At 55.1% G+C, this 115343-nt stretch carries 104 protein-coding genes, 1 tRNA gene and 1 riboswitch (2 of these 106 running past the window's edge); of the genes, 60 read left to right on the top strand and 45 right to left on the bottom strand.

Annotated elements, in window-relative coordinates; genetic code table 11:
- The 3 genes from D467_RS0107395 to hemE form a co-directional block, all read right to left on the bottom strand.
- Positions 1 to 82, bottom strand: partial view of an amino acid ABC transporter substrate-binding protein gene (locus D467_RS0107395; protein WP_018916865.1) — the 5' portion only. 935 nt of this gene lie to the left of the window's left edge; only the first 82 of its 1017 coding nucleotides appear in the window; the start codon lies at positions 80 to 82; its stop codon lies off the left edge, out of view.
- Positions 83 to 157: 75 nt separating this feature from the next.
- Positions 158 to 1018, bottom strand: a complete 861-nt coding sequence (gene speE, locus D467_RS0107400) for a polyamine aminopropyltransferase (RefSeq protein ID WP_018916866.1) — start codon at positions 1016 to 1018, stop codon at positions 158 to 160.
- The gene (gene hemE / locus D467_RS0107405; protein WP_018916867.1) at positions 1018 to 2130 is read right to left on the bottom strand and encodes a uroporphyrinogen decarboxylase; all 1113 of its coding nucleotides are present in this window, start codon (positions 2128 to 2130) and stop codon (positions 1018 to 1020) included. The genes speE and hemE overlap by 1 nt, the downstream gene beginning before the upstream one ends.
- A gap of 227 nt (positions 2131 to 2357) precedes the next feature.
- On the opposite strand from hemE, the gene ribA reads away from it, so the two are divergent.
- From ribA to trhA, 4 genes are all read left to right on the top strand, one after another.
- Entirely contained in the window at positions 2358 to 2993 is a 636-nt protein-coding gene (gene ribA, locus D467_RS0107410; protein WP_018916868.1) for a GTP cyclohydrolase II, read from the top strand.
- Between the two features lie 160 nt (positions 2994 to 3153).
- The gene (locus tag D467_RS0107415; protein ID WP_018916869.1) at positions 3154 to 4323 is read left to right on the top strand and encodes a zinc-dependent alcohol dehydrogenase; all 1170 of its coding nucleotides are present in this window, start codon (positions 3154 to 3156) and stop codon (positions 4321 to 4323) included.
- A gap of 22 nt (positions 4324 to 4345) precedes the next feature.
- Positions 4346 to 4882, top strand: a complete 537-nt coding sequence (locus D467_RS0107420) for a hypothetical protein (RefSeq protein ID WP_018916870.1) — start codon at positions 4346 to 4348, stop codon at positions 4880 to 4882.
- 219 nt (positions 4883 to 5101) lie between these two features.
- A complete protein-coding gene (gene trhA / locus D467_RS0107425) occupies positions 5102 to 5773 on the top strand; it encodes a PAQR family membrane homeostasis protein TrhA (RefSeq protein ID WP_018916871.1) in 672 nt (223 codons plus the stop codon).
- Positions 5774 to 5785: 12 nt separating this feature from the next.
- On the opposite strand, the gene D467_RS0107430 is transcribed toward trhA, so the two are convergent.
- Together D467_RS0107430 and djlA are read right to left on the bottom strand one after the other, a co-directional pair.
- The gene (locus D467_RS0107430; protein ID WP_018916872.1) at positions 5786 to 6406 is read right to left on the bottom strand and encodes a glutathione S-transferase family protein; all 621 of its coding nucleotides are present in this window, start codon (positions 6404 to 6406) and stop codon (positions 5786 to 5788) included.
- 120 nt (positions 6407 to 6526) lie between these two features.
- Complete coding sequence (gene djlA / locus D467_RS0107435; RefSeq protein ID WP_018916873.1) at positions 6527 to 7288, bottom strand: co-chaperone DjlA; 762 nt, start codon at positions 7286 to 7288, stop codon at positions 6527 to 6529.
- Positions 7289 to 7484: 196 nt separating this feature from the next.
- Here djlA and D467_RS0107440 point away from each other — a divergent pair, with 196 nt between their 5' ends.
- Together D467_RS0107440 and D467_RS0107445 are read left to right on the top strand one after the other, a co-directional pair.
- A complete protein-coding gene (locus tag D467_RS0107440; RefSeq protein WP_018916874.1) occupies positions 7485 to 9809 on the top strand; it encodes an FdhF/YdeP family oxidoreductase in 2325 nt (774 codons plus the stop codon).
- Positions 9802 to 10116 (top strand): MarR family transcriptional regulator, encoded by a 315-nt coding sequence (locus tag D467_RS0107445; RefSeq protein WP_018916875.1) that lies wholly within the window; start codon positions 9802 to 9804, stop codon positions 10114 to 10116. Before D467_RS0107440 ends, D467_RS0107445 begins: the two co-directional genes overlap by 8 nt.
- 51 nt (positions 10117 to 10167) lie before the next feature.
- Here D467_RS0107445 and D467_RS0107450 read toward each other — a convergent pair whose 3' ends face one another.
- The 5 genes from D467_RS0107450 to D467_RS0107470 form a co-directional block, all read right to left on the bottom strand.
- Positions 10168 to 11988 carry a hypothetical protein gene (locus tag D467_RS0107450; RefSeq protein ID WP_018916876.1) on the bottom strand — a complete coding sequence of 607 codons (1821 nt, stop codon included), beginning with the start codon at positions 11986 to 11988 and terminating at the stop codon, positions 10168 to 10170.
- 8 nt (positions 11989 to 11996) lie between these two features.
- On the bottom strand, positions 11997 to 14546 hold the full coding sequence (locus D467_RS0107455; protein WP_018916877.1) for a DUF8727 domain-containing protein: 2550 nt from the start codon (positions 14544 to 14546) through the stop codon (positions 11997 to 11999).
- A 99-nt stretch (positions 14547 to 14645) separates the two neighbouring features.
- A complete protein-coding gene (gene dxs / locus D467_RS0107460) occupies positions 14646 to 16556 on the bottom strand; it encodes a 1-deoxy-D-xylulose-5-phosphate synthase (protein ID WP_018916878.1) in 1911 nt (636 codons plus the stop codon).
- A complete protein-coding gene (ispA, locus tag D467_RS0107465) occupies positions 16557 to 17447 on the bottom strand; it encodes a (2E,6E)-farnesyl diphosphate synthase (protein ID WP_018916879.1) in 891 nt (296 codons plus the stop codon).
- Positions 17441 to 17728 carry an exodeoxyribonuclease VII small subunit gene (locus D467_RS0107470; RefSeq protein ID WP_018916880.1) on the bottom strand — a complete coding sequence of 96 codons (288 nt, stop codon included), beginning with the start codon at positions 17726 to 17728 and terminating at the stop codon, positions 17441 to 17443. The genes ispA and D467_RS0107470 overlap by 7 nt, the downstream gene beginning before the upstream one ends.
- Positions 17729 to 17988: 260 nt before the next feature.
- Here D467_RS0107470 and serA point away from each other — a divergent pair, with 260 nt between their 5' ends.
- Positions 17989 to 19233, top strand: coding sequence for a phosphoglycerate dehydrogenase (serA, locus tag D467_RS0107475; protein WP_026285655.1), 1245 nt, complete (start codon positions 17989 to 17991; stop codon positions 19231 to 19233).
- A gap of 100 nt (positions 19234 to 19333) precedes the next feature.
- Here serA and D467_RS0107480 read toward each other — a convergent pair whose 3' ends face one another.
- Positions 19334 to 20023 carry a pirin family protein gene (locus D467_RS0107480; protein ID WP_018916882.1) on the bottom strand — a complete coding sequence of 230 codons (690 nt, stop codon included), beginning with the start codon at positions 20021 to 20023 and terminating at the stop codon, positions 19334 to 19336.
- Between the two features lie 254 nt (positions 20024 to 20277).
- Between D467_RS0107480 and trhO the strand changes: the two genes are divergently transcribed.
- The 5 genes from trhO to ybiO all read left to right on the top strand — a co-directional run bounded on the left by trhO (position 20278) and on the right by ybiO (position 26191).
- Positions 20278 to 21285, top strand: coding sequence for an oxygen-dependent tRNA uridine(34) hydroxylase TrhO (gene trhO / locus D467_RS0107485; RefSeq protein ID WP_018916883.1), 1008 nt, complete (start codon positions 20278 to 20280; stop codon positions 21283 to 21285).
- Positions 21286 to 21410: 125 nt separating this feature from the next.
- Positions 21411 to 22211 carry an enoyl-CoA hydratase gene (locus D467_RS0107490; RefSeq protein WP_018916884.1) on the top strand — a complete coding sequence of 267 codons (801 nt, stop codon included), beginning with the start codon at positions 21411 to 21413 and terminating at the stop codon, positions 22209 to 22211.
- A gap of 132 nt (positions 22212 to 22343) precedes the next feature.
- Positions 22344 to 23171 carry an IclR family transcriptional regulator domain-containing protein gene (locus D467_RS0107495; RefSeq protein WP_018916885.1) on the top strand — a complete coding sequence of 276 codons (828 nt, stop codon included), beginning with the start codon at positions 22344 to 22346 and terminating at the stop codon, positions 23169 to 23171.
- A 12-nt stretch (positions 23172 to 23183) separates the two neighbouring features.
- Entirely contained in the window at positions 23184 to 23618 is a 435-nt protein-coding gene (locus D467_RS0107500; RefSeq protein ID WP_018916886.1) for a YqaA family protein, read from the top strand.
- A gap of 176 nt (positions 23619 to 23794) precedes the next feature.
- Positions 23795 to 26191: a mechanosensitive channel protein gene (ybiO, locus tag D467_RS0107505; RefSeq protein ID WP_018916887.1), complete on the top strand. Its 2397-nt coding sequence runs from the start codon at positions 23795 to 23797 to the stop codon at positions 26189 to 26191.
- Positions 26192 to 26270: 79 nt separating this feature from the next.
- Here the strand turns inward: ybiO and D467_RS0107510 are convergent, their stop codons facing one another.
- Positions 26271 to 27017, bottom strand: coding sequence for an SDR family oxidoreductase (locus D467_RS0107510; RefSeq protein ID WP_018916888.1), 747 nt, complete (start codon positions 27015 to 27017; stop codon positions 26271 to 26273).
- 160 nt (positions 27018 to 27177) lie between these two features.
- Between D467_RS0107510 and folK the strand changes: the two genes are divergently transcribed.
- The 3 genes from folK to hglS all read left to right on the top strand — a co-directional run bounded on the left by folK (position 27178) and on the right by hglS (position 30151).
- Positions 27178 to 27621 carry a 2-amino-4-hydroxy-6-hydroxymethyldihydropteridine diphosphokinase gene (gene folK, locus D467_RS0107515; RefSeq protein ID WP_018916889.1) on the top strand — a complete coding sequence of 148 codons (444 nt, stop codon included), beginning with the start codon at positions 27178 to 27180 and terminating at the stop codon, positions 27619 to 27621.
- A gap of 77 nt (positions 27622 to 27698) precedes the next feature.
- Positions 27699 to 28517, top strand: a complete 819-nt coding sequence (locus tag D467_RS0107520) for a flagellin N-terminal helical domain-containing protein (protein ID WP_018916890.1) — start codon at positions 27699 to 27701, stop codon at positions 28515 to 28517.
- Positions 28518 to 28789: 272 nt separating this feature from the next.
- A complete protein-coding gene (gene hglS, locus D467_RS0107525; RefSeq protein WP_018916891.1) occupies positions 28790 to 30151 on the top strand; it encodes a 2-oxoadipate dioxygenase/decarboxylase HglS in 1362 nt (453 codons plus the stop codon).
- A 54-nt stretch (positions 30152 to 30205) separates the two neighbouring features.
- Here the strand turns inward: hglS and D467_RS0107530 are convergent, their stop codons facing one another.
- The 3 genes from D467_RS0107530 to D467_RS0107540 form a co-directional block, all read right to left on the bottom strand.
- Positions 30206 to 31102 carry a LysR substrate-binding domain-containing protein gene (locus D467_RS0107530; RefSeq protein ID WP_018916892.1) on the bottom strand — a complete coding sequence of 299 codons (897 nt, stop codon included), beginning with the start codon at positions 31100 to 31102 and terminating at the stop codon, positions 30206 to 30208.
- Between the two features lie 121 nt (positions 31103 to 31223).
- Positions 31224 to 32777, bottom strand: coding sequence for a BCCT family transporter (locus D467_RS0107535; RefSeq protein ID WP_018916893.1), 1554 nt, complete (start codon positions 32775 to 32777; stop codon positions 31224 to 31226).
- 258 nt (positions 32778 to 33035) lie between these two features.
- Complete coding sequence (locus D467_RS0107540; protein ID WP_155826463.1) at positions 33036 to 33770, bottom strand: DUF481 domain-containing protein; 735 nt, start codon at positions 33768 to 33770, stop codon at positions 33036 to 33038.
- A 134-nt stretch (positions 33771 to 33904) separates the two neighbouring features.
- On the opposite strand from D467_RS0107540, the gene D467_RS0107545 reads away from it, so the two are divergent.
- The 17 genes from D467_RS0107545 to ureG all read left to right on the top strand — a co-directional run bounded on the left by D467_RS0107545 (position 33905) and on the right by ureG (position 51569).
- Complete coding sequence (locus D467_RS0107545) at positions 33905 to 35587, top strand: ATP-binding protein (RefSeq protein WP_018916895.1); 1683 nt, start codon at positions 33905 to 33907, stop codon at positions 35585 to 35587.
- Between the two features lie 35 nt (positions 35588 to 35622).
- The gene (locus D467_RS0107550) at positions 35623 to 36354 is read left to right on the top strand and encodes a response regulator (RefSeq protein ID WP_018916896.1); all 732 of its coding nucleotides are present in this window, start codon (positions 35623 to 35625) and stop codon (positions 36352 to 36354) included.
- A gap of 174 nt (positions 36355 to 36528) precedes the next feature.
- On the top strand, positions 36529 to 37527 hold the full coding sequence (locus tag D467_RS0107555) for a Bug family tripartite tricarboxylate transporter substrate binding protein (RefSeq protein WP_018916897.1): 999 nt from the start codon (positions 36529 to 36531) through the stop codon (positions 37525 to 37527).
- A gap of 100 nt (positions 37528 to 37627) precedes the next feature.
- Positions 37628 to 38110, top strand: a complete 483-nt coding sequence (locus D467_RS0107560) for a tripartite tricarboxylate transporter TctB family protein (protein WP_018916898.1) — start codon at positions 37628 to 37630, stop codon at positions 38108 to 38110.
- A gap of 60 nt (positions 38111 to 38170) precedes the next feature.
- Positions 38171 to 39670, top strand: a complete 1500-nt coding sequence (locus D467_RS0107565) for a tripartite tricarboxylate transporter permease (RefSeq protein WP_018916899.1) — start codon at positions 38171 to 38173, stop codon at positions 39668 to 39670.
- 439 nt (positions 39671 to 40109) lie between these two features.
- Entirely contained in the window at positions 40110 to 41399 is a 1290-nt protein-coding gene (urtA, locus tag D467_RS0107570) for an urea ABC transporter substrate-binding protein (protein ID WP_244147818.1), read from the top strand.
- A gap of 97 nt (positions 41400 to 41496) precedes the next feature.
- On the top strand, positions 41497 to 43113 hold the full coding sequence (gene urtB, locus D467_RS0107575; protein WP_018916901.1) for an urea ABC transporter permease subunit UrtB: 1617 nt from the start codon (positions 41497 to 41499) through the stop codon (positions 43111 to 43113).
- 6 nt (positions 43114 to 43119) lie between these two features.
- Positions 43120 to 44310, top strand: a complete 1191-nt coding sequence (urtC, locus tag D467_RS0107580; protein WP_081621234.1) for an urea ABC transporter permease subunit UrtC — start codon at positions 43120 to 43122, stop codon at positions 44308 to 44310.
- Positions 44307 to 45143, top strand: a complete 837-nt coding sequence (gene urtD / locus D467_RS0107585) for an urea ABC transporter ATP-binding protein UrtD (RefSeq protein WP_018916903.1) — start codon at positions 44307 to 44309, stop codon at positions 45141 to 45143. Before urtC ends, urtD begins: the two co-directional genes overlap by 4 nt.
- Entirely contained in the window at positions 45143 to 45850 is a 708-nt protein-coding gene (gene urtE, locus D467_RS0107590) for an urea ABC transporter ATP-binding subunit UrtE (RefSeq protein WP_018916904.1), read from the top strand. The genes urtD and urtE overlap by 1 nt, the downstream gene beginning before the upstream one ends.
- 312 nt (positions 45851 to 46162) lie before the next feature.
- Complete coding sequence (locus D467_RS0107595) at positions 46163 to 47047, top strand: urease accessory protein UreD (protein WP_018916905.1); 885 nt, start codon at positions 46163 to 46165, stop codon at positions 47045 to 47047.
- Between the two features lie 22 nt (positions 47048 to 47069).
- Entirely contained in the window at positions 47070 to 47372 is a 303-nt protein-coding gene (locus D467_RS0107600; RefSeq protein WP_018916906.1) for an urease subunit gamma, read from the top strand.
- A gap of 51 nt (positions 47373 to 47423) precedes the next feature.
- A complete protein-coding gene (locus D467_RS0107605; RefSeq protein WP_018916907.1) occupies positions 47424 to 47744 on the top strand; it encodes an urease subunit beta in 321 nt (106 codons plus the stop codon).
- Positions 47741 to 49456, top strand: a complete 1716-nt coding sequence (gene ureC, locus D467_RS0107610) for an urease subunit alpha (protein WP_018916908.1) — start codon at positions 47741 to 47743, stop codon at positions 49454 to 49456. The genes D467_RS0107605 and ureC overlap by 4 nt, the downstream gene beginning before the upstream one ends.
- A gap of 210 nt (positions 49457 to 49666) precedes the next feature.
- Positions 49667 to 50227: an urease accessory protein UreE gene (locus D467_RS0107615; protein WP_018916909.1), complete on the top strand. Its 561-nt coding sequence runs from the start codon at positions 49667 to 49669 to the stop codon at positions 50225 to 50227.
- Positions 50217 to 50927, top strand: coding sequence for an urease accessory protein UreF (locus D467_RS0107620; protein ID WP_018916910.1), 711 nt, complete (start codon positions 50217 to 50219; stop codon positions 50925 to 50927). The genes D467_RS0107615 and D467_RS0107620 overlap by 11 nt, the downstream gene beginning before the upstream one ends.
- Before the next feature lie 12 nt (positions 50928 to 50939).
- The gene (gene ureG / locus D467_RS0107625) at positions 50940 to 51569 is read left to right on the top strand and encodes an urease accessory protein UreG (RefSeq protein ID WP_018916911.1); all 630 of its coding nucleotides are present in this window, start codon (positions 50940 to 50942) and stop codon (positions 51567 to 51569) included.
- A 409-nt stretch (positions 51570 to 51978) separates the two neighbouring features.
- Here the strand turns inward: ureG and D467_RS0107630 are convergent, their stop codons facing one another.
- Genes D467_RS0107630 through D467_RS0107650 form a run of 5 tightly spaced genes read right to left on the bottom strand, consistent with a single transcriptional unit; the run spans position 51979 to position 58013 of the window.
- Positions 51979 to 52230, bottom strand: a complete 252-nt coding sequence (locus D467_RS0107630; RefSeq protein WP_018916912.1) for a formate dehydrogenase subunit delta — start codon at positions 52228 to 52230, stop codon at positions 51979 to 51981.
- Positions 52231 to 52241: 11 nt separating this feature from the next.
- Entirely contained in the window at positions 52242 to 53090 is an 849-nt protein-coding gene (fdhD, locus tag D467_RS0107635) for a formate dehydrogenase accessory sulfurtransferase FdhD (protein ID WP_018916913.1), read from the bottom strand.
- The gene (fdhF, locus tag D467_RS0107640; RefSeq protein WP_018916914.1) at positions 53087 to 55969 is read right to left on the bottom strand and encodes a formate dehydrogenase subunit alpha; all 2883 of its coding nucleotides are present in this window, start codon (positions 55967 to 55969) and stop codon (positions 53087 to 53089) included. Before fdhF ends, fdhD begins: the two co-directional genes overlap by 4 nt.
- The gene (locus D467_RS0107645) at positions 55966 to 57522 is read right to left on the bottom strand and encodes a formate dehydrogenase beta subunit (protein WP_018916915.1); all 1557 of its coding nucleotides are present in this window, start codon (positions 57520 to 57522) and stop codon (positions 55966 to 55968) included. Before D467_RS0107645 ends, fdhF begins: the two co-directional genes overlap by 4 nt.
- Complete coding sequence (locus tag D467_RS0107650) at positions 57519 to 58013, bottom strand: formate dehydrogenase subunit gamma (protein ID WP_018916916.1); 495 nt, start codon at positions 58011 to 58013, stop codon at positions 57519 to 57521. The genes D467_RS0107645 and D467_RS0107650 overlap by 4 nt, the downstream gene beginning before the upstream one ends.
- A gap of 140 nt (positions 58014 to 58153) precedes the next feature.
- Between D467_RS0107650 and D467_RS0107655 the strand changes: the two genes are divergently transcribed.
- Positions 58154 to 59221, top strand: a complete 1068-nt coding sequence (locus D467_RS0107655) for a substrate-binding domain-containing protein (RefSeq protein ID WP_018916917.1) — start codon at positions 58154 to 58156, stop codon at positions 59219 to 59221.
- 136 nt (positions 59222 to 59357) lie between these two features.
- On the opposite strand, the gene D467_RS0107660 is transcribed toward D467_RS0107655, so the two are convergent.
- From D467_RS0107660 to dctP, 3 genes are all read right to left on the bottom strand, one after another.
- Positions 59358 to 60641: a TRAP transporter large permease gene (locus D467_RS0107660; RefSeq protein WP_018916918.1), complete on the bottom strand. Its 1284-nt coding sequence runs from the start codon at positions 60639 to 60641 to the stop codon at positions 59358 to 59360.
- Positions 60641 to 61135, bottom strand: coding sequence for a TRAP transporter small permease (locus tag D467_RS0107665; RefSeq protein ID WP_155826464.1), 495 nt, complete (start codon positions 61133 to 61135; stop codon positions 60641 to 60643). The genes D467_RS0107660 and D467_RS0107665 overlap by 1 nt, the downstream gene beginning before the upstream one ends.
- 63 nt (positions 61136 to 61198) lie before the next feature.
- Positions 61199 to 62227: a TRAP transporter substrate-binding protein DctP gene (dctP, locus tag D467_RS0107670; RefSeq protein WP_018916920.1), complete on the bottom strand. Its 1029-nt coding sequence runs from the start codon at positions 62225 to 62227 to the stop codon at positions 61199 to 61201.
- A 344-nt stretch (positions 62228 to 62571) separates the two neighbouring features.
- Between dctP and D467_RS0107675 the strand changes: the two genes are divergently transcribed.
- Entirely contained in the window at positions 62572 to 63618 is a 1047-nt protein-coding gene (locus D467_RS0107675) for a GlxA family transcriptional regulator (protein WP_018916921.1), read from the top strand.
- Positions 63619 to 63697: 79 nt separating this feature from the next.
- Here D467_RS0107675 and D467_RS0107680 read toward each other — a convergent pair whose 3' ends face one another.
- The 3 genes from D467_RS0107680 to D467_RS0107690 are packed head-to-tail and all read right to left on the bottom strand — an operon-like array spanning position 63698 to position 66504.
- Positions 63698 to 64960 (bottom strand): TRAP transporter large permease, encoded by a 1263-nt coding sequence (locus D467_RS0107680; RefSeq protein WP_018916922.1) that lies wholly within the window; start codon positions 64958 to 64960, stop codon positions 63698 to 63700.
- Positions 64957 to 65484 (bottom strand): TRAP transporter small permease, encoded by a 528-nt coding sequence (locus D467_RS0107685; RefSeq protein ID WP_018916923.1) that lies wholly within the window; start codon positions 65482 to 65484, stop codon positions 64957 to 64959. The genes D467_RS0107680 and D467_RS0107685 overlap by 4 nt, the downstream gene beginning before the upstream one ends.
- Complete coding sequence (locus D467_RS0107690; protein WP_018916924.1) at positions 65485 to 66504, bottom strand: TRAP transporter substrate-binding protein; 1020 nt, start codon at positions 66502 to 66504, stop codon at positions 65485 to 65487. It lies immediately after the preceding gene.
- Between the two features lie 321 nt (positions 66505 to 66825).
- Here D467_RS0107690 and D467_RS0107695 point away from each other — a divergent pair, with 321 nt between their 5' ends.
- Complete coding sequence (locus tag D467_RS0107695) at positions 66826 to 68211, top strand: FAD-binding oxidoreductase (protein WP_018916925.1); 1386 nt, start codon at positions 66826 to 66828, stop codon at positions 68209 to 68211.
- A gap of 92 nt (positions 68212 to 68303) precedes the next feature.
- Here D467_RS0107695 and D467_RS0107700 read toward each other — a convergent pair whose 3' ends face one another.
- On the bottom strand, positions 68304 to 69302 hold the full coding sequence (locus D467_RS0107700) for a TRAP transporter substrate-binding protein (protein ID WP_018916926.1): 999 nt from the start codon (positions 69300 to 69302) through the stop codon (positions 68304 to 68306).
- 142 nt (positions 69303 to 69444) lie between these two features.
- Here D467_RS0107700 and D467_RS0107705 point away from each other — a divergent pair.
- Positions 69445 to 69521: transfer RNA gene (locus D467_RS0107705), tRNA-Arg, on the top strand.
- Positions 69522 to 69595: 74 nt separating this feature from the next.
- Here the strand turns inward: D467_RS0107705 and D467_RS0107710 are convergent.
- A complete protein-coding gene (locus D467_RS0107710) occupies positions 69596 to 69898 on the bottom strand; it encodes a hypothetical protein (RefSeq protein WP_155826457.1) in 303 nt (100 codons plus the stop codon).
- A 303-nt stretch (positions 69899 to 70201) separates the two neighbouring features.
- Complete coding sequence (locus D467_RS0107715) at positions 70202 to 70942, bottom strand: SDR family oxidoreductase (RefSeq protein ID WP_018916928.1); 741 nt, start codon at positions 70940 to 70942, stop codon at positions 70202 to 70204.
- 223 nt (positions 70943 to 71165) lie between these two features.
- Between D467_RS0107715 and D467_RS0107720 the strand changes: the two genes are divergently transcribed.
- Positions 71166 to 72110 (top strand): AraC family transcriptional regulator, encoded by a 945-nt coding sequence (locus D467_RS0107720; RefSeq protein WP_018916929.1) that lies wholly within the window; start codon positions 71166 to 71168, stop codon positions 72108 to 72110.
- A gap of 44 nt (positions 72111 to 72154) precedes the next feature.
- Here the strand turns inward: D467_RS0107720 and D467_RS0107725 are convergent, their stop codons facing one another.
- Complete coding sequence (locus tag D467_RS0107725) at positions 72155 to 73075, bottom strand: YihY/virulence factor BrkB family protein (RefSeq protein ID WP_018916930.1); 921 nt, start codon at positions 73073 to 73075, stop codon at positions 72155 to 72157.
- Between the two features lie 178 nt (positions 73076 to 73253).
- Here D467_RS0107725 and D467_RS0107730 point away from each other — a divergent pair, with 178 nt between their 5' ends.
- Entirely contained in the window at positions 73254 to 73736 is a 483-nt protein-coding gene (locus D467_RS0107730; RefSeq protein WP_018916931.1) for a PepSY domain-containing protein, read from the top strand.
- 246 nt (positions 73737 to 73982) lie between these two features.
- On the opposite strand, the gene D467_RS0107735 is transcribed toward D467_RS0107730, so the two are convergent.
- Complete coding sequence (locus tag D467_RS0107735; protein ID WP_018916932.1) at positions 73983 to 74360, bottom strand: winged helix-turn-helix transcriptional regulator; 378 nt, start codon at positions 74358 to 74360, stop codon at positions 73983 to 73985.
- Positions 74361 to 74511: 151 nt separating this feature from the next.
- Between D467_RS0107735 and D467_RS0107740 the strand changes: the two genes are divergently transcribed.
- Complete coding sequence (locus D467_RS0107740) at positions 74512 to 75123, top strand: NAD(P)-dependent oxidoreductase (RefSeq protein ID WP_018916933.1); 612 nt, start codon at positions 74512 to 74514, stop codon at positions 75121 to 75123.
- A gap of 28 nt (positions 75124 to 75151) precedes the next feature.
- The gene (locus D467_RS0107745) at positions 75152 to 75619 is read left to right on the top strand and encodes a nuclear transport factor 2 family protein (RefSeq protein ID WP_018916934.1); all 468 of its coding nucleotides are present in this window, start codon (positions 75152 to 75154) and stop codon (positions 75617 to 75619) included.
- 354 nt (positions 75620 to 75973) lie between these two features.
- Here D467_RS0107745 and D467_RS0107750 read toward each other — a convergent pair whose 3' ends face one another.
- On the bottom strand, positions 75974 to 78244 hold the full coding sequence (locus D467_RS0107750; protein ID WP_018916935.1) for a TonB-dependent siderophore receptor: 2271 nt from the start codon (positions 78242 to 78244) through the stop codon (positions 75974 to 75976).
- A 150-nt stretch (positions 78245 to 78394) separates the two neighbouring features.
- On the opposite strand from D467_RS0107750, the gene D467_RS0107755 reads away from it, so the two are divergent.
- Positions 78395 to 79165 carry a response regulator gene (locus D467_RS0107755; RefSeq protein ID WP_018916936.1) on the top strand — a complete coding sequence of 257 codons (771 nt, stop codon included), beginning with the start codon at positions 78395 to 78397 and terminating at the stop codon, positions 79163 to 79165.
- Between the two features lie 14 nt (positions 79166 to 79179).
- On the top strand, positions 79180 to 80589 hold the full coding sequence (locus D467_RS0107760; RefSeq protein WP_026285661.1) for an ATP-binding protein: 1410 nt from the start codon (positions 79180 to 79182) through the stop codon (positions 80587 to 80589).
- A 54-nt stretch (positions 80590 to 80643) separates the two neighbouring features.
- On the opposite strand, the gene D467_RS0107765 is transcribed toward D467_RS0107760, so the two are convergent.
- Entirely contained in the window at positions 80644 to 81120 is a 477-nt protein-coding gene (locus D467_RS0107765; protein WP_018916938.1) for an NYN domain-containing protein, read from the bottom strand.
- A gap of 420 nt (positions 81121 to 81540) precedes the next feature.
- Here D467_RS0107765 and D467_RS0107770 point away from each other — a divergent pair, with 420 nt between their 5' ends.
- Both D467_RS0107770 and D467_RS0107775 read left to right on the top strand, forming a co-directional pair.
- Positions 81541 to 83283, top strand: a complete 1743-nt coding sequence (locus D467_RS0107770) for a sensor domain-containing protein (protein ID WP_018916939.1) — start codon at positions 81541 to 81543, stop codon at positions 83281 to 83283.
- 18 nt (positions 83284 to 83301) lie between these two features.
- On the top strand, positions 83302 to 84111 hold the full coding sequence (locus D467_RS0107775; RefSeq protein WP_018916940.1) for an alpha/beta fold hydrolase: 810 nt from the start codon (positions 83302 to 83304) through the stop codon (positions 84109 to 84111).
- A gap of 49 nt (positions 84112 to 84160) precedes the next feature.
- Here D467_RS0107775 and D467_RS0107780 read toward each other — a convergent pair whose 3' ends face one another.
- The 5 genes from D467_RS0107780 to D467_RS0107800 form a co-directional block, all read right to left on the bottom strand.
- Positions 84161 to 84592, bottom strand: a complete 432-nt coding sequence (locus tag D467_RS0107780) for a pseudoazurin (protein WP_018916941.1) — start codon at positions 84590 to 84592, stop codon at positions 84161 to 84163.
- A 69-nt stretch (positions 84593 to 84661) separates the two neighbouring features.
- Entirely contained in the window at positions 84662 to 85675 is a 1014-nt protein-coding gene (locus tag D467_RS0107785) for an ABC transporter substrate-binding protein (RefSeq protein ID WP_018916942.1), read from the bottom strand.
- 63 nt (positions 85676 to 85738) lie between these two features.
- A riboswitch (cobalamin riboswitch) is annotated at positions 85739 to 85930 on the bottom strand.
- A gap of 129 nt (positions 85931 to 86059) precedes the next feature.
- Entirely contained in the window at positions 86060 to 87124 is a 1065-nt protein-coding gene (locus D467_RS0107790) for a TRAP transporter substrate-binding protein (protein WP_018916943.1), read from the bottom strand.
- Between the two features lie 32 nt (positions 87125 to 87156).
- Positions 87157 to 88446 (bottom strand): TRAP transporter large permease, encoded by a 1290-nt coding sequence (locus D467_RS0107795; RefSeq protein WP_018916944.1) that lies wholly within the window; start codon positions 88444 to 88446, stop codon positions 87157 to 87159.
- A gap of 2 nt (positions 88447 to 88448) precedes the next feature.
- Positions 88449 to 88997: a TRAP transporter small permease gene (locus D467_RS0107800; protein WP_018916945.1), complete on the bottom strand. Its 549-nt coding sequence runs from the start codon at positions 88995 to 88997 to the stop codon at positions 88449 to 88451.
- 378 nt (positions 88998 to 89375) lie between these two features.
- Between D467_RS0107800 and araD the strand changes: the two genes are divergently transcribed.
- The 7 genes from araD to D467_RS0107835 all read left to right on the top strand — a co-directional run bounded on the left by araD (position 89376) and on the right by D467_RS0107835 (position 97958).
- Positions 89376 to 91109 (top strand): L-arabinonate dehydratase, encoded by a 1734-nt coding sequence (araD, locus tag D467_RS0107805; protein WP_018916946.1) that lies wholly within the window; start codon positions 89376 to 89378, stop codon positions 91107 to 91109.
- A 12-nt stretch (positions 91110 to 91121) separates the two neighbouring features.
- A complete protein-coding gene (locus D467_RS0107810) occupies positions 91122 to 91925 on the top strand; it encodes an HpcH/HpaI aldolase family protein (RefSeq protein ID WP_018916947.1) in 804 nt (267 codons plus the stop codon).
- Positions 91926 to 91990: 65 nt separating this feature from the next.
- Positions 91991 to 92872 carry an SMP-30/gluconolactonase/LRE family protein gene (locus D467_RS0107815; RefSeq protein WP_018916948.1) on the top strand — a complete coding sequence of 294 codons (882 nt, stop codon included), beginning with the start codon at positions 91991 to 91993 and terminating at the stop codon, positions 92870 to 92872.
- A gap of 42 nt (positions 92873 to 92914) precedes the next feature.
- On the top strand, positions 92915 to 94363 hold the full coding sequence (locus D467_RS0107820) for an NAD-dependent succinate-semialdehyde dehydrogenase (protein WP_018916949.1): 1449 nt from the start codon (positions 92915 to 92917) through the stop codon (positions 94361 to 94363).
- 9 nt (positions 94364 to 94372) lie between these two features.
- On the top strand, positions 94373 to 95140 hold the full coding sequence (locus D467_RS0107825; RefSeq protein WP_018916950.1) for an SDR family NAD(P)-dependent oxidoreductase: 768 nt from the start codon (positions 94373 to 94375) through the stop codon (positions 95138 to 95140).
- Positions 95141 to 95151: 11 nt separating this feature from the next.
- Positions 95152 to 97203, top strand: a complete 2052-nt coding sequence (locus D467_RS0107830; protein ID WP_279614490.1) for an alpha-glucosidase — start codon at positions 95152 to 95154, stop codon at positions 97201 to 97203.
- The gene (locus tag D467_RS0107835; protein ID WP_018916952.1) at positions 97203 to 97958 is read left to right on the top strand and encodes a sulfite exporter TauE/SafE family protein; all 756 of its coding nucleotides are present in this window, start codon (positions 97203 to 97205) and stop codon (positions 97956 to 97958) included. The genes D467_RS0107830 and D467_RS0107835 overlap by 1 nt, the downstream gene beginning before the upstream one ends.
- An 11-nt stretch (positions 97959 to 97969) precedes the next feature.
- On the opposite strand, the gene D467_RS0107840 is transcribed toward D467_RS0107835, so the two are convergent.
- Entirely contained in the window at positions 97970 to 99007 is a 1038-nt protein-coding gene (locus tag D467_RS0107840; RefSeq protein WP_018916953.1) for a LacI family DNA-binding transcriptional regulator, read from the bottom strand.
- A 207-nt stretch (positions 99008 to 99214) separates the two neighbouring features.
- Complete coding sequence (locus D467_RS0107845) at positions 99215 to 100672, bottom strand: carbohydrate porin (protein ID WP_018916954.1); 1458 nt, start codon at positions 100670 to 100672, stop codon at positions 99215 to 99217.
- A gap of 329 nt (positions 100673 to 101001) precedes the next feature.
- On the opposite strand from D467_RS0107845, the gene D467_RS0107850 reads away from it, so the two are divergent.
- Entirely contained in the window at positions 101002 to 101463 is a 462-nt protein-coding gene (locus tag D467_RS0107850) for a DUF2243 domain-containing protein (protein WP_018916955.1), read from the top strand.
- A gap of 2 nt (positions 101464 to 101465) precedes the next feature.
- On the top strand, positions 101466 to 102305 hold the full coding sequence (locus D467_RS0107855; RefSeq protein WP_018916956.1) for a cytochrome c oxidase assembly protein: 840 nt from the start codon (positions 101466 to 101468) through the stop codon (positions 102303 to 102305).
- 14 nt (positions 102306 to 102319) lie between these two features.
- On the opposite strand, the gene speB is transcribed toward D467_RS0107855, so the two are convergent.
- Positions 102320 to 103240, bottom strand: coding sequence for an agmatinase (speB, locus tag D467_RS0107860; RefSeq protein WP_026285664.1), 921 nt, complete (start codon positions 103238 to 103240; stop codon positions 102320 to 102322).
- Positions 103241 to 103401: 161 nt separating this feature from the next.
- Here speB and D467_RS0107865 point away from each other — a divergent pair, with 161 nt between their 5' ends.
- Together D467_RS0107865 and hpxO are read left to right on the top strand one after the other, a co-directional pair.
- On the top strand, positions 103402 to 104346 hold the full coding sequence (locus D467_RS0107865; RefSeq protein ID WP_018916958.1) for a LysR family transcriptional regulator: 945 nt from the start codon (positions 103402 to 103404) through the stop codon (positions 104344 to 104346).
- Between the two features lie 165 nt (positions 104347 to 104511).
- On the top strand, positions 104512 to 105714 hold the full coding sequence (gene hpxO / locus D467_RS0107870; RefSeq protein WP_018916959.1) for an FAD-dependent urate hydroxylase HpxO: 1203 nt from the start codon (positions 104512 to 104514) through the stop codon (positions 105712 to 105714).
- A gap of 85 nt (positions 105715 to 105799) precedes the next feature.
- Here the strand turns inward: hpxO and D467_RS0107875 are convergent, their stop codons facing one another.
- Positions 105800 to 107116 carry an NRAMP family divalent metal transporter gene (locus D467_RS0107875; RefSeq protein WP_018916960.1) on the bottom strand — a complete coding sequence of 439 codons (1317 nt, stop codon included), beginning with the start codon at positions 107114 to 107116 and terminating at the stop codon, positions 105800 to 105802.
- 375 nt (positions 107117 to 107491) lie between these two features.
- On the opposite strand from D467_RS0107875, the gene D467_RS0107880 reads away from it, so the two are divergent.
- Positions 107492 to 108142 (top strand): hypothetical protein, encoded by a 651-nt coding sequence (locus tag D467_RS0107880; protein ID WP_018916961.1) that lies wholly within the window; start codon positions 107492 to 107494, stop codon positions 108140 to 108142.
- 4 nt (positions 108143 to 108146) lie between these two features.
- Here D467_RS0107880 and mapR read toward each other — a convergent pair whose 3' ends face one another.
- Positions 108147 to 109568, bottom strand: coding sequence for a GntR family transcriptional regulator MpaR (gene mapR / locus D467_RS0107885; protein ID WP_018916962.1), 1422 nt, complete (start codon positions 109566 to 109568; stop codon positions 108147 to 108149).
- Between the two features lie 108 nt (positions 109569 to 109676).
- Positions 109677 to 110942 (bottom strand): beta-ketoacyl-ACP synthase II, encoded by a 1266-nt coding sequence (gene fabF / locus D467_RS0107890; RefSeq protein ID WP_018916963.1) that lies wholly within the window; start codon positions 110940 to 110942, stop codon positions 109677 to 109679.
- Positions 110943 to 111049: 107 nt separating this feature from the next.
- Here fabF and D467_RS0107895 point away from each other — a divergent pair, with 107 nt between their 5' ends.
- Complete coding sequence (locus D467_RS0107895) at positions 111050 to 111700, top strand: TetR/AcrR family transcriptional regulator (RefSeq protein WP_018916964.1); 651 nt, start codon at positions 111050 to 111052, stop codon at positions 111698 to 111700.
- Between the two features lie 33 nt (positions 111701 to 111733).
- Here the strand turns inward: D467_RS0107895 and D467_RS0107900 are convergent, their stop codons facing one another.
- Positions 111734 to 112705 (bottom strand): LysR family transcriptional regulator, encoded by a 972-nt coding sequence (locus D467_RS0107900; protein ID WP_018916965.1) that lies wholly within the window; start codon positions 112703 to 112705, stop codon positions 111734 to 111736.
- A 130-nt stretch (positions 112706 to 112835) separates the two neighbouring features.
- On the opposite strand from D467_RS0107900, the gene D467_RS0107905 reads away from it, so the two are divergent.
- From D467_RS0107905 to D467_RS0107915, 3 genes are all read left to right on the top strand, one after another.
- Positions 112836 to 113108 (top strand): DUF2798 domain-containing protein, encoded by a 273-nt coding sequence (locus D467_RS0107905; RefSeq protein ID WP_018916966.1) that lies wholly within the window; start codon positions 112836 to 112838, stop codon positions 113106 to 113108.
- Positions 113109 to 113318: 210 nt separating this feature from the next.
- The gene (locus D467_RS0107910; RefSeq protein ID WP_018916967.1) at positions 113319 to 114890 is read left to right on the top strand and encodes a Re/Si-specific NAD(P)(+) transhydrogenase subunit alpha; all 1572 of its coding nucleotides are present in this window, start codon (positions 113319 to 113321) and stop codon (positions 114888 to 114890) included.
- A gap of 16 nt (positions 114891 to 114906) precedes the next feature.
- A protein-coding gene (locus D467_RS0107915) for an NAD(P)(+) transhydrogenase (Re/Si-specific) subunit beta (protein ID WP_018916968.1) crosses the window boundary here: on the top strand, positions 114907 to 115343 show its 5' portion. Its footprint extends 1006 nt past the window's final position; 437 of the gene's 1443 nt are visible here — the first part of the coding sequence; it begins with the start codon at positions 114907 to 114909; its stop codon lies beyond the right edge, outside the window.

Below are 115343 nucleotides of genomic sequence, written 5' to 3' on the forward strand. Positions count from 1 at the left end.
TTTCCAGCGTGGGAGTATCCGCCAGGGCGAATACGGGAACCAGGGCACAGGCGCTAATACTTAACCAACGTACGGTTTTCATTGTTGTTTCCTTAACGTTGAGACACAAAAAAGCCGGGCAGAGCAGCCCGGCCTTTATCGCTTGCTGGCGCGTGCGTTAAGCGAAAGCATTGCGCATAAACGGCGGCAGCGCCAGGGCGCCACGGTGGGCATCCACTGTGTAGTACTGTAGCGGCATTTCGTGGCTAGCGGCAGCCTCTTCGCGGAAGGTTTCCACGTTGGTGCCTTTACCGGCCAGCGTCACGCTCCACCAGCCAGACGGATAAACCGGCTGCGGGAAGGGCAGCGTGGCGACGCTATCAAAACCCGCTTCGCGCATATCATGACGCAGTTCACGAATGATCGAGCCGCTGTGATAAAGCGGTGATTCGCTTTGCTGCACCATAATGCCATCGGCTTTCAGGATACGGTGGCAGCGCTTCAGGAAGTCGGTCTTGAACAAACCTTCCGCCGGGCCGACCGGGTCGGTGGAGTCGATAATCAGCACGTCAATGCTTTCATCGGCAGCGTCATCCACCCATTTGACGCCATCAGCGAACAGCAGCTCGGCACGCGGGTCGTCGTTGGCCTCAACCAGCGCGGGGAAGAAACGCTCTGCGGCCTTGGTAACTTCCTCATCAATATCGATCTGGGTGACTTTCTCGACACCCGGATGACGCAGAACTTCTTTCAGCGTGCCGCAGTCGCCGCCGCCGATAATCACCACGCGCTTGGGCGCTGGGTGAGTAAACAGCGCCGGGTGGGCGATCATTTCGTGGTAAAGGAAGTTGTCACGGTCAGTGAGCATCACGCAGCCATCCAGCACCATCAGATTGCCGTAGGTCTCGGTGGCGTACACTTCCAGGTGCTGGTATTCACTCTGTATATCCAACAGCTTTTCAGAGATTTTCAGCGAGAAGGCGCTGCCGTGGCTATCAAAAACTTCGGTAAACCACTGGTCGTCGCGTAATTCGCTCATCAATTGGCTCCTGAGGAAGGGGTGTTGGAGTGGGTCGGAATGCCTTGGTGATACTGCGGGCTTAACTCGTGCAGCGCTTCCATAAAGGCGGTGACGTTATCCGGATTGGTAAACTGGCTGATGCCGTGGCCCAGGTTGAACACGTGGCCTGGCCCGTGGCCGTAACTTTCCAGCACGCGGGCGACTTCGGCGCGAATCGCCGACGGGCGGGCAAACAGCACGTTGGGGTCGAGGTTACCCTGTAGCGCGACCTTGTGGCCGACGCGGGCGCGGGCGCTGGAGAGCTCGGTCGACCAGTCGATACCCAGCGCATCGGCGCCAGCGCAGGCGATATGCTCAAGCCACTGGCCGCCGTTTTTGGTGAATAGAATTACCGGCACGCGGCGTCCATCATGCTCGCGGATCAGCCCAGAGACGATCTGCTCCATATAGCGCAGCGAGAACTCCAGGTACGCTGGGGTAGACAGCGCCCCACCCCAGGTATCGAAAATCTGTACCGCCTGGGCACCTGCGCGAATCTGGGCGTTCAAGTAGTCGGTAACCGACTGAGCCAGGGTATCCAGCAACTGGTGCATGGTGTCCGGTGTGTCGTAGAGCATGGTTTTCAGGTGACGGAAGTCCTTGCTGGAGCCGCCTTCCACCATGTAAGTGGCCAGCGTCCAGGGGCTTCCCGAGAAACCTATCAGCGGCATGCGGCCGTTCAGCTCGCGGCGAATAGTGGATACCGCACGCATGACATAACCCAGGTCGCGTTCGGCGTCCGGTACGCTGAGTGCGGCGACTTCTCCAGCGGTGCGCACGGTCTTGCGAAACTTGGGGCCTTCGCCGGTTTCAAAATAGAGCCCCAGGCCCATGGCGTCAGGAATCGTCAGAATATCTGAAAACAGAATCGCGGCGTCTAGCGGATAGCGCTCCAACGGCTGCAATGTCACTTCGCAAGCCAGGTCATGGTTGCGGCACAGGTCCATGAAGCTGCCCGCATCGGCACGGCTGGCGCGGTATTCCGGAAGATAGCGGCCGGCTTGACGCATCATCCACACCGGCGTGCGGTCGACAGGTTGACGCGCCAGCGCGCGCAGGAAACGGTCGTTTTGCAAAGGTGTGGGGGTCATAAATACTAGCCCTTAGGAAATTTGCCCGCATTGTAGGCGAGCAATTGTACTTTAAGATAGGTGCCAGGCAGTGATGTGCATGGCAAAAATCGTCGCAACCCGACAATTTTTCTCGTGGCTCATACCCTATGCCACCCGTGAGCTAAAGGCGACTTCCTGATAGACTACCCGCCTATTTTACCAACATTGGTGTGGTTAACTGGTTTGGTTAATCAGCGAGGTAACCTGTGACCATTCGCTTTATTGCTGCTTCCCGACTGCCCACCCCTTGGGCCACGTTCACCATGCACGGCTTCGAAGACGAAGCGACGGGCAAAGATCACATCGCTTTAACGCTCGGCGATGTTGAGGGCAGTGAGCCAGTATTGGGACGCGTACATTCAGAGTGCCTGACCGGCGATGCGCTGTTTTCCATGCGCTGCGACTGTGGCTACCAGCTACAGGAAGCGCTTAAGCGTATTGCCGAAGAGGGCCGTGGCGTACTGCTTTACCTGCGTCAGGAAGGGCGCGGTATTGGCCTGCTCAATAAGATCCGGGCCTATCATCTGCAAGACCAGGGCGCGGATACGGTAGAGGCCAACGAGCAGCTAGGCTTTGGCGCCGATATGCGCCGCTATGATTTGTGCGTGCCCATGCTCAACCATTTGGGTATTACCGCGCTTAAGCTGATGACCAATAACCCGCGTAAAGTCGATGCGCTGACCCGGGATGGCGTCAACGTAGTCGAACGGCTGCCCATTACCACCGGCCTCAACCCGCATAACGAGCAGTACCTTGCCACCAAGGCAGGCAAGCTTGGCCATATGATGGCGCTGGGTGATTTTACCCAGGCAAGCGATGTGGATATCGAGCGAAAAGGCTGAAAAGAACGCCTTAATGCGGTTAAAACTGCCAAAAATTGCTTTTTCTTAAACTTTTTTGCCCGGCGTCTGGGCTATGTTGATACAGACCGGTTTTGATACAGACCGATGCTGATACATAGCAGGACGCTAACTATCTGCAAAAGAGTAAGGAGGAGCAACGATGAAAGCACTGTGCTGGCATGGCAAAAATGACGTTCGTTACGACACGGTTCCTGATCCTGAAATAGAACATCCCCGCGACGCGATTATCAATGTAAGCAGCTGCGCTATCTGCGGCTCTGACATGCATCTTTACGATCACTTTATACCCGGTATGCAATGCGGCGACGTGCTTGGCCATGAGTTTATGGGCGAAGTCATGGAGGTGGGCAGCGCTAACAAAAAGTTAAAGGTCGGCGACCGGGTGGTGGTGCCGTTCACTATTTTCTGCGGCGAATGCGAGCAGTGCCAACGCGGCAATTACTCGGTTTGCGAGCGCTCCAACCGCAATAAATCCTTGGCTGACAAGGCTTTTGGCCACGGCGGTGCCGGGCTGTTTGGTTACTCACATTTAACCGGCGGCTATGCAGGCGGCCAGGCGGAATTTGTCCGCGTGCCGTTTGCTGATACCACGCATATCAAAGTTCCCGATACGCTGACCGACGAGCAGGTGCTGTTTCTCGGGGATATTTTCCCGACTGGCTGGCAGGCCGCCGTGCAGTGCGATATTCAGCCCACCGATACGGTCGTTATCTGGGGAGCGGGGCCGGTTGGTCAGTTCTGTATTCGCAGCGCCGTCTTGCTGGGTGCCCGCCAGGTAGTGGTGATCGACAACGTGCCTGAACGCCTTTCCATGGCCCAGGCGGGCGGGGCGATCACGATTAACTTCGAGCATGAGAGTGTGCTTGGCCGCTTGCAGGAGCTGACCAACGGCAAAGGCCCGGAAAAATGTATCGATGCGGTAGGCCTTGAAGCGCATGCCACGCGCTCACTGGATTCTGCCTATGATCGGGTCAAGCAGGCGATGATGCTTGAAAGTGACCGCGCCCATGTACTGCGCGAGATGATTTACGTATGTCGTCCTGCCGGTGTGCTGTCCATTCCCGGCGTTTACGGTGGGCTGGTCGATAAAATCCCTATGGGCGCGCTAATGAACAAGGGGCTTACCGTGCGCACCGGCCAGACCCACGTTAACCGCTGGACCGATGACCTGCTCAAGCGTATTGATGAAGGGCAGATTGATCCCTCATTTGTCATTACCCACTCCGTAGGCCTGGATCAGGGGCCTGAAATGTATAAGACCTTCCGCGAGAAGCAGGATGGTTGTGTCAAGGTGATTCTCAAACCTTGATCAACAAGCCATGGAGGTAGCTATGCACCATCAATATCATCAATCACAACATATGACCCGTTCATTAAGCACCGCCGATAGAGTCGCCCGCGGGCTAGGCTGGCTAAGTCTGGGCTTGGGGCTTTATCAGCTGTTGGCGCCGCATAAGCTAGGTGAACAACTTGGGTTGCGCGGCCATGAGAACAAGATGCGTGCCTGCGGCGCGCGTGAAATGATCAGCGGCATTGGCGCACTGACCGATAATCCAACGCCTGCGATCTGGAGCCGGGTCGGCGGCGATACTCTTGACCTGGCTGCACTGACCTACGCGCTTCAGGATAGACATAACCCCAAGCGAAAGAACCTTTATCTGGCGCTAACCGCCGTGGGGATTATTACCGCAGTCGATGTCTACTGTGCCCAGGCGTTAAGCAAACGGCATGCTTACCAAGCTGGTGTCACGCCGGATTACAGCCACCGCAGCGGCTTCCCACAAGGCCTGGAAAGCGCCCGCGGCGCGGCGCGTGATTTTAAAGTGCCCAACGATATGCAGGATGCGCTGCCCAGCTTGCCGCTTTAGCTTTATTTTATTTACTTTAATAGTGCAGACATATCGCTGTTTTAAGCATTATGTATTAAACACAGCGTTTTAAGTACAGCGGCCCCTGTTTCATGACCTCACAAAGCCCAGACGTTCAACCAACGGCGCCTGGGTTTTGTCATATTTGAGAGGTAGAGTGAAGCCTGGTGATTAGTACTCACTGCTCAATGACGGCAGCTCTTAGCAATGGGGCAAGGCATGAACAGCGCATACGATGTTGAACCTGAAGAATTCAGCGCTCTAGAAGAGCGCCTGCACAGCATTAGCCACGGGGTAGGCGCGTTGCTGAGTATCGTTGGGGTTGTGGTGCTACTGATGATGGCGAGTATTGCCGCTCATGTAGACCCGTGGAAGCTTGTGAGCCTCGGCTTGTACGGTATGACGCTGGTGTTGCTGTATACCGCTTCTACTCTTTACCACGGTATTGCGCATCGACTCTGGAAACAGCGCTTTCAATTGTTGGATCACTGCGCGATCTATCTTCTGATTGCGGGTACTTACACGCCGTTTTTGCTTGTGAATATGCGTGGCCCTACCGGCTGGACGCTGTTTGCCGCCGTGTGGTCACTCGCGCTGATCGGAATTATCTGCAAATTGCTATGGCCGCAGCGCTTCGCGATTTTAAGAGTGGTGATTTATCTGCTGATGGGCTGGATGATTGTGTTGGCAACCGAAGAAATGACCGCCAGCCTCTCGGTCACCGGCATTACTCTCTTAGCGGCGGGCGGTATGTTCTATACGCTGGGCGTAATCTTCTACGCCGTGCGGGCGATCCCCTATAACCACGCTATTTGGCACTTATTTGTAGTGGCGGGCAGCGTATGCCACTACTTTGCGGTAGTGGCAGCCGTACTGCCTTATTCGACTTGAAGCGTTAAATGTTTACTCGGCCGCTTGCTTCTCGCGCGCCACTGCTTTTGCCAACGCCGGGCGCTGAGCGTGGCGCTTTTGATAAGCGATGAGCGGCTCTGGCAGGCGGTGTTTCATGCTGATCGCCCAGGAAAGCGTATGGGTGAGAAATATATCCGCCAGCGTGAAAGTATTGCCCACCAGGGTTTCTTGGCCTTGAAAACGCCGTTCTAACGCACTCAGCGCACGCTGAAATTCCCATGTAGCCGTCGGCACGATAGTCGGCACACGTTTGTCTTCAGGCAGCGCAAACTTATGCTTGGCGTGGGTCCACAGCGGCTGCTCCATTTCAGAGACGATAAAGCTCAACCACTGGTCAACCTGGGCACGCTCGGCGGCATTGGTAGGTAGCAAGTTACCGTCACCATACTGTTCCGCCAGGTAACGGCAAATGGCGGATGACTCAAACAGGGTAAGCTCACCGTCTTCCAGCACCGGCACTTTGCCATCCGGATGGCGCGCCAGATGCTCCGGAGTCTGGCCTTCACCTTTGTCCAGCGCGACATAGCGACAATCGTAGTCCAAGCCCAGCTCTTCAAGCGTCCAGGCGGCGCGCAGTGAGCGAGAATGGGGAAAGCTGTACAGCGTAATCATGGCGTGCTCCTGACAAGGGGCCAGCCGTCGCTGGCGAAAAGAAGACGCTTTCAATCTAACGACTAAGGCACCGGCTGTCGATGTCAGAATAGCCAGTCAACGCAGCCCTTCAGAGGCCGCTTAGCTGTCGCGCGCTTTACGAATGCGCTCGTAAGCGTTGCCGATTTCGCTGGTGCGCGCCTGGGCCACTTCACGCATGCTTTCGGGCAGCCCTTTACCGGCCAGTTTGTCCGGGTGGTTCTGGCTCATCAAGCGGCGGTAGGCTTTTTTGATTTCGGCGTCGCTGGCATCCTCAGAAACGCCCAGCACGCGGTAGGCATCTTTAAGCGCTTCTTCGCTTGCCCCTTGAGAGTTAGCCGCCGCGCCATGTAGCATGGCTTCAATTTGCTGTACTTCGGCCTCGCTACACCCAATGCCCCGTGCTACTCGCAGGATCATTGTATGCTCTTCAGGATGCAGTACGCCGTCCGCGGCGATGGCTGAGAGCTGGACCTGTAAAAATACCTGGCGCATGACCGGCTGGTTGCGGGTTAGACGGCCGACGCTGGCAAGCTCGGCATCAAGGTCGAAGTTATCCGCACGGCCACGCTCAAAGGCCGCGCGTGCCTTGGCCCGCTGCTCGCCTTGAAGGTGCATCTGGTCAAACAGCTTTTCGGCAACGCCTAGCTCGCCGTCAGTGACTTTTCCGTCGGCCTGGCAAAGGCAGCCCATCACCGAGAAAATCGATTCTAAAAAGCCTTCTTGAAGACGCATGCGCGCCTCCATCAGGCGACGGCCAAGGCGACGCCCTAACCACCAACCCAAGGCGCCACCAATTAACAACCCAACGGGGCCGCCTGTGGCAAGACCAATCAGGGCAAAAAACACAATCAGAAGTAGCATGGCTCTCTCTAGCGTCAGTAGAACGGATGTGCAACCGGATACAGGCAAAGGGCGGTGCCAGGCTTTCAAGTAGCTATTTAAACAAGGCGACGTGTTTCGCCGAACGTACTACTATAGTTGAAAATGAAGCAGGCTAACGTTTGCCGCAATCGTTTACCACAATGCTTCCCACCTCCTCTCTTCGCATGGAGAAGCTATGGCCTCGCCAGATCCGGACGCTCCAAAAAGCTCTACGGTACACGATCCCAAGGTTTTTGAGTATCACAACCCGGCAGGCGGTTGGGGCGCACTCAAGGCGGTCAGCAAGCATTTGCTGCATAGCCGCTCCCCAGCCACCAACGCCCGCTCGCTGTTCAAGCTTAACCAGCCTGATGGGTTTGATTGCCCAGGCTGTGCCTGGGGCGATCCTGAGCACGGCTCCTCGTTTGAGTTTTGCGAGAACGGAGTAAAAGCCGTAACTTGGGAGGCCACCTCCAAGCGTGTTACCCGGGACTTCTTCGCCAAGCACACCGTCAGCGAGCTTAAAACCTGGGATGACTACCGTCTGGAAGACCAGGGGCGGCTGGTCGAGCCGATGCGCTATAACGCCGAGACCGATCACTACGAGCCGATTACCTGGGATGCGGCGCTGAATCTCGTTGCCGCCGAGCTTAAAGCGCTGCCCACGCCGGATGATGCGATCTTCTATACCTCGGGCAAGGCGGGCAATGAATCGGCGTATGTTTTTCAGTTGTTGGCGCGGCTTTATGGCACCAATAATCTGCCTGACTGCTCCAATATGTGTCACGAAGCCAGCGGCGTCGCGCTGACCAAAGCGCTGGGCACGGGCAAAGGCAGCGTACGGCTGGAAGATTTTGAAAAGGCCGATGCAATCTTCGTGTTTGGCCAGAACCCCGGCACCAACCATCCGCGTATGTTGGGCACGCTGCGCGAAGCGGCTGAGCGTGGCGCTACCATTGTCAGCTTCAATCCGCTGCGTGAGCGGGGGCTTGAGAAGTTTGCCGATCCGCAAAAGCCCCTTGAGATGCTGCATAACGGCAGCCATAGGATCAGTTCCCACTACTTCTGCCCCAAACTGGGCGGCGACATGGCGGCGGTGCGTGGGATGGCCAAAGCTCTGTTTGAGCGTGACGCGGCAGGCGAAGCGGTGCTTGATCACGCTTTCATGGCCGAACACACCATTGAGCTGGATGCTTATCGTACCGTGGTGGAAGCAACCGCCTGGGAAACGCTGGAGGCTCAATCAGGCTTAAGCCGCGCACAGATGCAAGAGGCGGCCGAACTGTATGCGCGCTCCAAGGCCACCATCATCTGCTGGGCCATGGGCATCACTCAGCACGTGCACTCGGTGCCGACGGTACGTGAAATCGTTAACCTGCTGATGCTGTGCGGTAATTTAGGTAAACCCGGTGCGGGCACCTCGCCGGTACGCGGCCACTCCAATGTGCAGGGTGACCGCACCATGGGGATTTTCGAGCAGCCCTCCGATGAGCTGTTGGATGCCTTGGAAGCCCGCTACAACAAACCCATGCCGCGTGAACACGGCGTGGACTCCGTGGCCGCCGTGCACGCCATGCGCCATCAGCCCGGCAAGGTGTTTATTGGCCTGGCGGGTAACTTTACCCGGGCGATTTCCGATAGCCGGGTGACTGAGGCGGCGATGGCGCAGTGTCAGCTCACGGCGTTTATCAGCACCAAGCTCAACCGCAGCCATCTGGTTACTGGCAGCGACGCGCTGATTCTACCCTGCCTGGGGCGTACCGAAATCGACCGCAACCAGGCGGGCGAGCCGCAGCTGATCACCGTGGAAGACTCCATGAGCATGGTGCACAGCTCAGCAGGAATTAACCGCCCGGTAGATGCCTCGCTACCTTCAGAAATCACCATTTTGACCGGCATTGCCGAGCGGCTGCTGGGCAGCGATGTCGTGGACTGGGCGGCCATGCGCGAAGACTATGACGTGATCCGTGAACATATCGAAGCGGTGATTCCCGGCTTTGAGAACTTCAACGAGCGCGTTCGCGTACCGCGGGGCTTTTGGTTAACCAACCCGGCGTTCGAGCTGCGCTTTCCTACCCAGAGCGGTAAGGCCGAGTTTTCGGATGCGCCATTGCCCGAGCAGGTCGTCCACCAACAAATGGCAACCCGCCAAGGCGGCTGGCTTACCCTGCAAACCATGCGCTCTCACGATCAGTACAATACGACGGTATACGGCTATAACGACCGCTATCGGGGGATCGAAAACGGCCGTCAGGTGATTTTCCTGAACCGTAAGGACATTGACCGGCTGGGCATTAGCGCCGGGCAGTGGGTGGATTTGATCGGTGAGTCAGGCGATGGCATCGAACGGCGTGTGGACGGCTTCAAAGTCGTGGCCTACGACACGCCCGAAGGCTGCGCCGCTGCCTACTACCCTGAAACCAACCCGCTGATTCCGCTGGATCATAAGGGCGATCAAAGCCATACCCCGGCGTCCAAGTCGATTGCCATTCGCTTGGAGGCGAGCGCCCGCATTGCTTGACCTGTCTGATCAAATGGCGAATCAGCAGAAACTGCAGCGTTCACTCGCGGCGCTGCAGAATGCTCACCCTGAACTCGACACGCTGGCAGCCTTGGTGTTGCTGGCACTGCGCGAGTCACCGCCCGCCGAAAAAGGCTTTTCCAGTGCGCTGCTAGCCAGGCATCTTAATATCGAACATGCCTTGATCCGCCGCGCCTGCGCGGAGCTTGAAGACGCGGGCTGGGTGAGCACCCAACCCGCAGGCGGCGCCAGCCCGGCTTTACGGGTAATACGATATGAACAAAGGTATTTTATCGTCTTCCACTAATACAGATTATGTTAGGTAAATAATTTTATGAAGTAAATCCATATGGAATTTTTATATGATCGTTTTTTCTACTAATGAATTTTTCATAAATAATAAAATTTTATTTATGAAAGTATTGAACTCTGATTCCTTATGGTTTTGTTCATAAATCTTAATTGAGGTTATGTTTAGCGCTGGTAGAATAGGCTTGCTGCCAAATATGCTATATTCATGTTCGTGAAAGCTAATGGTTTTTTCTACTTCATCAGGATAAATTATACTAAGTCCTAGAGAAGGGCTCTCTGCTGAGTTTTTAGAGCCTATTCCATGTATGTACTTCATAGTCAAATCAGGTAAATAATTCGTAAAGGCAGTATCTCTATTAGTGTATTTTGCATCTAGATAATACATTTTATTTTCTGAGCCTTTTGTTAACTCAATAACAAAGTCTGGGCATCTTTTTGAGTTAGAGCTGTTTTTGCTTCTTTCCTTTATGTTCCTTTTGTCAACTGTCCAGGCTTCTATGTTTACAAACTCCTGTTTTCCACTTCTTTTATTGTTATCAGCCCAGAATACTGGCTCATATCTCAATGCTAAGCAATAACCTTGTAGTTTATAGTAATAAGAAACTCCATTTTCTTTTTTATCAGTGTTAATGTCTTCAGGTATAAAGCCTAGGTTTTCAAGGCTAAGTTTTAAGCGAATAAAGCAATAATATTCAAATAATTTGGGTATATTTTGTATTGAGGATAATTCATCAGGTATGCCTAAGTCAGCAGCTCCAAATCTATACCAATTAGCAATATTTTTGAAAATTAAAAAATAATCATTTTTTTCTTTTGCTTTATAGGTGAAGTTAGGCATTCCATTGAATGATGATGTAATCTTTAAATGCGCTAAAAAATAATCTTTTATGGCATGAAGTTGATTAATTATATTGCGACAATTTTTTATTTTAGATTTATTTATTTCTCTTTTAAATTTTCTTATTTGCGAAAAGAAACTAATATAACCTTGCTCGTTATAAGAGTTAATAGAGTTTTTTGGCTTTGTATCATCAAGCTTTATGAGAATATAATTCGTAGTGTTTATCAAAGTTTCAATAAATCCAAGAATAACTTGGTTTTCATATGTGTCATGATTCTTTTCAATTTCTATTTCTCGAATTTTATGACTAGTATAAAGTTTGCCTTCCCATTCGATAAAAGCTTCTTGATAGTCATCGGTTTCGTATAAACTATCTAAGTTTTCACATAACCAAGCCAGACTGTTATCATCGAATAGAGTTCTTTCGCTTGGCAAATTAATTTTTTCATTAAGATTATTTTTAGTTATTGGGTTAGCGCAGATAGAAGCAATTTTTGAATTGAGCAGTAAAACGTTTTTTTCAATTTGTTCAATTAAAAAAGATATCGAACGATGGCCTTCTTTCAAACCTGCAGAAAACCTGGTAACCCTCAATAAAGTAGAAAGTGTCTCATCACCATGCTCAGATAAAAAGCTAAGCATCGAAGTAACACTTTCCGATGTAATTTTTCTCGCTAAAATTTCAACTAAAGAGAATGTAAATACGTTAACTTCATTTTCATGCGAGGTATGCTTTACTGATATCTCGGCATAACCACAAAAATTATGAAAGATTTTTTCATGGCCCCATTTATAATGTTTAACTGGACGCCAAATATATTTAAAGCCAGTATCTGTCTCCATATATTCGGTAGCACGTATTTCATTTTCATGCAGGCATAGATATACTTCCGAAGAAAATTCAGCGATTTCTAAAGTTATTAATAAGGCTTCATCTTCATAAAAGTAAAGGCCAGGAGTTTTGCTCGATAGATTGTGCTGAGTTTCTTTTCTTGGCCCATTCAGTACCGTAAAATTCAAATTCATGTTGTTCACTAAAAGAAAGTGTAAAATTCAGCGAAATTGTCACCACGATCAATAATAGATTTTAATATGCTTCTTGACCTTTTTAAATCATACTTAACAAAAATTTGATCTACTTTTAAAAGTCTTTCTTTAAAAGAAGAACTATGTCCTTCAATTAAAGGCAAAATGTGTTGTGCGACCGCAAAATCAATTGGTTGAGATCTCATATGGCCAACATCATTAGCTATATGACAATATCTTCTAATAGCATTTTTTTTCCGTTGGCTAACGATAACTGGAGATGTCTTGTTGATTTGTGATGATAATTCTTTGATGATTAAAGATAGTATCTCTTCTTCATCAATGTTTAGCTCCGCTTCGTGAGCGCTAATGTTAAAACTATTGTTAATTTGCTCATGTGTTATAGCTCCATCGAAAAGCGAAACAATCTCTTCTGGAGTTCTAATATCGTCTAATTCTCCATGTGTAAGACTAATTATTGGTGCTCTATCAATAAGCCTTGGAGAAAGCTTCTCAGTCGTTGCATCATTATTAATAGTACCTATGAAATGAACACTATTGTCTATTTTTAAAAACCTTTTTTCTGCGCTCGGAATTCCTAAGTCGATAGCTTTATTTCGACCTTCAGGGTCACACATAGACAAGAAATCTGACCAATAATGTTCCATGCTTGATAAATTTGCTTCATCAAGCAAAATTAACTTTTTTAGATCACTATTTTCAGAATTGGATAGATCATTTCTTAAAAATTGATATAGCCCTGAACGAGACTCTTGATAAACACCTTTCAACGAGTTGTAAAATCCTAAAATATCCCTGCCTGCTACCCAACCTCTTCCTACCGCAATATTTAAAAAATTAGTTTTCTTATAGCTTTCTTCAGGGTTCGTCAAACCAGTTGCGGCTGCTAAGCGCAATGCTGTTGAAGTTTTACCTGTGCCAGGAGGACCGGAGAAGATAGTCAAAAAGGATTGATAAATATTTATTAATATATTTAGTGTCTCATCATAATCAAATTTTTTCCCATGATCACTATCAAAATAGTTGTTAATGCTTTGAATGTAATCAAATCTATTTTCATGAGTAAGAGGGAAACTTGATCGCTTAAGAACAGCAGGCTCTTGTTGAGAATCTTTTTCAGTAGAACTACGCCCATTTAGTATGGCAATAAGCGTGTTAGTTTCAACCAGTTTGTCAGTTAGTCCCGGAGATTCAATAATATGCTTTTGCTGACCAATAGCCCTTTTTAATTCGTGCAGATCTGTTCTGCCTTCTTCTAAACGAGCTTTTTCAATTTCAACCTTGCGCTTTAGATCCTCAAGATCTTTAGCTGTATCAAGCATAATAATCAAATTTTCGAGTTCTGACTTTTTCTCACTAATTTCTTTCTCAATGGACGAATTTTTTTTGGTTAGTTCTTCTTGTCTTTCCAATTGGATTTGATGTATTTCATGAACAGTTTGATTTTTAATTTCTTCTATTTTTATCTCTGAGTTCTTCTTTTCTAATAGAATAGTTTCTTGAAATGATTTTAGTTCGTTAGATTTAGAGACAATTTCTTGCTCAATTTTTTCGATTTCCTTTTTCTTTTTAGATATTTCTAGCCTTGTTTTTTCCTCTATTTCTTCTTTTTTCTGTTTTATTAAAATCTCACTATTTTTATTAAAATAATTATCTAAATATGCTTTTCCGTGTTTATTATCAACAAGGAAGTTTTCAATTATTTCTTTTCCATAAGCATCTACATTGAGAAAATCCTCAATTACTTTTTCTAATCTTTTAAGCCTTTGCTCATTTTGCAATTTGCTCTCTTGTTTTTTATAGTGTTCAATCGCTTGATGTAGTTTTTTTGCATCTGCCTTATTTAGAGGCGTGGAAACTTTCTTTCCAAAACCATGCTGAGTATAAAATTTTATTAATCTTGCATCCGAGATAAAATCCATCTTTTCAAATTGTTGACGAGCAACGCGTTTAAGGGAGCCTAGATATAGTTGTGATTCACCGTTCTGGCTAACCTTCAATAAATCACCAGAATTAAATAAATCTAGTGATTTAAAAACTGCAATATGATCTGTTGGTAGACTTAAAGGAGTCGTTCCAGTCGTTGGTGTTAAATATAAAGTATCTTCTGTATTGCTAGAGAAAAAAGGACCATAGATAAAATCTCCATTCTTTATAAACAGAGAGGTGTTTCTTGGAAGATTGTCATTAACTAGACCAGTACTTATTTCAGGAAGACTTGTTTCAATTACAGGTAATAGCGTATTTGATTCTTTATGCGAGCTCTTGTTGCCAAAGCTACGAAATTTTTGTATACGTGGGTTTTCCTGCCAATTTGAATCACTTTCACTCCAATCATTAAGAATAAAAGTCTCTCCTTCTCGAAAAGCCTCATCTATTTTTTCGTAATCAGCACCAATGAAAATGCCATCGTTAGGAAATTCACTAGGGTCAACAGGTGTATATGTGCCATCTTCATTTTCGTATGCAATTGGTATGACTATGCCTAATTGGTTGTCATTATATCCATGACTTTTCACTACGACTAATTTTGACATTTTTCTCTCTTTTAAAACTTAATTTTTAATATTTCTTATAAGATTTTTTATCAAAAAACTCATTGTACTTGCAAGATGTAATAAGTTTTACTTTAAGCGTCAAGGCAGCCGCTGGCGAATGGCGGCTTCGATGCCCGCGGCATCGAGGCCACAGTCACGCAGCAGTTCGTCTGGGGTGCCGTGCTCTACAAAGGTGTCGGGCAGGCCCAGATTGAGCACTTCTACCTGGACGCCTTCGGCGTTGAGCAGCTCGTTAACGGCACTTCCCGCGCCACCGGCAAGGACATTCTCTTCAAGCGTTACCAGAAGCTCATGCTCATCGGCGGCGTGGAGAACCGCGTCGCGGTCCAGCGGCTTGATGGAGCGCATATTGATATGCGTGGCGTTGAGCTTTTCGGCCACTTCAGCGGCTGCGGTGTTTAGGCTGCCAAACGCGAGTAGCGCAATGCGCACGCCGTCGCCTTGTGACTGGCGGCGTACCTCTGCCTGACCAATCGGGAGCGATTCCAGGTGCTCAGGGATTGCCACGCCGGGGCCGGTGCCGCGTGGGTAGCGAACTGCCGCGGGGCCGGGGTGATGGTAGGCCGCGCTTAGCATGGCACGGCACTCGGCTTCATCGGCAGGGGCCAGAATGACCATGCCGGGTACGCAGCGTAAAAAGGACAGATCCATGCTGCCGTGGTGAGTGGGGCCATCTTCGCCGACAAGGCCCGCCCGGTCGATGGCAAAGGTGACGTCCAGGTTCTGCACCGCCACGTCATGAATCAGCTGGTCATAGCCGCGCTGCAAGAACGTCGAGTAGATGGCCACCACCGGCTTCATGTCTTCACACGCCATGCCCGCCGCCAGCGTTACGGCGTGCTGTTCGGCAATCGCTACGTCAAAGTAGCGTGCCGGGTACTCCTTGGAGAAGCGAATCAGGTCGGAGCCTTCGCGCATGGCCGGGGTAATGCCCATCAGGCGTGAATCGCTTGCGGCCATATCGCACAGCCAGTCGCCGAATACGTTGCAGTACTTTTTCTTGGGGGCGGACGGCGCTTTGGGCGGCGGCGTGGGCGGCACGCTGGTTTTTTCAAGCTTGGTGATGGCGTGGTAGCCAATCTGATCCGCCTCGGCGGGTAGAAAGCCTTTACCCTTGCAAGTTTTGATATGCAGAAACTGTGGGCCATCCAGCTCGCGCATGTTGCGCAGCGTTTCGGTCAGCGCCTCAAGGTCGTGCCCGTCAATCGGGCCGATGTAGTGAAAGCCCATTTCCTCGAATAGCGTGGCGGGGCTGACCATGCCTTTCATATGCTCTTCGGTGCGCTTGGCAATTTCTAGCGCGCCGGGCAGGTGAGAGAGTACTTTTTTGCCCTCTTCGCGCATTTTCAGGTAGGGCTTGCTCGACATCATTCGGGCGAGGTAGGTCGCCAAGCCGCCGACGTTTTCCGAGATCGACATCTCGTTGTCGTTGAGCACGACCAGCATATTGGCATTGACGTGGCCTGCGTGGGCCAGTGCTTCAAAGGCCATGCCCGCCGTGAGCGCGCCGTCACCAATAATCGCGCAGACGCGGCGGTTATCGCCTTTGGCCTGGGCGGCCAGCGCCATGCCAAGCGCCGCGGAAATCGAGGTGCTCGAGTGGCCCACGCCAAAAGTGTCGTATTCGGATTCAGCGCGGCGTGGAAATGCCGCCAGGCCGCCGTGTTGGCGAATGCTGAGCATCGCCTCACGTCGGCCGGTGAGAATCTTGTGCGGGTAGGCCTGATGGCCCACATCCCATACCAAACGGTCCTTGGGCGTATGAAAGGCATGGTGCAGGGCCACGCTCAGCTCTACCACCCCCAGACCTGCGCCAAAGTGGCCGCCGGAAACGCCTACGCTATAAAGCAGGTAGGCACGCAGCTCGTCAGCCAGCTGGGCAAGCTGCTGGGTATTCATGGCCCGCAGCGCAGCGGGATGATCAAAGGAGTCGAGCAGCGGCGTTGCCGGGCGCTCGCGGGGAATCTCGTCGAACAGCTTCATGGGCATCTAGTGGTCGCGCTCGATCATATAGTGGGCTAATTCGGCCAAGGGCGCGGCTTTCTCGCCTAGCGGGGCGAGGGCGGCAATGGCCTCGTCAATCAGGATGCGCGCCTTTTGCTGCGCGCCGTCAAGCCCTAAAAGGCTGGGATAAGTCGGCTTGGCGCGGGCAGCATCAGCGCCGGATGTTTTACCGAGCGTGAGGGTATCGCCTGTCACATCAAGAACATCATCGTGAATCTGGAAGGCTAGACCAATGGCGCGCGCGTAGCGAGTCAGGGCGTTTAAACGCGGGTCGCTTTCATCGACGGCAATAAGCCCGCCCATGCGTACCGCCGCAACAATCAGCGCGCCGGTTTTATGGGCGTGCATATGCGCCAGAGCGTCCACATCGGGGTGGCCGCCTACCGCGGCGAGATCCAGCGCCTGGCCTGCCACCATGCCCTCACGGCCAGACGCCGTGGCGAGCGTGGTGATGAGGCTGCCAAGCCGTGGATGGGCGGTACGCGCCAGCACGTCAAAGGCCAGGGTTTGCAGCGCGTCACCCGCCAGAATCGCGGTGGCTTCGTCAAAGGCAATGTGTACTGTGGGCTGGCCGCGGCGCAGGTCGTCGTCATCCATGGCGGGTAAATCATCATGAATGAGCGAGTAGGCGTGAATCAGCTCAATGGCAGCAGCCGGGGCGTCAAGCTCTTCATCGCTTGCGCCAAGCGCCTGCCCGGCAAGGTAGACGAGCAGCGGGCGCAGGCGCTTGCCGCCCACCAGAAGCCCGTGGCGCATGGCATCATCCAGCCGGGTTACCACGGCGCGCTCGTTAAACAGGGCGTTAAGCGTGGCATCAACCCGCGTGTTGCTGATCGCGCGCAAGTCCGTCAGTGAGGCGGCGTGAGTCGCTACCATGGGGGTGTCTCCTTACCCTCGTCAGCATCATCCTTGGGTGCTTCTGCATCGGCGAAGGGGGTAACGTTTAAGCGTCCTTCGCTGTCTTCGCTCAGCGCACGTACTTTCAGCTCGGCGGTATCCAGGCGCTGCTGCGCGTCGCGGGTTAACCGCACGCCCTGCTCGAAGGCGCCCAGCGCATCTTCCAATGAGAGCTCGCCTGATTCCAAGCGTTCTACGATGGTTTCCAGCTGTTCAACCGTGGCCGCAAAATCCTGCTGCGAGGGTGTGGTATCGCTCATTGGTCAATGCCTACTGTTTTCTGGCGCCCCGTCAAAAGGCAGCGCGCGGGCCTGCAATGTAAACGTACAGTATACACCGAGGCCAGGGGGTGGCGTCTTCCCCAGCCTGCTTTCGGCGTGTGACTTGCACTGTTTTCATCTTGAAAACGCACACATTTCATCAGTTCACAAAGGCCTGAAAGGTATGCGGTGTGATACTATACGGCCTTCCGTTAACCGATACACGGCGCACGCCGCCGACCATAGAGGTTGATTCAGCCATGGCCAAAACGTCCCTGGAAAAGAGCAAGATCAAAATCCTGCTACTCGAGGGCGTCCACCAGAGTGCGGTGGACAATTTTCACAACGCCGGATATGAAAATATCGAGCATCTACCGACATCGCTAGATGAAGCGTCGCTGATCGAGAAAATCCGTGATGTTCACTTTATCGGCATTCGCTCGCGTACCCAACTTAATGAGCGGGTATTTGCAGCGGCAGAGAAACTGGTCGGCGTTGGCTGTTTCTGTATCGGTACCAATCAGGTAGATCTTGATGCGGCGCTAAAACGCGGTATTGCGGTGTTTAATGCGCCTTACTCCAACACTCGTTCCGTGGCGGAGCTGGTGCTGGCAGAAGCGATTATGCTGCTGCGTGGTATTCCCGAGAAAAATGCCCGTGCCCACCAGGGCGGCTGGCTGAAGTCGGCCAGCAACTCGCATGAAGCTCGCGGCAAAACCCTGGGTATTGTGGGTTACGGCAGTATCGGCGCGCAGCTTTCCGTGCTTGCCGAAGCGCTGGGCTTTAACGTTATCTATTACGACATCATCACCAAGCTGGGTATGGGTAACGCAAGCCAGGTCGCCAACCTTGACGAGCTATTAAGCCGCTCGGATGTGGTTAGCCTGCACGTGCCGGATTTACCTTCTACCCGCTGGATGATTGGCGCCAAAGAGATCGCCGCCATGAAGCCGGGCGCGATCTTCATCAATGCCTCGCGGGGTAGCGTAGTCGAAATCGAGCCGCTGGCGGACGCGATCAAGTCAGGCCATCTGAACGGTGCCGCCGTGGATGTATTCCCGGTTGAGCCCAAGGGCAACAACGAAGAGTTTGAAAGCCCGCTGCGCGGTCTTGAGAACGTGATTCTGACGCCGCATATCGGTGGTTCTACACTCGAAGCCCAGGAAAATATCGGCATCGAAGTGGCGGACAAGCTGACGACTTACTCGGATAACGGCACCACGATTACCTCGGTCAACTTCCCCGAAGTGGCGCTGCCTGCGCATCCTGATAAGCACCGCTTGCTGCATATTCATGACAACGTGCCGGGCGTGCTGTCGCAGATCAACCGCGTGCTGTCGGAAAACGACATCAACATTTCCGGCCAGTACCTGCAAACCAACGATAAGGTCGGCTACGTGGTCATTGATGTCGACAAGGCTTATGGCCCGCAGGCGCTGGAAGCCTTGAAGCAGGTAGAGCATACGCTGAAAATCCGTGCGCTTTACTCGGCGCACAATAGCTAGGTTTTACAGCGACGAGGCTTGGCAACAACGTAAAATGCCTGGCTGATGGCATAAAAAACGGCTCCCGAATGGGAGCCGTTTTGGTTAGTAAGGCTGACGATCAGGCAAGATCAAACAGCAGCACTTCGCTTTTATCCCTGCCGGTCACGCTGATGGCGTCGCCAGGCTGGAACGCGGCGGCATCGCCGGTGCTGAGCTGTTCGCCATTGACCTCTACCGCCCCTTTTACCACATGCAGCCAGGCGTAGCGTGTGGCAGGCGTTTCTAGGCTTTGGTCTGCGTCAAAGGAGCCAGCGTAAAGGTTAACGTCCTGGTTGAGGCTAACCGAGCCTTCACGGCCCTCTTCCGAGGCCACTAAGCGCCACTGGCCTTGCCTTTCAGCCGCCGGGAAGGGCTTCTGTTCGTAGCTGGGTGCAATGCCAAGCGCTTTGGGCTCAATCCAGATCTGCAAGAAGTGCAGCCCGCTCTCTTTGGAGTGATTGAACTCACTGTGCAGCACGCCGGTACCGGCGGACATACGCTGTACATCACCTGGGCGCATAACCTCGCCGTTGCCCATGTTGTCTTTGTGCTCCATTTCGCCTTCCAGCACATAGGAGATAATCTCCATATCGCGGTGCGGATGGGCGCCAAAGCCATGACCGCCGTCAACGCGGTCCTCGTTGATCACCCGCAGGGCGCGAAAGCCCATATGTTTGGGGTCATGGTAGTTGGCAAACGAGAACGTGTGGTAGGAACGAAGCCAGCCGTGGTCTGCATAACCTCTTTCACCCGCGCGACGAATTTTCATTTTTTTGCTCCCAGCCGTGTTTAATAAATAGCTGCTGAAGGAATAGCTGTTGAAGGAATGAACTCAATATACGCCTGTAATCGCGCCGCGTCGGGCGAAGGTTTCTGCATGATAACGTCGATTAAATCGACGAATTTATAGGGAGGTGACCTGCGTCAATCTGGCAGGATTCAAGCATTACGCCGTTTGCGTTAGACTATGCGCGTTTATTAACCCGGTCCGCCCTTTGCGAGGGCGACTACCTGGAGCTTGTCATGTCTACCCCTGTTTCTGAAACTATCTCAAAAACTATCTCTCAAACGATCTCTCAAACGATCTCTGAATCTGGCGATACGCCGCGTATTGTCGTCGCGGCGCTGTATAAGTTCGTCACCCTGAATGACTTTGAGGCGTTGCGTGAGCCGCTGCGCCAGGCCATGGTCGATAACGATGTCAAAGGTACCTTACTGCTGGCTAAAGAAGGTATCAACGGCACCGTAGCGGGCACACGCGAAGGCATTGATGCTTTGCTTGCTTGGCTGACTGCCGACCCGCGCCTGACCGATATCGACCATAAAGAGTCTTACTGCGACGAGCACCCGTTCTACCGCACCAAGGTCAAGCTCAAGCGTGAGATCGTGACGCTTGGCGTGCCGGGTATCGACCCTAACGATACCGTAGGCACCTACGTTGAGCCTGAAAACTGGAACGACATAATTTCCGACCCGGAAGTCCTGGTGATCGATACCCGCAACGATTACGAAGTGGCGATTGGCAGCTTCGAAGGCGCGGTTGACCCAAAGACCACCACGTTCCGTGAGTTTCCCGAGTACGTGCGCGAGCACTACAACCCGGAGAAGCACAAGAAAGTCGCCATGTTCTGCACCGGCGGCATTCGCTGCGAAAAAGCCTCCAGTTTTATGCTCAAAGAGGGCTTTGACGAGGTTTACCACCTCAAGGGCGGCGTGCTGAATTACCTGGAAAAAGTCCCTGAAGAAAAGTCTCTGTGGCGCGGCGAGTGCTTTGTGTTTGATAACCGGGTAGCAGTCCGCCACGACCTGAGCGAAGGCTCCTTTGAGCAGTGCCACGCTTGCCGCATGCCGATTTCCGAGGAGGACATGCAGTCCAGTGCCTATGAGCCGGGGATCAGCTGCCCGCACTGCATTGACTCTTTGCCTGAGAAAACCCGCGCGGCCGCCCGCGAGCGCCAGCGCCAGATCGAGCTTGCCAAGGAGCGCGGCCAGCCCCATCCGTTAGGCTACAACCATCGCGAAAAAGCTTAACGCCTAATCTAAGGCTTAACGTTAAGCTGGCGGCCACGTTCGTGGTCGCCTTTGGTCGTAAACATCCCGTTTCTGACGTTTGAGGCACTAGACTGAAGCTTATTCAGCTTATCTAGGGGCCTCCTATGCCTGTTTCTTGTGATACTTCGGCGACCGAGCTACTGCTTCGCGATGACCAGCAGGGCGTGACCACGCTCACGCTCAATACCCCCAAGCGATTCAACACGCTTTCCGAGCAGATGCTTGAGGCGCTAGAGGCGGCGCTTGCAGAGATTGCCCACGATGAGCAGGTGCGCTGCGTGGTGCTAGCAGCCAACGGTAAAGCCTTCTGCGCCGGGCACGATTTAAAGCAGATGCGCGCCAACCCGGATAGAGCCTACCATCAGGCGCTTTTTGCCCGCTGTAGCCAGGTGATGCAGGCTATCGTCCATTGCCCGGTTCCGGTGATTGCCAAGGTGCAGGGCCTTGCCACCGCCGCTGGGTGTCAGCTCGTTGCCAGCTGCGATTTAGCCGTTGCCGCGCAGAGCGCCCGGTTTGCGGTGTCGGGAATTAATCTAGGCCTTTTCTGTTCAACACCGGCCGTGGCGTTATCGCGCAACGTGCCCCGTAAGCGGGCGATGGAAATGCTCCTGACCGGTGAGTTCATCAGCGCTACCCAGGCGGCTGAATGGGGCTTGATCAATCGGGTTGCCGAGGATGCGGCACTCGACGACGCCGTTCAGGCGCTGACCGAGAGTATTTGCGCCAAAAGTGCCGTGGCGGTGAAAACTGGAAAGGCCATGTTCGCGCGCCAGCTGGCCATGCCGCTGGATGAAGCTTACGCATTTGCCGGAGAAACCATGGCCTGCAATATGCAAACGCTTGACGCTGCAGAAGGCATTGATGCGTTTATCGACAAGCGTCCACCGCGTTGGCAACACCGCTAGCGCCTATTCGTCGTTCGCCTCTATCCGTCGCTAACGCATCTCCGCTATTAGTGGAATCCGTTTCCGTAAACGCGACAGCAGCTATGACAGCGCGTTATCCTGTTGCTCTTTGCGCCTTCAGGAGAGAGCAGGGTGAGTGAAGCCAAGCGTAGGACGGTTGGGCGTCCGGCAAGCGCCGCCAAAGCGGGCGGCGGGCATAGCCAGTCTCTGGTACGGGGCTTAACGTTATTGGAGTATTTAGCGGCGAGTCCTCTGGGGCTTGCACTGTCGGACGTGGCCGAGAAAGCTGATTTAGCCCCTTCCACCACCCACCGTCTGCTCCAGGCCTTGCAGAGTCAGGGCTTTGTGACCCAGGAGAACGAACAGGGGCTGTGGCGCATTGATGTCAAAACCTTTCGCATCGGTAACAGCTTTCTAGAAGCCCGCGATGTGGTGGCGTCAAGCCGGCCTTTCCTGCGCCGATTAACCAGCGAAACCGGCGAAACCGCTAACCTGGGTATTCGCGACGGTGATACGGCGGTGTTTCTCGCCCAGCACGAATCACCTCAAATGATGCGCATGATTACCCGCTTAGGGTCGCGTGCGCCTCTGCATGCCTCTGGTGTTGGTAAAGCGCTGTTAGCATGGATGCCCGCTGATGAGCGCGCCCGCTTTCTGGATAACCGCGAACTCGCCCGCGTGACTGAAAACACGCTGTGTCACCCCGACGCACTGCTTGCAGAAATGCAGCAGGTCGAGCAACAGGGGTTTGCCTGCGACCGTGAAGAGCATGCCATTGGCCTGCACTGTGTGGCGGCCTGCATTTACGATGAGCACGCCACGCCGCTGGCGGCCATTTCCGTTTCAGGCCCCGTGGCGCGCATTCCTGAATCGCGCCTACTGGCGCTGGGCGCGCTGGTGCGCCAAGTGGCTGATGAGATCACCAATCAGCTAGGCGGCCAGGTGCCGCGTTCATCGTAAGCGCCTGTTAATATGCTGAGTCTTTTCCTGGTGGCCCTGGCAAGCGCGACACTCTTGCCGGGCGGCTCCGAGGTGTGGCTTGCTCGGCTTTGGTGCCTGGGCGAGCCTGCCGTGCTGCTGTGGGTTGTAGCTACCGCAGGCAATACGCTGGGGAGTCTGGTCAATGTGGCCATGGGCCGCTACGCGCGTCAGTTTCAGCATCGGCGCTGGTTTCCCGCATCGGCCAAAAGTCTGGCGCGGGCCGAGCGCTGGTATCACAAGTTGGGGGAAGCAAGCCTGCTGCTTTCCTGGGTGCCGGTGATTGGCGACCCGCTGACGGTGCTGGCCGGTCTATTTCGACTGCCCTGGTGGCGTGCTTTTCTATGGATTGTAGTGGCAAAAGGTGCTCGCTACGCGATAGTGCTGGGCCTTGCGAACCAGTGGCTGTTACCGCTCTGCAAGGCCTGACCGGCATGCAAAACCTCACACCGGCTTTCAATCTGCATCCATACCTGGTTCATGTTCCCATGTTACCCTGTGCGCTTTTACACGCTATCGATATGCAGTGCGTGTGCATTATGGTTTGCATAAAGTGGGCCAACCGTTAGATTTAAGTAAGCATTTACCCAAAGGGAGGTTGAGGTGTGACGCCATTACGCTTATTACCCTGGCTAGGCATCTGGCTGATGACACTATTTGTGTTGTTGGCAACGCCGGCATTAGCCCAAACGACAACGTCGGCTGCCGAGGATCCTGCACCGCCACCGGCAGAGGAGCAGGCTTCTTACGAGGCGCTTGCGGATCTGCTTGAAAATGAACAATCACGACAAGAGTTAATTGATGTGCTGCGCAGTCAGGCGTCGGCGCTGCCGGCTGGTCTTGAAGCGGAATTATCGCCTGAGGCCGCCGCCGCAGGTGGTAATGTGTCGCCTGAGGATGTGTCACTGCCTCGCCAGCTCGCCGAACTTACCAGCCGAGTAGTCACCGATATTGGTGGACAGATTGAACAGGCGGCCTCCGTGGTCGGCGATCTGTTTACCGGTAGCGGTGACAGCTCAAGCACGTTCGACGCGGCGGCGTTTACCCAGGCGGCGATTAATCTGGGTATCGTGATTGTTGCCACGTTTGCACTGTTTTTTGTGTTACGCAGGCTTGGCAAGCCCGCGTTTGCCAAGGTGAGCCGCTGGTCGTTAACCGGTACCGGTCTAACGCCGGTGCTAAGGCTTATCCTATGTGTTGCTATCGCGGCGGTTATCGACTTTTTGATTGTCGGTTTAGCGTACGTAGGCGGCAACCTGATCGCTACGTTTGCCGTGGGGCAAACGGGCGAGCTTTCCACGCGCGCATCGCTGTTTCTCAATGCCTTCCTGATTATCGAACTGTTCAAGGCCGTCATGCGTATGCTTTTCTCCTCCCGTTACGAGGGGCTACGCCTGCTGCCTATTTCTGCCCATGAAGCGTCTTATTGGAACCGTTGGCTGGCGCGTCTGATCGGTATGGTGGGATATGGCTTGATGGTCGCTGTACCGCTGGTCAATTTCTATCTGGGTGTATCGCTGGGGCAAGCGGTCGGTACGTTGATCATGATTATCGCCTTTGTCTATGCGGTGAGCGTGGTGCTTAAAAACCGCGTACGCCTGCGAGGCAACATGAATGCGATCGCTGCCAATACCACCATGACCGCAAGCCGCGTATCGCTACAGCTATTTGCGCGTACCTGGCACCTGTTTGCGCTGTTGTATTTTTTGATCGTGTTTGTACTGACCCTGACGCGTCCGGGCGATGCGTTACCCTTTGTGCTATTTGCAACTCTGAAAACGTTAGCGGCCGTAGTGGTTGGCCTGCTGGCGTCTACGTTCCTGACCCAAACCATTGGACGGCGTATTCAACTATCCGATGATTTACGCCGCAAGCTGCCGATGCTCGAACATCGCCTGAATAGCTACGTACCCAATGCATTACGCGTGCTAAGAACGGTGATTCTAGTAGCCGTGATCATGGTGGTGCTGGATGCCTGGGGCGCCTTTAATTTAGCGGGCTGGTACGCCTCTGAGCGTGGCGCTCACTTGGTCGGCAACCTGATCAGCGTCGCGGTCATCCTTATTGTGTCGCTGGGTGTCTGGCTGGCACTGGCAAGCCTGATCGAGCATAAGCTCAACCCGGAAACCGGCACCGGCGAGCCCTCGGCACGTGCTAAAACGCTGCTGAGCCTGTTCCGTAACGCCCTGGCGATCGCCATGGTGACGATTACGGGCATGATCGTTCTCTCGGAAATCGGTATCAACATCGGGCCGCTGATTGCCGGTGCCGGTGTGCTGGGTCTGGCAATTGGTTTTGGCGCCCAGAAACTGGTGCAGGATGTGATCACCGGGGTATTCATTCAGATTGAAAACGCCATGAATACCGGCGATGTGGTCACCCTGGGAGGAATTACCGGTACCGCCGAGCGGTTAAGCATCCGCTCTGTGGGTATTCGCGATCTTTCCGGCACCTACCATATCGTACCGTTCTCAAGCGTAGATACCGTATCCAACTATATGCGCGACTACGGTAACCACGTGGGCGAATACGGTATTGCTTACCGTGAAAGCATCGATGACGCGATTGAGCAGCTCAAGCTGGCCTTTGAGGATCTGCGTTCCAGCCAGGAGCATGGCTTCAAGATACTGGCTGATCTGACCGTTGCCGGTGTCGTTGCCTTGGCAGATAGCTCGGTCAATATTCGTGTGGTCATCAAGACGACTCCGGGCGATCAGTGGGGCGTTGGACGTGCCTACAATCGCTTAGTGAAGATGCGCTTTGACGAAGCCGGTATCGAGATTCCGTTCCCGCATACCACGCTCTACTTTGGCCAGGACAAGTCAGGCTCTGCGCCGCCCGCTAACCTGCGTGTGATGCAGCAAGCCTTCACCATTGATGGCAGTCCGGCAGGGCAGCCTAAAGCGGCTGAGCTGGTAACGGATGATCGGCATAATCCGCACAAGGCTGATTCCACATCGAAAAACCCTGAGCACCATAAGCCTGATGAAGAAGATGTCTAATCAGTCAGGTTGATGCTGTTATAAAGCTAACATGGGCCGCCTTTGGGCGGCCCATGTTGTTTTTTTTAGGAAACATGTTTTAGGCAACATAGTTTTCCGAGTGTCTGCCTTCCAGATAGATCGACTCGCCACCATCGACACATAGCACCTGCCCGGTGACAAAATCATTATCCAGCAGGTAATGCACGGCCTGGATCAGATGCCCAGGCGTTCCCTGCCGATGAAGCGGGATTCCCTCCAGGCGCCAGGCAATATAGTCATGATTACGCTGCGCGGTGGGCAACACGACGCCCGGCGCAATGCCGTTAACCCGGATATGTGGCGCGAACTCGATTGCCGCCATTTGCGTCATCTCCGCCAGTCCCTTTTTAGACAGCAAATATGCCGCATACGGATACTGGTGATAAGCCACTTTATTATCGATGATATTAATCACGCAGCCCTTGGGAACCGCATCGGCAAAGTGGCGGGTTAACAACAGCGGGGTAAACAGATTAATGCGAAACTGGGTTTCCAGCATGGCTAAATCGGTTTTCGCGATAGGTGCTGCCTGGTAAGACGAGGCGCTGTTAAACAGTACGCTTAAATGAGGAAAACGCGCTTTGGCAGTATGAATCAGCGTATCTAAAGGGTCGTGCAGAAAGTTACACGGCAATATTTCACACTCACGTCCTTTCCCACGAATATATGCCGCTACTTCTTCGGCCTCTTCTCGCGAGCTATTAACGTGTAAGGCAATGTCATACCCCGCGTCTGCTAATGCTTCGGAAAAGTACCGCCCTAAGCGGGTCGCGCCCCCGGTTACTAATGCAGCTTTAGAAGTCATTGAGTGTCCCTGTATTTAATCGTTATGTAATGACTGCGTGTATCTTGCGTTTATTGTTAGTCGTTTTATGGCTTGCACACTAAGAGCGTAGCGCTAGTCTGAGAGTTGGTCATTAACTGATCCTAAGATTGTTTCGACTACCTCCAATGGGGTTATCGCTATGCCAATAACGGCGTTACGCGCAGGGCAGGGCACCGCACTTCACGAGTGTTTGATTTCTATCGGTTCGAATATCGAACCGGAGTTAAACTTTACTCAGGCGTTAAACCTTTTACGCACCGAATGCGATCTAGTGGCACACTCTCAGGCCATTCGCACGCCACCGGTGGGCTTTTTAGATCAACCTGATTTTCTCAATGCCGCGCTATTGATCCGTACGCCGCTGACCTATGAAGCGTTTCGCCTCTATTTAAAGGCGGTGGAAAACCGCTTGGGGCGCGTGCATGGCCCGAACAAATCAGGCCCTCGCACGATGGATCTGGATATTGTGGCGTGGAATGGTGAACTACTGGATCAGGGATACTTTGAATACGATTACGTCCGGCTCCCTGTTGATGAGGTGCTTACCGTCAGCGGACGTTCTTTAATGACAAAAAAAGGTTAACGATTTATCCGCTCAGGCCGATAACTCTATGGTCGCTATTCAGCAAGCGCCGAGCTTCTCCCCTGTGAGGGTTTATATTGTTTAGCCTGAATACCAATCTAACCTCGCTGCTGGTGCAGAATAATTTGCGCAACAGCCAGCAGGCAATACAGACCTCCATGCAACGGCTATCGTCGGGCTTGCGTATTAACAGCGCCAAGGACGATCCGGCCGGGCAGGCGATCGCCAATCGAATGGGCGCGCAAATCCGCGGCATGCATCAGGCTATCCGCAATACCAACGACGGGATTTCGCTGGTACAAACGGCTGAAGGCTCGCTTAATCAGATCAACGACAACCTGCAGCGGATTCGTGAGCTGAGCGTACAGGCGGGCAACGGTACCTACACGGCCGACGACCTGTCCTCAATTCAGGACGAAATCGACCAGCGGCTTGAGGAAATCGACCGCATCGCAGGGCAGAGCAACTTCAACGGTATCAATCTGCTGGGGGAGGCGCGCAGCCTTAATATCCAGGTGGGGGCCAATGCAGGCAATACCATCAGCGTTCGTATGGCAGCCATGGATAGTGACGCATTAGGCCTGAATGGCTTTAGCGTACTTAAAGACAGCACTATTGATAAACCCATAGACAAGCTTGATGAAGCCATCAAAAAATTGGATCAGCAGCGCAGCTATTTCGGCGCGGTACAAAACCGTTTTGAAAGCGTGATCGACGGCCTCAACAATAACATTGTGAATCTCTCGGCCGCGCAGTCACGTATTCAGGACACCGATTACGCCAAAGAAGTCTCTAACCTGATCCGCGCGCAAATTCTCCAGCAGGCGGGCATGTCGATACTCGCTCAGGCCAACCAGCAACCGCAGATGATCCTGCGCTTGCTAGAGGGTTTATAGGCGCCCTAAGCAGTCAAATCTATATCTTGTTTTTCGAGCGTTTGCTATTCCTTTCTTGCTGTCTTTCATCCTTACTTTTCAAACATCAGGGCTTGATGTGCTATATGCATTCCATTTTGGAATGGGTTAAGCGTTTTTTTTCGTTTGTCGACCGACGTATGAATTTGCTTTGATAAGGTCATTAAGCCTTGAATGGCAAACGAAGCAACGGCCCTGATTTTTCCATGCCCGTGCCGCTGTCAGCCTGACAATACGTTATAGAGAGCCGTGAAATGACGCAGTCCGTGTTTCTAGCCACTAATAATATTCGCGACCGTTTCTCCAAAGCCATGTCGGCGATGTATCAAACGGAAGTCCCCCAATACGGCACGCTATTGGAGTTGGTCGAGCAGGTAAACCAGGAAACGCTTAGCCAGCAGCCAGCGCTACGCCGCCGCCTGGAAGCTCAGGGCGAGCTTGCGCGCTTGAGCGTAGAGCGCCACGGGGCGATTCGCGTGGGCTCAGCCGAAGAGCTATCCATGCTGCGCCGCTTGTTTGCCGTAATGGGCATGTACCCGGTGGGCTATTACGACCTTTCTGAAGCGGGGGTACCGGTTCACTCCACCGCGTTTCGTCCGGTTGAGGATGACGCGCTGGCCTGCAACCCGTTTCGCGTTTTTACCTCGCTGCTGCGCCTGGAACTCATTGAGAGCGAGACGCTGCGCCAGCGTGCCGAAGAAATTCTGGCCAAGCGGGATATTTTCACGCCCGCCGCCCGTGATCTTATTGAGCGTTTTGAAACCCAGGGTGGGTTAACCTCTGAAGAGGCGGATCAGTTCGTTAAAGAAGCCCTGGAAACCTTCCGCTGGCATCAGGATGCCACGGTAGATCTGGATACCTACCAAGCGCTGAGCGATGAACACCGTCTGATTGCCGATGTGGTGTGTTTTCGTGGGCCGCATATCAACCATTTAACGCCGCGCACGCTGGATATCGACGAAGTTCAGCGCCGTATGCCAAGCGTGGGCATGAACCCCAAGGCGGTTATCGAAGGCCCGCCGCGCCGTGAGGCGGCCATTTTGCTACGCCAGACAAGCTTCAAAGCGTTAGAGGAGTCGATCCGCTTTGCAGGCGATGCCCAAGGCACGCATACCGCCCGGTTTGGCGAAATCGAGCAGCGCGGCATGGCGCTCACGCCGAAAGGGCGCGCGCTTTATGATCAGCTGCTTAACGAAGGCCGTAAACAAACCGCGGGGCTGGATAACAATGCTCACCAGGCGGTCATGAACAAGGTATTTGCCGCCATGCCGGATAGCGATGAAGCAATGCGCCGTGAAGGTCTGGCCTACTTTCACTACCATCTTACAGAAGCTGGGAAAGCCGCTGCAGGTGATGCCGGCACCGATATGAACGCCCTGATTGCCAAAGGGCTGGTAGAGGCGCAGCCGATTACCTATGAAGACTTCTTGCCGGTCAGCGCGGCGGGTATCTTCCAATCAAACCTGGGCGGTGGCGAAAACGCAGCCTATGCGGGCAATGCCAACCGCGAAGCGTTTGAAGAGGCCCTTGGCGTCCCGGTGACCGATGAGCTGGCGCTTTATGCCGAGCGCGAACAGGCCTCCAAGCAGCGCGTTTTGGCATCATTGGAAGGTTAACTGCGCTATATACTTGCTTAATATTCAGGCCGCCTAACCAGCGGCCTGAATGGTTTATACGCGGCATTCAGCGCTGGCCGTAATGTGCTCGACAAAGCGGCGTACTTTACCCAGTTCCCCCAGGTGCTCTGGATAAACAAGATAATATGCGCTTTCGCTGTATAAACGATGCGGCCAAGCGAGTATAAGGCGCTCGGCGGCTAGCTCTTCATCCACGGTAAAGTGCGGCACTAAAGCAACGCCCCCTCCTGCCATGGCGGTGCGTACCAGCATGGGAAAGGTCTCAAAGCGGGTGCCGTGATAGCTGCGGTCGGTGACGATCTTCTGGCTTGCAAACCAGTGGTGCCAGGCATCCGGGCGGGTAGAAAGATGCAGCAGCGGTAAGCGCGCTAAATCGCTGGCGGCAGCCACGCGGTGGTGGGCCAAAAATGCCGGGGAAGCAACGGCGACCATCTCCTCATCCACAAGCTTATGACAGGCCAGATTAGGCCAACTGCCGTGACCATAAAATAGTGCGATATCAATATTCTGCTGCTCAAGATCAAAATCTTCCACGCGATCATGAAACTCCAGGCTAATACCCGGATTAGCGGCTAGAAAGGGCGGTAGCTTATCGGCAAGCCAACGACTGCCAAAGCTTGGCAGCGTGGCGACTTTGAGCACTTCACTATTGCCGCTATAGGTCATGATTGTCTGGGTCGTCATCTCAAGCTGAGTGAGTACTTTGCGTACATCGCTCAGAAAGATCGCGCCTTCAGGCGTGAGCAACAGGCTGCGCCTGACACGGCGAAAGAGTTTGTGCTGAAGGGCTGCCTCAAGATGAGCAACCTGCTTACTTACCGCACTTTGGGTAAGATTCAGCTCATCGGCTGCCCGGGTAAAGCTCATATGACGTGCCGCCGCCTCAAAGCACTGCATGGCGACGGTAGAAGGAAGGTTGCGTGATGCCAAAGGGGAAGCTCCTGATCACCTATTAATCATCCCGATGGCTAAGAAGGACGACGTAGAGGGGAATCATAGCGTATGAGGCGAGCAGATTCGCCTCATACGCTAGCAGGCGCTGGGATAACGCTTAGTCAATAATGCCTTGCTCACGCGCCATGGCAAACGCCGCTTTAGGGCCATCCCAGAGTGAGGGCAGCAGAATCAGCGATACCGGCACGGCAGTGATCACGATGAATTGCTGCAGCGCGGCGATCTGTCCTTCACGCATGGCCAGCAGCACCGCAGCCATGATCGTCATGGTCACGCCCCAGAAGGCGCGTAAAAAGGGGCTGGGCTCATCGTGGCCAGCACCGACCATGGCAATGGAGTAACTCATGGAGTCGCCGGTGGTAGCCACGAAGATGGTCGTCAGCAGCAGGATTGCCAGCGCCATCCAGGTGCCGCCAGGCAGTGCCTGGGCCAAGGTGAGCGTGGCGATGTCGAACTGAAAGTTCGTCAGCGCATCGGTCAGCTCGATCACGCCGGTCAACTGGTAGTAGATGCCCGAGCCGCCCAGCAGTGTGAACCAGACCGTGGTGGCGATGGGGGCGATGACCGCCACAGCCAGAATCATCTCGCGAATGGTGCGCCCGCGAGAGATGCGCGCCACGAAGATCGCCATCAAGGGCGCAAAGGCGATGAACCAGGCGTAGAAGAATACGATCCACCACTGCATCCAGTCCGCCGGCGAGGTTTCCGCGGTGGCGGTGACCATCTTGAAGAAGTTGTCCAGGTACGTGCCCATGCTGGCAAAGTAGCTGTTGAACAGAAACAGCGTCGGTCCGAACAAGAAGATGACCGCGCCGATGCCCAGCGCCAGCATGACGTTGAAGCGGCTCAAGAGCTGCATCCCCTTGTGCACACCGCTGACCGCGGAAAGCACGTATACCATGCCCAGGACCGCCAGAACCAAAAGCCGGGTAACGAAGGTATTGGGCAGCCCGAACAGCACCTCAAGGCCATGGCTGACCTGGGTAGCCAGAAAGCCGACCGGCCCGACGGTGCCTGCTACCACTGCCAATACGCAGCAGGTATCCACGACGCCACCCAGGGGGCCACGCATTACGCGCTCGCCGAATAACGGGTAGAGCAGGGTACGTGGTTGTAGCGGCTGGCCTTTCACGTAGTGGGCGTGGGCCAGCACGATCGCGGTGAGCGACCCCAGTACCGCCCAGCCGACGAATCCCCAGTGGGTAAACGACTGCGCGAGCGCGCCAGGCACCGCGGCGGCCACGCCCGGGTCGGTATCGAAGGTGGGCGGCACGTTCACGAAGTGATAGATCGGCTCACCGGCAGCGAAAAAGACACCACCACCGCCCAGCAGCGTACACAAGATGATCGAAAGCCATTTGAAGGTACTCAGCTCCGGTGCATCCAGGTTGCCGATCTTGGCGTTGCCGGCCGGGGTCAGCGCAAGCCCGATGGCGATGAAGAACGTCAACAGCATCAGAAACTGGAAGTAGGTACCGAAGGTCAGCGCGCTCCACGCAAAACCCTGGCTGATCGAATCGGCGACAAGGTCCAGGTCGTAAAAGGAAAGCGCTAGAAAAAGCACGATAAATCCAATGCTTAACGTAAGAACGATGGGGTCGCCTAGCGAAGAATGCTGGTGGCTTTCAGCACCGGAGGTTGGTTGGTTCATCAATAAGAACACCTTTGGTGGAACATGAGGAAACAGCGCAAATGCGGAAAGCGCAGCAAAAAAAAAGCGCCATTCATTGAATGGCGCGAGGACAGGAAACTGGCGCTAGTATATCGTGCGACTAGACCAAAGTCGAACGCGATTGGAGTGGATGCTTAAAATGGGTGCTAGAAAACAAGTCAATGCACCCTATTGGTGCGCTGAAAAATCATGGTGGTGCTTCTAACGGTGGGCCAGCAATGCGAAGCATCGCTTTCATTACCAGTGATAAAGCAGCGATGCGCTGGTGGTGTTATCGGTGCGTTCGCTGGCGTCGTCCGGCGGCTGAGAGTTGTGCTTAATTTCATGGGACAAGCGTAGCGACATACGCGAGTTGAGCCTTGCAGTAAGCGCTGTAAGCGACCTGCCTGTGGTGTTTTGCTGGGTGTATTCCACCGACATTTCCTGTTCAATATCGGCATAATCCGAAAAGCCCCAGTGATAGGCCAAGGCGGTATAGGCAACCGCAAGCTGTTCGTTCTCCGCTTCGCGCAAGCGGTCATTCCGGTAACCTGGGCCTGCCTCAAGCGAAAGAGAATGGCGCGAGCCTTCTAACAGCTGACGGCCATACCCGCCGATCACGGAAAGCTGCTGGTCATAACCCGCAAAGCGGTCTTTTTCCCAGCGTGCAAAGCCGAACACGTAGTGTGGGCCGTTGAAATCATAGCGCTCGCGGCCAGCTACCAGATACTGCTCGGCGCTGGTTTCGCCATCCTTGCTCACGTTACGCACCTCGCCGCGCAGCGAGTGAATAAAGTCACCTGTCAGCCAGGTCAAGCGGGTTTTGCCAATCAGCGTCTGGCTATTGGTGTTGCCGGAAAGGTGGGTAAAGCCAAGTTCAGCGTCGCCGCTGAAAATCGGCGCGTCATCGGTAGGCGGCGGGGGCGCATAAAAAGGATTAGCGACCGCGGGGCTGACAAGCACAAGGCTTAAAAAAGTAGCGCTAATAAACAGATAACTGTTCGACGAAATAACGCGTTTAAATATACTGAACACCCAACGCCTCCCTTAATGACATAAAAGATGGCGATTAACGCCCCCTTGCTGCGCATGTCATAATGACGCTGTCGCGCACTTTGAGTTCCGCCATGACTGATTCCCGCCCCCGTACCTTAGCTGAATTACAGCGCTGGCGCCGTACTCGTGCGAAACGGCGCTGGTATAAACGTAGCTTTCGTTTGCAGGTAATGATGCTAGTGGGGCTGCTGCTGGCCGGCATGCTACTGGCTCAGGGTACATATCTCAATCATCGCAAGGCAGATATCATCAGCCAGCAAATGGGCGAGCGGGCGTTGGCCGTGGCAAAAACCGTGGCCGGCATGCCGCAAATTGTGAATGCCTTTGCCATCCCGAATCCTTCAATGATTATTCAACCGCTGGCCGAGCGGGTGCGTATAGAAACCGGAGCGCGCTATGTGGTGGTCGGCAACGCGCAGTCGATTCGCTACTCGCACCCGGTAATAGAGCGTATTGGCCAACCTATGGTGGGGGGCGATAACGACCAGGCGCTAATCTACGGTCAATCCTATGTTTCCCAGGCAACCGGGTCATTGGGTACCGCCATGCGCGGTAAGGCCCCCATCTGGGATGAAGAAGGCAATATTATCGGGCTCGTTTCCGTCGGCTTTATGATGGATCGGGTCGCGATGGATGTGGCCCGCTACACAAACCTTGGCTGGGCGCTCGTTGCGCTGATGATTGCCCTGGGCTTTGCCGGGGCGTATTGGTTATCCCAGCACCTTAAAAAAGTCATTCTGGGCCTCGAGCCTTATGAAATCGCTCGGTTGGCGATGGAAAAAGAAGCCATCTTGCAGTCCATTCATGAGGGTATCCTGGCGGTTAACCGCGATGGGCATATTACCCTGGTGAATCAACAGGCCAGACGTTTTCTCAATCTGCCCGATGAGCATGTCATGCTGGGCCAGCCGATCCAGGATGTGGTGCCTAATACCCGCCTATTGGAAGTGCTTAAGCACGGCGAGCAGGAGTTTGATCAGCAGATGTGGCTGGGCGATCATCCGGCGGTGGTTAACCGGGTGCCCATTCTGCATGAGGGAGAAATCGAAGGCGCGGTGGCCACGTTTCGAAGCCGCCGGGAAATCATTGACCTTTCCCAGGCGCTCACCCAGGCAAGTCGCGATGTGGATATGTTGCGTGCTCAGGCCCATGAGTTCTCCAATAAGCTCTATACCATTTCTGGTCTCCTTCAGCTTGAGCGCATTGACGAGGCGCTGGCGCTCATTCACCAGGAAACCGAGCGGGCTCAGGCTCAGATGAGTTTCTTGATGCGCCATGTTGCCGATACGGTGCTCAGCGGTACGCTGCTGGGTAAACTTACTCGGGCACGTGAGCTGGGCGTGACGCTTGAGATCGACGAGCAGAGTTCGCTCTCCTGCCCGCTGACTCCGACCGGGCAGGAGGTCATGATGAGTGTGGTCGGTAACCTGCTGGATAATGCCTGCTACGCCGCGCTTAACGGTCCCAATAGTAGCGCGCCCTGCGTACGGCTGTTTTTTACCGATTTGGGTGAGCAGCTGCTACTCGAAGTAGAAGATAATGGTCCAGGCGTACTCCCCGAGCATACCGAGTCAGTATTTCAGGAAGGTTTTTCTACCAAAACGGGCAAGCACTGCGGCATCGGCCTGGCTCTGGTGGCAAGGCTTTGTCGACAGCATGGCGGTGCCATAACGCTTGAAGAGAGCGAGCTGGGCGGCGCCTGCTTTATTGCGGTGCTGGACCGCTCACTATGCGCTGAACCTGATACACCTTAATTATCATAATAATGACGTCCGTAAGAGGAGTGAGCATGTCTGCAACCCAATACGGCATTCTGGTTGTCGAAGACGATTTTCGCATCGCCGATATCCACAAGACTTTTATTGAGCAAAGTGACGCCTTTCACGTAGTGGGCATGGCGCGCAACGGCAGCGAAGCCAAAGCCCTGATGGCCGAGCATGCTGATGATATCCATTTGATTTTATTGGATGCCTATCTGCCTGATGTAGAGGGGCTGGAGCTTTTATGGGCCATTCGGCGAGACTATGTGCATGTGGATATCGTGATGGTTACCGCTGCTCGCGAGGTCGATACCATCGGTGAGGCGCTGCGCTGCGGCGTTTTCGACTACCTGATCAAGCCCATCGAAGCCTCCCGAATGCACCAGACGCTCATGCGCTTTCAGCGTGAGCGGGAAGCGTTGGCCAATCAAAATGAAATGAATCAGGATGAGCTGGATCAAGTACTGGCACGTCTAGTGCCCGATGCTGCACCCCGCGCGGCGGTGGGCAATTTGCCCAAGGGGATTGATCGACTAACGCTGCGCAGCGTAATTGATGCGCTGGCGGTATCACCGTTACCGCTAACGGCAATGCAGGTTTCCAAAGCCATGGGCGCAAGCCGCTCGACTGCCCGCCGCTACTTGGAGTTTCTGGTCGCAGAGCAAAGCGTGACCGCCGAGTTGGGGTATGGCGATGTCGGGCGGCCCGAGCGCCGTTATCGCCTGCTTGAGCGAGGCAGGGAGTGGATGAACACGTTATGAACCCTATTTATAAACCCCATGCGTGAGCATAATGAACAAAACGCTCACAATGCACTTTTTGTTCTTTATGTTCACAAACTTGTCGTCAAGGCCCAGCGCTTCTAACGTTCGCGGCGTAACCACGAAATAATAACAGTGGACCACACAACAACATCTATATGTGGAGAACGCCAAATGACCTCGCTTTCCTTGAAGCGCTTAGCCGTGATCGCTCTACCAATGGCCGCCCTGGCAGGCATGACGACATCTGTTCAGGCGCAGGAGTGGACACCGAGCAAGTCGATTGAGTTCGTCGCACCGGCCAACCCGGGTGGCGGCTGGGATACACTGGTACGCACCGTGTCGCGCGTTATTCAGCAAGAGGGGCTGGCTGATAAAAACTTTGCCGCGATCAACGTACCTGGGGGCGGCGGTGCCGTGGCATGGGCGCAGATCGCCCGTGATAGCGGCAACCCGCACAAACTGTTTGCGACCAGCCCGCCGATCATCCTGGTGCCACTGGCAGGCGCTTCGCGCTACGACCACACTGATTTCACGCCGGTCGCTCGTCTGATTACTGACTACTCCATCGTACTGGTGTCGGCAGACTCTGAATACGAGACGATCAACGATCTTTTCGATGCTCTCAAAGAGAACCCGCGTTTGAGCGTAGGCGGCGGCAGTGCACCTGGCTCCATGGACCATATCTCTATTGCGGGTCTGGCATCCGCGGCGGGCCTTGAAGCGTCAAGCGTGAACTACATTCCGTTCTCCGGCGGCGGCGATGCCATGACCAACCTGATGGGCGGTCATATCGAAGCGGTGATTACCGGTGCCGGTGAGTCGGTCGGCCAGCTGGGTGAAGGCAGCCAGATCCGTGCGCTAGGCGTATCGGCACCGGAGCGCCTGGGTGGTGGCCTAGCCGATGTGCCGACCTACCAAGAGCAGGGTGTGGATTACACCTTTGATATCTGGCGCGGCGTAATGGGCACCCCGGATATGCCGGAAGAAGCGGTGACCTACTACCAGGATCTGTTTGCCGAAATGCTCGAAACCGATGGCTGGCAAGAAGCCCGCGATCAGTTGGGCTGGATCGATGCCTACCAGAACAGTGAAGAGTTCGGTGTCTTCCTTGACGAGCAGCAAGAGCAGTTCAGCGGCGTGCTGAGTGATCTGGGTCTACTGCGTCAATAAATATCCTATAGCGCGATAGCGTGTTTTCCCAGTGGCCTATATGCGCCGCTGGGAATGCCTGTTCGTGATGATTAGGTACGTGCTCCTCGGAGAAAACCCAATGACTAAATTGAATACCAATCAGTGGTTAGCGCTGGTGTTGGCATTAGTGGCGGCTGCGTATATCGCCATGGCGTGGCAGATACCCACCTTTCCTTTGCCACGCCCGGTCGACTCTGACCTGTTTCCTAAAGTGCTCGGCTTTTCGCTGCTGATTCTCTCCGTGTTTCTGTTTTTTGAGAAACCCACACCGCTTGCCGGTGCCGATGAGGTCGATCACGATGCTCAACAAGGCCCGCTACTGCTGACTCCGTGGGCACGAGTGATTGTTACGTCACTGGCCATTGCCGCCTATGCGCTGCTACTGGTGCCATTAGGGTTTGTACTGGCCTCGACGCTTTTGTGCACGGGGTTAACGGCTTACTACGGCTACCGTCGTCATGCGGTCAATCTAGCGACATCGCTAGGCGTCGTGCTGGCGCTGTATCTGACGATGACACGGGTAATGGATGTTTACTTGCCGACCGGCGTTCTTCCCTTCTAACGCCGACGTGCTAATGCCTCCTGCGTCGTTTCTGAGCTGGTTTTTGAGAGAGTAGATCCCATGGATGCCTTAAATAATTTGATGTACGGCTTCGGCATCGCGCTCGAGCCTATCAATATCGCTTATGTGTTTGCCGGTGTGTTTGCCGGTACGATTATCGGCATGCTGCCCGGTCTTGGGCCGATCAGCGCGCTGGCTTTAATGATTCCCATCACCTTTGCCATGGAGCCTTCATCCGGCTTGATTCTGATGGCAGGGGTGTATTATGGCGCCATTTTTGGTGGCTCCACTTCGTCTATTCTGCTCAACGCCCCAGGCGTTGCAGGCACGGTCGCCACGTCTTTTGATGGCTACCCGATGGCCAAAAAAGGCCTGGCGGGTAAGGCGCTGGCCATCGCCGCTTACTCCTCTTTTGTAGGCGGAACCGTCTCGGTTATCTTTTTGATGCTGGTCGCGCCCTTGCTCTCCAAGGTAGCGGTAAGTTTTGGCCCTGCTGAGTACTTTGCATTGATGGTGTTGGGCTTAACCGCGGTGGTCTCGCTGTCGGATAAGTCGCTGGTCAAAGGCCTCATTGCCGCCGTGGTCGGGGTGATCATCTCGATTGTGGGCATCGACCTGCAAACCGGTACCGAACGCTTCACCTTTGGCTCTATTCAATTGCTGGATGGCATCGACTTTTTGGTGGTGGCGTTAGGTATCTTTGCATTGGCCGAGGTGTTCTACATGCTGCTGCGCGGCGGTGGTGGTAAAGAAGCCCCGCGTAATGCCATTGGCTCGTTAAAGCTCACCCGCAGTGAAGTGAAAGAGATCGCGGGCCCTGTTAGCCGTAGCTCTGTGCTTGGGTTCTTTACCGGCGTACTGCCGGGCGCAGGAGCGACGATTGGCTCATTTTTGGGCTACAGCATGGAAAAGCGTCTTGCCAAAGACGGTGACACCTTCGGTAAGGGTAATATTAAAGGCGTTGCGGCGCCGGAAGCGGCCAATAACGCGGCGTGTACCGGCTCGTTTGTACCGCTTTTAACCTTGGGTGTACCGGGTTCGGGCACCACGGCGGTACTGCTGGGCGCGCTTCTGGTGATGGGCGTTACACCCGGCCCGATGATGCTTGAGCAACGCCCGGACGTGTTCTGGGGCGTGGTAGCCAGTATGTATATCGGCAACATCTTCCTGCTGGTCTTGAACCTGCCGCTGATTCCGCTGATCGCCAAGATTCTGGATCTACCCAAGCCGCTGCTACTCTCGCTGATTCTCATCTTCTGCATGATCGGCGTGTACGGCATGAGCTTTAGCGTATTTGACCTGCTGTTGCTGCTGGGCTTTGGTCTGCTGGGCCTGGGCATGCGCCTGTTTGGTTTCCCGGCGGCCCCGCTGATCCTGGCGCTGATCTTGGGCAATATCATGGAAGAGTCCATGCGCCGTGCGCTACAGATCTCCGGTGGTGATTGGATGACATTTATTGATAAACCGATTTCACTCTCGCTGCTGGTCATCGCGCTGCTGTCGCTAGGCTTACCGCTGTTGAAAAAGCGTCGTAAACGCGCGGCGGCTGCTGCCGAATAAGCACTCATCAAACGGTTTGATCAAAACGCCCTGGGTTTCCCCGGGCGTTTTTTGTATCTGAAACCTTAAAGTGCACTGTTGGTGCAAAGCGTCGTCCTGGTGCATGCGAAGTGTGCGCCGGAAATGTATGTACGCGCTATCGCAGTGCAAAAGATCAAAATGGTAGCTTTTTAAATATATCCAAGTAATTGATTGAAAAGTTAATACTGGCTTTTGTTTCAATGTGGCGCACCCCTTGCAAATGCTAGTGGCTACGTCCTCGTGGACGTACCGAGTCGATGTCGTGCCCATAATAATCACACGTAATGGCAGTCAGCTCGGTCGCGAAGCCCTCATAACAAGCCCCAGCTATAAAGGGTGCAAGGAGATTCAAGTGGCCATACAACATCACCATGTCCTTTCTCGCCGTTTTATCACTTCTGTACTGGCCGCCGCCGTTATGGGCGCCAGCGCCCAGGCCATTGCCCAAAGCGCCGATCAGAGCGACGACCCGATCAAAGTCGGTATCCTGCACTCTCTGTCCGGCACCATGGCAATCAGTGAAACCGTCCTCAAGGATACGGTCGAGATGCTGATTGAGCAGCAAAATGACGCAGGGGGCTTGTTAGGCCGCCAGTTGGAGGCGGTGGTGGTTGATCCGGCCTCCAACTGGCCGCTGTTTGCCGAACGTGCCCGTGAACTTCTGGCCCAGGAAGAGGTTGATGTCATTTTCGGTAACTGGACTTCGGTATCGCGTAAGGCCGTGCTGCCGGTGGTCGAAGAGTTAAACGGCCTGCTGTTCTACCCGGTGCAGTATGAGGGCGAAGAGTCATCTGGAAACGTGTTCTATACCGGGGCTGCCCCTAACCAGCAGGCGATTCCGGCGGTTGAGTATCTGATCAACGAAGTAGGCATTGAGCGCTTTGCGCTGATCGGCACCGACTACGTCTATCCGCGCACTACCAACCGCATTCTTGAAGCCTTCCTCAAGGATGAGCACGGTATTGAGCAAGAAGACATCATGGTCAACTACACACCATTCGGTCACTCGGACTGGCAGAACATCGTTTCCGAGATTCGTCGTTTTGGTGAAGAGGGCAAACCGACCGCCGTGATCTCGACGATTAACGGCGATGCCAACGTGCCGTTCTACACCGAGCTTTCTAACCAGGGGATCGACGCCGCCGATATTCCGGTTATCGCCTTCTCGGTTGGCGAGCAGGAACTTACCGGTATTGATACTGGCCCGCTGGTCGGGCATCTGGCCGCCTGGAACTACTTCATGAGCGTCGATAGTGACGACAACTACGACTTTATCGACGCCTGGATCGATTACACCGGCGACGAGGAAGCCGTCACCAATGACCCCATGGAAGCTCACTACATTGGCTTTAACATGTGGGCCGAAGCAGTGCGTAAAGCGGGCACTACCGATGTCGATTCGGTGAAAGACGCCATCATCGGTGTGACCGTACCCAACCTTTCCGGCGGCTATGCGGCGATGATGCCCAACCACCACATCACCAAGCCGGTTCTGATTGGTGAAATTCAGGACAATGGTCAGTTCGACATCGTCTGGCAAACGCCTTCAACGGTGGCGGGGGATGCCTGGTCTGACTATCTGCCCGGCTCGCGCGATCTGATTGCCGATTGGCGCAAGCCCATGGAGTGCGGCAACTTCAACGTCGTGAACGGCTCGTGCGGTGGCAGCACCGCCGCTGAAGAAGCCGAAGCGGCACTCGCCGAGTAATCACCTGCGCTAAAAAGCCTTCCTTGTCGCGCCGTTAAATCCGGCGCGGCAAGGAGCACGCTACCTTTCTCACTTGGATAACCAAAGGAAGAACCCTATGAGGCGTTTCCTTTCCTTGGCGCTGCTCTGCTGCCTGCTGTTGGGGTTCACCCTCACTGCACAGGCACAAACGGAAGCCGCCACTTCCCCGCCTAATGATACCGCTGCGCTTGCGCTTCTTGATGCACTGGATGTTGATTCCTACCGCGATAAAGGCGAGGCCATCACCGCCATTTTACAAAGCGACGACGAGCGCGCCCGCGATTGGTTGCAGGCCCTGCTGGATGGCCGCTTGCAACGTGCCGACGATGGTCAATTTGTTGTCGTACTCGATAACAGTGGCCGCGAGTGGCCGGTGGCCGACGCCTTGACGAATGAACCGCTGGGTGAAATGTCACGTCGCGACCTGAACCGCGTGGGTATCAATAACGCGCTGCGTAACCAGCTGCGCAGCGCGATTGCCGTGGTGGATCTCTATTCGCCCAATCTGGAACGCCGCCGCACCTCCGCCGCTCGACTGCTGGGGGAAGTGGACAGCGAGCTGGTCGAGCCGATCAATGAACTGATACTGGAAGAAGACGATAGTCAGGTGCGTACCCGGCTAAGCCAAGCGGTGGCGATTTATCACGCCGAGCAGGGCGAAATGGCCGGCGTTGAAGCGCTTACCGGCAGCCTGCATCCCCGTGCTCGGGTGGCTCTGAGCCGCGCAGCCAATGGCGACGACCCGGTGGTCGCAGATGCCGCCCGCGCCGCGCTTGTCAGCGTGGAGCAGAACCTGAAAATCAACCGAGGGATTGAAACGCTCTACTTTGGCTTGAGCCTGGGATCGGTACTGGTGCTGGCCGCCATTGGCCTCGCGATTACCTTTGGCGTGATGGGCGTGATCAACATGGCCCACGGCGAGCTGATGATGCTGGGGGCGTATACCACTTGGATGATGCAGCAGCTGTTGCCCGGCCAGCCGGGGCTGGCGCTGGTGCTATCCATTCCGGCCGGCTTTCTGGTCGCCGCCCTCGTGGGTGTCGCGATTGAGCGCAGCGTTATTCAGTTTCTGAAAGGCCGTCCGCTTGAGACGTTGCTCGCCACTTTCGGTATCAGCCTGATTCTGCAGCAGCTGGTGCGCACTGGGATCTCACCACTTAACCGCACGGTGATTACGCCTGAGTGGATGAGCGGCTCGCTGGTGATCAACGATGCGCTGTCGCTGACCATTAACCGCATGGTGGTACTCGCCTTTGCCTTGGTCGTGTTCGCCGGTTTGATGCTGATCATGCGCCGCACGCGCCTGGGGCTTGAAGTGCGCGCCGTGACCCAGAACCGCGCCATGGCACGCTCCATGGGTATTCGTGCGACGCGCGTGGATATCCTGACCTTTGCGCTGGGTTCGGGCGTTGCCGGGCTTGCCGGGGTCGCGCTTTCCCAGCTCACCAACGTGGGGCCGAACCTCGGCCAGAACTACATCATCGATTCGTTCATGGTGGTGGTGTTCGGCGGTGTGGGCAATCTGTGGGGAACGCTCGTAGCCGGGCTGTCGCTGGGCGTGATCAACCAGGTGCTGGAGCCCTGGGCGGGCGCGGTGCTGGCCAAGATTATCGTACTGGTGTTTATCATCCTGTTTATTCAAAAACGCCCGCGTGGACTCTTCCCGCAGAAGGGCCGGGCTGCGGAGGGCTAACCCATGATGACCCAAGTACTTTCAAAATCGCCACTTTCAAAACCGTCACTTTCAAGATCGTCACCTTCAAGCCAGTTTTGGCTTGCCCGCCCGTTTGGCGAGCGCGCCACGCAGATTTTCCTGGGCGTGCTGTTGGCTGCGCTGCTGCTCGTCACGGTGCTGCATACCGTGGTGCCTCAAGGCAGCCCGCTGCACGTTAACGCCTACACGGTTAACCTGTTCGGCAAGTACTTAAGCTATGCGCTGCTCGCCGTTGCGGTGGATCTGGTGTGGGGTTACCTGGGTATTTTAAGCCTGGGCCACGGCGCGTTTTTTGCCATTGGCGGTTACGCCATGGGCATGTACCTGATGCGCCAGATTGGTGACCGAGGCACCTACGGCCACCCGGAGTTGCCGGATTTCATGGTTTTCCTGAGCTGGGACAGCCTGCCCTGGTACTGGCAAGGCTTTGATATGGCCTGGTTTGCGTTTGCCATGGTGCTGCTGGCGCCGGGGCTTCTGGCGCTGGTGTTCGGCTTTCTGGCGTTTCGCTCGCGGGTGACCGGGGTGTATCTCTCAATTATTACCCAGGCGCTTACCTTTGCGCTGATGCTGGCGTTCTTTCGTAACGAAATGAGCTTTGGCGGCAACAACGGCCTGACCGATTTTCGCGAGATTTTAGGCTTTAACCTACGCAGCAACGACACACGTCTGGGGCTTTTCCTGGCCACCGGCGTCGCACTCGCGCTGAGCTATATCCTGTGCCGGGCGATTGTTTCCAGCAAGCTGGGCCGGGTGTGTGTGGCCACACGGGATGCTGAAGCGCGTACGCGCTTTATCGGCTACCGGGTGGAGCGCTTTCAGCTGTTTGTGTTTGTGGTTTCCGCGATGATCGCGGGGCTGGCCGGTGCGCTTTACGTGCCTCAGGTGGGCATTATTAATCCCAGCGAGTTCTCCCCACTGTTTTCCATTGAAATCGTACTCTGGGTTGCACTGGGCGGGCGGGCCACCCTGTATGGCGCGGTCATCGGCGCGATTTTAGTCAACTACGCCAAGACCATCTTTACCGGGGTAATGCCCGATGCCTGGCTGTTTGCTCTCGGCGCGATGTTTGTCCTCGTGACGATATTTCTACCCAAAGGCGTAGCGGGGCTTCTGCGTAAGCGCCGCCGTGCCGCTACATCAGACAACGCGGGTACTCAGGAGGCTATCGTATGAGTTTGCTGCAATCACTCAAAGCCCGCGACCGGGTGTTTGACTTTATGGCGCCAGACGCCTCGCCAGTTGATGTTCGCCATGGCCCTATTCTGTATATGGAAGACGTCACGGTAACCTTTGATGGCTTTAAAGCGATCAATAACCTCAATCTGACCATCGATGATGGCGAACTGCGCTGCATTATCGGCCCCAATGGCGCGGGTAAAACTACCATGATGGATATCATCACCGGCAAGACGCGGCCCACCGAGGGCAGCGTTTGGTTCGGCAGCCGCCATAACCTTTTAAACATGAACGAGCCGGAGATCGCGAGCCTCGGTATCGGGCGCAAGTTTCAAAAGCCCACGGTGTTTGAAGCGCTAAGCGTGTTTGAAAACCTGGAGCTTGCCATGGCCGCTGACAAGCGGATATTGCCCACGCTAACCGCGCGCATGACCGGTGAAATTAAAGACCGCATCGACGAAGTGCTGCAAACTATCGGCCTGGTTTCACTGCGCTATCAGCCCGCCGGAATTCTCTCCCACGGCCAGAAACAGTGGCTGGAAATTGGCATGTTGCTGATGCAGCGCCCGCGCTTGCTGCTGGTGGATGAGCCGGTCGCGGGGATGACCGAGCAGGAAATGGAGCGTACCGCCGAACTGCTAACCGGTTTGGCGGGTAAGCAGTCGGTGGTCGTTGTGGAACACGACATGGGTTTTGTGCGCTCGATTGCCCGCAAGGTGACCGTGCTACACCAGGGGAGTGTGCTGGCCGAAGGCAGCATGGATCAGGTCTCAAACGACCCCAACGTAGTCGAAGTGTACCTGGGTGCTGATGACGAGGAGGCCGCCTGATGCTCGCAATCGAAAAGCTCAACCAGTTTTACGGGGAAAGCCACACGCTATGGGATCTGGACCTGGACGTGCCCGCTGGCCAGTGCACCTGTGTGATGGGACGAAATGGGGTGGGTAAAACCACGCTGATGAAAGCCATCATGGGCGAAGTAGCGGTGAAAAGCGGCCAGTTACGCTACCAGTTGGGCAGCGAAGCGGTTGAGCTGACCCAAAAAGCCGTGGAGGCACGTTCTCGGCTGGGCATTGGCTTTGTACCGCAAGGGCGGCAGATTTTCCCGCTACTCACCGTAGAAGAGAACCTGCGTACCGGCCTTGCCGTACGCAACGACGGGCTGAAAAAAATCCCCGAGCGTATCTATGAGCTGTTCCCAGTGCTTAAGGAGATGAGGCACCGCCGCGGCGGTGACTTATCCGGCGGGCAACAGCAGCAGCTCGCCATTGGCCGGGCCCTGGTGATCGAGCCCAAACTGCTAATTCTGGATGAACCGGGGGAGGGCATTCAGCCCAATATCGTTGCCCAAATTGGCCAGGTGATTCGCCAATTGATTGCCGAAGACGGCCTAACGGTACTGCTGGTCGAGCAGAAGCTGCCCTTTGCGCGCAAATACGCCGACCGCTTTGTGATCATGGATCGCGGCCGCCCGGTCGCCAAAGGCGATATCAGCGAGCTTTCCAATGAGCTGATCAAGCAGCACCTAACGGTTTAAGTTATCCACAGCTGGTTTCGGCCTCCGCATGTGAATGATGCGCTAAAAACCTTCCGCCCTTATATGACCAGATTTAGAAGCGGAAGGTTATGCATCAGGTGTTTATTTGATTAGTCGCTTGTGCTCTTGTGGTGCGGCAGGCTTTTTTGATGGTCTTTTTTGGTGCAATCAGTATTTGACGCTTATTGGCTATGAAGATTAAACCAGTACAGAGTTAGTAAAAATCGTTAGTAAAATCCACTTTTCACCATTTTGGCGCATTCCTTGCATTTGAAAGGCTATGACCTATTCAAAAGGATGCGACCGTCTTCCATGACCTTTCGCGAACTCGCCCCACCGCTTGCGGGCTCCGGCCACCGCTTTGACCAGGAACGCCACTGGGCGGCCTCACTGGCGCTGCGTTTTGCCAAGCGCGAAGGCGCCACGCGGTTAATTCAGGCACGCCACCAGGGGCCACTTCGGGTCCAGCGGCCGTTTTATCCTGAAGGCCGCGAGGAGGCGTGCCATATCTACGTGCTGCACCCACCCGGCGGATTGGTCAGCGGCGACGCGCTCACCATCAAGGCATACGTCGAGCAGGGCGCACATGCCCTGTTGACCACCCCGGCGGCGAATAAGCTTTATAAGGCCGATAGCCAAGGGGTGGCCTGGAGCCAGCGCACCGAACTTGAGGTCGCCGATGGCGCAACGCTTGAGTGGCTACCTCAGGAAACCATTGCTTTTGATGGCTCTAAAGGCGAACAGCGTACTCATATTGACCTTCACGGCAGTGCTCGCTGTTTAGGCTGGGAAGTCATGGCCTTGGGCCGCCCGGCGAGCGAGCTGCCGTACTTGTCGGGGCGCATTGAACAGTATTTTCGTTTGACGCTGGATGGCAAGCCGCTGTGGTTAGAGCGCCAGCCGCTAGATCCACTGCACCCGCGCTTTACAGGGCGCTGGGGGCAGGGCGGCGCCACGGTGCAGGCCACGCTCTGGGCGGTAGGAATTAGCGATGCACCAGCGGTGATTGATGAGCTGCGTAATGCCCTGCCGGATAACCCGCGCTGGGCGGTAACGGTGCGCCAGGGTGTTTTATTGCTGCGCTATCTGGGTGACTCACGAAATGAAGCCTGGGCGCTGTGCGAACAGGCCTGGCACTTGCTGCGCCCGCGCTGGATTGAGCGTGAGGCCCATATTCCACGTATTTGGTTAACTTAATCGATTCTGATGGAGACGCCTTATGGAATTAACCCCAAGAGATAAAGACAAGCTGCTGCTGTTTTCCGCCGCCCAGCTTGCCGAGCGGCGCAAAGCGCGAGGGTTGAAGCTTAACTATCCCGAAGCGGTCGCGCTGATCAGTTTCGAGATTATCGAAGGTGCTCGGGACGGTCGCAGTGTGGCGGATTTGATGAGCTACGGGCGCGAGATTCTGAGCCGTGATGACGTGATGGAAGGCGTGGCTGAAATGGTCGACGAAGTCCAGGTCGAAGCCACTTTCCCGGATGGCACGAAACTCGTGACTGTTCATACGCCCATCAACTAACTATCAGCAACCAGCTATCAGCAACCAGCTATCAGCCGTCAGGAGGCTGCCATGATTCCCGGTGAGTATCAGTTAAAAGAGGGTGATATCGAGCTGTGCGTGGGGCGTGCGCGAATCACGGTAGACGTGGCGAACACCGGCGACCGGCCGATTCAGCTCGGCTCCCACTACCACTTTGCCGAGGCCAACCCCGCGCTGGTGTTTGATCGCGACAAGACCCGCGGTTTTCGCCTCGACGTGGCCGCAGGTACCGCGATCCGCTTCGAGCCCGGCCAGACTCGCGAAGTCACGCTGATTCCATTTGTGGGTAAGCGGGAAATCTATGGCTTTCGTGGCGATGTAATGGGACCGCTGGACGGAGATAAACAATGAAACCGGGGAACAGGATCAGTCGGCAGACCTACGCCGATATGTATGGCCCCACGGTAGGCGACCGGGTGCGCCTGGGCGATACTGAGCTGTGGATCGAAGTCGAAAAAGACGCCACCCACTATGGCGACGAGGTCAAATTCGGCGGGGGTAAGGTGATTCGTGACGGCATGGGCCAAAGCCAGCGTAACGATGAAACCGTCATGGACACCGTCATCACTAACGCGCTGATTCTCGATTGGTGGGGCATCGTCAAAGCCGATGTGGGGCTGCAGAATGGGCGTATTGCTGCGATTGGCAAAGCGGGCAACCCTGACGTACAGCCCGATGTGGATATCGTGATTGGGCCCGGTACGGAAATTATCTCGGGCGAAGGCAAGATCCTGACCGCGGGCGGCATCGACGCGCATATCCACTTTATCTGCCCCCAGCAGGTAGACGAAGCGCTGATGAGTGGCGTCACCACCATGCTGGGCGGCGGCACCGGCCCGGCCACCGGGTCGAATGCCACCACCTGTACGCCGGGCGCGTGGCATATTGGTAAAATGCTTCAGGCGGTGGATGACCTGCCCATGAACATCGGCCTGCTGGGCAAAGGTAATGCCAGCCTGCCTGAGGCTCTGGAAGCCCAACTGGAAGCGGGCGCCATGGGCCTCAAGCTTCACGAAGACTGGGGCACGACGCCCGCCTCGATTGATACCTGCCTGAGCGTGGCCGAGCGCTACGACGTACAGATCGCCATTCACACCGACACTCTCAATGAATCGGGCTTTGTGGAAGACACCCTGGCGGCATTTAAAGAGCGTGGCATTCACACCTACCATACTGAAGGCGCGGGCGGTGGGCACGCGCCGGATATCCTCACCGCGTGTTCCAAAGAGTACGTGCTGCCGTCATCCACCAACCCCACGCGGCCCTATACGGTCAATACCATCGACGAGCATCTGGATATGCTCATGGTTTGTCACCACCTGGATCCCAATATCCCCGAAGATGTGGCGTTTGCCGACTCACGCATTCGCCGTGAAACCATTGCCGCCGAGGATATACTGCACGATTTGGGTGTGATCTCGATGATCGCCTCCGACTCTCAAGCAATGGGGCGGGTAGGCGAGGTGGTCTGCCGCACCTGGCAAACCGCGCATAAAATGAAAGTACAGCGTGGCTTGCTGCCTGAAGACGAAGCGCTTGGTGCCGATAATCTGCGTGCCAAACGCTATATCGCCAAGTACACCATCAACCCGGCGATTACCCACGGTATCGCTCATGAGGTGGGCTCTATTGAGGTAGGCAAGCTGGCCGATCTGGTGCTCTGGAAACCGGCGTTTTTTGGCGTTAAGCCGTCGCTGATTTTAAAAGGCGGCATGATCGCGGCAGCACCTATGGGCGACCCTAACGCTTCGATCCCTACGCCCCAGCCGGTTCATTATCGACGCATGTTCGGCGCTTTTGGCCGCGCGGCCAGCCAGACCCGGCTCAACTTTGTCAGCCAGGCGGCGATTGATGCAGGCCTCAAGGAGCGCTTGGGGCTTCAGAGCACGCTTGCCGTGTGCAAGAACGTACGCGGGGTGCGTAAGAAGGATATGAAGCTCAACGACGCCTGCCCGGAACTGACCGTTGACCCGCAAACTTACGAAGTGCGCTGCGATGGCGAGCTGTTAACCTGCGAGCCCGCCACAGAGCTGCCATTGGCTCAACGCTACCACCTATTTTAATTCTTGATGATTGACCCCCGTGACGTGGACGCCGGGGGCAGCCCGTAGAGAGGGTCTTTTGCCATGGCCGGAAAATGTTCCCTACATTTCCGGCATTTCCTCCATCCATGGAGGTCAGATGGCAAAAGTAGCGTACAGGGAGGTATTTACAGCGCCCTCTCGTAGGGCTGCTCCCGGCTTGCCCGTAAAGGTTATAACAGGACGATATCGATGCTGAAACTGATAGAACGTTTAGGCCTTGTGGATGAAAGCGCAGCCAGCGATACGCTCACACTTCCCTTTGAACTGCGCATCCGCGGGCGTCTAAAAGCCGAAAGCGACAATGGCCAGGCGCTGGGGCTGTTTTTAGACCGTGGCCCCGTACTGCGCAGTGGTGAAGGCTTAAAAGCGGAAAGCGGCGAGGTCATTCGCGTATGCGCCGCCATTGAACCGGTGGTGACCGCGCGAGTAAGTACTGGCTTACCCCTGGCGCGGCTTGCTTACCACTTGGGCAACCGACACGTGCAGCTGGCGCTGGGCGAAGACGAGCGCGGCGGTTGGGTACGCTTTCCGCCCGATCACGTGTTGGAGGAGCTGGCTGAACTGCTGGGCGCAACGCTTGAGCACCATGAGGCCACGTTTGATCCAGAGCCGGGCGCCTATAACCAAGCGGGTGGACATGGTCATTCACACGGGCACTCGCATGCTCACGACCACGACCACGACCACGACCACGACCACGACCACGACCACGACCACGACCACGACCACAGCCATCACCATGCCCACTGAATCCGCAGCGTTTGGCAGCCAGCCTGATCTAGCCCTGCTCGGGCTGATGCAGCTAGTCAGCCCGGCACTGCCCATCGGGGCCTTTGCGTTTTCTCAAGGGTTGGAAAGCGCCTTTGAACTTGGCTGGGTGCACGATGAACAGACGTTGGCCGAGTGGCTTTCCGGCGTGCTGGAAGATGGCCTGACCCGCTGTGAACTACCGGTAATTGCCCGCTTATATACGGCGTTTACGCAGCACGACAGCGCGGCGATTACCCAGTGGGATGATTGGCTGAGTGCCACGCGGGAAACCGCCGAGCTTGCCGCTGAAGACAGTCGCTTGGGGGCCTCTCTCAAGCGGCTGTTGGGCAGCCTTGATCTGCTACCCAGTGAGGGCTTACTACCGTCCTTGTTACCGGTTCAGCCGGGCTATGTCACGCTGTTTGCGTTTACCGCCCATGCGCGGGGCGTGAGCATTCGTCAGGCGCTAATCGGATTTGGCTGGGCATGGCTTGAAAACCAGCTGGCGGTGGCCTGTAAAGCGCTACCCCTTGGCCATACGGCCGCTCAGCGGATTATCGAACAGTTGCGATCGCCGCTGGTTAGCGCGGTAGATGAAGCGTTAACGCTCGGCGATCAGGATCTTGGCCCTGTATTGCCGGGGCTGGCGCTGGCCAGCGCCCTACACGAAACTCAATATTCACGGCTGTTTAGAAGTTAGGAGATACTTACCATGACTCACTGTTTACGTATCGGTGTGGGCGGCCCCGTAGGTTCCGGTAAAACGGCGCTACTCAAGCAACTCTGCCTGGCACTGCGCGACTATTACGACATCGCAGTGGTGACAAACGATATTTATACCCGCGAAGACGCTGATTTTCTGCTCAAGCACGATGCCCTGGCGGCTGACCGCATTCTGGGCGTAGAAACAGGCGGCTGCCCGCATACGGCCATCCGTGAAGACGCCTCAATGAATCTGGCGGCCATTGATGAGCTACAGGCGCGCCACCCCAAGCTCGAGCTAGTGCTGGTGGAGTCGGGGGGCGATAATCTTTCGGCGACGTTTAGCCCCGAGCTTTCCGATTTAACCCTTTATGTGATCGATGTCTCAGCGGGCGATAAAATCCCCCGTAAAGGCGGACCGGGAATTACCAAATCGGATCTGCTGATTATCAACAAGATTGATATTGCCGAGCAGGTTCACGCGTCGCTTGAGATTATGGAGCGCGACTCAAAAAAGATGCGCGGCGAACGACCATTCGTGTTTACCAATCTGTATGACGGGGTAGGGCTTGAGGAGATTATCCGGTTCATTCTGGATAAAGGGATGCTGGACGAAAGGCGTCCACAAGTTATTGAATAGACATAAATAAAAAGGCTGCCATGACCAGGCGGTAAAAGGTCATGGCAGCCAAAAAAGGGTGGTTGGCATCTTGCCAAACGGGCCGTCCCTGGCCACCACGTCGTTACAGTGAACGTTGTGATTACTTATATCCTTAACCTAGGTTATAAAGTTGAATTTATACTGTATTTAAGCGATGAATTGGTTAAAAAATCAGCGCTTTTTAGGAGAATATTGATAAAAGTCAAATTGATAGCGGCGATTTGGCAGGCTGGTTAACAGCATGAAATGCTAATGCAGAAAGCCGTTTGGTTGCTCAATAAAGCGATACTCGGTGCGCATACTGAAGATGAGTATAAAGTGCGCTACTGGGAAAATAGCGATGTGCGAATACAAAAAAGGCTTGCCGACCGGCAAGCCTTTTTATGTTCTAGCGAGCGATGCTTTGTCGCTCGGAGAGACGGGTCGCCAGCAGCGTGGCAGCGCGTCGTGCAAGAGGTGAAAATTCGACGCCTTCAAGTGCCAGGTTGGCAACCAAGCGCTGCTTCATGGGGCGTGCCCAGAATGTTTCCAGGTGGCGGCACGTTGCGGTGGCGGCAGCCTCTTCATCGCGCCCGCCGCCCAGGTTGGCGGCAATCTGATTAATCATGTTTATCAGGTTCGCATCGGTGTTCGTCGACATCGCGTGTCTCCTCAGTATTCAGCCATAGCGGCCGCCACAGGGCGGTGGTATATCAAATGACGACCGGGGCGAGCAAAACCCGCCAGCAGCAGGTTTGCCGCGCGCGCCTGCTCCACTGCCAGGGCCGTCGCGGCGGAAACGGCGACCAGCGCGCCAATCCCGGCACTGGCACACTTGTGCACCATTTCATAGCTGGCACGGCTGGAAACCAGCACAAAGCCCTCTACAAGTGGTGCTGCATCGCGGGCAAGCGAGCCGATCAACTTGTCCAAGGCGTTATGGCGGCCCACATCCTCACGCAGCCGCTGAATGCGCCCGTGTAAATCACACCAGGCGGCGCCGTGCACGGCGCCTGTCGCCGCCTTTAACGGCTGATAGTCGGCAAGCTCTCCCAGGGCGTGCTGAATGGCCGCGTCATTGAGCGGCGGCGCAGTTACCGGCGGGATCGGCCGAATGGCCTGCTCCAGCGCCTCGGTGCCGCATAGCCCGCAGCCGGTGCGTCCGGTCAGGCTGCGCCGGCGCTGCTTGAGTTCGGCCAGCCGTTGCGTGGCGATGGTCATATGAACGGCCAGGCCCTGAGCTTCCTCGCGAAGCTCCAGGTCATAACATTCGTGGGGATGAGCCAGAATGCCCTCCGTCAGGCTGAACCCCAAAGCCAAATCTTCAAGGTCAGTGGGGCTTGCCATCATCACCGCATGGGAGATGCCGTTGTAGACTAGCGCCACCGGCACCTCCAAAGCCAGGGTGTCTTCCTGCATATCGGCGAACCAGCCGGTTGCGCTCTTGCGCACCTCAACCGGCAAGCGCGCTAGGGCGGTATCCGGTTGGGGTGGCGTGCCGCCTTCGCGGTCTGCGCTCATGGCACCTCCTGTTGCGCCTTCGCCAGATAGCCGCGCTGGGCCTGGTCAAAAGCGTTAAATCGCTGCTGCCAGGCGGAAGGTTGGCTGACTCTTTCTACCTGCACGGCGGTAACCTTGTATTCGGGGCAGTTGGTGGCCCAATCCGAGTTATCGGTGGTGATAACGTTGGCACCGCTGCCCGGGTGATGGAAGGTAGTGTAGACCACCCCAGGCTGCATGCGCTCGCTCAGCCTTGCGCGCAGTACCGTCTGGCCCGAGCGGCTGGTTATCCCCAGCCAGTCGCCGTCGCGCACGCCGCGCACTTCGGCGTCGCTTGGGTGCAGTTCCAGCACATCCTCGTCGTGCCAGTGCTGGTTGTCGGTGCGCCGGGTCTGGGCACCAACATTGTACTGGCTGAGAATCCGCCCGGTAGTCAAAAGCAGCGGGAAGCGGCGATTGGTGCGCTCCTCGGTGGCTACGTACTCGGTAATCGCAAAGCGTCCCAGGCCGATGGGGAAGTTGATTTCATGCATGGTCGGCATGCCGTGCGGGTGCTCGTCGTTACACGGCCACTGCAGGCTGCCGTACTCCTCAAGTTTGGCGTAGCTCACACCGGTGAAGCTCGGTGTTAGGCTAGCGATTTCATCCATGATTTCGGATGGATGGACATACTGCATCGGGTAGCCCAGCGCATTGGCCAGATCCTGAGTGATTTCCCAATCCTGCTTGCCAGCTACCGGTGGCATGACCTTGCGCACCCGGTTGATACGTCGCTCGGCATTGGTAAAGGTGCCGTTCTTCTCCAAAAAGCTCGAACCTGGCAGCAGCACGTGGGCGAACTTGGCCGTCTCGTTCAAGAAGATATCCTGAACGATCAGGCAGTCCAGCGAGCGCAGCGCCGCCTCGACGTGCTGGGTGTTGGGGTCGGACTGGGCGATGTCCTCGCCCTGCACGTAAAGCGCCTTAAAGGTGCCTTCAATGGCGGCATCGAACATATTAGGAATGCGCAGCCCTGGCTCGTCGTCGAGCTGCACGCCCCAGGCGGCTTCGAAACGGCCACGCGCGATTGGGTCGGCGACGTGCTGATAGCCCGGAAGCTCATGGGGGAAAGAGCCCATGTCACACGAACCTTGTACGTTGTTCTGTCCGCGCAGCGGGTTGACGCCCACACCCTCGCGGCCGATATTGCCGGTGGCCATGGCCAGGTTGGCGATCCCCATCACCATGGTGGAGCCTTGGCTGTGCTCGGTAACACCCAGGCCGTAGTAGATAGCGCCGTTACCGGCCGTGGCATAGGTGCGTGCCGCTTGGCGTACGGCTGCTGCGGCCACGCCGGTGATCGCCTCGCTGGCCTCCGGGGAGTGGCGCGGGTCGGCGATAAACGTGCGCCAGCTCTGATACGCCTGGGTGTCGCAGCGTTTGGCGACGAACGCCTGGTCTTCCAGGCCTTCGGTGATCACCACATGCCCAAGCGCATTGATCAGCGCGACGTTAGTACCGGGGCGCAGCGGCAGGTGCTGGGCTTCATTCAGGTGCGGAGTCTTAAGCAGGTCGATACGGCGCGGATCGGCGACGATCAGCTTGGCACCCTGGCGCAGGCGCTTGCGCATCATTGAACCAAACACCGGGTGGGCGTCGGTGGGGTTGGCGCCGATCACGATGATCGCATCGGCCTTCATCACCGAGTCAAAAGTCTGGGTGCCCGCCGACTCGCCCAGCGTGGTTTTCAGGCCGTAGCCGGTGGGCGAGTGGCAGACTCGCGCACAGGTGTCGGTGTTGTTGTTGCCAAACGCCGCGCGAATCAACTTCTGAACCAGATAGGTCTCTTCGTTGGTGCAGCGTGACGAGGTGATGCCGCCGATGCTTTCGCGGCCATGCTCGGCCTGAATCGCCTTCAGACGGCTGGCGGCAAAGCCGATGGCTTCTTCCCAGCTGGCCTCGCGCCATGGCTGGTCGATGCTCTCGCGAATCATCGGAGTAGTCAGGCGGTCCGGGTGAGTGGCGTAGCCGAACGCAAAGCGCCCCTTCACGCACGAGTGGCCGTGGTTGGCGTCGCCACCCTTGTACGGCACCATGCGGACCAGCTTATCGCCCTTCATCTGAGCCTCGAACGAACAGCCCACACCGCAGTAGGCGCAGGTGGTGACGACGCTTCTATCCGGCACGCCGTGATCGATCACGCTGTTTTCCATCAGCGTGGCGGTTGGGCAGGCCTGAACGCAGGCACCACAGGAGACGCAGTCCGAGTCCATGAACGCTTCGTCCTGCCCCGCCGCCACCTTGGAATCAAACCCGCGGCCGTCGATAGTCAGCGCGAAGGTGCCCTGCACTTCCTCGCAGGCGCGCACGCAGCGCGAGCAGACGATGCACTTGCTGGGGTCGAAGCTGAAGTAGGGGTTGGATTCATCTTTGGTGGCCTGCAGATGATTCTCACCGTCAAACCCGTAGCGCACTTCCCGCAGCCCCACGCTGCCCGCCATATCCTGCAGCTCGCAGTCGCCGTTGGCCGGGCACGTCAGGCAGTCCAGCGGGTGGTCGGAGATATACAGCTCCATCACGTTGCGGCGCAGTTTAGCGAGACGCTCGTTCTGGGTGGTGACCTTCATGCCTTCTACCACAGGGGTGGTGCAGGAGGCTGGCAGCCCACGGCGGCCCTCTACCTCTACGGCGCATAATCGGCAAGAGCCGAACGGCTCCAGGCTGTCGGTGGCGCACAGTTTGGGAATATTGATATCGGCCAGTGCCGCTGCGCGCAGTACCGAAGTGCCTTCCGGTACCGTGATGGTAATGCCATCAATTTCCAGGTTCACCAGCGCCGTACCGGTTGGGAAAGGCGTGCCCAGGTCTTTATCGTGGGCGGCGCTTCTGGCGTACTGTTTGGGGTCAAAGTGTCCGATCATGATCTGTCTCCGTTCGCGGCCCGCTGGAAATCGTCAGGGAAGTATTTGAGCGCGCTTTGTACCGGGAAGGGGGTCATGCCACCCATGGCGCAGAGCGAGCCATCCACCATCGTTTCGCAGAGGTCATGGAGCAGGGCGAGGTTGTCCTCGCGGTTATGATTGGCGCGGATACGGTCGATGACCTCCACGCCACGGGTCGAGCCGATACGACACGGCGTGCATTTGCCGCAGGACTCTACCTTGCAGAATTCCATCGAGAAGCGCGCCTGTTCGGCCATGTCCACGCTCTCGTCAAACATCACTACGCCACCGTGGCCCAGCACCGCACTTTCTGCCGCGAAGGCTTCGTAGTCCAGCGGCAGGTCCCACTGCGCTTCAGGCAAATAGGCACCCAGCGGTCCGCCTACCTGCACGGCACGCAGCGGTTTGCCGCTTAGCGTGCCGCCGCCAAACTCCTCCATTAGAGTGCGCAGCGTGGTGCCGAAGGCCAGTTCTATGAGCCCTCCGCGCTGAACGTTGCCCGCCAGCTGAAGTGCCAGCGTGCCCCGCGAGCGACCCATGCCGTGCGAGGCGTAAGCCTCAGCGCCTTCAGCGAGGATAAACGGCACGGCGGCCAGCGAGAGCACGTTGTTGACCACGGTCGGGCGGCCAAACAGACCTTCAATGGCGGGCAGCGGTGGCTTGAAGCGCACCAGGCCGCGCTTGCCTTCCAGGCTTTCAAGCAGCGATGTTTCTTCACCGCAAATATACGCGCCGGCGCCCAGGCGCACTTCCAGATGAAAGGCGCGGCCGCTGCCGCAAAGGTTCTCACCCAGAAAGCCGGCCTGCTCGGCGCGGGCAATGGCCTCGTCAAGAACCTCCTTGGCCAGCGGGTATTCCGAGCGCAGGTAGATGTAGCCCTGAGTTGCCTTCACCGCGAGCCCGGCAATGGTCATGCCCTCGATCAGCATGTAGGGGTCGCACTCCATCACCAGCCGGTCGGCGAAGGTGCCGGAGTCGCCTTCATCGGCGTTACACACGATGTACTTTTGATCGGCGGGCGTGTCGAGCACCGTCTGCCACTTGATGCCGGTAGGGAACGCCGCGCCGCCGCGACCGCGAAGCCCGGAGGCCTTCACTTCCTCGACGATACCCTGCGGCTCAAGGGCCAGCGCAGCCTCAAGACCAACAAAGCCGCTGTGGGCGCGGTAGTCATCAATCGATAGCGGGTCGGTGATGCCGATACGCGCAAAGGTAAGACGCTGCTGGCGGGCGAGATAGTCGATGTCTTCGGTTGGCCCCAGCGCCAGGGAATGATTGACGCTGCCTTCCAGCATGCCGCTTTCGAGCAGCGCGGGTATATCGGCAGAGGTAACCGGGCCGTAGGCGAACCGGCCGGTTGGGGTTTCCACCTCGACCAGCGGTTCCAGCCAGGCAAGCCCGCGGGAGCCGTTGCGCACCAGCGTAATGGGCTCACCACGGGCCGCGGCTTCACGCGCCAGCCGGTTGGCGATAGCATCAGCGCCCAGCGCTAGTGCAGTGGTATCGCGGGGGACAAAAACGCGAATGCTCATGCCATCACCTCCAGCGGCCGGGTTTGCAGCTCATCGAGCAGCGCATCGAAGGCTTCGGGCGTAACCCGCCCGCGAACGCTGTCGTCCACACGGATCGACGGGCCACAGGCGCAGTTGCCAAGGCAATAAACGGCTTCAAGGGTAATTTCGCGGTCAGGCGTCGTTTGATGGTAATCAACCCCCAGGCGCGCCTTGGCGTGAGCTTCCAGCTGGCGCGCGCCTACCGACTGGCAGGCCTCGGCACGGCAGATCTGTACCACGTGGCGTCCCGGTGGCGTGGTACGAAAATGGTGATAAAAACTGATAACGCCATGCACTTCGGCACGGGTCTGTTGCAGTGATTCGGCAATAAGGGGTATGGCCTCTGAAGGAATAAAGCCGAAGCGGTCCTGGAGAGCATGCAGAATTGGCAGCAACGCGCCTGGTTTGTGATGAAGAGCGTTGATCTCAGTCTGGATCGACTGCAACGACCATTCTTGAGACTTGTTCATCATGTCTCTCCTGGTGCTGATTATTGTTTGCATATATGCACGCTTATGCTTATTTAGAGTAGATATGAAAAAGGCGTGCACCACGGTCTATGTAACGCTAGCATCAAGCTAACAGAGACAAAATATGAAAATTTATGCCAATGAAAAAAATTACCGTCATTCCCACCTGGTGCTTTCGCGATGAGGCGGGGAATCAGTTGGATTTACAGCTACTTCGCCTGCTGAGTGCGGTATATCGGCGGGGTAAGTTAACGCATGCCGCCGCAGACGTGGGTATCTCATACCGGCACGCCTGGAACTTATTGCGCCAGGGCGGCGATTTTTTTGGCGTGCCGCTGGTCGAGTTGCAGCGTGGGCGGGGGGCGCAGCTTTCGCTACTGGGCGAAAAGCTGCTATGGGCCGAGCAGCGCGCCATCGCCCGTTTGGGGCCACAGTTGGAAAGCCTGGGGTCTGAACTCAATCTCGCCATTCAGCAACAGCAGCAGGGAGCGCTATCGGTTTTGCGTCTACATGCCAGTCACGGCTTTGCCGTTGAACTACTCCCTAAGCATCTGCAAGAAATACCGCTGGATTTACAGTACTGCAGCCCGCAGGAGTCGCTGGCAGCGCTCAATCGAGGCAGCTGCGATGTGGCGGGCTTTCACCTGCCGCGTGGTGCCGTGGGCGAGCGTGTTCGCGATACGTACCAAGGTCTTTTAAAGCCCCGCGAGCACCGGGTGATTGGCTTTATCGCCAGAACCCAGGGGCTAATGGTCGCGCCGGGCAACCCGCTAGGCATCACCGGCGTAGAGTCGCTTATTAATAAGGCCGTACGTTTCGTAAACCGCCAGGCATCGTCAGGCACGCGTTCGCTGCTGGACTGCCTGCTTTCTGAAGCGGCGGTTTCAAGTACCAACATTCGTGGTTATGAAATCGAGGAGTACACCCACTCGGCTGTTGCGGCGTATGTGGCGGCGGGCATGGCGGATACCGGCTTTGGCGTAGAAGCCGCCGCGCAGAAGTTTGGCTTGGATTTTATACCACTGGCCATCGAAGATTACCTGCTGGCCTGCCACCACCGCTCCCTGAAAGAACCTCGGTTTCGCGCTTTCCTGGAAATACTGCAGGGTGAACCCTTCCAGGAAGCGGTCGGGCGCCTACCGGGCTATAGCCCAAGCCAGTGTGGCAATATTATTGAGCCAAGTGAGGTGCTGATAGCAAAGCATTGAAGGACACTTGATTGATCAGGGCCATACAGCGGCAGCGTGTAGCCTCTATATAAGTCAGCCAGTATGTTTAATAAAACGGCCCGCTTTAGCTAAAAGCGGGCCGTTTGATCGAATAGAAACCCGAAAAGATGGACCGTTAGTACTGGGTTATCCAGAGAATGATGTTAGGAAATAGCGTAAACACCCCTACGGCACCTAGTAGAATAAGCCAATAAGGAAGCGAAGCTTTCGCGGCAGCGGTTAAATCTACTTCATTTTTAGAGATGGAAGAAAGGACAAACAGGTTAAGCCCCACGGGAGGCGTTATCATGCCTATCTCGATGAGTAGAGTAACAATAATACCAAACCAGATCGGGTCGAACCCTAAGCTGGTTATCATCGGAAACGTGATAGGAAGTGTCATGAGCAGTAGGGATATACCGTCAAAAAAACATCCCAAAACGATATAGACGATAACGATCATCAATAATATGCCATAAGGGCCTAGGCCAAAGTTGCCAATGGTTTCGACCGCTGCACGAGGGATACCCAGCAGGCTGACTGCTTGAGAAAGAATAACCGTGCCGATTAAAATCATGCCAATAGCGGTAAACATGATTGATGCATGTTTAAACGCCTGCCAAAGCCGCTTAAATGTTAAATCGCCCCACGTTAGCCCAAGCACAATACTGGCCACTACCCCAAGCGCTGCTGACTCCGTTGGCGTTGCTATACCCATATAAATGGTGCCCAGTACAAAGAAAATCAGTACAGGTAAAGGCCAAATCTCTTTTAGTCCATTCACAATATGTGAGCGCGTTACTTTCTCTTTAAATGTAGGTGTAACAGGCTCGCCAATTTTAGAGCGGATAATAATCCATGTGGAAAAGGCTAACGCGATCAGTAGTCCTGGCAGCATGCCTGCGATAAAGAGCTTGCCGATAGATACATTTTGCGTTGCCCCATAAATGATAAGAGCTAGGCTGGGAGGAATTAGCAGGCCAAGCGTGCCGCCCGCAGCCAGTGTGCCCACCACCACGTTTGGGTTATAGCCTCTGCTTTTCAGTTCCGGATAGCCGACCGCGCCTATGGCAGCTGCCGTGGATGTACTAGAGCCACTCACAGCACCAAACAGCGTGCAAACGGCAATGTTAGTATGCAGTAGTTGGCCAGGCACGCGGGCAAATAGAGGGGTAAGCCCATTGTAGACGCGCTTGGATACACCACTTGCCAGCAGTATTTCACCCAAAAATATAAATAAAGGAACGGCGCTAAGGGTGAAATCTGTCAGCATGTTCCAAGTAGCGTTAATCGCTAAGGGAGTCGCTCCGTTTGCTTGGAAATGGAGCAACAGCATACCCGTTAGGCCCAATGCAGCACCCAAAATGGCGCCACTCGTCAAAAAAATCACCAAACTCCCGCTTAATAGTAGCCAGCTCATTAAATTGCATCCTCAGTTAAGTTGACGTCAGAGGCTGGCTGCTTCAAGCCATGAGTGATCTGAACCAAAATGCAGAGCACCATCGATAACGGCATAATCATCATCCACGGCCACAATAAAATACCGCTAATATCCGTGCGTGAGTTAAGCGAGAATGAGAAATCCATGAAGTTCCAGGATTCATAAGCAAAGAAAGAGCAGAATGTAAGCAGTGTAATAACACCAATAAAGTCCATTAACTTAGCCATGCCAGCGGGCACAATATTAATTAATACTTCAATTCGAATATGGCGTCCTTTGTTAAGTACATGGGGCAGGCAGAGAAACGTTAAAGATAGGAAAAGCAGGCCAGCAAGTTCATCTGAAAACCGTAGCGGCCGGCCGCCCAGGTAGCGCATAAACGTACTGACAAAGATCAGTATGGTCATGCTAATACCGCTGGCCACACCCAACAGGAACGCACCGTAAGCTGTCTTATGAATAATACTGCTCATTCTTGCTAGCATTGTTGACTCCCAAAAAAGCCAATCATCAGATTGGCTTTTTTTGCGCTTTAATTAGTGGTTTTCTGAGAGTGCCTGGGTGACTGTTTGGTAATAACGCACACCTTCTTCGCCTGACTCTTCAGCCATGGCTTGCCATGCCTCCCAAGCAGCGGTTACGAAGGTGTTTTGGTCTTCATCAGAAAAGGCGGGGAGCATGGTAATGCCGAGTGCTTCACGTTCTTGTCGAGCCTGTGCTTCGCGCTCTGGATCAACGGCGGTAGCAGCAGTTTCTTGCCAAATTTCTTGGCCAGCGGCTTCCAGGGCTTGGCGCTGGTTATCGTTTAAGCGTGATAAAGCTCGCTCACTAATACCGAAAAGCCATGGAGAAGCCGCCCACGGATGTAAGTACGCCTCGTATTCGGTCACTTCTTGTAAAGACACCGTTGGTGCAACCGTCGATAAATAGTAGGCACAGTCTACGACACCCGTTTGCAGGGCCATGTACATATCGTTTTGCGGAATGACCTGTGCAGAAATACCAAGTAAATCAAACGTATCGACTAAGTGCCTTGACCAGACACGCACCTTTTTATTCTGCAGCTCTTCTAACGTGTTGACCGGCTCTTTGCAGTGCAAACCAACATCAAAGATGGGAGCCACGACGCCGCCAACTATATGAATGTTCCAGTTCGCGAAGCCTTCATCGTATAGTTCTCTGATGACATCAAGAATGTCGTTGTGCTGCGATGCTTCAGTAATAGCCCCTTGAGCGTAAACAGAAGCCAGGGCCGGTGCATCACGGGTGTAATATTCACCATACAGTAGCGCCATATCGACCATGCCTTGCTGCAAAATTCTAAGCATGTCGGCTTCTTTTAAACCTAAGGCACCCGCGTGATACACCTCAATTTTTAGCTCTCCACCAGATTTTTCATCAACTAAGCTTGCAAATCTTTCAATCTGGTTAGCTTCAGGCCTGGATTGAGCAAGGCCGCTGTGAAATTTTAACGAAATATTGTCTGCCTGAGCGCTTTGAATAATAGTTAGAAAGGCGACGGCAGAGGCGCTGAGAATGAGCTTTTTGCTTTTAGAATTATTCATCTATTTTTCTCTGGAGCGGGGAGGGGAAGCTTCATCTTGCGGCAGTAGCCTTGATGGAAAGGGTTGCTTTTGCGACATTAAGGATGGTATTGACGACATTGCTAGGAATAAATGGAACTTTCACGCTGTTTTTTAATTAACGATTTAATTGTCAGATAGTTAAAACTTATTTATTTGTTCGGGAAGCTGTGAATGAAGCTTTCTCGATTAGATTAAAAAGCATGCTAGGTGAACTTTTTTAGACGATCCAGTGCTACCTCTTACATATTTTCCTCTCGAAAAGAGGGTGGGATGTTTTTCAGCAGTAGCCTTGTGTAGCGATAATTATTAAAAGAGGTCTTGATATGAAAGATAAGTTTTCAAGCTTGTTGAAAAATAAAAATATGGCTTATCTGGCGTCAGAACCTTCTGAAAAAGCTGACAAAAAAGTAAAAAGAGTGGCTTTCTTACTGCTTGAAAATTTTTCTCTGATGGCGTTTACAGGCGCAGTTGATGCGCTGATCACCACTAACTTGATGAAGTCGAAAACGGTTTACGAGGTATTAGTGGTGGGCAGTGAGGAGGGAGTGACGGTTTCTGACGTAGGTATCGAAGTTAAAAACGATATTTCTCTATCGGCGCTGGATATTTATCATATGCCGTTGGATGTCTTGATAGTGTGCGGTGGGCTTAGGGTAAGGCCCAAAACGACAGCGCTTTTACGTAATAAGCTAAAAAGTGCTGACAGCCACGGAGTGGTACTGGGAGGATTGTGGAATGGAGCTTACTTTCTTGCAGAAGCAGGCCTATTAAATGGCTACCAGTGTGCCTACCACCCCGACGGGCGGGCAATGATGCTAGAAGAATTCTGGGAAGTATCTATATCGACCCGCAGCTTCATTGTGGACCGTAATCGGCTGAGCTGTGCAGGCGCTAGTAGCTCTTTAAGTATGATGCTAGAAGTCGTAAGAGCGGATTGCAGCAATGAGGTAGCCAGCGCCGTTGAAGAGATGCTTAGCTGTGATAAAGGGTTGGACTCGCCTGACATATCCACTATTTCGGTTGATCAGAATCAAACCCTGCCAGAAAAGCTCAAGACGTCCTTGCAGCTAATGAAAAATAATATTGAGGAACCTCTCTCCATCTCTGAAATAGCGAACTGGGTCAATATTTCTAGACGTCAGCTAGAGCGCTTATTTTGTAACTACGTGAACGCTAGCCCGTCTCGCTACTATATGGAGCTACGTCTAACCCGCGCCCGCCAGCTACTTCAGCAAACTAATAAACCCGTTGCTGAAATAGCGGTGGCGGCAGGGTTTGTAAGCATCTCCCATTTTCGTAGCTGTTTTTATCAGCTGTTTAACATTACACCCGGCCAGTTTAGGAAGTCGTGTCAGACAGAAGCTAACTAATAGCGGTTTAAAAAATTAGCATCCGGTTAAACAAAAAAGGAGCCGTAGCTGGCTCCTTTTTGTGAACGCTTAGGCGCGGTTAATGGCCCGACCAGCCCATAAAGATAGGCACGTAGACGACTAACAGCAGCACCCCGATCAAGCCCAGCATATACGGCACAATGGCCCGCGTAATGCGCTCAAGCGGCAGCTGCGTGACGGAGGAAGCAACGTATAGGTTGATCGCCACCGGTGGGGTAATCATACCTATCGAGAGCCCTACCACGATAATCAGGCCGAAGTGAATCGGGTCGATGCCCAACTGCAGCACCAGCGGTAGCAGCACCGGCGTTAGGATGATCAGCGCGCTTGCCGTTTCGATGAACACGCCGGTCAGCAAAATGACGGCGACCACCAGCAGCATGATGATCAGTGGGTTGGTTGAGAGCGAGAGCACCGATTGGGCGATAGCGCCGGGCACCTGCCAGCTAGACAGTGTCCAGCTCAGCACTGCCGACATGGCGATTACCAGCATGATCACCGCGGTGGTCATGGCTGAACGGATCAGCAGACGATATACCTGGGGCAGGGTTAAATCGCGATAGATGAACAGTGACACCAACAGTGCATAGTTCACGGCCACCACCGCCGCTTCAGACGGCGTGAAGATCCCTGTGAAGATACCCCCCAGAATAATCACCGGCGTCATCAAGCCCCAGCTTGCCGCCTTGAAGGTGCGCAATATGGTAGTGATGGAAAGCGGCGTTCCCTTGGGATACTGGCGTTTATAGGCCTGCGTGATAGCAATGGCCATCAGCCCCAAGCCCATAGCCAAACCGGGCAAAAAGCCGCTTAAAAACAGCTTGGACACCGACTGCTGGGCGATGACTGCATAGATAATCATGGGCACTGACGGCGGAATCACCACGCCAATGGTGCCGCTGGCCGCGATCAGGCTGGCCGCCGAGGCGGGGTCATAGCCTTTGCGCTTGAGCTCCGGCACCAGGCTTGAACCGACCGCCGCCGTGGTGGCTGCCCCCGAACCTGAAATAGCGGCAAAGAACATGCCCGCCATGACCGATACGACCGAAAGCCCGCCGCGCATAAAGCCCACCAGCGAATCGGCAAAACTCACCAACCGCTCGCTCACCTTGCCCTGGGCCATTAAATCACCGGCAAGAATGAACATGGGAATCGCCACAAGCGCGAAGGAATTGATGCCCTGGAACATCTGCTGAGTCACCACCATCAGCGGCACGCCCGACTGGTACAGGGCATACAGGGTGCTTGCGCCAATCGCAAAGGCAATCGGCACGCCCATCAGCATAAACAGGAAGAACAGGCCAAATAGCAGCATGGTCATGGTGTCTGTTCTCCCATGGGCTGCGAGGGCTTGCCTTCAAGTATCAGTTCAAGCAGATCGATCAAGGCATACCAGGCCATGATGGCCGCACTGATAGGCATCACAGCATACACGTACGACATCGGCACGCGCAGTGAAGCAGATTTCTGGAAGCTCTGCACCTGCATATAGCGATAACCGATCACCACCAGCGTGATCATAAAGGCGATAACCGCCATCACGGCCAGTATCCGCGCTATCTGGCGTAAACGAGCAGGAAGCGCATCAACGGCAAAGGTAACGGCAATATGATGACCGCGCTGAAAGGCCAGCGTGCCAGCCAGAAAGGTAATCCAGATAAGCAGAAAACGGGCGACCTCTTCGGTCCAGCCGACCGCGGTAAACAGCACCCGCGAGACGATCTGCAGCGTGATTACCCCGATCAGAGCCGCCATGCCGATAAACACGACAGGCTGGATGATGCCATCCAGCCCGCGCTCGATCAGCCTTAGCGGTGTTAACAACGTTTGAGACAAAGTGGCCACTTACTGCAAAGCCTCCTGGATACGGGGAAGGTAGTCACCGAACTGCTGACCGTATTTTTCATACACCGGGGCAACGGCCGTCTGGAACGCTTCGATATCCGGCGAGTCGTTGATTTCCATGCCTGCTGCTTCAAGCGCTGCCAGCTGCTCGGCTTCCATTTCGGCATTCTGCTCGCGGGCGTAAGTTGAAGCTTCGCGCGCGGCGTCAAGCACTAGCGCCTGGACCTCTTCGGGCATGGCGTTCCACTTGGGCAGGCTCATCACGAAAAGCGCCGGCGCGTAGATGTGGCGCGTCATGGTCAGGTAGTTCTGAGTTTCGGCCAGGTTAAAGGCGTAGATGGCGTTGATCGGGTTTTCCTGGCCATCAATGGTGCCCTGCTGCAAGGCGGTCAGCGCTTCGGTCCAGGCCATGGGCACGGCATTGGCACCCAGCGTGCGGAAGGTATCCACATACACTTCGTTTTCGATTACGCGCAGGCGCAGCCCATCAAGGTCATCCGGAGTATTGATCGCGTTGCGGCTATTGGTGATGTTCCGAAAGCCGCGCTCAGCAAAAGCCAGCCCTTTCAGGTTAACGCCTTCTAGCTTATCGAGAATCTCCTGGCCAATCTCACCATCCAGCACTTCATAGGCAGCTTCTTTCGTGGGGAACAGGAACGGCAGCTCGAAGACCGAAAACTCATCGACAAAGTTGGCCACCGGGCCGTTGGTAATCACGCCCATATCCACCGTGCCGATCTGCATGCCTTCAAGCAAGGTGCGCTCATCGCCTAGCGACGCATTAGGGAAAATCTCGACGCTGATCGCGCCGTCGCTTTTTTCGCTCAGCAGCTCCTGAAAGCGCGTGGCGGCAATATGGTAGGTATCGTCGCTATTAACCACGTGGGCCAAGCGCAGGTTGGTGGCGGGCACATCGGCGTGGCTTGCAAGCGAAAGCCCCAGAAGGCTAGCGCAGGCTAAGGCCAGGGTTGCGCGTTTAAACAGGATGCGGGGCGTGCTGGAAAGTGCAGTGGTGTCCACGTGATCTCCTTGAAGCGATCGATTTTTTTATAGTGTGAAAAGGGTGTGTCCTTAATAGGCGCGTCATCTATACCATATTGGTTTTAGCGAACAAATAATTGATTGTAACCCTGCCATTCGTCTTAGAGCCTACTGGCGATTCACGCTGGCAATAAAAAAGCGTTTCAGGGCCTAGACTTGAGCAAATGCCCTGTTGAGGATAGCCTCATCGCCCAGGCAAATCCGGAACGCTAAAGCTATCTTCCCGATGATGCATTCCCATCGCTTGCGTAAAATAACGAATCTTCTCTCCGCACCGACCGGCCAAGACAGGAACAGACAATGGACACGCTGATTAAAGAGCTTGAAAACATCGTAGGCAAAACGGGTGTGCTGCTGGGTGACGATGTCGCGCAGCGCAGCGTCGACTGGTTCACCAAAGCGCCCTGCGAAGCCAAAGCGATTATTCGGCCGCAATCCACCGAGCAGCTCAGCCAAGTGATGGCCAAGTGCCATGCCGCCAAGCAGGCCGTGGTGACGCATGGCGGGCTAACCGGCATAGTGCATGGCGCCGTTGCCAGCCCCAATGAGCTGGTGGTGTCCCTTGAACTGATGAACCAGATCGAAAACATCGATGCGGTCGGCTCGACCATGCAGGTACAGGCGGGCGTCACACTTCAGCGCGTCCAGGAAGCGGCCCAGGAGATCGACATGCAGTTCGCGCTCGATCTGGGTGCCCGCGGTTCCTGCACCATCGGCGGTAACATCGCCACTAACGCCGGCGGCATTCGAGTTATCCGCTATGGCATGATGCGCCAGCAGGTGCTGGGACTGGAGGTCGTCCTGAGCGACGGCACCGTGGTCAGCTCAATGAACACCATGCTGAAAAATAACGCCGGTTACGATCTGAAGCAGATGTTTATTGGCAGCGAAGGCACCCTGGGGATCGTCACCCGCGCCGTGCTGCGCCTGCATCCCAACATGCCCAGTGAGCAGACCGCGCTGGTCGCCGTGCCATCCTTTAATGCGCTGACCACGCTGCTCAAACTGGTTTCAAAAGAACTCGCCAACAGCCTGAGTGCCTTTGAAGCGTTGTGGAACAACCACTACGCCCTGATGACGTCTGAAACCACCAAGCACACCGCGCTGCTGGCCACCGACTCACCGTTCTACGCCATCATCGAAACGCTGGGGTCAGATGAAAAGCAGGAAGCCGAGGCATTTGCCCGCGTGCTGGAACAGGCGCTGGAAGCCGAGCTGATCACCGATGCGGTGCTTGCCAACTCCAATACCCAGCGCCAGGGTATCTGGGAAGTCCGCGAAGACATAGAAACCCTGGTACACGAACTCAACCCGATGTTCTCTTACGATGTCAGCCTGCCGATCGTCCATATGGATGAGTACGTGACCGCGCTTGAGAGCAAGTTGAAGGAGCAGTGGCCGGAAACCGGCGCGCTGGTGGTGTTTGGCCACCTGGGCGATGGCAACCTGCACATCATGATCACCGTGCGTGACGCCAACCCGCACAGCCGCCACCAGGTAGAAGATGTGGTGTATGGGATGCTTGCCGCCTATAACGGCTCGATCTCTGCTGAACACGGCGTGGGCATGGAAAAACGCGATTACCTGCATATCTCGCGCACACCCGAAGAGATCGCCCTGATGAAGCGCATGAAGCTGGCGCTTGATCCTAAAGGGCTGCTTAACCCCGGCAAGATTCTGGGCTAAACCACGCATGCAAGACAGGTTTCTCGCCTAGTAAAAAGGCCACCGCGCGGTGGCCTTTTGCATCAACGGCTCAAGTAAAACCGAACGTCGGTTTACTCAGCAATGGCTTCGCGGATGCGCGGCAGGTAATCGCCGAACTGCTCTCCATACTTCTCATAGACCGGCGCTACCGCTGCCTGGAAGGCTTCCAGATCAGGCGTTTCGTTGATTTCCATACCTGCTTCCTGAAGCGCAGCTAACTGCTCTGCTTCCATATCGGCATTCACCTGGCGTTCATGCTCAGCGGCTTCCTGGGCGGCTTCTTTCAGAACTACCTGGGCCTCTTCCGGCAGCTTGTTCCAGGCGGACATGCCCATCACAAAAATGGCCGGGGCATAGGTATGGCGCGAAAGCGTCATGTAGTTTTGCGTTTCGCCCAGATTGAACGAGTACACCACGTTGACCGGGTTTTCCTGGCCATCGATAGTGCCCTGCTGCATGGCGGTCAGCGCTTCGGTCCAGGCCATGGGAATGGCGTTGGCGCCCAGCTCACGGAACGTATCGGTGTAAACGGGGTTTTCCATCACACGAATACGCAGGCCGTCCATATCGTCCGGCGTATTCACTGCGCGCTCGCTGTTGGTCAGGTTGCGAAAGCCGCGCTCGGCGTAGGCCAGGCCTTTCAGATTAACGTCGGAAAGCTTGTCTAAAAGCTCCTGACCGATCTCACCATCCAGTACCCCATAGGCCGCTTCGGGAGAAGGGAACAGGAACGGCAGTTCGAACACCGCCATCTCTTCGACAAAGTTGGCCACCGGGCCGTTGGTAATCAGGCCCATATCCACCGTGCCGATCTGCATGCCTTCAAGCAAGGTGCGCTCATCGCCCAGGGTCGCGTTGGGGAAAATCTCAATGCTTACCTTGCCGCCAGTGCGCTCTTCGACCAGCTCTTCAAATTTGGTGGAAGCGATATGAAAGCCATCCTGCTCGTTAACCACATGCGCCAGGCGCAGGGTTACCGGGTCCATATCGTCAAAATCGGCCGCGTTGGCAGTGGTGGCCAGCGCCAGAGAAATACCTAACGCCAGCGTGTTCAGCGTGAATGTTTTCATTTTTATGAGTTCCCGATGTGTAAAAAGACGAAGTGCCCACAAATCATGCCCTACACCTGGGAAAACGGTCAATCGAGGCAAGCAGTAAAGCCGCTGCGCGGCTGGACACAGCGCGCCCGCACAGGTACGATACGCACCCAATGCGCCCGTAGCTCAGTTGGATAGAGTATCGGCCTCCGAAGCCGAGGGTCGCAGGTTCAAATCCTGCCGGGCGCGCCAGAATTGCACGAAAAAAGCCCACGACTTAGTCGTGGGCTTTTTTGTTCCTATTATATAAGAAGACTGATATTAAATTATTTTTCAATATATTCAGATTCGTGTATGTGCCTCAGACCTTCTTTTCTTAATGCATGACCTAATATAAATGAAATTGATAATAAAATGATAAATGTTAAATAAGTTTCATTGCTCATCGAACTTATAAATTCTATAAAGCTAATAGGGTTTTCGTTTTCTTCAGCAATGGTTTTAGCAATAAAACCTAAGGGTATGATAGTTATTAACAATATTATTCCTTTGAATACTGCAACCCCAAGCTCCACTAATGTTTTTCCAAAAGCTTCTCTGGCTTTAGAGTTGTACTCCTCAATCTTCATGATAGCTCCGTTTGATTTGTTACGTAGATAATTGTTTTTTTTATAGTTATTAAGTAATAATGTTAACCGATAAGCCATTTTGTTGTCCATGACGATATATATTTGTTTTATCTTTTAGAGCATGCCTCGCAAGGTAAGAGATGAGTGGGGCGGCATAGCTAGCGCTGACTTGCGTAACTTTATTAAATTCATATTTGATATTTTTTAGCTTAATTAATGTCCCAGAAAGCGCCCTAGTGCCCACTAAAGACGTGCCTGGCTATACTTCAACCCGATATCCAGGCACGTTTCACCACTGAAAAACTACTGACTAGCAGTAGGCCGCACCACAATATCGCTGGTATCAACATCATCAGGCTGGTTGATTGCGTGGGCGATGGCGGCGGCGATGGCTTCCGGTTTAAGCGCGATCTGACGATAAGCTTCCATGGCCTCGGCGGCTTCCTTGTCGGTGATGGTGTTGGCCAACTCCGACTCCACAACGCCAGGGTAGACGCAGGTAACGCGTAGGCAGTTGGTTTCCTGACGCAGGCCGTCGGAAATGGCGCGCACGGCGTATTTGGTCGCGCAGTAAACCGCGGCGGTGGGCACGACACTCAGCCCGCCGATGGAGGAGATGTTGATAACCTGCCCGGCCTGTTGCGCCTGCATGGTGGGAAGAACCGCCGCGATCCCGTTCAGCACGCCACGAATGTTCACATCGATCATGCGGTTCCACTCATCTATCTTGAGCGCTGCCAGCGGGGAAAGCGGCATGACGCCCGCATTATTGACGATGACATCGATGCGGCTATGGGTTGTGATCGCAAACTCTGCAAACGCCTGCATATCTTCAAGGCTAGTGACATCCAGGGCTCGGTAAACAACCGTGCCGCCGTTGGCACGCAGGTCGTGTGTCAGTGCTTCCAGGCGGTCGGTGCGCCGCGCGCCAATAATCAGGCGATGGCCTTGCTTGGCTAGTTCGCGGGCCGTGGCTTCACCAATACCGCTGCTGGCGCCGGTCAATAAAACAACTTTAGAGGGGACGTTCGATAGGCTGGTCATACGTTTTTCCTGTTGTGGGAAAGTACAGGAAAAGCGTAGGGGATGCCCACGAACGGCAATATAGACGATCCTCTTGCGTGCTTGCCTAAAGCTATTAATTGGCGGGCTAAAGGCAGGAAACTGACCCAACAAACTATATTATTGCTCTTATGTTGGCTAAGGCACTAGCAGTGGCAGTGGCAAAAATGATAGCGAACAGTGAGAGCATTTAGCGAGGTGGCGCATGGTAGCGAGTAGCGATGCGGTAGTGCAGCGCCGGATAATCGAGCGGTTATACCAACTCGCCCCGCACGAGGGCTATACCCAATCTTTGCTGGATGATGTGCGCCTGATGCGCTCAAACCGGACGCTTAAAAATACTCCGGTGCTATATGAGCCGAGCATCGTCATCATCTGCCAGGGGCGTAAGCGGGGTTATCTAGGCGGTGAAATGTATCTTTATGATGCCCACCACTATCTGGTACTGGCGGTTCCTCTGCCGTTTATTTCAGAAACGGAGGCGAGCCCTGAAGAGCCGATGCTGGGGATTGCGATACGCCTTGATGCCGCGGTCATTGCAGAGCTTGTGACCCAGCTGGATGCAACGGGTGATTACCAGCCAATCCCACCCAGGGGCATGCTTTCCACGCCGCTTGATCAATCGCTTGCCGGTGCAACGCTACGTTTACTGGATGCGCTGGCAACGCCTGCGGATGCACGCATTCTGGCGCCGTCCATCGTGAGAGAAATTTGCTACCGGGTGCTGACCGGCGAACAGGGCGGAAGTGTTCGCTCGGCGTTATCTCACTATGGGCAGTTCGGGAAGATAGCCAAGGCGCTGCGCCGCATCCATGTACATTTCGCCGCTCCGCTGGAAGTAGGCACGCTCGCCAGTGAGGTGGGCATGAGCGCTCCGGCGTTTCATGCGCACTTCAAATCCGTCACTCAAACCTCGCCTATCCAGTACATCAAATCGACGCGCTTGCACCATGCGCGGCTGATGATGATTCGTGATGGGTTGACCGCCGCTGCTGCGGCGAGCCGGGTAGGCTATGAAAGCCCTTCCCAGTTCAGCAGGGAATTCAAGCGATTGTTTGGTCAACCACCGGCAGAAGAAGTGCGAGCCATGAAATTGAGCCTTGCGCTATCCCCGCCTGCGTCAATCACCGATATCGCTTTGCCGTATTGATATCGCCAAGTACTTTGCCCGCGAAAACAGCATCCGCCGCTCCTTTAATCAATCCGACTAATCGGCTCTCGATCCGGATCTACATACCAGACCAGCCCCATCCGCGAATTGCGCTCAAGCTCAGCGATGACCTGAGCGCCCAGCAATAGAATGATGGCGCCTATTTCCAGGCTGAGCAGCACAATCACCAAGGCTGCCAGGGAGCCGTAGATGGCGTTGACGAAAGAGAGGTGGGTAAAGTAGTAGACCAGCAGCAGCCGCACGCCTTCCCACAATAGCGCCGCCACGAAGCCGCCGACGACTGCTCGGCGCAGGGAGATCCTGACAACCGGAAGCACCTTGTAAATGGCGCTGAAGAGCAGAAATACACCGAGAAAACTGATCAGATTGAGCACTGACCCTGAGAGCCCTGCCAGCGGTAGCTCCTGAGCGAAGAGGGCCAGCGCCAGCGCATTGAGCGAACTTGCCAGCGTGACGACCAGGGTCAGCGCCATTAGCCCGGCGCCCAGCACCAGCATGAAGGCGTAGGGCAACAGCATCGATATCCAGAGGTGGCGCTTTGGTGTTTCAGAGGTATGAAAGATCAGCGCCATGGCGTCTTCGAGCATGCGAAAGGCGAAGGAGCTCAACAGCAGCAAGATGGGCACGCTGAGAATACCGACCACGTCGCGAGAATCCAGCAGGCCTCGAACGGCGTCCATCACGACCTCGGCGTGGGCGGGGGCGAGATGGCGCGCCTGCACCGCCAGCACCTCTAGCAGGTGTTGCTCGTCCACCACGCGCGTCAACATCACTCCTAGCAGAGCAAAGAGCGGCACGATCGAAAGCAAAATGTTGTAGCCCACGCCGCCGGCCAGCAGAATACCGCGGTTTTTCAGAAAGTGGCTCAGTACCCGCCAGGCAAAGGCGGTAAGCCTTGGCAGCAGTAATAAGACGCTGTTGAGCAGTGTGCGATTGCGGGCCATAGCTTGCCACGCTCCTTGTGCATCCATGCATGGTTGAACGAACATGAACGAAATATGAATGAACGTATCATGCTTGGGTAAGGTGGGCTTGAATAGAGTGAGTGCCACTGGATGACATCGTCTCACCTTGAGGCGTTTCATTCATCGAAGCGTCACTTCATCGAAAAGGGATATTGCCATGAAAAAGACATCAATCGCACTCGCCTTCACCGCCGCCGCCACGCTAGGACTCAGCCAGGGCGCTATGGCCGACCGTAACGACTATCAAGAAGCGCTCGACCAGGCGGCCTTCTCTGACATGATCGGTCACGCTGCCGGTGCAGGCGTCACGTCGTTTCGCGAACTGCAGATAGACGAAGAGCGCGGCACATTGGAGTTCGAGGTTGAGGGCTGGAACGCCGAGGGTCAAGCGTATGAATTGACGTTGAACGGCGAGAGCGGAGAAGTCATCCGCGAGTCGAGCAACGATACCCAGGTCGCGCCCTGGGGGCTTGATCAGGAGCAGCTCAACAGTCTGCTCGACCGGGCCAGCGGCGACGGCTTCGACCGCTTCGAAGATATCGATCTTGATGAGGACGGTACGGTCGAGATCAGCGGCTTCGACAGCGACCAGCGTGAAATGGAGCGCAGCTACGGCATCGCTGAGTTCAACGCCGGCTAATAACCACCAAGCCTCAAGACCGTTATACAACGCCTCGCCGGCCCACGCCGGCGGGGCGTTGTCGTTTTAGCCTCAGCGTACTGTGGCGCTGAGCACCATAAAGGCATCTTATGCCTATCAAGAGCCCACCAGGAGCATAATTTATACTCATTACTCATTACTCATTACTCATTACTCATTACTCAGATTCATCCGGGGCTTTTTTATCGCTTAATGCTGTTAATTCTCGCGTGGCAGGCATCAGGTCTACGTCTGGCTAGCCTGATACTGCAGACGCGCAGCCACAATGGTGCGGTGATGCGTATCCGCCCACGCCACCAGCTGTTGCATTGGCTCAAGAAAAGAATGGCCCAGCGGGGTTAGGGCATATTCCACGCGTAGAGGGACTTCCGGGTAGAGCGTGCGGGTGATAAAGCCGTCCTGCTCCAGCTGTTTGAGAGTGCGGGAAAGCATTTGCTTTGAGATATCGCCAATCTCACGCATCAGGGCATTAAAGCGCAGCGTGCCGGGAGCCAGGGCTTCCAGAATCAGCAGGCTCCACTGGTCGCCGATACGATCAAGCACATCACGAATTGGGCAGGGCTGTTCAAGAACGATCTCTTCGCTAGCGGTAATGGCAGTCATCACGGCTCCATGGATGGGTATGCAGTGGGCATATGGGTATGACCGGGTCAGGTAAATGTGACTTCTTGCGCGGCCATAGAAACTACTTTAAGTTTATCTCAAGGTCTACATTTTAGACCGTATAAAACATAGAAACTCCAGGAGGTTTCTCATGGCACAAGTTGCACTTATTGGCGCATCGGGTGATGCAGGTTCACGTATTCTCGCGGAATTATCACACCGAGGGCACCAGATAACGGCCATTGCTCGCCATACGGATAAGATCGCCGCATTACCGGGTGTTACACCAAAGCAAGGCGATGCCAACGACCAGCAGGCGCTGGGCGCATTGCTCAAGGGGCATGATGCGGTGATCAGTGCCGTGCCTTTCTCGGCCAGTGATGTCAAAAAGCTGGTGGGCGCGGTGCGTGATAGTGGCGTGGCCCGCTATCTGGTGGTGGGTGGGGCAGGCAGCCTTGAAGTTGCTCCTGGTGAGAAAGTTATTGATCAGCCGGATTTCCCTGAAGCCTACAAGCCCGAAGCGAGTGCCGGTGGTGAGTTTCTGGATTTTTTACGCGGCGTTAATGACCTTGAGTGGACGTTCCTGTCGCCTTCGGCCGAGTTCGTACCCGGCGAGCGTACCGGCGTCTTTCGCCTTGGCCAGAATGAGTTGCTGACCCATGACGCGGGCTCAAGTATTTCCTTTGAAGATTATGCCGTGGCATTAGTGGATGAGCTGGAAAAGCCTCGCCACGTGAATCAACGTTTTACCGTTGGCTATTGAGCCACCTACCCGAAACAGGAGTTTTGACATGTCGTTACTGAAATCGTTGAGCGTTGCCACGTCGGTGCTGATGCTATCTTTACCCGCCGCATCGTTTGCGCAAGCCGAACGTGATCTTGAGGCCGAGGAAGCAAATCGGGCATTGGTCATCCAGTTCTATAACCAGTTCTTCAACGAGCATGAAACAGAGCAGAGCTCATTGGTGCTGGCGGAAGATTACATTCAGCACAATCCGGACGTGCCGGATGGCAAGGCACCTTTTGTGGATTACTTTGCAGGCTATTTCCAGGAAAACCCGGACTACCAGAGCGAAATCGTACGTAGTGCGACCGATGGCGACCTGGTCTGGCTGCATGTTCACTCTACCAATGGTGATGATGATCGCGGTGAAGCCGTTGTGGACATCTTCCGCGTTGAAAATGAAATGATCGTCGAGCACTGGGATGTCATCCAGTCTGTGCCGGAAGAAGCGGCCAACGACAACACTATGTTTTAAATCAGATAGCAGTCGATTTTATTTGGCCCGAAAGGGCCTTTTTTATAAACCACAAACGCTACCTACCGGTATCAGTGCCGCAGGCCGGTGTGGCGTCGGCGCTGATGGGTACCCTGCACTATGTGGTCGCGGCGGCCGTCGGCTATATTGCCAGCTTGGCGACCCAAGGGCCGCACTTGATGCCTCTTTGCTCTGCCGACTCGCAGGCTCCATGACGAAAAAAGCACAGGTCGCTTAGATTGATGGACTGCCTATCGAATAGCGGAGCACGTTGAATAAACGGGTTAACCGACAGCCTTTAAACGAGAAAAGCCGCGCAAAAATTGCGCGGCTTTTTTACTTGTGCTGACTTTTTTAGAACTCGGTCCGTAGCGTTAGCGTGGCACTACGTGGGCTGCCGTAAATGGCACCGGCGTAGAAGCCGTAGCGCTGGTAGTAGTGTTTGTCGAACAGGTTGTCGACGTTGAGCGTGACGTTGGTGGCGTCAGTAATATCGTAGCGGGCCATGGCATTCACGGTGGCGTAACCTGCCCAGTTGGCGGGCGTGGAGCCGGTGCTGATCCCGTCTGTTGGCTGGCCTGCCGGGCTGGAGATGGCTTTGATATTGCTCTGCGCATAAACGCCGCTACCGAAGGTCCAGCGATTCAGCAGGCCTGCCGGCTCATAAGTGGTATGCAGCTTGAACAGGTGTGAGGGGTCGCTGCGGCCGTCCGAATCAATGCGTCGGAAGTGCAGGTAGGTATAGCCGCCGTAGACGTTCCAGCCTGGCGTGATCGCGCCCGCGATCTCAAGATCGATGCCATCGGTTTCATTGCCGGTACCCGCGCGGTAGGCCTGGTTGCCGTCGGGGGTCAGGTTGCTGCCATCCAATACGGCGCTGTTCTCCTGGCGGGTGCGGAAGTAGGCCGCAGACGCATTCAATCGGCCGTCAAACCACTCGCCCTTTACGCCAGCTTCATAGCTGTCGCCTTCGATGGGTTTGACCGTGTCGCCGCTGGTAGTCTGCCGACTTTGCGGGGTGAAGATGTTGGTATAGCTGGCGTAGAGCGAGTGGTTGTCCGTGAGGTCATAGACCAGGCCCGCATAGGGTGTGAATACGCCAGTTTCACGCTGGCTGGTAGTATCACCGGAAGCCGTTTCATTCTCGGTTTTATAGTAGCTGGTGCGGCCACCCACAATAAGGGAAAGCGGCTCGGTGATGCTTAGACGCGTAGCCGCATAAACACCGCGCAGGTCGGTCTCGGTGAGGCTGGACTGGCCGTTTCGGGCGCCATTCAAGTGAATGTCGGCATCGACGCCGTTGCGCCAATCGGTGATCGGCAAGCCGTTGTTGTTACGGTACATGCAGCCTTCGGCAAACTCGGACGTGGTGGCGCTGCTCAGCGTGCAATCGTGGTCATGGGTGCGTGAACGCGTCCGGCTGTCGCTATAGCCAAGCGCTACCTCGTGACGGCGACCGAGTAGACCATAAGCGCCGTTCAGGTCGATCCGGGCGGAGCGCTGGCGCGTCTCGTTATCATTGCGCATGCCGTTGAGAATGGCACCGCCGCCATCTTCTTCCCAATAGCCCGTATAGGTGCCTCCTGGCCCCCGGTTCACCTTGCCCAGGGCGAGGTTGCTGAATGCATCGGTATTACTCTGGGCAGCCTGGACTTCAAGGCTCCAGTCGCTGTTGAAGCGATGGTTCAGCGAAGCGAAGGCGGTGTTGGTCTCTTGCTCTGCGTAGCTCCATTCAGGGACCAGGTTGGTGCTGCGCGAAAGATCCGTTTTTCGGCCGCTGGCGAACCAGATAGGTATGTTGGCACCCCAGCCAGCACCCGAGGTCTTGTTGTATTCGTACTGGTAACCCACACCCAGCGTAGTTACGTCGCTTACGTCAAATTCGAAGTTGGCCAGTGCCGCCCGGCTGCGGGTGGATTCATGGTCGCGGAAGCCGTCGCCTTCGCCCTGGGTCACCACGAAGCGCGAGCGGATGCTGCCATCCTCGGTAAGTGGCGTATTGATATCCACCCCGCCGCGCGCGTTGTCCCAGCGGCCATAAGAGGCGTAGGCACTGCCGCCAAACTCCCGCTCGGGACGTTTACGAATCAGGTTGACGGTGGCCGAGGGGTCACCGGTGCCGCCCAGCAGACCGTTAGCGCCACGCACGATATCCACACGCTCGTACAGGTCCAGGTTTACGGCGTTGCCGCCGCCACTGAAACCGGAATCGCCAGGGAACTGCAGCCCGTCAATTTTCCAGTTGCTGATGTTGTAGCCTCGGGCACGGTAGGACGTACGTACGCCCACTTCCGCTTTGCTGGCGGCGATACCGGGAGTGAGCTCCAGCGCGTCTTCCAGGCTGACTGCTTGCTGATCGTCAAGCTGTTGACGGGTCACGCTGGTGACCGACTGGGGCGTCTCGCGAGGGGAGAGATCCAAACCCGTAGAGCTGCTGGTTTCGGGAACGGTATAGCTTCGCGCAGAGTCGCCTTGATAAGCCGCCTCGACCTGCACAGTACTCATCTGGACGTCGGATATACGTTGAGGTTCGTCAACTGCTGTCTGGGCCAGTGCGCTGGTACTTAACAGGCAGCCACCACAGGCGGCCGCAACTGCCTTGGCGAGTGGGGTTTTTGACCACACAGATGAGTTCCTGAAGGTGTGCGAGGCGCGATACATCATGAATGTCCCTTAAAATAATAATGATTGGCATTTACCATTTTTAAGGTCCCGATTATATTGACGTCTTTGGCTAAGAAACTTTTGCTCTATGGGGCATATGTAATGAATTGTATGGGTGATGTAGCGCCGTTGGCGTCAAGCGCTGAGCAACACGATGAATCTGCCCTCGTTCTGGTGGTGGATGACGATGATGAAATCCGTGAGCTGATCTGTGACTATCTGGCCGGGATGGGGTATCGCACGCGCGGCGCGGCCAATGGCCGCGAGATGTGGGGCCAACTGAATGGCAGCGTGGGTCTGGTCATTCTCGATCTGATGTTGCCAGGCGAAGACGGCTTGAGCCTGTGTCGCGCCCTGCGCCAGCAGAGCAGCCTGCCAGTGATCATGATCAGCGCCCGCGGCGCTTCGGCGGAGCGTATTATCGGCCTTGAGATTGGCGCGGATGATTACCTGTGCAAGCCCTTTGACCCGCGCGAACTGCTGGCGCGTATCCGCGCCGTCATGCGCCGAGAACCGCACGCCAGAGACAAGCCGGACACCCCGCCGCAAGCCGCGGCCAATGAAGCCGTACTGTGCTTCGCCGGGTGGCATCTGGATCTGCAGACCCGTCGGCTGAAATCACCCGCTGGCCACGCCTGCGATCTCGCCCGCTCCGATTTCATGGTCCTAAAGACCTTGAGCGAGATTCCTAACCGCATCGTCAGCCGTGACGAGCTGAGCCGCCGCGCGTTTGGGCGGGAGTATTACGTTAACGACCGCTCCATTGATGTCTGCATCAGCCGCTTGCGTCATTATCTTGAGGATGATGCTCGTCGTCCGCGTTTTATTCGCACCGTGCGCAACGAGGGGTATCTGCTCGAGCAGCCCTCTATTTCTCAATGACGCGCATGTTCAGAATGGCGCGTACGCCCGGATGGTGGCGCCGATTATGGCCTGGCTCGTTGTTCGGGCAGTTGAGCGTGATTGTGGTGGCCGGTGGTTTGGCGATCCAGCTGCTGTTCAGCAGCATCTGGTATGACGTGCGCTACAGTCAGGTGCTCGAAGTGCCCGCTCGCCTGGTGGCGTTTCGTACCGTGGAAACGCTGCATAAACTGGCCAATGGCGAGGCGATAACCCACCTGGGGTCGGAAACCTTTCACCCTGAGCTTCTGGCATCGCCACTTGCCACACCGCCACGACTGGACAGTGGCCAGCAAAACGTGGAAAGCATGCTGCAGGATGCGCTAAGTCAGGAGGTCGGCGAAGCCGTAGAGCTATCGCTGCTCGACGTGACTATCCAGGATGAGAACGGCCACGCCAGAACGTGGGCTGGCTTGTTTGGTCTTTCTCACGTGGTTGGGCATTTCGACTTCCAGCTGCGTCTTGCGTCGGGGCAGTGGCTGCACATCCAGGCGGTTCAGGAGCAGGGTTGGAACGCTGAGCCTGCCTGGCGCGTGCTGGGCGATTACGCCCTGCGCGTTTATCTGCTCCGCGCCTTGGCCCTGGCGGCTATCGCGCTCATCGTGGTACGTATCAGCACTCGCCCGTTAAGGCGCTTGGTTCGCGCTGCCTCGGCGCTGGGTCAGAACATCGAGCAGCCGCCTTTACCGGTCGAAGGGCCGAGGGAAATGCGCCAGGCCGCCGAGACCTTCAATGCCATGCAGCAACAGCTGATTGATCTGATGGGCGAGCGAACTCAGCTGCTTGCCGCCGTTTCCCATGACTTGCGCACGCCGCTTACGCGCATGCGCATTCGGGTGGAAGGCATCAATGATGCACGGCTTCGGGAAAAGCTGGTTACCAATATCGGCCAGATGGAAGAGCTGATTCGCTCGCTTCTGGATTCCGCCAGCAGCGGCGCAACGCCGGATGGTCACGCCGCGTTTGACCTGGCCGGATTGATCAGTGAAGTGGTGGATGAGTTCGTCGATACGGGAGGCGATGTCCGCTGGCACGGCGCCCCGGCCGTGATTATCTCAGGTCACGTCGCCAGCATTCGACGGGTGCTGCACAATCTGATCGACAATGCCCTGCACTATGCGGGTAGCGCTCAGCTAACGCTGCGGCTGACAGAGCGCTGGGTCGAGGTTGAGATTCAGGATGACGGCCCCGGTATTCATGACCAGCATCTGCCTGCCGTCATGCAGCCTTACGTGCAGGGTGAGGCCTCAGCGCCATCAAGCGGCATCGGGTACGGCCTGGGGCTGAGCATTGCCCGAAGCATTGTGATGGCACATCGCGGCAGGCTGGCGCTTGATAACCGAACCGGCGGCGGGCTGCGCGTTGTAATGGCGCTGCCCACCCACGCTGGCGCGAAAAATGAGTAATGCTTGATTCGCAGGCAAGGCGGTTAAACACGGCGTTCATGCACTTGAAGCCCGTTAGCCAAGCAGCAGGTCGCGCTTGATAGGGACGAACTCGCTCGCCGCATTAATAAGCGAAGCGGCGGTCAGCTGGGGAACGCCATACACTTCCACTTTCTTGCCATGTACGGTGCGGATTTTATGGGCGAGTAGGTCAAAGTCGCCATCGCCCGAGACCAGAACGATAACATCGGCCTTTTCCGCGTACTCGATAGCATCGAGAGTGATACCGACGTCCCAGTCACCCTTGGCGGAACCGTCAGAGCGTTGAATAAACGGTTTGAGCTTCACCTCAAAACCGATCGCTCTGAGTATGTTCTGAAACTCGCGCTGTTTCTGGTCGCCTTTATCGATGGCATAGCAAAACGCGCCCGTCACCTTTCGGTTAGCGGTGGCTTGCGCCCAAAACTTGTTGTAATCAAAGTTTTTTCGATATGCGTCCCGCGTGGTGTAGTAGACGTTTTGGGTATCAACAAAGATGGCGACACTGGTCATATGCGGTAAGACTCCTTGGAAGGCGTTAAAGCATGCCAGCATGGTCAGGCGAATGTAAGGTTTTACAGCACAGCACGTCGGATGCGCTAAAAGGGGCAGAGTGCCGATCTCACGGCGCATTGCGGGTGCCGTTATTGATGTCATTATGTGCTCTAAGGCTAAGTGACTTGATGGGCTTAAAGGAGAGGCTTGTATGTTGAGTTTGTTGCTTTTTGAGCAACAGTAAGAAGAAACCTAAGATTCTAGGCTCTGTTGAGTATGTTAATTTCACACGAATAGTATTTTAGGTTTGTTATTTTACGTTGAGTGGTATCAATCCGTTACGTTATAAAAATAGAAACCTGGGTGATAATCAGAGAACATATAAGGGTGTAAAAATCGTTGACGGATAATTCGTTTTGTCATTATTCAAGGTAAGTCATGTCCACATCTACCCTATTTTCGCTTGATGATTTCCCCGTGGGATGCATGGTTACCGACAATAAACGGCGTATTCTGTATAGCAATCATTATTTTGAAAAGTATTACGGTTATTCAGTCAGCGGGCTGGTGGGCACTGACCTGTTTACCTTGTTAAGCAAAGCGTCACAGATTATTTATGAAGCATACATTATGCCCTTGCTGCTTCAGGAAACCTGCTGTGATGAAATCCGTCTGACGCTGGTGACACCCTCAAAAGGCAAGGTGCCAGTGTCGGTAAGTGCTTTTTTTGATGGCAGTTCTGATGGAAACGTCTATTGGAGTATCAGTAGTGCCAGCCGTTCAGATCAACTATTTGAAGAGCTAACGGAAACTAAAAAACTGCTTGAACAGAAAGTATCCGTACTGCGTACGTTATCCGACACGGATCCGTTAACCGGGCTACCTAATCGGGCGGCCTTGACTAAATACCTTGACCATAAAATGCTGGATCAAAAGCGTAGCGATATAGCGTTCGCTTTGGCGTTTGTTGATCTTGATGGGTTTAAGGAAATCAACGACCGCCATGGGCATCATGTTGGTGATAAGGTCCTCAAGTTAGTGGCCGAGCGGCTGGCCAGTAATCTTCGAAGTGACGATCTAATTGCCCGTTTTGGTGGCGATGAGTTCGTTATCTTTTTAAATGGCCGCTTTAGCGCGAGTTTGGCAGAAGAGTCGCTAACGCGGCTTATTGATAAACTTTCAGAAACATTCAGCATCGATTTAATGCACTTAAAGCTCTCTGCCAGTATTGGCGTTACGCTTTACCCGCAGGCGAAAGAAGTACAGCCGGACCAGCTTATTCGCCAAGCCGATCAGGCAATGTATCAGGCAAAACTTGCCGGAAAGAGTCAAGTGTGCCTTTTTAATATTGATAATGAGGTCGTTCAAAAGGAACGGTATTCAGAGCTGCTGACGATTAAAACTGCCATGAAGGCCGATCAGTTTGAGCTTTATTACCAGCCCAAAATCAATATGCGTACCGGCGAAGTATTTGGCGTTGAGGCATTAATACGCTGGAACCACCCGGTGGAGGGGGTGAAAGGACCAGCTACTTTCTTGCCGGTACTCAGCAATACCTCTACCGGTTTGGCGTTAGGCCGATGGGTGATTACGAAAGCGCTCTGTCAGCTGCAAATATGGCTACAGAAGGGACTGGACCTACAGATCAGCGTCAACATTGATGGTTACCACTTACAGCATCCGCAATTTCTGCGCGACTTAAGCGTCATTCTTTCTGACTTTCCCAACCTGCCTAAAAAACGGTTTGAGATTGAAGTACTTGAAACCAGTACCATTGAAGATGTGGGTCATGTTTATTCAGTGCTCAATGCCTGCCGGTTAATGGGGATTCGTATCTCGCTGGATGACTTCGGAACGGGTTACTCTTCCTTGAGTCATCTTCGCGACCTGTCGGTAGATACCCTTAAAATTGATCGTAGTTTTGTCAAGAACATGCTGACCAGCAGCAGTGATTTGGCCATTTTGAAGGGCGTTATCGGCTTTGCTCGCGCGTTCGAGTGTGGTCTGGTCGCAGAAGGGGTGGAGACACTTGAGCATAGCCAGCTGCTGATTGAGCTTGGCTGTGAATGTGGCCAAGGGTACTACATAGCCAAGCCGATGCCCGCCGGTGCCTTTCCAGCATGGGTTGATGAGTGGTATCAAACGGAGTTTCAAGCGAAGTATAAAAACTCACTCATTTAAAACGAAGGAGTAAACGGCGTGTTAACTAAAGAGCAGGTCATGGTGCGTAATAATGTGACTATCGTCGGGACTGGCGAAAAAACATTAATGCTTGCTCATGGGTTTGGCTGTGACCAGCAGGTATGGCACTACCTGGTACCTAAATTAAAGGATGATTACCGGTTGGTGCTATTTGATTATGTGGGCTCAGGCCAATCGCAGCTATCGGCCTTTAGTGAAGCGCGCTACCACTCGCTTGAAGGCTATGCTCAGGATGTCATTGATATCTGTGAAGCGCTGGATTTAAACCAGGTGCATTTTGTCGGGCATTCGGTGAGCGGTACGATTGGTTTACTAGCAAGCACTGCCCAGCCTGAACGCTTTGCCAGCCAGATCATGATTTGCCCTTCACCCTGCTTTTTGAACATGCCACCTGACTACTACGGCGGTTTTGAGCGAAGTGACTTGGAAGAGCTCATTGGCTTGATGGATCGAAATTATATTGGCTGGGCTAATTATCTGGCGCCCCTGGTAATGGGGCCTGAAAGCTCTGAGTTATTGGTGGGCGAGCTTTCCAGCAGCTTCTGCTCCACCGACCCGGTAGTCGCCAAGATATTCGCTAAAGCGACGTTCTTTTCGGATTACCGCTACCTATTGCCTCACGTGAAACAGCCTACTGTTATTCTGCAGAGTGAGCAGGATACGCTGGCCAATCCTAAGGTTGGTGATTATATGCGTGCCCATATGCCGAATAGCACACTGCGCCTACTGGCAAGCCATGGCCACTGCCTGCATATGACGCACCCTGAACTTGTTCTTCAAGAAATCAACGCCTGGTTGCGTTCTTAACGCGCCATCATGGGAACGTCGCCGCGTTTTACCAGGCGCTTTTCACCGGTCAGCCTTTATGTCGCTCAAGTATCTCTAGAAAGCGCGTTTGGGCAGCGGGCGGCAATGATTCAGGTAGGTCTGCTTGCGTAGCGGCGGTATCGCCGACCTGAATCAGCATAACCATGCCCATTGTGTAGTGTGGCGAGCATTTGATGCCCCAGATGCCCTCGGCATCGAAAGTGACGTCTACCTCTTTGCCGATATTACTGACGAATGCTTCGCCGCCTTCCGGCATCATGCCCTCGATCGACGCCACGTTATGGCCTGGCGCGGTGGGTACAAAGCGGACGGTATCGCCGGGCTGTATCACCAGATAATCCGGTGCGTAGGGCATGGGCCCAGTGTCGTTGCGATTGAGCATCTCTACAGTATGTGTCTCGGCTTGCGCGGCCAACGGGAAAAGGACAAGCAGAACTATGAGTCGAAGCAGTATCTTCATTGCAAAATCCTTACGCTATTAAAGACAAAGCGCCCCATAGGCGGGGCGCAGTATGGCATAGCCACTGTATTAGGGAGTCAGGTCGAACTCGGCAAGCTGGTCGGCGAGCACTTCCAGAGCAAAAATTGCCCTGACCGAGGGATCCAGTGCGTGCGCATCAATCTCGATAATGCGGTCCTGCTGTACGGCTTCAGTCTCGCGGGTAACCGGGTCAGATGTCAGGAACTCACGTTTGGCCGCAATATCATCAGCCGGGAAACGGCGCCGGTCCATGCGCGCGGCGGCAATAAAGGTGGGATTGCTTCTGGCAATGGTTTCCCAGCCAACCGTGGGCCACTCTTCTTCTGCATTCACGACATTGCTAATACCCAGCCGGTTCATCATCCAGTCAGGAACGCTATTCACTCCCGCCACGTAAGGGTCGATACCCAAGTCGGCGGAGGAGTACCAGAACACACCGGTAATGTCTTCGGGTAAATCCAGCGCTTCGGCTTTCGTCACGGCCGCGGCTTCACGCGCCTTTAGCTCAGCAATCACCTGATCGCCACGCTGGGTAACGTCAAACAGCTCGGCCAGCGTTTCAATACTCTCGTAGATCAGCCCGGTATCGAACATTGCCGTGCGGGCGCCATCCATGCTTTGCTGATTGCTTTTGCCGATGCAGTCTGTGGGCATGGTCCAGCTGGGGATCCCCACATCCTCAAACATCTCAGGTGTGCCGACCACGCCTGCCGGGCCAATCATCCACTCATAGGCCGAGACGACCAGATCAGGCTTTTTAGCCACCACGCTCTCGTAACTGGGCGCATCGTTGGAAAGCCGCTCAACGGTGGCGTCAACGTCTGCAAACTCTCCCAGCACCGGGTTTATCCAAAGCGCTGTGCCCTCCAGCTTATCGGCAAGGCCGAGCATATACAGGATCTCGGTGGGTGCCTGGCCGATGCTCACCACTCGTTCAGGGGGCTTTTCCAGCGTGATCTCGTGGCCGCAGCTTTCAAGCGTCAAGGGGTAATCAGTGGCGGCATAGGCGGTTTGCCCAAACCAAAGGCCGGCGACAGCCGCCGTGGTCAATTTCAACATCATGTACACTCCCGTGCATGATGAGCAGGCCGTTGGCGCAGCAAAAAAACCGAGCCGACCCGCTCGATGAAGGTTAGGGTGTCGGCAGGTCTCCTGACTGACGGGTCGTCGCTAGCTCACCTTCCCAGACATAGCGTCCAGTGGCATTGTCGAGCATCGCTCGCCGCCTACAGTTGCGGGGGCAGTTCCGTTTCGCGGCCAGGCGCGGCGGATTCTCTGTTAGGTTCTCGAAAGAACACCGACGCGGGGTATTCTAGGGGGAGAAAAGAGATGGGGATACCAGCATTGGTGCGGCTTGCTGATATTCAGGGAGAGGCTGTCTTAACTGCCAGCCCGCTTAATCAAGCAGGCTGGCAGCGTCAGAGGCGTTTAATTGCTTTTCTTATCTTATCCAAGCACTGAATTGCGGTCAGCGTCAGCGCGCTCCTGGGCACGCTCACGAGCGCTCTCAAAGGCTTCGAGGAAGTTTTTACCGTCTTCACCAAAATTATCCAAATACCATTCGCGGACAGGGACGGCTAAAGCGCGAAACTCTTCCATTTCTTCTTCAGTTGGTGTGTAAATTTCACCACCAGCTTCTTGCCACTTGCGGTAAGCCTCTAGCTCTTTTCGTGGTTGAATGCCGAACTGCACAGTAGCCATCATGGCCGCACCGTCAGCAACAATACGCTGTTGCTCTGGTGTTAGAGATTGAAACTTTTGATTTCCCATTAGCCACATAGCAGCCATATAAGCATGATTATCCATGGTCATGTACTTAATGACTTCCTGGAAATTCATGTTGGTGATATCTGAAATAGAGTTAAGCGTGCCGTCTACAACACCTGTCTGTAGTCCGGTATAAACTTCAAGCCAGGGCAGGGGGGTTGGCGAAGCGCCCATTTCGCGAACCATCAACTGCTGTATTTCCGACTCTATAGTACGAAAGCGCAGGCCCTCGGCATCGCCAGGCGTGCGAATTTCACGCTTGCCGTTGACGATATTGCGCCAGCCACCCGTCTGCGTCATGGACATCAAACGGATGCCGTCATTACTGGCATCGAGAATTTCATCCCTTAGAAAACCGGTAAACTGCGGGTCGGTCAGCATGTTCATGGCCGCGCGATCATCGGGGAATGCGTAAGGAATATCCAGACCCTGAATCGGTGGGTAGATTGAGGCAACGCCCCCGGCCGTGGCGGTATACAGGTCGACGATCCCCGCCTGCATGGCTTCAAAGCACTCATTGGCAGAACCGCAGAGCTGCGCGCCGGCAAAGATATTGACGTTGACGTCTCCACCGGTGCGACTCTCTACATAGTTCTTGAATACGAGTGCAGCGTCATACTCCTGATCTTCTTCGTTAGCGAGAAAGACCAGGTTAAGGTCAGTCGCCTGCGCCATGCTTGAGGCGCACAAGGAGCTACCTAACAGCAGCGAGGCCAGGGTTTTTTTGGCGTGTTTCATAGACATTGTCATTGTTTTCCTTGGGTTATCGTTACGGGTCAAGCGACATAGCCAAACATTCTGGGCAATGCCAAAATCAGATCGGGGATGTAAACCAGCGCGAAGAGGATGGCGATCTCGACAAAAAAGAGTGGCAGCATTTCCCAGGCGATTTTCTCGATACGCTCCTTGCTGATGCTGCTCACCACGAAGAGCACCAAGCCCATAGGCGGGGTGATGAGGCCCATGATCAAGGTAATGCTCATTACGACCGCAAAGTGAATCGGATCGACGCCTACGCCCACCATTACCGGCGCCAGAATAGGGCCCAGGATCAGAATGGCGGGGCCTGCGTCCATGATCGTGCCTACCGCCAACAGAAACGCCACCACCAGAAAGAACAGAATCCGCGGGTCATCCGTAATGGAAAGAATGAATGCGCTGACCAGCTGTGGCGTGCCTTTAAGGCTGACAAGAGAAGCAAAAGCGACTGCGGCACCGACCAACAAGAGAATGACCGCCGAGTTAAGCGCCGCTTTACCGAACAGGCGGGGAAGGTCTTTAAAGCTGATTTCGCGGGTAACGAACAGGCCTAGAATCAGTGCGTAAAAAGCGGCAACCGCAGCTCCCTCAGTCGGCGTAAAGATACCGCCGACAATGCCGCCAATAAGAATGACCGGCGTAAGAAGCGGCATGAACGCGGTAACAAAAGCTTGCCATTTCTCCTTCCAGCTCGCCTTGGGCAGCGGTTCGGGAAACTCCTTGAAGCGGGCCATGATGGCAATCGTGATCATGAGACCTATGCCGATCAGAATGCCCGGCACGATGCCGCCGGCGAACATGCCCGCCACCGATACATTCATGATGAAGGCATAAAGAATGAAGATACCGCTGGGTGGAATAATGCTGGCAATGACCGCCGAAGCGGCAGTAATGGCTGCCGAGAAACGGTTGGTATAACCCGATTGACGCATCGCAGGAATCATTACCGACCCCATGGCGGAAGCGTCTGCGACGGCAGAACCCGAGCCGCCCGCCAACATGAGCGAGGATGCGACCGACACCTGTCCAAGGCCCGCCTTGCGGTGGCCAATCAGCGTTTCGGCAAAACGCACAATACGTGTTGTCACGCCACCGGCGGTCATCAACTCACCGGCCAGGATAAAGAATGGCAGTGCCATCAACGGGAAGCTATCAATGCCCGCGAAAAGACGTTGGAATAACAGGTTGAGAAATATCGGTTTTCCTTCCAGCAACAAACTAACGCCTGGGGCAAACAGCATCAGAAAGACGATGGGCATTCCGGCAACCAACAGAAAGAGGAATATCCATAAATAAGCGAAAGCCATGGTTATACCTCTACGTTGTTATCAGCATCAGGCGTTTGCCTGACGGGTAAAGTGGTATTGAAGAAGAGGCTGTACCCTAAACGAAGCACGCGTTCGAAAGAGCTTAACGCCGTCAGAAAGAAACTTAAGGGGAGCACGTAGTAAACGGTAGCCATGCTGATCCCCAGCGACAGGCTGGCAATCGTGGCACCCCGCTCAATACGCTCAAAACCGAGTTTGATACACCATATCAGTACCGCCAGAATGCATAGTTCGAGCAACAGCTGTAAGAGGCGCCATAACACGGAGTCTCGAAACCAGTCCGTCACGATCTCGAGACTGGCATTCAGCCCTTGACGGTGGGCGGCGGGGAAAAACAGAAAAGCCATCCAGACCATCATGAAGCGGGCCAGTTCTTCCGTCCATCCAAAGCTATCGCTGAGCACATAGCGAAAAAACACATGGGTGATCATGATGACCAGCATGGCCGCCAGCAGCAGCGTCGCCATATAGCCTGCCCAGCGTGTGGTCATCCCATTGATACGGTCAAGCAGGGCGATGAACGTTGGCATTGTCGCCTCCGTAAGGCAGTTCTGCCTCCCGACGGAGGTTGCCTTTGTCATTATATTAGTGAAGGTTTAAACCTGATAAAACGGCTGTCGTAGCGCTGCGAAAATGTTAGGGACACCTCTATAGGCTGTCAAGTGATCCCAGGCGATATGCGGGCTGTAAGGCTTAGACATAAGTCTTAATTACAGTGATTTTCTCACAAATGTATTTTTAAATATCTGTTAAATAATACTTAATTTACTTTTTACATTAACCTGACAAGCCGCCAAGTTGACAGCCCTGAATAGCAAAGGCTATATTTTCGTAGCGCTACGAAAATATAAGCAGGCTAGAAAAGTTCCCAGCATATAACCGCCCGCTACGAAATAAAGGCATACGACGTGACAACAAAACAGCGACGCAAGATCGAAGAACTGCGCAGTCAGCGTTGGTACGATTCGCAAGACATGCGAGGTTTTGCGCATCGACAGCGGACCCAACAAATGGGCTTGCGGCGTGATGAATTCATGAACAAGCCGGTTATCGGCATCATCAATACATGGAGCGATCTAAGCCCTTGCCATGCGCATCTGCGTGACCGTGCCGAAGCCGTCAAACGGGCGGTATGGGCAAGCGGTGGTTATCCCGTCGAGCTTCCTGCGCTGTCGTTAGGCGAAGTGCTGGTCAAGCCCACCACGATGCTCTATCGCAATTTCTTGGCGATGGAAGCCGAAGAACTGCTGCGTTGCCACCCCATTGACGGGGTCGTGCTGCTGGGTGGGTGCGACAAGACAACGCCTGCGCTGCTGATGGGCGCGATCAGCATGGATATACCGGCGATATTCTGCCCGGCAGGCCCCATGCTGAACGGAAAATGGAAAGGCAAGACGCTAGGCGCCGGTACCCACACGCGCAAGTACTGGGATGAACTGCGCAGCGGCAATATTACTCAGGAAGAGTGGATCGACCTGGAATCCAGGATGACGCGCTCCAACGGCACGTGTAACACCATGGGTACTGCATCCACCATGACATCCATCGTTGATGCCATGGGCCTGACCTTGCCCGGTGCTTCGAGCATTCCAGCAGCGGACGCCGCCCATATTCGTATGGCGTCCGAGTGCGGTAGCCGTATCGTGGAGATGATCTGGGAAGACCTCAAGCCTTCCGACATTCTTACCCGCGATAATTTTCTTAACGGCGTCAAATGCTATATGGCGTTGGGCGGTTCGACCAATGCCGCTATCCATCTCATTGCCTTGGCGCGGCGTGCCAATGTCGAGCTGACCCTTGAAGATATGGACGTTATCGCCCGGCAGATTCCCGTACTGACCAATATATTTCCTTCAGGCCAGTACCTGATGGAAGACTTCTATTACGCCGGCGGGCTACCCGCACTGCTATCGCATCTGAGCAGCCAGCTTGCGCTCGATACGGCCAGCGTAAGCGGACAGACCTTAGGTGAAAATCTGGCTGGCGCCGAGTGCTACAACGAAGATGTGATCCGCCAGCTGGATAACCCTGTGTGCGAAGGCGCGGCGCTTGCGGTACTGCGCGGCAATCTGGCGCCCAGGGGCGCTGTCATCAAACCCAGCTCCGCCGATGCGCGTTTGATCAAGCATCGTGGCAAGGCCATTGTGTTTGATAACCACGCCGATCTGATGGCGCGAATTGATGACCCGGAACTGGACGTCACGGCGGATAGCGTGCTGGTGCTGCGTAATGCAGGGCCCAAAGGCGCGCCGGGCATGCCCGAGTGGGGCGCGCTACCCATTCCCAAGAAGCTGTTGGCGCAAGGCGTGCGTGACATGCTGCGCCTTTCCGATGCGCGCATGAGCGGCACTCACTACGGCACCTGTGTGCTGCATATCGCCCCCGAGTCGGCAGTCGGCGGGCCGCTGGCGCTGGTACGTGATGGCGATGAGATCGAACTGGATGTGGACGAGCGGCGCCTGGCGCTGTGCATCAGTGATGCCGAGCTCGAGAAGCGCCGCCAGGCGTGGCGCGCGCCCAGCCCGCGCATCGACCGGGGCTATACCGCCATTTACCAGGAACATGTGACCCAGGCCGATCAGGGCTGCGATTTCGACATTCTACAAAACGGCCAACGCCAGCCAGAGCCGGAAATTTTTTAAGGACATATTTCGATGACGACACTACCCAAGAACAAGTTTAAACAGTGGCTGAATGATTCTGACAAGGTGCCAGTCGGTACCTGGTTGATGACGGCGAGCCCCAATGTGGCTGAGGCTATCGGTTGGGCCGGTTTCGATTATGTAGTGCTCGATATGGAGCACGTACCCATTGGTGTCCCCGAGGCAATTGCCATCATGCAAGCGGTTGCGGGTACACCAACGGAGCTGGTCGTACGTTTGCCGTGGAACGACCCGGTCATCGTCAAGCGCATGCTCGACAGCGGCGCCCAGACCCTGATGTTCCCCTACATTCAAAACGCCGAAGAAGCCTCTCAGGCGGTGCTGTCGACCCGTTATCCGGGGCAGGGCAGCCGCGGGGTTGCCGCAGTTCATCGGGCCAGCCGCTACGGCACGGTGGCCAACTACTTGCAGCAGGCGGGCGAAGAGATCGCGGTCATCTTGCAGCTGGAAACTCCCGAAGCGCTGGCGGCCATGGAAGATATTGCCGCGGTTCCCGATATCGACGGGTTTTTCGTGGGGCCAGGGGATCTTTCGGCAGCGATGGGCCGAATTGGCGATATACGCCACGCCGACGTGCAGGATGCGATTAAAAAAGCGGTGGCCAAGAGCCAAGAGCTGGGGCTTCCCTGCGGTATCGTCGGGGCCGAGCCTGAATTGGTAAGCCACTACCGTGAGCTGGGCTTTCGCTTTGTAGCCGTGGGCTCTGACATGAGCATGATGATGTCGCGTGCTAAAGAGTACGTGGGCGCGCTCAAGGGCAGTGTGGTGGAGACGGCGGACAGCGGTGTTTACTGACCGCTGATACGGGCGCCAGAATCAACCGTGCCCTGCCACCTGCAAACGGATAAGTGAGAGTGACCATGACAGATACTGCCTTTACGACGGTTCTACCGGCCCAGGCCCTGCTCGGCGAGTGCCCGGTGTGGGCCGAAGACGAACAGGCGCTTTACTGGGTGGATATCGAAGCCCCTAGCCTGAATCGCTTTGACCCGGCCAGTCAGCAAAACCAGCAGTGGCCAATGCCTGAAAATATTGGCTGCTTTGGCCGCCGCCAAAACGGTGGCTTCATCGCGGGGCTGCGTTCAGGAATATGGTTGCTTGACAGCGAAGCGCAGTTGGAACAGTGCGTGGCGCGCCCGGTCGAGGATACGTCGATCAGCCGCTTCAACGATGGCCGTGTCGACCCCTGGGGGCGTTTTTGGGCAGGCACTATTCACGAACCCCGGGATATCCCGGCCGCGTCACTTTTTCAGGTGGATGCCCAACTCACGTGCCAGCGAATCGCGGGTGATGTAAAGGTGTCCAACGGGGTGGCCTTCAGCCCGGACCGCGCTTGGGCGTATCACTCCGACACGCCTAATCACGTGATTTATCGCTACCCCTTGACCCCTGACACCGGGGAGATAACCGGGCCGCGCGAAGTGTTTCATCAGTTTCCGTTTGGCAATGGACGCCCGGATGGAGCGGCCGTCGATACGCAAGGCTACTACTGGTCGGCGCTTTACGAAGGCGGCCGCGTAGTTCGACTTTCGCCCGCGGGGGAAATCGTGGCCGAGTATCCACTGCCCGCGCGCTGTCCCACGATGTGTGCCTTCGGTGGCCCAGACTTGAAGACGCTTTATGTTACCTCGGCACGCCATGGGCGCTCGGATGAGGAGCTTGAGCGCTACCCGGAATCTGGCAACCTGTTTGCCATGCGCGTCGAAGTGGCGGGCCAGCAAGAACCCCAGTTTATTGGCTAGCACATCGCTTGCCTGGATAAGATTAACGTTGAGGAGCGGGTAATGTTGAAATTGAAAGATGCTACTTTGCAGCGCGAAGCCTGCCTGGTGGGCGGTGAGTGGATCAGCGCTGATAACAATGGCTTCGACGACGTCACCAACCCGGCCGATGGAAGCGTTATTGGCCGCATACCGCGCCTGGGCGAGGCTGAGACGTTACGTGCCATCGATGCTGCTGAAGAGGCGTTGCCTGCCTGGCAGGCGCTCACCGCCAAGGCCCGCGGTGCCCTGTTGCGGCGCTGGCATGACCTGCTTCTCGAGCACCAGGAAGACCTCGCGGCACTGATGACCGCCGAACAGGGCAAGCCGCTGGCTGAAGCCCGTGGCGAAATCGGTTTCGCGGCCAGCTTCTTCGAGTGGTTTGCCGAAGAGGGACGGCGTACTTACGGTGATGTCATTCCTACCCCGCAAAGCGACCGTCGCCTTCTGGTCGTCAAGCAGCCCGTAGGCGTTTGTGCCGCCATTACCCCGTGGAACTTTCCGGCGGCGATGATCGCCCGCAAGGCCGGTCCCGCCCTGGCGGCAGGGTGCACCATCGTTATCAAACCCGCCGGGCAAACGCCGTATTCAGCGCTGGCGATGGCCGAGCTTGCCATGCGGGCAGGCATTCCTGCCGGTGTCGTCAACGTGGTGACCGGTGAAGCGCGCGCCATCGGTAAAGCCATGACCGAAAGCCCCAAGGTGCGCAAGCTATCGTTCACGGGCTCGACCGCCATTGGCAAGATGCTGCTCAAGCAGAGTGCTGATACCGTCAAGAAAGTCTCGATGGAGCTGGGTGGCAACGCGCCGTTTATCGTGTTCGACGATGCCGACCTGGACAAGGCCATCGAAGGCGTGATGCAGGCGAAATTCCGTAATGCGGGGCAAACCTGCGTGTGCGCCAACCGTATTTTCGTTCAAGCCGGTATTCACGATGCCTTTGCCCAGCGCCTTGCCGAAGAGGTCGCCAAGCTCAAGGTAGGCCCCGGCAACGAAGAAGGTAACGACGTAGGCCCAATGATCGACGCCTCGGCTGCCGACAAGGTGTTGGAGCAGCTTGAAGATGCGATTGCCAAGGGTGGCCAGCTGTTGATTGGTGGCCAGCGCCAGAATGGCAACTTCCTGACGCCTGCCGTGATTACCGGCGCGACGCCACAGATGGCGTGTTTTGGGGAAGAGACCTTCGGGCCATTGGCACCCGTGTTCCGTTTCGAAAGCGAAAGCGAGGTGATTGCCCTGGCCAACGCGACAGAGTATGGGCTGGCGGCATACTGCTACACCCGCGACCTGGGCCGCGCGTGGCGCATGTCGGAAGCGCTGGAGTACGGCATGGTGGGTATCAATAACGGCCATGTGTCTACCTGTGAAGCGCCCTTTGGCGGCATCAAGCAGTCAGGGCTGGGGCGTGAAGGCTCCTACCTCGGTATCGAGGATTACCTTGAAACCAAGTACATCAACATGGCCATCGGGTGAAGCGCACTCATGAATGATTATCGTGACGTGACGTATCGGTCACTCAATAACAAGCGCGTGATAATTTCCGGTGGCGGTTCGGGCATTGGTGCTGAGCTGGTCAAGGCTTTTGCAGCACAAGGCGCCCGCGTCGCGTTTCTGGATATCGACGAAGACGCGGGTCAGGAGCTGACCACAACACTTGGCGAGCAGGTACGCTTTTACCCCTGCGACATTTGCGATATCGCGCGTCTGCAGGCCGTGATCACTGATATCGAGGTTGATCAAGGCCCTACGCATATCCTGATCAACAATGCAGGCCTTGATGACCGGCATGCCATCGAAGACATCACCCCCGAGTACTGGGATAACTGCCAGGCTATCAACCTGCGCCATCATGTGTTTGCCACCCAGGCCGTGCTGCCCGCCATGAAAGCGGCGGGAGGTGGCGTCGTGATCAATCTGGGTTCCATTTCCTGGATGCGCGGGCGCCCCGGCATGGTGGGCTACACCGCAGCCAAAGCCGCGATCAACGGTTTGACCCGCACCCTGGCCCAGGAGCTTGGCGAGCACGGTATCCGGGTCAACTCACTGGTGCCGGGCGCAATCTTGACACCGCGCCAGGAGCGGCTCTGGCTGACGCCGGAGGTCAACCAGCGTTTTCTGGACCAGCAGGCGCTCAAGTTTCGTTTGCATGCGGACGATGTTGCCCGTTTAGCGCTTTTTTTAGGCTCTGAAGAGAGCCGCGGCTGTACCGGCCAGAACTTCATCGTCGATGCAGGCCTTACCCTTAACTGATTTAGCGACGTCTGGCGTCGCCCGTTCAACGAGATACTCCTATGCAAATAATTACGAAACACGACCAGCTGAGCGTGATGCTGGGTGGCGAAGCACTTCTTGTTCACCGCCCTGATGCACCGGCTTTCTTTATTGGTCGCGGCCAGGAGCGTATGGAGATGTACCGGGGTAATTTTGACATTGAAGATTACCTGGAAAGCCGCGAAGCGCTGCGGCATTTAACGGTCGTTGAAGACGGCGCCGGGCTCCAGCTGACGCTACGACGCTACGCTGAAGACGACGTTCAGCTAACGTTGCGGCTGGTAGAGCTGGAAGACGGTATTCGCATGGAGTCGCTGAGCGCGGCAGAAGGCATCAACCGTTTCTGGCTGCGCGTGGCGGCTCAAGATGAAGAGCGAGTGTGGGGCTGCGGTGAGCAGATGTCCTATTTCGATTTGCGCGGGCGCCATTTCCCTTTGTGGACCTCTGAGCCCGGCGTGGGGCGCGACAAGTCCACCTATGTGACGTGGCAGTCTGATGTGGTCAACCGGGCAGGCGGTGATTATTACCACACCAACTACCCACAACCGACGTTCGTTTCCTCGCGGCGCTACTTCTGCGATATGGAAACCACCCACTATGCGGACTTCGATTTTAGAAGCGCGGATTTTCATGAGCTGCAGGTGTGGGGCATTCCTGACGTCATCCTGTTGCGCAGCGCGCCGACCTTCATTCAGCTAGTGGAAAACATTGGCGCCCATTTTGGCCGCCAGCCCGAGCTGCCTGAATGGGTCTACAACGGCGTGATTCTGGGGCTCAAGCGGGGTCAGGCGCATGCCGAAGCCAAGCTGGCGGAGGCGCTTGCCAACAATATGTCGGTATCCGCGCTTTGGTGCGAGGACTGGGCTGGCGTTCGCGAGACCAGTTTCGGCACCCGGCTTTTCTGGGACTGGCGCTGGCAGGCGGAGCGTTACCCAAGCCTGGACAAGATGATTGATGAACTGCGCCAGCAGGGCGTGCAGTTCCTCGGCTATGTGAACCCGTATTTATGCGTGGATGGCCACTTCTTTCCTGAAGCACAGGCTCAAGGCTACCTGGCGACGGATGGTCAGGGGCAGACGGCGATAGTCGACTTTGGCGAGTTTGATTGCGGCGTCGTGGACTTTACCAATCCGGCGGCGTGCACATGGTTCAAAGACGTCATCATCAAAGCGCAAATGCTGGATCTGGGCCTAAGTGGCTGGATGGCGGACTTTGGTGAGTATCTGCCCATTGATGTCACCTTGAGCAACGGCGTTTCGGCGAAGCAGGAGCATAACCGCTGGCCGGTACGCTGGGCGCAGGTGAACGCAGAGGCCATTGCCGAGGCCGGCCTGACGGATAAGGCTACTTTCTTCATGCGCGCGGGCTACAGCGGTGTTCAGGCACATTGCCCGCTGCTCTGGGCAGGCGACCAGTCGGTCGATTTCACCCGCCATGATGGTCTGGCAACGGTTATCTGTGCCGCGCTTTCCTCGGGACTGATGGGCAACGCTTTCCACCATAGCGACATTGGCGGCTATACCAGCATCTTTGGCAATACCCGGGATGCCGAGCTGTTCATGCGCTGGTCCGATATGGCGGCGTTTACGCCAGTGATGCGTACCCACGAATCCAACCGCCCCACCGAGAACGTGCAGTGGTTCGATGACGAGAAAGTCGCCGCACACCTGGCGCGCATGAGCCGGATCTATGTGCGCTTGGCGCCCTATCTCAAGTCCCTGGTGACTGAGGGCAGTGAAAAGAGTCTTCCGGTACAGCGTCCGCTGTTTCTGCATTTTGAAGACGACGCGGCGTGCTATGCCATTCAGGATCAATACCTGTATGGGCCTGACCTTCTGGTGGCGCCCGTACATGAGGCAGGTAGAAGCGATTGGTCGGCCTACCTGCCTGAAGGCGTTGAATGGGTACACTTGTGGAGCGGTGAGCGCTACGCTGGCGGGCAGCGTGTCACGGTTGCGGCGCCCTTTGGTAAGCCGCCTGTCTTCTATCGCTCAGAGAGTGCCTGGAAGCCGCTGTTTGCTGAAGTAGCGGATCAAGACTGATGGAGGTGTCAGCAACCTTACTGCTGTTGGGCTGGGTAGCGCTGGCTACCTATGCCCAAACGGTGACGGGTTTTGCTTTTGGGCTTATCTTGATGGCGGGCGTAGTGCTTTCCGGGTTGGCGCCGGTATCACTGGTGGCCATCCTGATCAGCATTCTGAGCCTGTTCAACTGTTCGTTGGCGCTCTACCGGAACCTGGGCAACCTGGATTGGGAAATCATCGTTTTCTGCTCGCTCAGCGGTTTTGCCACGCTTATTTTTGGTGTCTGGACACTGGAGCTTTTGAGCGGTAGCTATGTGCACTGGCTGCAGTTGATTCTGGGGCTGGCGATTATCATCAGCAGTTTGATGCTGATTGTTAATCCGCTACCTACGAAAACCCGGTCTGGGCGTCTTTCGTTTTTGTTCTTTGGCGGGCTGTCGGGGTTCATGGGCGGGATGTTCTCGACCTCCGGCCCTCCTTTGGTGTTCCACTTTTATCGCCAGCCGCTCACTCTGGCCGTGATCCGCGATTGCCTGTTGCTGATCTTCGCGATCAACTCCCTGCAACGCTTGATCATCGTGGGTGTGCAAGGTCAGCTTAATCTGAATATTCTGGGGTTGGCGGCCACGGCTGTCCCCATCGTCATGCTGTTTACCTGGCTGGGGAGACGCTACCCTCCGCCGCTTTCCGAGCGTAGCCTGCGCCGCGTTGCTTTTTTGCTACTGTTTGCTTCGGGCTTGAGTTTATGTGTTTCCGCGCTGCTGAAAGCTTGAAGCGTGCGCGGCTAGTGGCGAAGGCTGCTGGCCCTCGATAGCAGTTCAAAACCCAGGTCCAGACAGGTTTCCTGGGTATGGCCCTGAACCCTTTGAAGGACACATTGGGCCACTACGTTGCCAATCTCTTCGCGCGGTGGGCGAATGGTGGACAAGGGGGGAAGCGTACAGTTGCTGAAATCCATGTCGCCAAAGCCGATCATCGCAATATCATCAGGAATACGAATTCCACGTCGTTGCGCTTCGCCAAGCGCGCCCAGGGCCAGCATGTCATTGCCGAAGATGATGCCATCGGTATCCGGGTGGCTTGACAGCAAATCGGCAAATGCGTGGTTGGCGGCTTCTGCCATACGCCCAGGGCCGCAGTCGATAACGCGCGTATGCCGCTTGCCCAGCAGGTCCATCAGCGCCGCCTCGCTACCGGCACAGCGCTGCTTGGCGCGTTCGTCAACGTTCAAGCGTGTACCGATAAAAGCAATTCTTTGACAGCCAGCGTCAACCAGATGGCGCGCTTGCGCGCGTCCTACATCAAGATGGGAAAAGCCTACCAGTGTATCCAAAGGGTTGGAGCCCAGCTCCCACATTTCTATAACGGGTACGTCGGAATTGCTCAACATGCGCCGAGTTTCCCGGCTATGGCTTAAACCCGTAAGCACCATTGCGCTAGGTGACCAGGACAGAAACGTTCTTACCACCGCCTCTTCCTCCGCTTCCGCGTAGTCGCTGTGGCCTAACAGAAGCTGGTACCCCTGAGCCCCCAATGCCTTCTGCATGGTATTGACGGTAGACGCAAAAATGGCGTTTAACATGGAGGGGACGACCACCCCGATAACGCGTGTTCGCGCTGCAGCTAACGCGCCGGCCATCAAATTGGGCACATAGCCCAGCGTATTGATAGCGCTCTGTATGCGCTGACCAAGCGGTCCCGAGACTTCATCGGGTTTACGCAAATAGAGAGATACTGTGCTTGCAGATACATCCGCAAGCTTGGCCACATCGCTCATGGTGACGCGTTGGGTGGAACGACGTTGGCGAGATTTATTGTTCATAAAAAGCTCTCTAGCAAACACAATATCGAGGGCATATTCCCTCTAGCCTTGAAAATTGATTGCACTATAACATAAGCAGTTTTTTCGCAGCGCTACGAGCTTAACGATAGATATAAAAATCCCCATGGGATGACCCATGGGGAATGCGAACACTTAATACAGTAAGTATAGAACCGTAAGTATTGAGGTTAACGGTTAACTAAAGTGTTAAAAGAAAGTCTCCGCCTGAACGCCAAAGCTCCACTGGCCGCCCGTAAAGTTGTCATTACCGAAGGCGTCCTGGCTATCATAGCCGTTCAACTCTCTACTCCAGTCAGTATAAGAGGCAAACGTACGAATTTCAGGACGTTTCCAGAAGCCGCCCACGTCGAGCTTGAATGTGGGCGCAATCGTGAACTTAGCAAACTCCCCGCTTACCGCATTACGGTTCCGGTAGCCTTCAGGGTTGAGATCCATATATTGATAGCTGAGCTCGTACTGCATCTCGAAATTACGGGTAATTTCGTTGGCAAGACGCGCATTCGCGGTTATCCAGCGATAGCTATCACCCTGTGAAAAACGGTCTTCACTCGTCTCGGCCAGAAGGGCGGGGGCGATACGCCATGTGGGAGTCAGGTAAGTGGTGCCATAGACTGCCAAACGGGCGGTTTGGGCGTCATCCAGTAAATCCCCGTTGGAACCCAGGCGCTTGACCTCGGCACCCAGGCCTTGCCCGTAGAGCAGCGCTGCCTTGAAATTGCCGTCTGACAATCCAAAAAAGGAGTCGCCGTGATACGCCAGCATGCTATGAAAGCCGTTATCCGCTGCGGTATCGCTACTCTCGATTAGACGCTCATCGTTATCGGCGGCAGAAATGGCGTTAACCATTAGCTGCCAATTGCCGACATAGTTATTGCTCGTCGCAATGAGACTATCGGTATCGCCACTACCTGGATTGCGCGGATCGCCTACCGGAAAATCGCTGAAGCTTCGGCCATAGACCGAGAAATTGGTACGCCAGTTATTGGTAGGCTTTATATCGTATATACCGGCGCCGGTGCCGGCCAGGAACACGACATCGCTATCCAGCCAGTGGATATCGAACGTCTCGCGATCAATGCGCTTGCCCGCCCAGATGGCCGCATCTTTAAAGGCGCCGGTAAAGCTTGGAAGCTGGTCCAGTTCAACATAGACCTGACGTACGTTGAGCTCGGATTCGTTGGCTGTCCAGTCATTGCTGGTGGTGACCGAGTCTGCAATGGCGACACGAAACAGGGACCGAGCACCGCTATCTAGCTGTTTGCGTAAGTTGAACATCAAGTTGACGTAGGTATCGGGCTCGTTACCTAAACGGCCAACTGCGCCACCCAGCGGGCCTGCAGGCGTCACATAGGGGCCGCCAGAAATGCTTTTGGCATCTTCGCCGATCAAAAGCCCAGAGCGCGCGTAACCATTGAGCGATAGCCCTTCACCATTGGAAGCTTTCCTTTCCAAGGTATCAAGACGCTCGTTTACCGTTGTGGTGTTGGCTTCAACAGGCTGGTTGTCTCGCATCTCAGCGGCCGCTAAACGTGCCTCCAGATCTGCAATGCGCGCTTCAAGATCAGCATTATCTGCATGAGCAGATGTACCGATGTTGGCTAACGTTATCGCCGCCACTAAAGGGAAAAGTGCAACAGGCTTCATTAAATTTGATCCTTTGCTTAACAAGCTATTGTTGTTGTCTATCATTAATTCGTAGCGCTAAGATTTAATAATTAAAAAAATAGCGCGATAGGGTAATACGTAATCGTAGCGCTACGAAATTTATTTTGTACTAGACAATAGTATCGAACTCATTATTAAGATCGTTTTTGATCATAAACTTAAAAGATGTGCTTTAAGAGAGGATCTTGGCTTGCTTGTTCGATGGCACCTGTTTAGAAAACGGTCATTGAATCCAGGTGCTATACCGTTGCGGGCATCGCCTTGTGTGCCTAATCTGAAGAACACGCTTCAAAAGCCAGGATGCCATAATGGATAATTCCACGTTTACACAGGCAGACTCCAAACGCTCGCTATGGGCAGCCGTATTGCTGGGTATTGGCGTAATGGCGGCCGTCGATGAAATAGTCTTTCACCAGTTGCTTCAATGGCATCATTTCTTTGATTTTGGTACGCCAACGTTTGGGATTATTTCGGATGGCCTGCTGCACGCCTTCGAGCTGCTCGCCATCGTGATCGGCGTGTTCATGCTACTCGACCTTTCTCAGCGCAAACGCCTGACAATCCCCTGGGCCAAGGCGGGCTTCTTTTTAGGCATGGGCGGTTTCCAGCTATTTGATGGCCTGATTAACCACAAAATTTTGCGCCTGCATCAGATTCGCTACGGCGTCGACCCGCTGCTCTATGACGTGGTATGGAATGGTGCGGCAATAGTGTTGTTGCTTGTAGGTATCTGGTTCTATCGCCATGCCAAGCGCCTTGGACATCGCTAGACATGCGCGTCCACGACCATACTCATGCCGCGCAAGGGGCGTTGCTTGATTGGCTGCCGTTGGCGCTGATTGTTTTAATCACGTTTACGTATTTAACGGCGGCTTATACCCAACGCCATAAAGCGACCGGTTGGAGCGGTTGGCGAAGTAGTTTTTTCACTTTGGGCAGTCTGCTGCTTGCCCTCGCCGTAGCACCCCCTTTAATGGCCTGGGCGCACCATGATCTGGTGGGCCATATGGCCCTGCATTTATTGATCGGCATGTTGGCGCCGCTTGCCTGGGTCTTGGCCGCGCCCATCACTTTACTATTACGCACGTTGCCGCAGGCAGGTGGCAGGCGTGTAGCCGCCCTGCTGCAGAGCCGGTTCGTGCGCTTCGTTTCTCATCCCGTCAGCGCACTTATACTCAATATCGGCGGCATGTACGTGCTGTATCTCACGCCGCTGTATAGCGCATCGCTAGATAATCAGGCACTTCACTATTGGATACATGTGCATTTTCTGGTGGCGGGCTATCTGTTCTGCTGGGCGATTCTGGCCGAGCCCGATGTGTCGCCCCATCGGCTGAGCCTGCGCTTTCGGCTGGGCGTACTGTTTGCGTCTATCGCCACCCATAGTTTGCTGGGCAAGCTGATGTACGGCTACGCTTGGCCGCGTGGCACCGACCATTCGCTTGAGGAAATACAAGCCGCCGCCCAGTTGATGTATTACGGCGGCGACTTTGCCGAAGTACTGCTGGCTGTTGTGCTGTTAACGCTTTGGCTGCGCAAGCCGGTTGAACGGCGTGAAGGGTTATTCAAAAATGCCGAACGCGGCATAAGCCGCGTTCGAATCAACACATAGATGCGTAAATGCTATTAAGCGCCCTTGGACGCCGCCAGCACATACAAGAACTCAAGCCCCAGCGTTGCCGCGGCAAGCGAGGTAATGTCGCCGTGATCGTAGGCCGGGTTAACCTCGACAACATCCATGCCCACCAGGTCCATACCCACCAGGCCACGGACGACCTTGAGCAGCAGGTCGGTGGACATGCCACCACACACTGGCGTACCGGTGCCCGGTGCAAAAGCAGGGTCCAGGCCGTCGATATCCAGGCTGACGTAGGCCGGGTGATGGCCTACGCGGGCGCGGATTTTTTCGAGCACGGCTTTGGGGCCGTTATCGTTCACCCAGTCGGCATCCAGCACTTCATAAGGATGGTTGTAGCGGTCGTAGCTTGTGCGAATACCGATTTGCAGTGAATGCTCGGGCACAACCAGCCCCTCTTTCAGGGCGTGGTGGAAAATGGTGCCGTGATCAAAGCGGGTGCCTTGCTCGTAGGTGTCGGTATGTGCATCAAAATGGATTAGCGCCACCGGTCCATGCTCGCGCGCATGGGCGCGCAATAGGGGCAGGCTGATGTAATGATCGCCGCCCAGGGTCAGCATCTTTTTACCCGCGCTGAGCCAGCGGTTGGCATGGTTTTCCAGATTATCCACCAGGCTTTCCGGCTCGCCGTAGGCGTAATCCAGGTTGCCCGCGTCGCACACACGTAAGCGCTCTTCCAAGGCAAAATCCCACGGCCAGCGTTTGCCTTCCCAAATGAGATTAGCGGTGCTTTGACGAATCGCATTCGGCCCCATACGAGTACCCGCACGGCCAGAACATGCCAGGTCAAACGGTACGCCGCTGACCACTACCTCGGCATCGGTTGCCTTGGGATCAGTGGCTTTGGCCACACCCATAAAGGTAGAGATAACATCACCAAACAGGCTAGGCATGATTTGTGGGTGGCTCACCGTGGGGCGTCTCCTGGGGTTAAACCTGAATTTAGAAAGGGAGTAAGCGCATCGCACTATGGCGAAAGGAGGCCGACAATAAATAATTTTTAGTAATAAATTAAATGAATGTTTAGAATTAAATCATTCATGAGATGAATAATGTCTAGTAATGGCTATTTATGAACATATTGCGCCACTTCGATTTAAATTTGCTGCGGGTATTCATGACGTTAATGCATGAACGTCACGTAACCCGGGCGGCGGAAAAACTGCATTTAAGCCAGCCGGCGATAAGCCATGCGCTTAAGCGCCTGCGTGAGGCGCTGGATGATCCGCTGCTGGTGCGCACGGAACAGGGCATGCAGCCGACACCCCGGGCGCTTGCCTTGCTGCCGGTGGTTCAGCAGGCGTTGGCCATGTTGCAGGAGGGCTTGGCGCCTCCTGCAACGTTCGCGCCTTCCAGCAGCACGCGGCGCTTTACCCTGGCCACTACCGACTATTTTGAAGAGGTCATGTACCCGACGTTTCTCAGCCAGCTATTAAACTATGCACCAGGCATCAGCTTTTCCATTGAGCTGATTACCCCAGAGGTATTAAGCGAAGGACTGGAGCATCGCCAAGTCGATATGGTGGTGGGGTTGGATAGCCAGATCGAGCTACCGGGGGGCGTACTGAAAACGCCCTGGATGCAGGAAGAGTTGGTGTGTCTGGCGGCTTTGAACAATACCCACGTCGGTGATTCGCTGACCATTTTACAGTTTGCCGACGCGCTGCATGTAGAGCTTGCCGATATCAGCGGGCTGGGCCCGAGTAATATTGATAACTGCCTGGTGCAGCATAAATTGACCCGACGGGTGATTTCCAAAAACCTTAACTATATCGCTGCGGCGAGGGTGGTGGCGCTGACCGGGGCGATCATGACGTTACCTCGGCAAATGGCCCAGCGCTTTAGCGCCATGTTGCCGGTACGCGTGGTAGAACCACCCAATGAGCTACCTGCGCTCAATATGACATTGATTGAGCATGGGCTGTATGCCAATGAGCCTTCTACCGTTTGGCTGCATCAGCAGCTAACCGAGTTTGCCAAAGCATTTAGCGAGCAGACATTTAGTGAGCAGGCATAGCATCGAACACGCGCCACAAGCGGCGTTTGGATCAGCGCGACAAGATTGGCATCTATCTTGCGCGATAATCCAAGTATCTTTGAAGCGTTGTTCGTATCACGCGTAACCGGATTACACTGAACGCATTTACTATCATCTTTTATAACAACAGCAAGGAGTTCGCCGATGTCGCTAAATGTTCTGGTCATTGGGGCAGGCATGGGAGGTTTGAGCGCTGCGCTGGCGTTTCAGCAACACGGCCATCGTGTCAGCGTTATGGAGCGTGTCGAAGATATTCGGCCCATCGGAGCGGCCATTTCGCTTTGGTCCAATGGCGTCAAGGTGATGCACCAGTTGGGGCTGGGCACCACGATCGAGCGCTTGAGTGGCGACATGCAGCGTATGCGCTACCTGCGCCACGATGGCAAACTGCTCAGCGACTTCTCCTTAACGCCCCTGTATGACGACGTAGAGCAGCGCGCCTGCCCGATTGCGCGGGCGGCACTTCAGCAAACCCTGTTTGACGCCGTGGGCGCTGAAAATATTGAGCTAGGCCAGCACTGTGTGGATTACACAAGCGATGCCGATGGCGTGACCGCTTTTTTTGCCGACGGCCGAGAGGTAACGGCGGATTTGTTGCTTGTGGCCGATGGCACGCACTCCAAACTGCGTAACAAGATCATCGGACGCCCTGTCGAGCGTCAGTATGTGGGCTACGTGAATTGGAACGTACGCGTGCCCGCCACTGATGAACTCGCCCCGCTGGATAGCTGGGATCAGTATGTCGGTGAGAGTAAGCGCGTTTCACTGATGCCCATGGGCACCGGTGGCAACGCCGACGCAGAGCAGGAGTTTTACTGCTTCTTTGACGTTCCGCTGCCCGCCGACACACCTAATGAACCAGCGCGCTATCGTGAAGAGCTGCGCGAGCATTTCTCGGGCTGGAGCGACGCCGTGCAGAGCCTGATCGAGCATTTTGACCCGGCGCGCATGGCGCGTGTCGAGATTCATGATATTGAACCGCTGGAAACCCTGACCGATACCCGCGTGGCTTTGCTGGGCGATGCCGCCCACGGCATGGCGCCTGATTTAGGCCAGGGTGGCTGCCAGGCCATGGAAGACGCCTGGGTATTGGCGCAGGTGGTTCAAAAGGCTCTTGAGGATGTGCCAACGCCAAATGAGGCGCTGCGTCAGGCATTGGATAATTACAATACGGCGCGCGTTAAGCGGGTAGGGGAAATTGTGGCAAGAGCGCGCCAGCGTGCGGAAATGATTCATGGTCACACCCCGGCGCTCACCCAGCACTGGTATGACGAGTTAAGCCGTGAAGATGGCCAGGGCGTGCGCGAGGGAATCAAAAAGACCATTCTGGGTGGCCCTTTAGGCTAAAGCGCCCGGAAAGATAATCAAGGCGCATAAAAATGGCGTGCTGTTATCCAGCACGCCATTAATGTGAACGCCTAACGCCTAACGATCAGTAAATAAAGCGTACGTAAATATAGCCCAGCGAAAGCAGCGTCAAGGTGGCGATTGCAAGCCAGCTCCACGCATTGATCAGACGTGAAGGGCGCAGTGCCAACGGCACGGTAGAACCGTTGGCCGTCAGGTGGTTAAGGGTGGCAAGAATGGGGCTTATCAAGAATGCCACCACCATCACAAAGTCCATAAACAGGCGGAAGCTGCCCATCAAGGTATACAGAATCACAATCGCCAATAACGACAGGCCCACCATGCACACCAAAAATGCCCGGCCGCCCTCAAGCGTGCGGGTCTCTTCCGTGTCAGCCTCGCGTGTAAACGTATAGTAAGAGGCCGTAATCATACGTGGGAAGCCGTCTAGCACGGTCAGAAGCGTGGTGAGCATGACGGTAAACGCGGATATACCCACGACCACGCCGCTCCACTCGCCTAAGGTGCTGGTGTAAAGGCTAATCACCTGGCTTGCAAACCCCACGGCGCCATCAGCGGGCGTAATCCCCTGGCTGTGCATGACCCCCGCGCCCATGATCACGAAACAGGCGGCGAGTACCGCGGCACCGATATAACCAATATTGAAATCGATCTTTTCAGCGGCAGTATCGCTGCGCATACCCTGGTTTTTATTGCGCGCTTCCGACCACAGCGAGTTCATGATCGCGAGCGTTATATCTGACGGCATCAGGCCTAGCACCGCCACCAGAGTAATGAAAGTAGCCGTGCTCCACAGCGGCGAGACGGCCGTTGCCGGGTAGAGCGTCCAGTCGACCAGCGGCACGGCGGCAAGCGCTGCAAACACGGTGGTCACGCTCAGAATGACGATAAACACCTTGTTGACCCAATCCAGAAGCTTGTAGCCGCCGACAAAGGTGAGCGCGCAGCACAGCGCAATCAATATTACCGCTACCGTGGGCGGGCTTAGCGTCAAGGGAACAATACTGCCCGCGAGACCCGCAGTGGTAATTGCAATGGCAGCAATAATGATCGCCGTGACAGGGATCTGCACCAGTGCAAAAAGGGCCACCACCGATTTTCCAAACGTCTGACGGTAACCTTCAACCAGTGACTTGCCCGTCACGCTGACATAAAACGGCCCAAAGAAGAAAGACGGATACTTAAGCAGTACTGCCAGCAGGATAAAGCCCAAAAGCCCGATGCCATACTCAGCGCCAGCACGCGTTGACTGAACAACGTGGGAGGTGCCAATGGCTGCACCTGCAAATAAAAAACCGGGCCCGAGAGCCGCTAGATATTTGGCATACACTGACTTGGCTGGCGGAGAGGCCGTCAGCGTACTGGATTCTTGTGGGGGCATGGCAGGCTCCTTGTGAGCGGGGTTTTGTTTAAATTTGATTATTGTTTTGTCGCGAGCAGGCTCGTGGGGGCGCTATGTTAGCCTAGTCGGGGGGCGCTTTCCTATGCGCGGCGTTATCCACCTCGACTAAAATCCATACAGATGTCGCCAGGCTACCAAGTAACTTGCTTAAAGGGCATTGCTTGCGCCAGATCAGTCTCTAGACTGATATGTATTTATTGCGTCTTTCTGTGTCTGTACTGGAAAAGCTAGGCAAGGCATAGTCATAGCGGCCTGGCTAAGTGCGCACCGTTAGCTCGCTGGGCCGCGCGGGTAGAATGATAAGCGGATAGGGTGATAAGCGAATAGGATGATAAAACGTTTAAGGGGCCGACGATGTTAACTGTTTTTATCTATTTCATGATTTTTGTGGGCGTTACGGTCGCTCTTTATCAAGTTTACGAGGTTAATTACAACATTAACTTCGCCAATGACTTGAAGCTTTCAAGTGCTGATAAGGAGTATTTGAGTGAGCTAACTCAGAAGGCCAGTGCTGCCGAGCAAACCCATGATACGAGCGCTTTTAATCAGGCGGTCGTGCGGGCCTTTGGCCCAGGCCTTGCTCCTGAACTGGCGCTGGCGGCCTTTACGGAAGAGAAGCCGGGCACCTACGCTATTCCACTTCTGCGCCGCAGGCAGCAGCTTTATTTCAACGAAGAGATAAGCGTTCGTCACCTGCCGTTCTGGAAAGCCCGCCTGCCGAAATGGAATGCCCGCGTGTTGATGATCTCGCTGGTGATTATCAACAGCATGCTGGCGCAGTTTCTGGGTGGCATGAGCATCTATACGCTGTTATACCCGTTCTCCTCAGCGACGTTTGTCTGGCTGAACGAGCCCGTGATTCTGATGCTGTTGACCTTTGTATTGACCTTAATCTCTCACGGTATTTTTCGGCTGGATATGTATCTGCACGACCTGTATCAAATTGGCAAGCTTGCCCGGCAAACACCGGCAGGCAATCATCACCTGCATAGCCAAAATGCTTGAGTGCCTAAACCGAGGCCAGCATTTCCTTTAGCTGTTCCCCCAGTATTGCCATGGCCTCTTCGCTGCGCGGCGTCCACGGGTGGCCGTAGCTTAAGCGGGCACAATTTTGATATCCCTGGGTGGCAGAGAAGATAGGCCCAGGAGCGATACTGATCCCTTGCGCCAAGGCCATTTGAAACAGGCGCAGCGAGTCCACCTGCTTGGGAAATTCAAACCACAGAAAGTAGCCGCCAGCCGGGCGGGTTGCCCGAGTCTCGGCTGGAAAATAACGCGCCGCCGCCGCAAGCATTTGCCCTTGCTGGGTTTTAAGCGCCAGGCGCAGCTTGCGCAAGTGCCGGTCGTAACCGCCGTGCTGAAGGTAATCGGCAATCGCCACTTGGGCTGGCACCGATGGCGAAATAGTCGTCATCAGCTTCAGGCGGGAGATGCTTTCCGCATAGCGCCCGCCGGCTACCCAGCCCACCCGATAGCCGGGCGCCAGGCACTTTGAAAACGAACCGCAGTGAATCACCAAACCATCATCGTCAAAGTGCTTAACCGGCGTGGGTGGCTTGTCACCAAAATACAGCTCCGCATACACATCATCTTCAATCAGCGGTACCTGATGCTTTTTTAACAGCGCATAAAGCGCCTGTTTTTTTGCATCACTCAGGCTTGCACCCAGCGGATTCTGCAAATGGCTCATCAGCCAGCAGGCCTTGATGGGATACTTGGCAAGGCTATCGGCTAACTTGTCCAGGTCGATCCCTTCCCGCGGGTGCACCGGAATCTCGACCGCCCTTAACTTTAAGCGCTCCAATACCTGAAGACTGGCGTAAAAGGCCGGGGACTCGATCGCGACAAGATCACCGGGCTGGGTCACGCACTGAAACCCAAGATTGAGCGCTTCCATGGCGCCATTGGTAATGACTAGTTCCTGGGGTGGTAGATGCACGCCCGCCAGCCGATAGCGCAGGGCAATTTGGCGACGCAACCCTGCATCGCCTGCGGTCATATCGGCGATAATGGCGTTGGGAGAAAGCTCGCGCAGCCCTTTGGCCATGCTGCGGGCCAAGCGCGGCAGCGGGAACAGCTCGGGGCTTGGAAAGGCGGAGCCGAAGGGCACTGTTTCGATGTTCTGAAGTGAGCCCAGCACCGAAAAGACCAGCTCGCTAACCGCAATATCCGCCGTTTCAGGGTGGCCCTGGGTCATTTCAGGTTCGTTGAGAAAAAGCTTTGCCTGTTCGCGGACAAAATAGCCAGAGCGCGGGCGGGCAGCAATCAACCCCTGCTTTTCGAGCAGATAGTACGCTTGGAACACCGTCGAAGGGCTAATGGCATAGTGGCGACTTGCCTGACGAACGGAAGGCACGCGCTCACCCGGCGTCAGGACGCCACTGCGAATAAGCTCGGATATTTCCTCGGCAAACCGTTCGTAGCGCTTCATATTTCCCTGCCGCTAAACAACAGCTTAAAAGGATACGCTAACCGCAGGCAAAAACCGATTGGCAGGCGATCGTGATCCGCCAATCGGGGTTTGCAGAGAGGTGGGGTATTATACGCGGCTGATAATCAGCGCCGCATTGACGCCGCCAAAACCAAACCCGTTGCACAGCACATGCTGAGTGGGCTGGGTGCGTGATGTTAGCGGGATAAAGTCTAGATCCTGCATATCTTCATCGCAGTGGGTCAGGTTAAGCGTGGGGGGCAGCTGGCCGGTGGTGGCGGACAGTGCTGAAAAAATACTTTCCACACCGCCAGCCGCGCCCAGCAGGTGGCCAGTGGACGACTTGGTTGAAGAGATGGGGATATTAGGCAGCGCACTACCAAACACGCGCCGTAACGCAGCAATTTCTGCCCGGTCGCCTACCGGCGTGGAGGTGGCGTGGGCATTGATATAGCCGATTTCCTCGGCAGATATCCCAGCCATTTTAAGCGCTGAATGAATCGCCGCCGCGGCGCCGTTGCCATCCTCAGGCCCGGCAGTAATATGGTGGGCATCGGCACTGGTACCGTAGCCGCTGATTACCGCCAGCGGCGTGGCGCCGCGCGCTTGTGCATGCTCAAGTGTTTCAATCACCAGCAGGCCCGCACCTTCGCCCATCACAAAGCCGTTACGGGTGCTGTCGAAGGGGCGCGACGCGCTCTCTGGCTGTTCGTGCTCGGTGGAAAGCGCTTTAAGCGCGTTGAAACTCGCCAATGATAGCGGGTCGATACACGCCTCGGCGCCGCCCACCAAGGCAACGTCAGCTTCACCGCTACGAATTAAGCGCATGCCGTCGCCAATCGCTTGAAGCCCCGCCGCGCAGGCGGTCACCGGGCAACCCAGCGGGCCCTGAAAACCGTAACGGATCGACAGATTGCCTGCGGCCATATTGGCCAGAAACGCGGGTACGGTAAAGGGTGATACCCGACGATAACCTTTCTGCTGTAACGTTGTCTGAGCTTCGGTAATCGTTGGGAAGCCGCCAATGCCTGAACCGACAATCGTCGCCGTGGCGCGCCTCTGGGCTTCATTTTGAGGCTGCCAGCCTGCCTGTTCCAGCGCCTCTTTGGCGGCCGCCATGGCGTAAAGGCTGAACAGATCCAGTTTGCGGCGCTCTTTAACGTCTGCGATATCATCCAGACGCAGGCCCGTTTCGGGATCATCAGTAGAATGCGCAACGGCTCCGGCAATTTTGATCGGAATGGCGTCGGTATCAAAGCGCGTGATCTGGCTAATGCCCGAGCGGCCTTCGATCAAGCGCTGCCATGTTGTCTTGACGTCGCACCCTAAGGGGCTGACCATACCCATGCCAGTGATAACAATAGGTGAATGCATAGCGGCTCCTCAGTGCTTTAAATAAGCTTACGCTAGCATTGCGCATTATATGATCAAGATAATATTTAGCGGCACCATTTAGCTAGCGGTGCCATGACGAGGTAAACATGCCTTATCCCAAAAGCCACAAGGCAAAAACCCGGGAGCGGATTCTGTCATCAGCGACAGAGCTGTTTAGTCGGTACGGGTTCAACAAGGTGTCTATTGGTCAGGTAATGACGCTGGCTAAAATGACCCACGGCGCTTTTTATGCCCATTTTGCCTCTAAAGAAGCGCTGTATGATGCCTCTGTGCGTAAAACCCTGGAGGGCAGTCGCGCAGCACGGCTGGTCAAAGGGCCGCTCTCCTTGCAGCATCTCACTGAGCTTGTATCCAACTACTGGAATCTGCAGGAACTAGAGCGTAAGCAGCAACCGGGGCCTGAAGCGGTGCTGTTTAACGAGATAGGCAGCGAAAAAGCCGAAATCCGCACCATGTTTGAAGCGTCGTATTTAAGCATGAAGAAAATGCTCGAAACGCGCCTGCTCGCACTGAGTAAGCTAAAACAGCTACCCTTTGCCAATGACCGCAATATCATTGCCGACAAGTCGCGGGTGATTTTGGCCTCGTTGGTAGGCGCCGTCGCCATTGCCAAGAGCTTGCCGGGCGAAGAAGAGCGCCAGCATGTATTGATGGCCACCCAGCGCCAGATCCTTTTAATGCTTGGCGTAAGTGAAGGCGACGCTGAAGGTATGCTGCAAAGCGTGATGGCCCAATAGCCACGAGCATGTGTAAAGCCATTTTACCAAGCGTTACGCTCGCCAGCGCTCAGGCAGCGTTTCCGTCAAGAACTGGCTAAATGCGCGGACTTTGGGTGTTAGCTCCCGGCGATGCCTCACGCAGAGATAAAACTCCAACGGTTCGATCTCAACCTGCGCGTCGGCCCCAAGCGCTGACGCCTGAGTCAGTTCCTGCGCCACCGGTTCTGACGTAACCGTTTTTGACGTAAAGAGCGCCACCAGCTTGCCACTCGCAATAAGCGGCTCTGCGATAAACGCTGCTAATCGAGTGATCCCGCCACCTTCAACTGCCATCTGCGCGAGTGCATCAATGTCATCGCTGATCATGCGGGCGTTTACCGGTGCATCAAAGCGTATGCCGTTACGCACAAATCCCCAGCCGAGATAACGCCCGTCTAGCGGGAAGCGGAACACGAGGCAGTCATGCTCTTTTAGCTGCTCCAAAGTACGCGGGTAGCCGGCGCGCTTTAGATAGCTGGGGGCTGCGCAAAACAGTGACGGTACGCGGGCAATCGGGCGTGCCACCAGCCCGTCTTCCAGGGCATGGCGGATTCTAATGCTGGCATCTATCGACTCCGCAATATGATCCACGTTTCTGTCCGCGATATTGAGTTCAACCGTAAGATCCGGATAGCGCCGGTTAAATGCGGGAATCATGGGCGCCAGAATATGCCGGGCAAACGCGCCGGTGGAGGCAATACGCAGGCGGCCTTTAGGCGCTGCATTGAGCGCATTGACCGCTTGGCTGGCAAGCTCCAACTCCTGTACCAGTTCGCGCACTTTGGCGTAATAAGCCGAGCCGCTTTCCGTTAACGCCAAGCTGCGCGTGGTGCGAGTGAGTAAACGCACGCCCAGGTGGTTTTCTAATCGGCTGATATTCTGACTGGCAGCGGCGGGGGAAATCCCCAGTAGGCGGGCACCACCAGCAATAGAGCCCGCTTCAACGGCTTTTACAAAGCTTTCGATACCGCGCAGGGCAACCATAAGTTAAACCATGTTGTTAAAAATAATTCGTAAGTTTAGCTTATTGCTCTGCTTATAGGGGATGGCCTTCTGCCTCCCTTAAGAGCGTTGTAAAGTGCCTACCTGCTTTTCAACGAACAGGTAGGCTTCAATGACACAGCGACAATTCCCCGAACAGCGCATGCTGGCCGCGCGCAAGCTGCATCCCCGCTTTACGCCGGTCGTCTTTGCTTTTTACATGTCGACGGTGATGGCGTTTTTAATGACGCTGATTATTACCGCCGTCAATGCGGGGGTGAGTGACAATTATTTCAGCCAGGTATGGCACGCCTACCGTGTGGCCATGCCCAGCGCCTTTATTTGCATTCTGATGGTGCGCCCGCTAGTGGCACGCCTTGTTCAGCTAACCATCAGGTCGCATTGAGATAATTATCCAGGGTACTTTTTGCTCATACTGGTGCTTCCCTGTAGTGACGTACTGAGAAAGCTCATGCCTTACCTGCATCAAAGGTTGAATAGCTTTTATTTAAAGCTGCATGAGAATCTATAACGTTTGAGTGAGGGCGGGGCACCGAGATCAGCCGCCAACAACTAAAGCCAATAGCCCACTTTTTAAACAGTAGGGAGTACCCCTGTGAGAATAGGCGCACCTAAGGAAACGAGCCGGGGCGAAGCGCGCGTGGCGCTCACCCCGGAAAGTGCCAAGCAGATTCAGAAGCTGGGCCATGAGTGCCTGATTGAGACAGGCGCAGGACTAGCAGCGGGTTTTAACGACGATACTTACCGTGACGCTGGCGTGACCGTGGTGGATAGCGCGGATGCACTCTGGCAGGGCGCTGAGGTAGTCATCAAGGTCCGTGAGCCCTCTGATAGTGAGGCCGCGCGACTGCGCGAAGGCCAAACGCTGATTGCGTTCTTCTGGCCCGCCCAAAACGAAGCGCTGCTGGAAAAATGCAAGGCACAGGGCGCCAGCGTGATCGCCATGGACATGGTGCCGCGTATCTCCCGGGCGCAAAAGATGGATGCGCTCTCCTCCATGGCCAATATCGCCGGTTACCGCGCGGTAATAGAGGCGGGTAATAACTTTGGCCGCTTCTTTACCGGCCAGGTAACCGCTGCGGGTAAAGTGCCCCCGGCTAAAGTGCTGGTGATTGGCGCGGGTGTGGCCGGCCTTGCTGCTATCGGCACCGCCACCAGCTTAGGTGCCGTAGTGCGGGCCTTTGATGTACGTCCCGAAGTCTCCGAACAGATCGAGTCGATGGGTGCTGAGTTTCTATTCCTCGATTTCGAAGACAGCCAGGATGGTTCGGAAAGCGGCGGTTATGCCTCGCCCTCAAGCCCCGAGTTCCGCGAAAAGCAGCTGGCTTGTTTCCGCGAACAGGCGCCCGACGTGGATATTGTCATCACCACTGCGCTGATCCCCGGGCGCCCTGCGCCCAAGCTGTGGCTTGAGGATATGGTCGCGGCCATGAAACCCGGCTCGGTGATTGTCGATCTCGCCGCTGAAAAAGGCGGTAACTGCGATTTAACCCAGCCCGATGAGCGCGTTGTCTCCAATAACGGCGTGATTGTGGTCGGCTATACCGACTTCCCCTCGCGCATGGCGACGCAGTCATCTCTGCTGTATGCCACTAATATTCGCCATATGCTGACCGATTTAACGCCTGAGAAAGATGGCGTAATCAATCACAACATGGACGATGACGTGATTCGTGGCGCGACGGTAACTCACCAGAGCGAAGTGACCTTTCCGCCGCCGCCGCCCAAAGTAAAAGCGATTGCCGCGGCCAAGCCGAAGAAGAAAGAAAAAGAGCCGACGCCTGAAGAGAAAAAAGCCACCGAGGCAGCGGCGTTCAAAGCCCAGACCAAGCGCCAGATCGGCATATTGGCGATCGGCGGTGCGTTGATGCTGTTGCTTGGTCAAGTCGCGCCCGCGTCTTTTATGCAGCACTTTATTGTCTTCGTGTTGGCATGCTTTATCGGCTTCCAGGTGATCTGGAAAGTCAGCCACTCGCTGCATACGCCGCTGATGGCGGTGACCAATGCGATCTCCGGCATCATTATTTTGGGGGCGATTTTGCAGATTGGCTCAGGCAGCGCGGTGGTTAGCGTGCTGGCGGCTATTTCGGTACTCATCGCAACGATCAATATTGTGGGTGGCTTCCTGGTGACACGCCGGATGCTGGCCATGTTCCAGAAATCCTGAGCGGCGGAGAAACGATATGTTAGGTCAAGGATTCGTATCTGCCGCGGCGATCGCGGCAAGTGTGTTGTTTATTCTGTCGTTAGGCGGTTTAAGCAATCAGGAAAAAGCCAAGCGCGCCGTGTGGTACGGCATTGTGGGCATGGCCGTCGCGGTATTTTTCACCGCCTTCGGGCCGGGCATTGGCGGCTACTGGTGGCTGATCCCGATGATGATTATCGGCGCAGGCATCGGTACCTATATGGCGGGCAAGGTCGAAATGACCGAAATGCCCCAGCTGGTGGCCGCCCTGCATAGCTTTGTGGGTTTGGCGGCGGTATTTGTGGCCTGGAGTGCGGACCTTGAGCGCCGCCGGGTGCTGGCCGCGCGCGCCGCCGACGGCGTGATGCAAGAGTTCTCGGCGTTTGCCGCGCTGGTGGCCACCAAGGCGCCGGATGAGCTGACATTTTTGCAGAT

It is taken from the genome of Vreelandella zhanjiangensis DSM 21076, from assembly GCF_000377665.1.
GTDB classification, from domain to species: domain Bacteria; phylum Pseudomonadota; class Gammaproteobacteria; order Pseudomonadales; family Halomonadaceae; genus Vreelandella; species Vreelandella zhanjiangensis.

What these genes read in the sequence shown, in the direction of transcription:
- speE (WP_018916866.1), bottom strand. Translation starts at nt 1,018, where the DNA reads ATGAGCGAATTACGCGACGACCAGTGGTTTACCGAAGTTTTTGATAGC.
- hemE (WP_018916867.1), bottom strand. Translation starts at nt 2,130, where the DNA reads ATGACCCCCACACCTTTGCAAAACGACCGTTTCCTGCGCGCGCTGGCG.
- D467_RS0107415 (WP_018916869.1), top strand. Translation starts at nt 3,154, where the DNA reads ATGAAAGCACTGTGCTGGCATGGCAAAAATGACGTTCGTTACGACACG.
- D467_RS0107420 (WP_018916870.1), top strand. Translation starts at nt 4,346, where the DNA reads ATGCACCATCAATATCATCAATCACAACATATGACCCGTTCATTAAGC.
- trhA (WP_018916871.1), top strand. Translation starts at nt 5,102, where the DNA reads ATGAACAGCGCATACGATGTTGAACCTGAAGAATTCAGCGCTCTAGAA.
- D467_RS0107430 (WP_018916872.1), bottom strand. Translation starts at nt 6,406, where the DNA reads ATGATTACGCTGTACAGCTTTCCCCATTCTCGCTCACTGCGCGCCGCC.
- djlA (WP_018916873.1), bottom strand. Translation starts at nt 7,288, where the DNA reads ATGCTACTTCTGATTGTGTTTTTTGCCCTGATTGGTCTTGCCACAGGC.
- D467_RS0107440 (WP_018916874.1), top strand. Translation starts at nt 7,485, where the DNA reads ATGGCCTCGCCAGATCCGGACGCTCCAAAAAGCTCTACGGTACACGAT.
- D467_RS0107450 (WP_018916876.1), bottom strand. Translation starts at nt 11,988, where the DNA reads ATGAATTTGAATTTTACGGTACTGAATGGGCCAAGAAAAGAAACTCAG.
- D467_RS0107455 (WP_018916877.1), bottom strand. Translation starts at nt 14,546, where the DNA reads ATGTCAAAATTAGTCGTAGTGAAAAGTCATGGATATAATGACAACCAA.
- dxs (WP_018916878.1), bottom strand. Translation starts at nt 16,556, where the DNA reads ATGCCCATGAAGCTGTTCGACGAGATTCCCCGCGAGCGCCCGGCAACG.
- ispA (WP_018916879.1), bottom strand. Translation starts at nt 17,447, where the DNA reads ATGGTAGCGACTCACGCCGCCTCACTGACGGACTTGCGCGCGATCAGC.
- D467_RS0107470 (WP_018916880.1), bottom strand. Translation starts at nt 17,728, where the DNA reads ATGAGCGATACCACACCCTCGCAGCAGGATTTTGCGGCCACGGTTGAA.
- serA (WP_026285655.1), top strand. Translation starts at nt 17,989, where the DNA reads ATGGCCAAAACGTCCCTGGAAAAGAGCAAGATCAAAATCCTGCTACTC.
- D467_RS0107480 (WP_018916882.1), bottom strand. Translation starts at nt 20,023, where the DNA reads ATGAAAATTCGTCGCGCGGGTGAAAGAGGTTATGCAGACCACGGCTGG.
- trhO (WP_018916883.1), top strand. Translation starts at nt 20,278, where the DNA reads ATGTCTACCCCTGTTTCTGAAACTATCTCAAAAACTATCTCTCAAACG.
- D467_RS0107490 (WP_018916884.1), top strand. Translation starts at nt 21,411, where the DNA reads ATGCCTGTTTCTTGTGATACTTCGGCGACCGAGCTACTGCTTCGCGAT.
- D467_RS0107500 (WP_018916886.1), top strand. Translation starts at nt 23,184, where the DNA reads ATGCTGAGTCTTTTCCTGGTGGCCCTGGCAAGCGCGACACTCTTGCCG.
- D467_RS0107510 (WP_018916888.1), bottom strand. Translation starts at nt 27,017, where the DNA reads ATGACTTCTAAAGCTGCATTAGTAACCGGGGGCGCGACCCGCTTAGGG.
- folK (WP_018916889.1), top strand. Translation starts at nt 27,178, where the DNA reads ATGCCAATAACGGCGTTACGCGCAGGGCAGGGCACCGCACTTCACGAG.
- hglS (WP_018916891.1), top strand. Translation starts at nt 28,790, where the DNA reads ATGACGCAGTCCGTGTTTCTAGCCACTAATAATATTCGCGACCGTTTC.
- D467_RS0107535 (WP_018916893.1), bottom strand. Translation starts at nt 32,777, where the DNA reads ATGAACCAACCAACCTCCGGTGCTGAAAGCCACCAGCATTCTTCGCTA.
- D467_RS0107545 (WP_018916895.1), top strand. Translation starts at nt 33,905, where the DNA reads ATGACTGATTCCCGCCCCCGTACCTTAGCTGAATTACAGCGCTGGCGC.
- D467_RS0107550 (WP_018916896.1), top strand. Translation starts at nt 35,623, where the DNA reads ATGTCTGCAACCCAATACGGCATTCTGGTTGTCGAAGACGATTTTCGC.
- D467_RS0107555 (WP_018916897.1), top strand. Translation starts at nt 36,529, where the DNA reads ATGACCTCGCTTTCCTTGAAGCGCTTAGCCGTGATCGCTCTACCAATG.
- D467_RS0107560 (WP_018916898.1), top strand. Translation starts at nt 37,628, where the DNA reads ATGACTAAATTGAATACCAATCAGTGGTTAGCGCTGGTGTTGGCATTA.
- D467_RS0107565 (WP_018916899.1), top strand. Translation starts at nt 38,171, where the DNA reads ATGGATGCCTTAAATAATTTGATGTACGGCTTCGGCATCGCGCTCGAG.
- urtA (WP_244147818.1), top strand. Translation starts at nt 40,110, where the DNA reads ATGGGCGCCAGCGCCCAGGCCATTGCCCAAAGCGCCGATCAGAGCGAC.
- urtB (WP_018916901.1), top strand. Translation starts at nt 41,497, where the DNA reads ATGAGGCGTTTCCTTTCCTTGGCGCTGCTCTGCTGCCTGCTGTTGGGG.
- urtC (WP_081621234.1), top strand. Translation starts at nt 43,120, where the DNA reads ATGACCCAAGTACTTTCAAAATCGCCACTTTCAAAACCGTCACTTTCA.
- urtD (WP_018916903.1), top strand. Translation starts at nt 44,307, where the DNA reads ATGAGTTTGCTGCAATCACTCAAAGCCCGCGACCGGGTGTTTGACTTT.
- urtE (WP_018916904.1), top strand. Translation starts at nt 45,143, where the DNA reads ATGCTCGCAATCGAAAAGCTCAACCAGTTTTACGGGGAAAGCCACACG.
- D467_RS0107595 (WP_018916905.1), top strand. Translation starts at nt 46,163, where the DNA reads ATGACCTTTCGCGAACTCGCCCCACCGCTTGCGGGCTCCGGCCACCGC.
- D467_RS0107600 (WP_018916906.1), top strand. Translation starts at nt 47,070, where the DNA reads ATGGAATTAACCCCAAGAGATAAAGACAAGCTGCTGCTGTTTTCCGCC.
- D467_RS0107605 (WP_018916907.1), top strand. Translation starts at nt 47,424, where the DNA reads ATGATTCCCGGTGAGTATCAGTTAAAAGAGGGTGATATCGAGCTGTGC.
- ureC (WP_018916908.1), top strand. Translation starts at nt 47,741, where the DNA reads ATGAAACCGGGGAACAGGATCAGTCGGCAGACCTACGCCGATATGTAT.
- D467_RS0107615 (WP_018916909.1), top strand. Translation starts at nt 49,667, where the DNA reads ATGCTGAAACTGATAGAACGTTTAGGCCTTGTGGATGAAAGCGCAGCC.
- D467_RS0107620 (WP_018916910.1), top strand. Translation starts at nt 50,217, where the DNA reads ATGCCCACTGAATCCGCAGCGTTTGGCAGCCAGCCTGATCTAGCCCTG.
- ureG (WP_018916911.1), top strand. Translation starts at nt 50,940, where the DNA reads ATGACTCACTGTTTACGTATCGGTGTGGGCGGCCCCGTAGGTTCCGGT.
- D467_RS0107630 (WP_018916912.1), bottom strand. Translation starts at nt 52,230, where the DNA reads ATGTCGACGAACACCGATGCGAACCTGATAAACATGATTAATCAGATT.
- fdhD (WP_018916913.1), bottom strand. Translation starts at nt 53,090, where the DNA reads ATGAGCGCAGACCGCGAAGGCGGCACGCCACCCCAACCGGATACCGCC.
- fdhF (WP_018916914.1), bottom strand. Translation starts at nt 55,969, where the DNA reads ATGATCGGACACTTTGACCCCAAACAGTACGCCAGAAGCGCCGCCCAC.
- D467_RS0107645 (WP_018916915.1), bottom strand. Translation starts at nt 57,522, where the DNA reads ATGAGCATTCGCGTTTTTGTCCCCCGCGATACCACTGCACTAGCGCTG.
- D467_RS0107650 (WP_018916916.1), bottom strand. Translation starts at nt 58,013, where the DNA reads ATGAACAAGTCTCAAGAATGGTCGTTGCAGTCGATCCAGACTGAGATC.
- D467_RS0107655 (WP_018916917.1), top strand. Translation starts at nt 58,154, where the DNA reads ATGAAAAAAATTACCGTCATTCCCACCTGGTGCTTTCGCGATGAGGCG.
- D467_RS0107660 (WP_018916918.1), bottom strand. Translation starts at nt 60,641, where the DNA reads ATGAGCTGGCTACTATTAAGCGGGAGTTTGGTGATTTTTTTGACGAGT.
- D467_RS0107665 (WP_155826464.1), bottom strand. Translation starts at nt 61,135, where the DNA reads ATGAGCAGTATTATTCATAAGACAGCTTACGGTGCGTTCCTGTTGGGT.
- dctP (WP_018916920.1), bottom strand. Translation starts at nt 62,227, where the DNA reads ATGAATAATTCTAAAAGCAAAAAGCTCATTCTCAGCGCCTCTGCCGTC.
- D467_RS0107675 (WP_018916921.1), top strand. Translation starts at nt 62,572, where the DNA reads ATGAAAGATAAGTTTTCAAGCTTGTTGAAAAATAAAAATATGGCTTAT.
- D467_RS0107680 (WP_018916922.1), bottom strand. Translation starts at nt 64,960, where the DNA reads ATGACCATGCTGCTATTTGGCCTGTTCTTCCTGTTTATGCTGATGGGC.
- D467_RS0107695 (WP_018916925.1), top strand. Translation starts at nt 66,826, where the DNA reads ATGGACACGCTGATTAAAGAGCTTGAAAACATCGTAGGCAAAACGGGT.
- D467_RS0107700 (WP_018916926.1), bottom strand. Translation starts at nt 69,302, where the DNA reads ATGAAAACATTCACGCTGAACACGCTGGCGTTAGGTATTTCTCTGGCG.
- D467_RS0107710 (WP_155826457.1), bottom strand. Translation starts at nt 69,898, where the DNA reads ATGAAGATTGAGGAGTACAACTCTAAAGCCAGAGAAGCTTTTGGAAAA.
- D467_RS0107715 (WP_018916928.1), bottom strand. Translation starts at nt 70,942, where the DNA reads ATGACCAGCCTATCGAACGTCCCCTCTAAAGTTGTTTTATTGACCGGC.
- D467_RS0107720 (WP_018916929.1), top strand. Translation starts at nt 71,166, where the DNA reads ATGGTAGCGAGTAGCGATGCGGTAGTGCAGCGCCGGATAATCGAGCGG.
- D467_RS0107725 (WP_018916930.1), bottom strand. Translation starts at nt 73,075, where the DNA reads ATGGCCCGCAATCGCACACTGCTCAACAGCGTCTTATTACTGCTGCCA.
- D467_RS0107730 (WP_018916931.1), top strand. Translation starts at nt 73,254, where the DNA reads ATGAAAAAGACATCAATCGCACTCGCCTTCACCGCCGCCGCCACGCTA.
- D467_RS0107735 (WP_018916932.1), bottom strand. Translation starts at nt 74,360, where the DNA reads ATGACTGCCATTACCGCTAGCGAAGAGATCGTTCTTGAACAGCCCTGC.
- D467_RS0107740 (WP_018916933.1), top strand. Translation starts at nt 74,512, where the DNA reads ATGGCACAAGTTGCACTTATTGGCGCATCGGGTGATGCAGGTTCACGT.
- D467_RS0107745 (WP_018916934.1), top strand. Translation starts at nt 75,152, where the DNA reads ATGTCGTTACTGAAATCGTTGAGCGTTGCCACGTCGGTGCTGATGCTA.
- D467_RS0107755 (WP_018916936.1), top strand. Translation starts at nt 78,395, where the DNA reads ATGGGTGATGTAGCGCCGTTGGCGTCAAGCGCTGAGCAACACGATGAA.
- D467_RS0107760 (WP_026285661.1), top strand. Translation starts at nt 79,180, where the DNA reads ATGGCGCGTACGCCCGGATGGTGGCGCCGATTATGGCCTGGCTCGTTG.
- D467_RS0107765 (WP_018916938.1), bottom strand. Translation starts at nt 81,120, where the DNA reads ATGACCAGTGTCGCCATCTTTGTTGATACCCAAAACGTCTACTACACC.
- D467_RS0107770 (WP_018916939.1), top strand. Translation starts at nt 81,541, where the DNA reads ATGTCCACATCTACCCTATTTTCGCTTGATGATTTCCCCGTGGGATGC.
- D467_RS0107780 (WP_018916941.1), bottom strand. Translation starts at nt 84,592, where the DNA reads ATGAAGATACTGCTTCGACTCATAGTTCTGCTTGTCCTTTTCCCGTTG.
- D467_RS0107785 (WP_018916942.1), bottom strand. Translation starts at nt 85,675, where the DNA reads ATGATGTTGAAATTGACCACGGCGGCTGTCGCCGGCCTTTGGTTTGGG.
- D467_RS0107790 (WP_018916943.1), bottom strand. Translation starts at nt 87,124, where the DNA reads ATGTCTATGAAACACGCCAAAAAAACCCTGGCCTCGCTGCTGTTAGGT.
- D467_RS0107795 (WP_018916944.1), bottom strand. Translation starts at nt 88,446, where the DNA reads ATGGCTTTCGCTTATTTATGGATATTCCTCTTTCTGTTGGTTGCCGGA.
- D467_RS0107800 (WP_018916945.1), bottom strand. Translation starts at nt 88,997, where the DNA reads ATGCCAACGTTCATCGCCCTGCTTGACCGTATCAATGGGATGACCACA.
- D467_RS0107810 (WP_018916947.1), top strand. Translation starts at nt 91,122, where the DNA reads ATGACGACACTACCCAAGAACAAGTTTAAACAGTGGCTGAATGATTCT.
- D467_RS0107815 (WP_018916948.1), top strand. Translation starts at nt 91,991, where the DNA reads ATGACAGATACTGCCTTTACGACGGTTCTACCGGCCCAGGCCCTGCTC.
- D467_RS0107820 (WP_018916949.1), top strand. Translation starts at nt 92,915, where the DNA reads ATGTTGAAATTGAAAGATGCTACTTTGCAGCGCGAAGCCTGCCTGGTG.
- D467_RS0107825 (WP_018916950.1), top strand. Translation starts at nt 94,373, where the DNA reads ATGAATGATTATCGTGACGTGACGTATCGGTCACTCAATAACAAGCGC.
- D467_RS0107835 (WP_018916952.1), top strand. Translation starts at nt 97,203, where the DNA reads ATGGAGGTGTCAGCAACCTTACTGCTGTTGGGCTGGGTAGCGCTGGCT.
- D467_RS0107840 (WP_018916953.1), bottom strand. Translation starts at nt 99,007, where the DNA reads ATGAACAATAAATCTCGCCAACGTCGTTCCACCCAACGCGTCACCATG.
- D467_RS0107845 (WP_018916954.1), bottom strand. Translation starts at nt 100,672, where the DNA reads ATGAAGCCTGTTGCACTTTTCCCTTTAGTGGCGGCGATAACGTTAGCC.
- D467_RS0107850 (WP_018916955.1), top strand. Translation starts at nt 101,002, where the DNA reads ATGGATAATTCCACGTTTACACAGGCAGACTCCAAACGCTCGCTATGG.
- D467_RS0107855 (WP_018916956.1), top strand. Translation starts at nt 101,466, where the DNA reads ATGCGCGTCCACGACCATACTCATGCCGCGCAAGGGGCGTTGCTTGAT.
- D467_RS0107865 (WP_018916958.1), top strand. Translation starts at nt 103,402, where the DNA reads ATGAACATATTGCGCCACTTCGATTTAAATTTGCTGCGGGTATTCATG.
- hpxO (WP_018916959.1), top strand. Translation starts at nt 104,512, where the DNA reads ATGTCGCTAAATGTTCTGGTCATTGGGGCAGGCATGGGAGGTTTGAGC.
- D467_RS0107875 (WP_018916960.1), bottom strand. Translation starts at nt 107,116, where the DNA reads ATGCCCCCACAAGAATCCAGTACGCTGACGGCCTCTCCGCCAGCCAAG.
- D467_RS0107880 (WP_018916961.1), top strand. Translation starts at nt 107,492, where the DNA reads ATGTTAACTGTTTTTATCTATTTCATGATTTTTGTGGGCGTTACGGTC.
- mapR (WP_018916962.1), bottom strand. Translation starts at nt 109,568, where the DNA reads ATGAAGCGCTACGAACGGTTTGCCGAGGAAATATCCGAGCTTATTCGC.
- fabF (WP_018916963.1), bottom strand. Translation starts at nt 110,942, where the DNA reads ATGCATTCACCTATTGTTATCACTGGCATGGGTATGGTCAGCCCCTTA.
- D467_RS0107895 (WP_018916964.1), top strand. Translation starts at nt 111,050, where the DNA reads ATGCCTTATCCCAAAAGCCACAAGGCAAAAACCCGGGAGCGGATTCTG.
- D467_RS0107900 (WP_018916965.1), bottom strand. Translation starts at nt 112,705, where the DNA reads ATGGTTGCCCTGCGCGGTATCGAAAGCTTTGTAAAAGCCGTTGAAGCG.
- D467_RS0107905 (WP_018916966.1), top strand. Translation starts at nt 112,836, where the DNA reads ATGACACAGCGACAATTCCCCGAACAGCGCATGCTGGCCGCGCGCAAG.